General features: G+C 68.7%; 64 protein-coding genes, 1 tRNA gene and 1 riboswitch (1 of these 66 only partly in view). Of the genes, 19 read left to right on the top strand and 46 right to left on the bottom strand.

The genetic code is table 11. The annotated features are described in order from the left end of the window. Positions 1 to 87: 87 nt before the first annotated feature. The 4 genes from K340_RS0114395 (at position 88) to K340_RS0114380 (ending at position 4,913) form a co-directional block, all read left to right on the top strand. Positions 88 to 621 (top strand): MarR family winged helix-turn-helix transcriptional regulator, encoded by a 534-nt coding sequence (locus tag K340_RS0114395; RefSeq protein ID WP_051266338.1) that lies wholly within the window; start codon positions 88 to 90, stop codon positions 619 to 621. 67 nt (positions 622 to 688) lie between these two features. Next, positions 689 to 1,291: a PadR family transcriptional regulator gene (locus tag K340_RS0114390; RefSeq protein WP_029137230.1), complete on the top strand. Its 603-nt coding sequence runs from the start codon at positions 689 to 691 to the stop codon at positions 1,289 to 1,291. Then, positions 1,288 to 2,043, top strand: a complete 756-nt coding sequence (locus K340_RS0114385; protein WP_051266335.1) for an ABC transporter ATP-binding protein — start codon at positions 1,288 to 1,290, stop codon at positions 2,041 to 2,043. Before K340_RS0114390 ends, K340_RS0114385 begins: the two co-directional genes overlap by 4 nt. After that, the gene (locus K340_RS0114380) at positions 2,040 to 4,913 is read left to right on the top strand and encodes an FtsX-like permease family protein (protein ID WP_029137228.1); all 2,874 of its coding nucleotides are present in this window, start codon (positions 2,040 to 2,042) and stop codon (positions 4,911 to 4,913) included. Before K340_RS0114385 ends, K340_RS0114380 begins: the two co-directional genes overlap by 4 nt. A 9-nt stretch (positions 4,914 to 4,922) precedes the next feature. Here K340_RS0114380 and K340_RS0114375 read toward each other — a convergent pair whose 3' ends face one another. Then, positions 4,923 to 5,978: a serine hydrolase domain-containing protein gene (locus K340_RS0114375; RefSeq protein ID WP_029137227.1), complete on the bottom strand. Its 1,056-nt coding sequence runs from the start codon at positions 5,976 to 5,978 to the stop codon at positions 4,923 to 4,925. 187 nt (positions 5,979 to 6,165) lie between these two features. On the opposite strand from K340_RS0114375, the gene K340_RS0114370 reads away from it, so the two are divergent. Next, entirely contained in the window at positions 6,166 to 6,825 is a 660-nt protein-coding gene (locus K340_RS0114370; RefSeq protein ID WP_029137226.1) for a MurR/RpiR family transcriptional regulator, read from the top strand. A gap of 20 nt (positions 6,826 to 6,845) precedes the next feature. On the opposite strand, the gene K340_RS30160 is transcribed toward K340_RS0114370, so the two are convergent. Genes K340_RS30160 through K340_RS0114340 form a run of 6 tightly spaced genes read right to left on the bottom strand, consistent with a single transcriptional unit; the run spans position 6,846 to position 14,393 of the window. Continuing rightward, positions 6,846 to 8,465, bottom strand: coding sequence for an N-acyl-D-amino-acid deacylase family protein (locus K340_RS30160; protein WP_037364682.1), 1,620 nt, complete (start codon positions 8,463 to 8,465; stop codon positions 6,846 to 6,848). Continuing rightward, positions 8,462 to 9,511 (bottom strand): ABC transporter ATP-binding protein, encoded by a 1,050-nt coding sequence (locus K340_RS30155; RefSeq protein ID WP_051266333.1) that lies wholly within the window; start codon positions 9,509 to 9,511, stop codon positions 8,462 to 8,464. The genes K340_RS30160 and K340_RS30155 overlap by 4 nt, the downstream gene beginning before the upstream one ends. Continuing rightward, entirely contained in the window at positions 9,508 to 10,590 is a 1,083-nt protein-coding gene (locus K340_RS30150; protein ID WP_051266331.1) for an ABC transporter ATP-binding protein, read from the bottom strand. Before K340_RS30150 ends, K340_RS30155 begins: the two co-directional genes overlap by 4 nt. Then, entirely contained in the window at positions 10,587 to 11,522 is a 936-nt protein-coding gene (locus K340_RS30145) for an ABC transporter permease (RefSeq protein ID WP_084614460.1), read from the bottom strand. The genes K340_RS30150 and K340_RS30145 overlap by 4 nt, the downstream gene beginning before the upstream one ends. Beyond that, entirely contained in the window at positions 11,519 to 12,574 is a 1,056-nt protein-coding gene (locus K340_RS30140; protein ID WP_211229440.1) for an ABC transporter permease, read from the bottom strand. Before K340_RS30140 ends, K340_RS30145 begins: the two co-directional genes overlap by 4 nt. Before the next feature lie 4 nt (positions 12,575 to 12,578). Beyond that, positions 12,579 to 14,393, bottom strand: coding sequence for an ABC transporter substrate-binding protein (locus K340_RS0114340; RefSeq protein WP_211229439.1), 1,815 nt, complete (start codon positions 14,391 to 14,393; stop codon positions 12,579 to 12,581). A 470-nt stretch (positions 14,394 to 14,863) separates the two neighbouring features. Here K340_RS0114340 and K340_RS0114335 point away from each other — a divergent pair, with 470 nt between their 5' ends. Genes K340_RS0114335 through K340_RS30130 form a run of 3 tightly spaced genes read left to right on the top strand, consistent with a single transcriptional unit; the run spans position 14,864 to position 19,102 of the window. After that, on the top strand, positions 14,864 to 16,180 hold the full coding sequence (locus K340_RS0114335) for a M20/M25/M40 family metallo-hydrolase (RefSeq protein ID WP_029137224.1): 1,317 nt from the start codon (positions 14,864 to 14,866) through the stop codon (positions 16,178 to 16,180). A gap of 43 nt (positions 16,181 to 16,223) precedes the next feature. Then, complete coding sequence (locus K340_RS34375) at positions 16,224 to 17,087, top strand: serine hydrolase (protein WP_154674264.1); 864 nt, start codon at positions 16,224 to 16,226, stop codon at positions 17,085 to 17,087. Continuing rightward, positions 17,084 to 19,102, top strand: a complete 2,019-nt coding sequence (locus K340_RS30130) for a S9 family peptidase (protein ID WP_051266328.1) — start codon at positions 17,084 to 17,086, stop codon at positions 19,100 to 19,102. Before K340_RS34375 ends, K340_RS30130 begins: the two co-directional genes overlap by 4 nt. A gap of 6 nt (positions 19,103 to 19,108) precedes the next feature. On the opposite strand, the gene menC is transcribed toward K340_RS30130, so the two are convergent. Together menC and K340_RS30125 are read right to left on the bottom strand one after the other, a co-directional pair. Beyond that, positions 19,109 to 20,218 carry an o-succinylbenzoate synthase gene (gene menC / locus K340_RS0114320; protein ID WP_029137223.1) on the bottom strand — a complete coding sequence of 370 codons (1,110 nt, stop codon included), beginning with the start codon at positions 20,216 to 20,218 and terminating at the stop codon, positions 19,109 to 19,111. Beyond that, positions 20,215 to 20,973 carry a GNAT family N-acetyltransferase gene (locus K340_RS30125; protein WP_037364677.1) on the bottom strand — a complete coding sequence of 253 codons (759 nt, stop codon included), beginning with the start codon at positions 20,971 to 20,973 and terminating at the stop codon, positions 20,215 to 20,217. The genes menC and K340_RS30125 overlap by 4 nt, the downstream gene beginning before the upstream one ends. A gap of 225 nt (positions 20,974 to 21,198) precedes the next feature. Here K340_RS30125 and K340_RS0114310 point away from each other — a divergent pair, with 225 nt between their 5' ends. Then, on the top strand, positions 21,199 to 22,188 hold the full coding sequence (locus K340_RS0114310) for an acetylxylan esterase (protein WP_029137222.1): 990 nt from the start codon (positions 21,199 to 21,201) through the stop codon (positions 22,186 to 22,188). Positions 22,189 to 22,208: 20 nt separating this feature from the next. Here K340_RS0114310 and thrS read toward each other — a convergent pair whose 3' ends face one another. Further along, positions 22,209 to 23,468, bottom strand: coding sequence for a threonine--tRNA ligase (gene thrS / locus K340_RS0114305; RefSeq protein ID WP_029137221.1), 1,260 nt, complete (start codon positions 23,466 to 23,468; stop codon positions 22,209 to 22,211). Positions 23,469 to 23,679: 211 nt separating this feature from the next. On the opposite strand from thrS, the gene K340_RS30120 reads away from it, so the two are divergent. After that, on the top strand, positions 23,680 to 24,306 hold the full coding sequence (locus K340_RS30120) for an SGNH/GDSL hydrolase family protein (protein ID WP_051266325.1): 627 nt from the start codon (positions 23,680 to 23,682) through the stop codon (positions 24,304 to 24,306). On the opposite strand, the gene K340_RS36695 is transcribed toward K340_RS30120, so the two are convergent. The 9 genes from K340_RS36695 to K340_RS0114255 form a co-directional block, all read right to left on the bottom strand. Next, entirely contained in the window at positions 24,303 to 26,129 is a 1,827-nt protein-coding gene (locus K340_RS36695; RefSeq protein WP_154674263.1) for an HNH endonuclease, read from the bottom strand. The two genes, K340_RS30120 and K340_RS36695, sit on opposite strands and share 4 nt — an antisense overlap. Positions 26,130 to 26,337: 208 nt before the next feature. After that, a complete protein-coding gene (locus K340_RS0114290) occupies positions 26,338 to 27,360 on the bottom strand; it encodes a glutathione S-transferase family protein (protein ID WP_029137220.1) in 1,023 nt (340 codons plus the stop codon). After that, on the bottom strand, positions 27,357 to 27,614 hold the full coding sequence (locus K340_RS0114285; protein WP_029137219.1) for a CBU_0592 family membrane protein: 258 nt from the start codon (positions 27,612 to 27,614) through the stop codon (positions 27,357 to 27,359). The genes K340_RS0114290 and K340_RS0114285 overlap by 4 nt, the downstream gene beginning before the upstream one ends. Positions 27,615 to 27,632: 18 nt before the next feature. Further along, positions 27,633 to 27,699, bottom strand: a riboswitch (guanidine-III (ykkC-III) riboswitch). A 62-nt stretch (positions 27,700 to 27,761) separates the two neighbouring features. After that, complete coding sequence (locus K340_RS0114280; RefSeq protein WP_029137218.1) at positions 27,762 to 29,045, bottom strand: reverse transcriptase family protein; 1,284 nt, start codon at positions 29,043 to 29,045, stop codon at positions 27,762 to 27,764. A gap of 203 nt (positions 29,046 to 29,248) precedes the next feature. After that, the gene (locus tag K340_RS0114275; RefSeq protein WP_029137217.1) at positions 29,249 to 30,214 is read right to left on the bottom strand and encodes an ABC transporter permease; all 966 of its coding nucleotides are present in this window, start codon (positions 30,212 to 30,214) and stop codon (positions 29,249 to 29,251) included. Positions 30,215 to 30,229: 15 nt separating this feature from the next. Next, entirely contained in the window at positions 30,230 to 31,192 is a 963-nt protein-coding gene (locus K340_RS0114270; protein ID WP_029137216.1) for an ABC transporter permease, read from the bottom strand. A 2-nt stretch (positions 31,193 to 31,194) separates the two neighbouring features. Continuing rightward, complete coding sequence (locus K340_RS30110) at positions 31,195 to 32,295, bottom strand: ABC transporter ATP-binding protein (protein ID WP_051266321.1); 1,101 nt, start codon at positions 32,293 to 32,295, stop codon at positions 31,195 to 31,197. Next, entirely contained in the window at positions 32,292 to 33,320 is a 1,029-nt protein-coding gene (locus K340_RS30105) for an ABC transporter ATP-binding protein (RefSeq protein WP_084614458.1), read from the bottom strand. The genes K340_RS30110 and K340_RS30105 overlap by 4 nt, the downstream gene beginning before the upstream one ends. Before the next feature lie 11 nt (positions 33,321 to 33,331). Then, a complete protein-coding gene (locus K340_RS0114255; protein ID WP_211229438.1) occupies positions 33,332 to 35,308 on the bottom strand; it encodes an ABC transporter substrate-binding protein in 1,977 nt (658 codons plus the stop codon). A 294-nt stretch (positions 35,309 to 35,602) separates the two neighbouring features. Here K340_RS0114255 and K340_RS0114240 point away from each other — a divergent pair, with 294 nt between their 5' ends. Then, positions 35,603 to 37,222, top strand: a complete 1,620-nt coding sequence (locus tag K340_RS0114240) for an amidase family protein (RefSeq protein ID WP_051266315.1) — start codon at positions 35,603 to 35,605, stop codon at positions 37,220 to 37,222. A gap of 18 nt (positions 37,223 to 37,240) precedes the next feature. On the opposite strand, the gene K340_RS0114235 is transcribed toward K340_RS0114240, so the two are convergent. The 3 genes from K340_RS0114235 to K340_RS0114225 form a co-directional block, all read right to left on the bottom strand. Continuing rightward, a complete protein-coding gene (locus K340_RS0114235) occupies positions 37,241 to 38,185 on the bottom strand; it encodes a GlxA family transcriptional regulator (protein ID WP_029137212.1) in 945 nt (314 codons plus the stop codon). An 83-nt stretch (positions 38,186 to 38,268) separates the two neighbouring features. Next, positions 38,269 to 38,760, bottom strand: a complete 492-nt coding sequence (locus K340_RS0114230) for a GNAT family N-acetyltransferase (RefSeq protein WP_029137211.1) — start codon at positions 38,758 to 38,760, stop codon at positions 38,269 to 38,271. Beyond that, a complete protein-coding gene (locus tag K340_RS0114225) occupies positions 38,757 to 39,338 on the bottom strand; it encodes a dihydrofolate reductase family protein (protein WP_029137210.1) in 582 nt (193 codons plus the stop codon). The genes K340_RS0114230 and K340_RS0114225 overlap by 4 nt, the downstream gene beginning before the upstream one ends. A gap of 339 nt (positions 39,339 to 39,677) precedes the next feature. Between K340_RS0114225 and K340_RS0114220 the strand changes: the two genes are divergently transcribed. Continuing rightward, the gene (locus K340_RS0114220) at positions 39,678 to 40,148 is read left to right on the top strand and encodes an SRPBCC family protein (protein WP_029137209.1); all 471 of its coding nucleotides are present in this window, start codon (positions 39,678 to 39,680) and stop codon (positions 40,146 to 40,148) included. After that, positions 40,145 to 40,501: an ArsR/SmtB family transcription factor gene (locus K340_RS0114215; protein WP_084614456.1), complete on the top strand. Its 357-nt coding sequence runs from the start codon at positions 40,145 to 40,147 to the stop codon at positions 40,499 to 40,501. Before K340_RS0114220 ends, K340_RS0114215 begins: the two co-directional genes overlap by 4 nt. A gap of 35 nt (positions 40,502 to 40,536) precedes the next feature. Here K340_RS0114215 and K340_RS0114210 read toward each other — a convergent pair. The 3 genes from K340_RS0114210 to K340_RS30100 form a co-directional block, all read right to left on the bottom strand. Then, positions 40,537 to 40,612: transfer RNA gene (locus tag K340_RS0114210), tRNA-Thr, on the bottom strand. 84 nt (positions 40,613 to 40,696) lie between these two features. Next, a complete protein-coding gene (locus K340_RS0114205) occupies positions 40,697 to 41,386 on the bottom strand; it encodes a response regulator (protein WP_029137207.1) in 690 nt (229 codons plus the stop codon). Positions 41,387 to 41,412: 26 nt separating this feature from the next. Then, positions 41,413 to 42,714, bottom strand: a complete 1,302-nt coding sequence (locus tag K340_RS30100; protein ID WP_037364674.1) for a sensor histidine kinase — start codon at positions 42,712 to 42,714, stop codon at positions 41,413 to 41,415. A 171-nt stretch (positions 42,715 to 42,885) separates the two neighbouring features. On the opposite strand from K340_RS30100, the gene K340_RS0114195 reads away from it, so the two are divergent. Next, positions 42,886 to 43,581, top strand: coding sequence for an ABC transporter ATP-binding protein (locus tag K340_RS0114195; RefSeq protein WP_029137206.1), 696 nt, complete (start codon positions 42,886 to 42,888; stop codon positions 43,579 to 43,581). After that, positions 43,578 to 46,013 (top strand): ABC transporter permease, encoded by a 2,436-nt coding sequence (locus tag K340_RS0114190; RefSeq protein WP_029137205.1) that lies wholly within the window; start codon positions 43,578 to 43,580, stop codon positions 46,011 to 46,013. Before K340_RS0114195 ends, K340_RS0114190 begins: the two co-directional genes overlap by 4 nt. 101 nt (positions 46,014 to 46,114) lie before the next feature. Here K340_RS0114190 and K340_RS30095 read toward each other — a convergent pair whose 3' ends face one another. The 4 genes from K340_RS30095 to K340_RS0114170 all read right to left on the bottom strand — a co-directional run bounded on the left by K340_RS30095 (position 46,115) and on the right by K340_RS0114170 (position 50,726). Then, positions 46,115 to 47,485: a L,D-transpeptidase gene (locus K340_RS30095; RefSeq protein WP_051266311.1), complete on the bottom strand. Its 1,371-nt coding sequence runs from the start codon at positions 47,483 to 47,485 to the stop codon at positions 46,115 to 46,117. A gap of 329 nt (positions 47,486 to 47,814) precedes the next feature. Beyond that, positions 47,815 to 48,630: a PSP1 domain-containing protein gene (locus K340_RS0114180; RefSeq protein WP_029137204.1), complete on the bottom strand. Its 816-nt coding sequence runs from the start codon at positions 48,628 to 48,630 to the stop codon at positions 47,815 to 47,817. Between the two features lie 34 nt (positions 48,631 to 48,664). Further along, positions 48,665 to 49,879 (bottom strand): DNA polymerase III subunit delta', encoded by a 1,215-nt coding sequence (locus tag K340_RS0114175; RefSeq protein WP_029137203.1) that lies wholly within the window; start codon positions 49,877 to 49,879, stop codon positions 48,665 to 48,667. A 43-nt stretch (positions 49,880 to 49,922) separates the two neighbouring features. Continuing rightward, positions 49,923 to 50,726 carry a class I SAM-dependent methyltransferase gene (locus K340_RS0114170; RefSeq protein ID WP_029137202.1) on the bottom strand — a complete coding sequence of 268 codons (804 nt, stop codon included), beginning with the start codon at positions 50,724 to 50,726 and terminating at the stop codon, positions 49,923 to 49,925. A 703-nt stretch (positions 50,727 to 51,429) separates the two neighbouring features. Here K340_RS0114170 and K340_RS37555 point away from each other — a divergent pair. Further along, the gene (locus K340_RS37555; RefSeq protein ID WP_084614455.1) at positions 51,430 to 51,990 is read left to right on the top strand and encodes an RNA polymerase sigma factor; all 561 of its coding nucleotides are present in this window, start codon (positions 51,430 to 51,432) and stop codon (positions 51,988 to 51,990) included. Beyond that, complete coding sequence (locus K340_RS35940) at positions 51,983 to 52,753, top strand: hypothetical protein (RefSeq protein WP_154674262.1); 771 nt, start codon at positions 51,983 to 51,985, stop codon at positions 52,751 to 52,753. Before K340_RS37555 ends, K340_RS35940 begins: the two co-directional genes overlap by 8 nt. 231 nt (positions 52,754 to 52,984) lie before the next feature. Here K340_RS35940 and K340_RS35200 read toward each other — a convergent pair whose 3' ends face one another. Further along, positions 52,985 to 54,280, bottom strand: a complete 1,296-nt coding sequence (locus tag K340_RS35200; RefSeq protein ID WP_084614453.1) for a S1 family peptidase — start codon at positions 54,278 to 54,280, stop codon at positions 52,985 to 52,987. 287 nt (positions 54,281 to 54,567) lie between these two features. Further along, positions 54,568 to 56,262 (bottom strand): alkaline phosphatase, encoded by a 1,695-nt coding sequence (gene phoA, locus K340_RS30090; protein WP_084614451.1) that lies wholly within the window; start codon positions 56,260 to 56,262, stop codon positions 54,568 to 54,570. Positions 56,263 to 56,437: 175 nt separating this feature from the next. On the opposite strand from phoA, the gene K340_RS0114150 reads away from it, so the two are divergent. Then, complete coding sequence (locus tag K340_RS0114150) at positions 56,438 to 60,241, top strand: ABC transporter ATP-binding protein (protein ID WP_211229437.1); 3,804 nt, start codon at positions 56,438 to 56,440, stop codon at positions 60,239 to 60,241. A gap of 147 nt (positions 60,242 to 60,388) precedes the next feature. On the opposite strand, the gene K340_RS0114145 is transcribed toward K340_RS0114150, so the two are convergent. From K340_RS0114145 to xylB, 9 genes are all read right to left on the bottom strand, one after another. Continuing rightward, positions 60,389 to 60,964 (bottom strand): GNAT family N-acetyltransferase, encoded by a 576-nt coding sequence (locus tag K340_RS0114145; protein ID WP_211229436.1) that lies wholly within the window; start codon positions 60,962 to 60,964, stop codon positions 60,389 to 60,391. Between the two features lie 51 nt (positions 60,965 to 61,015). Next, the gene (locus K340_RS0114140) at positions 61,016 to 63,337 is read right to left on the bottom strand and encodes an MFS transporter (protein WP_084614449.1); all 2,322 of its coding nucleotides are present in this window, start codon (positions 63,335 to 63,337) and stop codon (positions 61,016 to 61,018) included. After that, on the bottom strand, positions 63,315 to 64,064 hold the full coding sequence (locus K340_RS0114135) for a hypothetical protein (RefSeq protein WP_029137197.1): 750 nt from the start codon (positions 64,062 to 64,064) through the stop codon (positions 63,315 to 63,317). The genes K340_RS0114140 and K340_RS0114135 overlap by 23 nt, the downstream gene beginning before the upstream one ends. Before the next feature lie 130 nt (positions 64,065 to 64,194). Then, positions 64,195 to 67,071, bottom strand: coding sequence for a type I DNA topoisomerase (topA, locus tag K340_RS0114130; RefSeq protein WP_029137196.1), 2,877 nt, complete (start codon positions 67,069 to 67,071; stop codon positions 64,195 to 64,197). Positions 67,072 to 67,191: 120 nt separating this feature from the next. Next, positions 67,192 to 67,812, bottom strand: coding sequence for a hypothetical protein (locus K340_RS0114125; RefSeq protein WP_029137195.1), 621 nt, complete (start codon positions 67,810 to 67,812; stop codon positions 67,192 to 67,194). 46 nt (positions 67,813 to 67,858) lie between these two features. Continuing rightward, the gene (locus K340_RS35935) at positions 67,859 to 68,701 is read right to left on the bottom strand and encodes a hypothetical protein (RefSeq protein ID WP_154674261.1); all 843 of its coding nucleotides are present in this window, start codon (positions 68,699 to 68,701) and stop codon (positions 67,859 to 67,861) included. Between the two features lie 177 nt (positions 68,702 to 68,878). Continuing rightward, positions 68,879 to 69,661, bottom strand: coding sequence for a hypothetical protein (locus tag K340_RS0114105; RefSeq protein ID WP_029137192.1), 783 nt, complete (start codon positions 69,659 to 69,661; stop codon positions 68,879 to 68,881). Positions 69,662 to 69,884: 223 nt separating this feature from the next. Continuing rightward, a complete protein-coding gene (locus tag K340_RS0114100; RefSeq protein ID WP_051266309.1) occupies positions 69,885 to 72,194 on the bottom strand; it encodes a sodium-translocating pyrophosphatase in 2,310 nt (769 codons plus the stop codon). A gap of 207 nt (positions 72,195 to 72,401) precedes the next feature. Further along, entirely contained in the window at positions 72,402 to 73,817 is a 1,416-nt protein-coding gene (xylB, locus tag K340_RS0114095) for a xylulokinase (protein WP_029137190.1), read from the bottom strand. Between the two features lie 161 nt (positions 73,818 to 73,978). Here xylB and K340_RS30085 point away from each other — a divergent pair, with 161 nt between their 5' ends. Then, entirely contained in the window at positions 73,979 to 76,387 is a 2,409-nt protein-coding gene (locus K340_RS30085) for a DEAD/DEAH box helicase (protein WP_037364668.1), read from the top strand. Here the strand turns inward: K340_RS30085 and K340_RS0114085 are convergent. From K340_RS0114085 to K340_RS0114060, 6 genes are all read right to left on the bottom strand, one after another. Beyond that, positions 76,338 to 77,600, bottom strand: a complete 1,263-nt coding sequence (locus tag K340_RS0114085) for an NAD(P)/FAD-dependent oxidoreductase (protein ID WP_037364666.1) — start codon at positions 77,598 to 77,600, stop codon at positions 76,338 to 76,340. The genes K340_RS30085 and K340_RS0114085 overlap by 50 nt on opposite strands. A 133-nt stretch (positions 77,601 to 77,733) precedes the next feature. After that, positions 77,734 to 79,116: an FAD-dependent oxidoreductase gene (locus tag K340_RS0114080; protein ID WP_029137188.1), complete on the bottom strand. Its 1,383-nt coding sequence runs from the start codon at positions 79,114 to 79,116 to the stop codon at positions 77,734 to 77,736. A gap of 5 nt (positions 79,117 to 79,121) precedes the next feature. Continuing rightward, positions 79,122 to 79,445, bottom strand: coding sequence for a DUF6385 domain-containing protein (locus tag K340_RS30080; RefSeq protein WP_037364663.1), 324 nt, complete (start codon positions 79,443 to 79,445; stop codon positions 79,122 to 79,124). Between the two features lie 13 nt (positions 79,446 to 79,458). Further along, on the bottom strand, positions 79,459 to 80,388 hold the full coding sequence (locus K340_RS0114070; protein ID WP_084614472.1) for a DUF6772 family protein: 930 nt from the start codon (positions 80,386 to 80,388) through the stop codon (positions 79,459 to 79,461). A gap of 72 nt (positions 80,389 to 80,460) precedes the next feature. Then, a complete protein-coding gene (locus K340_RS0114065) occupies positions 80,461 to 82,110 on the bottom strand; it encodes an ABC transporter substrate-binding protein (protein ID WP_029137186.1) in 1,650 nt (549 codons plus the stop codon). A gap of 45 nt (positions 82,111 to 82,155) precedes the next feature. Then, positions 82,156 to 82,236, bottom strand: the 3' portion of a protein-coding gene (locus K340_RS0114060) for an endonuclease/exonuclease/phosphatase family protein (RefSeq protein ID WP_029137185.1). 696 nt of this gene lie beyond the right edge of the window; 81 of the gene's 777 nt are visible here — the last part of the coding sequence; the start codon falls outside the window, past its right edge — the gene reads right to left on this strand; the stop codon is at positions 82,156 to 82,158.

The raw sequence follows: 82,236 nt of genomic DNA, 5'->3' as shown, positions 1-82,236 counted from the left end.
CGCGGACCGTTGCGCAGCAACGGAACGCGGGGACGAACCATCGGCACTGAGCGGGGTCAACCCGCGAGGAACGAGCGGGGAGACGCCGTGAGCGACGACGACCCTGGCTTCGAACCGGCCGGCACCGACGCCGAGAACGGCCCTTGGCTCAGCGACCGGCAGCAGGTGGTGTGGCGCCGCTGGTTGGCGATGTGGCGGATGGTCGATGCGCGCATCGAACGTGACATGCAGCAGCACGGCGGGATGCCGTTCGCCTACTACCTGGTGTTGGCCATGCTGAGCGAGGCGCCGGACCGGCAGATGCGGATGAACCGGCTGTCGGAGATCGTCGGGTTCTCGCAGTCCCGGCTCAGTCACGCCGTCGCCAGGTTGGAAGCCCTGGGCTGGGTACGCCGCGAGCAGGCCGAGGGCGATCGGCGTGGGCAGATCGCCGGCCTCACCGATGCGGGGCTCGAACGGCTGAAGAAGGTCGCTCCGCTGCACGCGGAAACGGTGCGGGCCAGCCTGTTCGACCCGCTGTCGGACGAGCAGCTGGGCGCCCTGGAGAGCATCTTCGATGCGATCCAGGCCCAGGAGTCCGACTACGAGCGGCAGATGCGGGAGATCGATCCCCAGCGCTGAAGCGACACGCCGTGTCGTTTCAGCTGGTCCTTGACGCCGGAGACCATACCCGGTATGCATACGCAGTATGTCCATCAAGTACGGCCTCCTGGCCCTGCTTTCCGACGCCGACGCCTACGGCTACCAGCTGCGTTCCCGCTTCGAATCCGCCACCGGATCGGTCTGGCCGCTGAACATCGGGCAGGTGTACACCACCCTCGCCCGGCTCGACCGTGACGGCCTGATCGAGGGCATCGGCACCGACGGTGACGGCCGCGCCATGTACCGGCTGACCAACGCCGGACGCACTGAACTGAGCGGCTGGTGGGACACCCCAGTAGCGCATGCCGACCGGCCACGGGACGAACTCGCCATCAAGATCGCCCTGGCGATCACCACCCCTGGGGTGGACGCGACGGCGATCCTGCAGACCCAGCGCCGAGAAACGATCCGGCACCTGCAGGATCTGACCAGGGTCAAACGACAGTCCGACCCGGACGACCTGTCCTGGCGCCTGGTGGCGGAGTCGCTGATCTTCGCCGCCGAAGCCGAGGTGCGCTGGCTCGACCACTGCGAGGCCTCACTGGTCCGACATGGCCGAACCCGAAAGACCAAGCCCGGTAACACCTCCGGCGCGGCGGACGGCGATTCGGTGAAAGACCCGCAGGCGACCGAAGGGACAACCCGATGAGTATCGAAGCCGGCAAACATCGCCCACCCGAGCACACCGGGCAGGTCCTGGTATTGCGGGACGTGGTCCGGGTGCACGGATCCGGGGACGCCGAGGTGCGCGCGCTGGACGGGCTGACGATATCCATTGCCGCGGGCGAATTCGTTGCGGTGATGGGCCCCTCCGGATCCGGGAAATCGACCCTGTTGCATCTGGCCGGGGGGCTCGATACTCCTACCTCGGGCACCGTCCGGGTGGAGGGCACCGACGTCGGAGCGCTGTCCGTGTCGGGGCGGGCAGCGCTCCGGCGTCGGCACATCGGTTACGTGTTCCAGGATTTCAACCTGATCCCGACCCTGACCGCGGCCGAGAACGTGGCACTGCCACGGGAACTGGACGGCACCGGACGCAAGGCTGCGCGCACGGAGGCGATGGCGGCGTTGGCCGAGCTCGAGGTCCAGGATCTGGCCGATCGGTTCCCGGACGAGATGTCCGGCGGCCAACAACAGCGGACGGCGATCGCCAGAGCGATCATCGGCAAGCGACGGCTCCTGCTGGCCGATGAGCCGACCGGGGCGCTGGACTCGCACACCGGCGAGGCGGTGCTGGAAGTGTTGCGCGGCAGGGCAGACGCCGGCTCGGCAGTGGTGCTGGTGACGCACGACGCGCGCTTCGCCGCCTGGGCGGACCGGGTGATCTTCCTGCGGGACGGCACGGTGATCGACACCGCAGGAGTCGACTCCGCCGAAGAACTGCTGGCGCACAGTCGATGAACCGGCTGCGGATCCTACTGCTGCTGGCCTGGCGGGACGCCGTGCGGCACAAGGGCCGTTCGCTGCTGATCGTCGCGCTGGTGGCGTTGCCGGTGCTGGTGATCGGCGCCGCCGATGTACTGCTGCGATCGCAGCAGGGCACGCCCGAGATCTCCGTCCGCGGCCAACTCGCCGGGTCATCGGCCTACCTCTGGGCGCCGCTGGGTGCGGCGTCGACGGACCAATCCCCCGCCGACACCTGGGCCGGCCAGTTCGTTGCGGTCGACAAGTCTGCGCGGCCGGCGGCCACCGCGACGTTCGAAGGCGGTCCCGGCGACCCGGCGATGGTCGATGTCGGGCAGACCCCGCTCCGCTCGGCGTCCGAGGTTCTGGCCCTGTTGCCGGCCGGATCGTCGGTGACTCCTTGGGATCATGGCAACACTCCGATCAGCGCAGACGGCATTCGGTATCGGATGGCCGACGCCGATCTGCTCGACCTGGCCAGCCCGGCCGCCGGCGACCGCTACCGGGTGACGGCCGGGACCGCAGCAGCCGGCCCGGACCAGCTCACGCTGACGCCAGCACTGGCCGCCGAGCTCGGAGTCGCCGTCGGCGACACGATCAGCGTCGGCGCACCCGCCCGCGACTACCGGCTGGTCGGTCTCGTCGAGGCGACCGTGCATGGCTCGACGCCGGTGAAAGCCGTTGTCGGTCAAGCGAACGCCGTCGCCGGCGTGGCTCAGTGGAACGGCCCTCGGTATCTGGTCGCCAGCCCCGTCCCGATCGGCTGGGATCTGGTGCAGCAGTTGAACGCCGTCGGGATTCAGGTGTATTCGCGGGCAGTCGCCCTCGATCCCCCGTTCGTCCCGGAGCAGCCCTACGACTCGGGGGCGGCCATCGGCCTCGCCGCGGCGGTGATCCTGGTGGTGCTCGGGCTGACCCAGGTGGTCTTCCTTTCCGGACCGGCGTTTGCCATCGCCGCCCGGAAGATGCGCCGGCAGCTCGGCCTGGCCGCCGCGACCGGCGCGGCCCCGAAACACATCGCCGGAGTGGTACTCGGGTCCGGAGTGCTGCTCGGAGTGATCGGATCGATGCTCGGCACCGCCATCGGCGCACTGATCGGAGTCTGGATCCAACACCCGCTCACCAAGTGGACCGGCATCGATTTCCCTGGCGTCACAGTGCGTTTCGGTGAATTGGCGCTGATCGCCGGCATTGGCGCAGTGACCAGCGTGCTGGCGGCGGCGTGGCCGGCCGTCACCGCCTTGCGGACGGATCCGATCGCTGCCCTGGCCCGTCGAGCGAAACCGCCGAAACGGCCGGGAATGATCTCACTGCTCGGGCTGGTGCTGGCCGGCGTCGGCGTGATCGTGGTGGTGTGGGCCGCTTCGAGGTCGATCCCTGCGGAGATCACCGGCATGGCCCGAAGCGACGTCACCGGGCAGCGTTCGCTCTGGATCGGCGCCGGACTGGTGGCCATCCAGCTCGGCCTGGTGGTGGGCACGCCGCAACTGATCGCGCTGTTCGCCCGCTTGGGCAGGGTGTTGCCGACCACGCCGCGGATGGCGCTCCGGTCGACCGCCCGGCATCGCGGACGCAGTACCGGCGCGGTGGCCACCATTCTGGTCGCCAGCACCGGCGCCGTCTTGGCCGCCGTACTGATCCATACGATGAATGCTCAGCAGGAGACCGAGTACCGGCCTGCGCTCCGTACCGGCATCGTCACCGGGACCAGTTATTCGACGGCGCCGGACGGTGCAGTGACCGCGGACGGTCGCGACCGCGCCGAACGTGCGGTCGACGGCCTGGTCGAGCGCCTCTGGCCCGGTGCACCGTCGGCGGTCGCGAACCGCCTTGCGGTGGTCGGCCATCAGAGCGAGGAGGTGGTGCCGACCGAAGCGGCAGACTATCGCTGTCCGTGGTACTCGCCCGCCAACGGCTCTTCCTACGTCGACCGCGACATCACGGTTCCGGATGCCGGTGAAAGCGCTGCGGCCGCAACTGATATTCGCTGCGCGGGGATGTCGTTCTCCGCCTTGACGCCCGAGCAGGGCCACATCGCCGTCAGCAACGGTCAGTCGTCGATGCCGTCGATCGTGGTCGGTGACGCCACCTACCGCCGGTTGCTCACCGGCGTCGACGATCCGGCCGCCGACTCCGCCCTGACTGCCGGGAAAGTGGTGGTGCTGGATCGGCACTATTTCGACAAGGGGAAGTTCTCGATCTCGACCATGGAGTGGCCGAACAACGCGGACAAGCCCACCTATCACCCGGCCGGATCCGCGCCGGCGGTGCTGGGCCGATGGGCACTGAGCCCGGTGATCGCCATCGTTCCACCCGCGGCTCTCGCGTCCTTGAACGCGATGGCCGGCGCTCCTGGCTTCGTGGTCGAGACGGCTTCCGCAACCAGGGCCGAGGCAGAGTCGCTCAGTGCCACCGGAGAAGCCGCCGGCCTGTCACTGTCGGTATATGTCGAGACCGGGTTGCCGCCTTGGACCAGTGAATTCCCCTCGGTCTGGCTGATTCTCTGGATCGCCGTCGCCCTGATCATCGGGGTGGTGCTGGTGGTGACGGCGCTGGGCGTGGTCGACGCGGATGACGATTCCGCCACCTACGCGGCGGTCGGTGCGTCCGCCAACCTGAGACGCACGCTGTCCGGCTGGTCGGCGCTGACCACCACCGGGGTCGGGTGCCTGCTGGGCGCCGCCTCCGGGCTGCTGGTGTCCTGGGGGATCTACCGGTTGCTACAGAACCTCAATGGCGGCGAGGTCGGCATGCTGGTGCCGTGGCCGCAGCTCGCGATCCTGGTGATCGCGCTGCCCGCTGTTGCGTTCGGCCTGGCTGCCTTGTTCACCCGGTCGAAGATCCAGTTGATCCGCCGGGCCGAGTAGCTGACCTGGCTAGTCGGTGCCGCCCGGCCGGCCAAATCCAACGTTGTGCACCAGGCGCCTGATCCGGGGCAGCTGACCGTTGCGGCGGGTCGGATGCACCCGGTTGGTCAGCAGCACCACATACCGGCCCGCATCCGGGTCGACCCACACGGTCGTCCCGGTGAAGCCGGTGTGCCCGAACGTGCCTGAGCCGGCCAGGTCGCCCGCCGGACTCATCGCAGGGTCGCGGCCCTGCCAACCCAAGGAGCGGCGCAGCCGAAGGTGGTCGGTGGCCGGGGCGATCATGGTGGCAAGGGTTCTGGCCGACATCACCTCTGTGTCCTCGCCACGCGCTCCACGACAGAGCAGCTGCCCGAGCATCTGAAGATCCGTGAGCGAGGCGAACAGCCCGGCGTGGCCGGCGACACCGCCGAGCACCTCGGCGTTCTCGTCGTGCACCGTCCCTTGCACGACGCCGCCGCGCCACGGACAGTCCTCGGTGGCGGCCGCCGATGCCCGGTCCGCCGGATCGAGGCGAAACCTGGTGGCCGGCATCCCGGCCGGCCCGGTCACCGTGCACCGCACCAGTTCATCCAGCGGCATTCCGGCCGCCAGCTCCGCGATCAGGCCGAGCACGATGAAGCCCTGCGAGCTGTACTCCACATCAGTCCCGGGCGCGAATTTCAGGGATACGCCCCGGATCTCGTCCAGCACCGCCTGCCGGCTCGCGCACCACCGGTACATCGGCAGGCCGCCGGGAAATCCAGAGGTATGGGTGAGTAGCTGACGCACGGTCAGCTGCTCCTTGTCGGTTCCCCGATACTCCCGCAGATGCAGTCCGACGGAGTCGTCCAGGGTCAGGCGACCATCTTGGATCAGCGCCATGACGGCCATCGCCACGATGGGCTTGGTGACCGATGCCAGATCCCACAGCGTGTCGGCGTCGGCGGACGGGCCGCCCCAGAACAGCTCGCCGATGACGCCGGCGGAATCGATCCGGTCGGCGGTGCCGACGGACCACGCCGCGCAGGAGAATGTCCTGTCCTGCTGCGCATCCCGCAGGATCTCTTCGATTCGGTCGGTCATCGCGTCCTGTCCGTCATCGCACGGTAAGCTTGGATCTTACGAATCGTATGTCTGTCCGTGACGCACCCACTCGGACGGCCGGGTGACCCGCCGCGTCGACGCCACAAGTCGACGCAAATGCATTAGAGTGCAATACATCACGATCTTGCCGCCACGAGATCAACAGACCCGAGCGAGGAGCGCGATGATGCCAGGGCGCACCAAGAAAACGACTCATACGGATCAGGACCCGTCGGCGCCCGCTCGCCGGCCGGCCGGTCGGGGGGCGGCGTCGACGGCCCTGCAACGCCGCATCATCGAGCGGGAGCGGCGGATCCTGGACAACACGTTCAAGCGGATCGAGGAGGACGGCACCGCCGTGCGGGCCACCGGGCTGATCGTCGCGGCACGGCGCAGATTCGTCATCGGCGAAGGCAAGTCCTTCGCCTACGCGACCTTGCTGGCCGGGGATCTTTCGGCCGGCCTGTCGCAGGTCACGCTCATCGACGGCGCGATCGTCCGGCCGTTGGACATCCTGGCGGACCTGCGGGACACCGACGTGCTGATCGCGTTCTCGGTTCAGCGCTATCGCCGGTACACCGTCGAGTTCAGCCGGCAGTTCCGCGCCGGCGGAGGCGCCGTGGTGGCGGTCACCGACAGCCTTGAGGCACCGATCTGTTCCATCGCGTCGGTGAACGTCGTGGTCCCGACGGAGAACACGCCGGACGAGGATTCCCCGACCGCCGTGGTCGCGGCCATTCATGTGTTGACGGCGCTTGCGACCGCCAGCGCCAAGGGCGCCCGACGGCGGATCGACAAGCGGCGCAAGCTGACTCGCACGCTGAGCATCTACGTCGACGAGGACTGAGTGACGAACCGGCCGGCCCGTCATCGGCCGGCCGGATCGCCCGCTGCCAACGCCGCCGTCCGTCCCAGTCGCAACCGCCTGCCCGCCGTCGCCCCGGTGAAGACGCCCGCCTGCACGACATGCCGACCTGAGACGAACACCTCATCGATCCCCACCGGATACCTGTCGGGATCGGCATAGGTCGCCCGGTCGGCGATCGTCGCCGGATCGAACACCACGACGTCAGCGGCGTACCCGCGTTGAAGCCGGCCCACCCCCTGCAGTCGGAACCAGTCCGCGGGCAGGCCCGTCATCCGATGAACGGCCTCCTCGAGGCCGAACAGCCCGAGATCCCTGCTGTACCTTCCCAATACCCGGGCGAACGTGCCGCGGGCACGGGGATGTCCCAGCCGCCCGCTGCCGGCCGCCGCGCTGTCCGATCCGATAGCGGTGTACGTCGCCCGCAACGCGGTCTGCACGTCGGCGTCCGTCATCGCGAAGGCCACCATCCCGGCACGCAGCCGTTCCTCGCGCAACACGTGCACCAGCGCCTCGGCGCCGTCGGTGCCGCGCCGATCCGCCAGCTGCGCCAGCGTCTGCCCCTCGAACCGGCCGTCTGCGGTGTTGCTGACCAGAATGCCCTGGTACCCACCACTGTCGTGGACGTGGTTGTCCCACCCGGTGTCGGCCAGCTCGGTGCGCAGCCGGTCGATGATCTGCGGGCGGGCGAGTTCGGCCAGCAGCGACAGATCGTCGAGCGCGAACAGGTCGGGCGGCAGACAGGCGGCCAGGGTGGTGGCGGAGGCATCGTAGGGATAGGCGTCGAACCCGATCTCGATGCCCTCGGCGCGGGCGGACTCGGCCGCGGCCACCGAGTTTTCGATGGTCCCCCACTGCTCGGGTCCCTTGGCCTTGTGATGGGAGACCTGCACCCTGACCCCGCTCCGCCGGCCGATCTCGATGGCCTCGCGGATCGCCGTCATCCGGCCGCGCCCCTCGGCCCGGACATGCGAGGCATAGATGCCGCCTGCCTCCCGCACCACCGTGGCGACCGCGACGAGTTCGTCGGTGTCCGCGAACGCACCCGGCGGATAGATCAGCCCGGAGGACACGCCGACGGCGCCGGCCGCCATCGCGTCGCTGGTCAGTTCCAGCATCGCGCGGAGCTCGGGCGCGGTCAGTGGACCGGGGCGGAACCCGGCCACCGCCACCCGCAGCGTCCCGTGCCCGATCAGCGGCGCGTAGTTGGTGACATAGCCGCGCCCGTCGGTCACCTTGAGCAGGTCACCGAACGAACTGCCGTCCCAGCTGACCGGCGAGAAGATCCGCTCCAGGTGTTCGTTCAGGGTGTCCTGGTGCTCGGGCGTCCGCGGCGCGAGGCTGAATCCGCAGTTGCCGACCACCTCGGAGGTGATGCCCTGCAAGACCTTTGATCCATCGTGGTCAGGGAACAGCGGCGAGTCGTCGCCGTGCGAATGAACGTCGATCCAGCCGGGCGCCACCCACCGGTTCGACACGTCGTGGACCCGGGTCTGCGGTGGCAGTGGCCCGATGTCGCCGACCTCGGCAATGACGCCGTCCCGCAGCAGTATGTCGCCGCGCAGCGCGGGCGCGCCGGTGCCGTCGACGAGCGTGCCGCCGACCAGCGCGTCCGCGGTCATGCGCCGACCGCGGAAGCAGGGGGCGCCGTGGGGTTGTCCGGAGCGCCCGACGCGGCGAAATGGCAGGCGACCAGGTGCGAGTCGGACAGCGCGGGCAGCACCTGCGGGTCGCGCTCTCGACACCATTGGGCGCGCGGGTCGTCGGCTTTCTCGGCGTACAGCGGGCAGCGGGGATGGAACCGACAGCCGCCGGGGATGGCGGCGGGGTCCGGCGCCTCGCCCTGCAACAGGGTGAGAGTTTGGGCTGAGCGGCGCCCGGGAAGGATCGACAACAGGGCCCGGGTGTAGGGATGCTGCGGCCGCAGGAGCACCTCCTCCACCGTTCCCAGCTCGACGATGCGGCCCAAATACATCACCGCGACCCGGTCGGCGATGTTCCAGGCCAGTCCGAGATCGTGGCTGACCACCAGTGCCGAGAGGCCGAGGGTGTCGCGGAGATCGATCAGCAGCCGCAACACCTCCCCCCGCGCGGAGGCGTCCAACGACGACACCGGCTCATCGGCAACCAGTACCGAAGGCTCCAGCGCCAGGGCACCGGCGATGACGACCCGCTGCTGCTGGCCGCCGGAAAGCTGATGCGGGTACCTGGCCAGGAATTGCTCCGGCGGGCGCAGTCCGGCCTGGGTCAGTGCGGTGCACACCCGCTCGTACAGGTTGCCGGTCAGGCCGTGCAGCCTCGGCCCCTCGGCGACCAGGTCGTAGACCGTGTGCCGCGGGTTCAGCGCTCCGGCCGGGTCCTGCAGCACCAGCTGCACCGATCGGCGATGCTGCCGCAACGCCGCCTTGGAGTACTTGAGCGGCGCGCCCTGGCTGATCACCTGCCCGCCCTGCGGTTTGACCAAACCGACCAGCGCGCGGGCCAGCGTGCTCTTCCCACACCCCGATTCCCCGATCAGCGCGATGATCTCGGCCCGGCCGAGAGCCAGATTCACGTCGTCGACGGCCCGCGCGGGCGCCGCTGACCGCCGCGAGGAGAACGTCACCCGCAGGTTCCTCGCCTCCAGGACGTCTGCCGGGCCGGGCACCTCGATCGCTGCAGCGCTCACCTGCCTGGATTCCTCTCGGTCACGGATGCCATTGCGCCATCGGGTCTCTGGTTGACGTTCGGTCGGTCGGCGGCGAACTCCGGGAGGACCCGCAGGCATGACGACTGACGCTGCGGACCCGCCGGCCACAGCTCGATCTCGTGATCGGCGCAGCTCGGCATCACCACCGCACAGCGCGGCGCGAAGGGACAGCCGGGCGCGGTGGCGGTGGCGTCCGGCGGGTCCCCCGGCAAGCCGCGCGGCTGCCGGCGCGAAGCCGGATCACCGATGACGGGGAATGCGTCCAACAGCGCGGCACTGTACGGATGCCTGGGGTCGGTCCGTACTTCGCCGGTCGGACCGATCTCGCAGATCGAGCCCGCGTACATCACCGCGAGCCGGTCACACACCTCGGCCAACACCGACAGGTCATGGCTGATCATCACCAGCCCGACCGACCTGTTCGCCGTCAGATCCTTGAGCAGCTGCAGGATCTGCGCCTGGACCATGACATCCAGCGCCGTGGTCGGCTCGTCGGCGATGATCAGATCCGGGTCGCAGGCCAGGGCCATGGCAATCATCGCGCGCTGCCGCTGGCCACCGGAGAGTTCGTGCGGATACGCGTCCAGGCGCGTGGCCGGCAGGCCGACATCGCTGAGCAGACCCGCGGCCCTGGCCCGTGCCGTCCTGGGACTGACCTTCTCGTGCAGCAGGATCGGCTCGCTGATCTGCGTCGCGATCGTCCGTACCGGATTCAGCGCCGACATGGCGCCCTGGAAGATCATCGAGGCGCCGGCCCAGCGGACGGCCCGCACCCGCCCCCAGTTCATCGTCAGGATGTCCTCGCCGTGGTAGCTCACCCGGCCGGTGACGGTTGCCGTTGCCGGCAACAGTCGCAGGAAGCTCATCACCAGCGTCGATTTGCCGGACCCTGATTCGCCGGCGATCCCGAGCGCCTCACCGGACCGCACCAGCAGATCGACGCCACGAACCGCCTTGACGCTGCGGCTGCCGACCTCGTAGGACACCCGCAGGTCGGAGATCTCCAGCAGTGGCGGCGTTGGCCCCGCCCCCTCGGCAGGCTCGTGGGTGCCGCTCATCGCGCGGTCTCCGTCCGCGGGTTGATGATCGTCTCGAGCGCCCGGCCGCACAGGGTGAATCCGAGTACGACGATGAGAATGGCTACTCCAGGCGGAATCAGGTACCACCAAGCACCGGCGGTCAGGGCGCCCTGACCGAGCGCGCTGTTGAGGATCGAACCCCAGGACACGTCCATCGGGTTGCCCAGCCCCAGGAAGGTCAGGGTGGCCGCGGACAGGATCGAATCGGCGATCTTGAGCGTGCTGGTGACCAGCACGATGGGGACGACACTGGGCAGGATCTGCCGACGCATCACCTGGCCGTCCCCGGCTCCCAGCGCCTTGGCCCGCTCGACGAACGGGCGGGCGCTGACGGCCAACGTCTGCGCGCGGACCAGCCGCGCCGTTCCGGTCCAGGACGTCACGGCGATCGCGATGATGATCGACGCGTTTCCCTGACCCAGCACCGCGGCCAACGAGATGGCCAGGGGCAGGCCCGGAAGCGCGATGAACCAGTCGGTGACCTGCATGAGCAGTCGGGAGATCCACCCACCGTAGTGCCCGGCGACGAGCCCGATCGTGGTGCCGACCACCACCGTCAGAGCGGTCGCGATCAGGCCGACGACCAGCGAGGACCTGGTACCCCAGATGACCAGGTCCAGCACCGACCGGCCGGCCTGGTCCGTGCCCAACGGATAACCCGCGAGCGGTGGGTTCAGCGACGGCCCACTGACTTTGGTGACGTCCAGGTCGGCCGGCGAGACGATCAGCGGCGCGAACAACGCGGTGCCGATGACGATGACGAGGATGGCGGCACCGAAGAAGCCGGTCGGCATCGTGAAGAACTGCACCGCTCGCCGGCGGAGCCCGGCGAACCGGGCCGGCGGCCTGCCGAGGGGTGGGGCGGATGCCGCTACTCGCGCATCCACCGCGTCCGGGACCGAGTCCGTCATCCCTGCACCCGAGGGTCGAGCACGCGGTAGAGCAGGTCGGCGATCAGATTGAACACGATGACGGATCCACTGAAGATGACGAACGTTCCTTCCAGCAGCGGTAGATCGGGAATTTTGATGCCGTTGTAGACCAGCAGGCCGAGCCCCGGCCAGGAGAACACCGTCTCGGTGACGATCGCACCTCCGACCAGCCCGCCCACCTGCAGGAAGATCACCGTGATGGCCGGCAGCATGGCGTTCGGCACCGCATGGCGCTGCCGAACCTCCGCGTCTCGCAACCCCTTGGCCCGGGCGGTGGTGAGATAGGCGTTACCCAACTCGTCCACCAACGACGAACGCATGATCATCAGGTTCTGTGCGAAAGTCACCGCGACCAGGGTGAGACACGGCAGCACCAGGTGATGGGCGACGTCCAGGATGTGCGCGATGCCGTGCCCGTCGACTGTCGGATCGCTCATCCCGCCTGCCGGGAACAGGCTCGGAATCGGGCCGACGCCGATACTGAAGACGACCAACAGCATCATGCCGAGCCAGAACGTCGGGACCGACCACAACGTCACGGCCGTGCCGGTCCAGAACCGGTCGAACTTGCTGCCCGGCTTCCAGCCGGCTCGAACACCCAGCCACAGCCCGAGAGCCACCGAGATCAGCGTCGCGGTGCCCATCAGCAGCAGGGTCGGTCCGATGGCCGACCCGATGAGACTGCCCACCGATTGCCGGTACTCCCAGGAGTAGCCGAAGTTCCCGGTCAGGACGTTCCTGAGAAAGTGGAAGAACCGCACGACGATCGATTGGTCCAGGCCCAGCTGTGCCCGCAGATCGGCCATCTGCTCCGGAGTCACGGACTGCGCCCTGGCCAGCGACTGCGCCGGGTCCGACGGCACCAGCGAGAACACGATGAACCCGATGACCAAGGTGACCAGGAAGCTCTCGAGCGACATCAATGCCCGACGGCCGAAGTAGCCCCAGCCGATTCTGCGCCGCCGCCTGACGGCAGGGACCGGGTCGGTCCCTGCCGTCAGCGCGGCGTCATCATTCCGCAATGCGGCCAAATGCCTATTCCTTCACATCTGTCGACGAGCGCTTGCGCCGGATCAGCACCGTGCCGGCACCGCCCACCACGACAACCACCACGACAATGATCCCGACGATCAGCCAGACGTTCGTTGACGAATCGTCCGCGGTGGCGACCGGCTCGGCCGAGCGCCAGTTCAGGAAGGCGTTCTGCGGCGGATAGTTTCCGTCGCTGTTGACCGTGCCGATCATGTAGTTCTTGGTCTGGTTGGTGGTCACACCGGACAACCCGTTGGCGTAGAACAGGATCAGGTTGTTGCCGGAGGTGTACAGGATGTTGACCATCTGCTGGATCGTCTGCATGCGGGCACCCGCGTCCACCTGGGTGGACTGCAGCGCGTACAGCTTGTCGAACTCCGGGTTGCAGAAGAACGAGTCGGTGTTGCCGTTCTTGCCGTCCTCGTCGGGAAGTGTGGCGCAGGTCTGGGTCGACAGCAGGTAGGTCGGATTCGGACCGGTGCCCCAGCGATCGAACAGCATGTCCCAGTCGCCCTTTGCCAGGTTCTCGTTCAGCAGCGAGAAGCTCATCGGCTCCAGGGTGATCTTGATCCCGATGTCCTTCATCCAGGGGACGAAGTAGTCCGCGACCTGGGCGTCCTGGGCACTGTCGCTGTGGGTGCCCAGGCGGAACGCCAATTGCTTTCCGGTCTTCGCATCGACGCGATAGCCGTCGGCCGCCTTCTTGTACCCGGCGTCATCGAGCAACTGGTTCGCCTTTGCCGGATCGAAGGTCACCTTGTCCTTGTCCGCCGGCTGCCAGTTGTCGATGTACTGCGGCGGGAGGAACGCCGCGCTGGCGACACCGCCACCGTCGAGCACCTTCTTCACCAACGTGTCCCGATCGATACCGAAGTTGATCGCGTCGCGAATCGCCGGGTCGGCCAGCAACGGGTTTCCGGTGCCGATCGCCTTCCCGCTCTTGGTCTTCGCTCCACGGTTGACCTCGATCGACAGGAACAGGCTGCCCAACACCGAGTAGGTGGTGATGTTCGGATCGCCCTGCAGGGCCGTCCGCTGGGCCGGCGTCATGCCGGCAACGTTCAACTGGCCGCTGCGCAGCGCGGCGACCGCCGCATCCGGCGTGTTGTACTGCTGGTAGATCAGCTTGTCGTACTTCGGCCCCCCGAGGAAGAAGTCCTTGTTGGCGGTGAGCGTCGCGTACTGATTCGCCTTGTAGTCAGTCAGTGTCCATGGACCGTAGCCGACCACCGGGATGGTCAGGTTGGAGTCGGCCGCCAGGTCGTTGACCTTGCTCTCCCAGATGTGCTGCGGGACGATCGGGATCCCTGGTTGGGACCCGCCGGCAGCATTGGTGAACAACATGTCGGCGACCGGGACCTTGGTCTGGATCACCAACGTCGCGTCGTCCGGCGCGGTGACCTTGTCGAACTGGGTGACCAGGGCGCCGTTGGAGGTCGCCGCGGTCTTGTTGGTCATCAACAGGTTGTACGTCCAGGCCGCGTCCTTGGCCGTCAACGGCTGGCCGTCGCTCCACTTCAGGCCGGTGTGGATCTTGAACGTCCAGGTGAGCCCATCACTCGAGGTGGACCAGGAGTCCGCGAGGTACGGCGCCGGCTTCTGGTTCTCGTCGAGATAGGTCAAGCTGGGATAGATGTTGGTGTTGATGTACTTGTCGCCCTCGACATAGGACGTCCACGGGTTGAAGTTGCTCTTGAACGACGCGCCCTGGACGATCAACGTCGATTCCGACGCGGCGCTCGCCGCGGGGGCCAGCCCTCCCAGCGCCAGGGCTGCGACGCACAGCACGCTCGCGGCCGCCGCTGCGACCCGTCTCACGAGCCTGCGATTGGAACCTGCCATCTCCACGTTCTCCTCTCGGCCCGGGCACGTTGCCCGTGACTGCAATCGGGGTGGTTCGTTTCCGGAATCGGACTGACGGACGTGCGGCATCGCTGTCTGCAGGAAATGGGGCCGGAGGTGTTCGCCGACCACCCGGAGTTCGCCGGCGTTTCCGCCGCGAGCACGGCCGGTCGCGGCCTGGTGGCCAGCATGGTGCCGGGTTCTGGGTTTGTCAAGCATGAGATATGTTCCGAATACCTCCACCCGAAGACACCGGGCTCGCCTGCATCGCGATCGAGTCGCGAATGATCCAGCACGGGTATCCAGGCCTGAGACGGCTGCTCCCGCCGTCGGTCCGGCAACGCATCGGCACGCGGGCAGCCGGCGTCCGCGAACCTCTGGACGGACCCCGCCCTCAGGGGCTAACTTACGATACGTAACGAATAGCCAGGCGCCGAAAGGAATTCATGACCGCCGTCGACGTTGTCGAAATCTGCTCGAGGCTGCTCGCCATCGACTCCAGCAACTACGGACCGGACGGCCCCAGCAGCGAACGAGAGGCAGCCGAGTACATCGTCGGTCTGCTCGAGCCGGCGGGCTACCGACCCGAGATTCTCGAGTCGGCTCCGCGGCGCGCGAACGTCGTGCTCCGCGTACCCGGCGAGGACCCGACGCTGCCCGGACTGCTGGTACACGGCCACACCGACGTTGTCCCCGTCGAGCGGGATCAATGGAGTGTCGATCCGTTCGGCGGCGAGGTGCGCGACGGCTACCTCTGGGGTCGCGGCGCCACCGACATGAAGGATGCCGTGTCGATGATGTTGGCGTGCCTGCTTCGCTGGAACGAGGACGGCGCGCGGCCACGGCGGGACATCGTGTTCGCCTTCGTCGCGGACGAGGAGGACTGCGGCAACTACGGCGCCCAGTGGCTGGTCAGCGAGCACCCGGAGCTGTTCGACGGAGTCGGCGGCGCGATCGGGGAATCCGGCGGGTTCGTCGTTCCGGTGGCCGACGTCAATGGCGTGCTGCATCGGTTCTACCCGATCGCGGCCGCGGAGCGCGGCATCATGCACCTGGCGGTGACCGCCCGTGGCACCGCCGGTCACGGTGGGTCGCGCAACCCGGACAGTGCCGTTGCCAAGCTCATCGGCGCGCTGGCCAGGGTGGCCGATCACCGCTGGCCGATCCGAGTGCCGGCGACGGTGCAGGCATTCTTCGACGTGGTCGGGCCGACCCTGGGCATCTCCCCGGACCTGTCCAGCCACGAGGGTTTTGACGCCACCCTGCTACAGATCGGCGATCTGGAGGACGTCGTCCGGTCCACCGTGCAGTGCACGACCAACCCCACCGTGCTGCGAGCCGGCGAGCAGGTCAACGTGATCCCCAGCAGTGCCTACGCCGAGATCGACGTTCGTACGCTGCCAGGTACCGAGGACGAGACCCTTCGCATCCTGGACGAGTTGCTCGGCGATGACGTCGAGTGGCGGTTCATCGAGAACCGCCCGGCGCTGGAGACGTCGATCGACACCGAGTGGTACCGGGCGATGCGGGCCTGCATCGAGCAGACGGATCCGGAGGCGGTCGTGGTGCCGCGACTGCTCGGCGGCGGGACCGATGCAAAGGCGTTCGGCCGGTTGGGCATCGCCTGCTACGGCTTCACGCCGACGACCCAGGACCCGCAGGGGCGCACCGGCAGCGGCATGCACGGCGTCGACGAACGGGTGCCGGTTTCTTCTCTGCAGGGCGGCCTCGAGGTGCTGTACCGATTCTTGAGCACGGTCTGACAACGCCCGCATCACTCCCACCACTGGAAGGGAACCATCCGCTGTGACGAACCACCCGGCCGGGATGCCATTGCCCGAGCTGCTCGACGCCATCACCGACCGATTCAGCGGCCGCGTCGGATACGTGTTCTCCGACCTGCGCACCGGCGAGCGAGTCGTCCGCAACGAGGACACCGAATTCCCGACCGCCAGCACCATCAAGCTCCCCATCCTGACCGCCCTGCACGAGCACGCGCAACAGACCGGAATGGACTGGGACGCGCCGATACCCGTGCGCCGGTCGGAGGTGGCCTCGGGGTCCGGCATCCTGCAGTACCTGTCCCGGGATCTCGAGCTGTCGCTGAAGGATCTCGCCTGGCTGATGATCTGCCTGTCCGACAACACCGCAACGAATCTCGTCCTCGGCGAAATTGGACGGGAGCGCACCTCCGAGATCATCGGCCAGCTCGTCGACCCGGCGATCCGGCTCCGCGGCTTCGCCGGGGCCGGCTTCGAGTCGAAGTACCCGTCGATGGGCTACGGCACTCCGGCCGCGATGAGTGGGTATCTCGAGCAGCTTGCTCGCGGCACTCTGCCCGGCGCGGCGCAGACCGTTGCCGTTGCCGGACAACAGGTATTCCAGTCGATGTTGCCCCGCTATCTGCCCCAGTCCCCGACCGCAGCTGTGCCGTTGACGATCGCCCACAAGACCGGTGCGCTGCCTGGGGTGCGAGTAGAAATCGGTCTGGTCTCCAGCGCCGCCTCAACGGTCACGATCGCCGTGATGACGGCCGACTGCGCCGACCTCGGCTACGACACCCTTCATGAAGGCGAGCAGTGCATCGGCGCCCTGACCTACGCGGTGTGCCGGGCCTGGCTCGGCGTTTCCAGCGACACCGGTGACGCAGCCGTGGATCTCGTTGGATGAGCGCCGAAGGTTCGAGCGGACAGGGGTGCGGAAGGGCGCTTCGGGTCGATGACCTGTATGCGATCGAGACCCCGGAGCAGCCGGCGCTGGCGCCCGACGCGATCCGGATCGTCTACCCGGTGGCGCGCACCGATCCGGATGCGGACGGCATGCGGCGCCGGCTGTGGATGGCCTTCGCCGACGGGCGCGATCCACGCCCGCTCACGCCTGGACCGGACGACTCGGCTCCGGCCTGGTCGCCCGACGGGACGCGGGTGGCGTTCGTGCGCGGCGGTGACGGCATCCCCCAGCTGTGGCTGCTCACCGTCGACACCGGCCGGCTGGATCGGCTGACGGAACTGCCATTCGGCGCCGGAAGGCCGGCGTGGAGCCCTGACGGGCACCGGATCGCCTTCGTCGCCGGCCTGGACCTGGGCGGTGCCGGAGTGGACGCGCGGGACGCGCACCGACCGCTGGTCGCCGACCGGTTGGACTTCCAGGGCGACGGCGAACCTTGGCGCCACACGATTCGCAGCCACCTGCACGTGCTCGAGGTGCCCGGAGCCGAGGCGCCGGAAGGGGTTCCGACCGCGCCGGTCCGGAGGCTGACCCACGGCGACTGGGACGCGAGCGCGCCGTCCTGGTCGCCCGACGGCACCCGGCTGGCGTTCACCGCGGCGATGGATCCGGATTCCGACCTGCTCCGCACCAGGGCCGTCTACATCGTCCCGGTCGATTCTGCCGACAACACACCGGATGTGGTCGGGCCGGCGAACGGGCACCTCGGCTCGGTCCAGTGGATCGGCAACGGGACTCTGCTGGCCGGTGGCCGAACGGACACCAGAACGGGTCACGACTCGCTGTGGCGCATCGAGATCGCGTCCGGCGACACCGCTGATCTCACCGCTGGTCTGGATCGCAGCATCATGCGGGGATCCGTCGGCTATCCAGGCGCGCCGCCGCAACTGGTCGATGACGGCCGGACGATCCTGTTCTGCGCGCGGGATCGCGGATGCACTCACCTGTTCGCGATCCCGGTCGCCGGGGGTACTCCACGGCTGCTGATCGGTGGGGCCGGGCGGGTGGTGGCCGGGATGTCCGCCGCCGGTGACCGGATCGCCGTCGCGCTGACCACACCGCGGTCGTTCGGCGAGATCGTCGTCACCGACGGCACCGGCGGTGACGAACGGGCGTGCACCTCCCACGGCGCCGCGCTCGCTGATGTCGAGATCCGCGAGCGCGTCGAGCGCTACTTCGACATCTCCGACGGAACCCGGGTGCACGGCTGGATTCTCCGGGATCCGGCTGCCAGTGGTCCGCAGCCGCTACTGCTGGACATCCACGGCGGGCCGCACAATGCGTGGAACGGGACCGCAGATCCGGTCCATCTCTACCACCAGGTGCTGGTCGACCGCGGCTGGACGATCCTGGTGGTCAACCCGCGCGGGAGCGACGGGTACGGAGAAGCTTTCTACACCGCCACTTTCGGAGCGTGGGGACGGGCCGATGCCCAGGATTTCCTCGAGCCGCTCGACCAGCTGGTGGCCGAGGGTATCGCGGACCCGGACCGGCTGGCCGTCACCGGATACAGCTACGGCGGATTCATGACGTGCTACCTGACCGCGCACGACGAGCGCTTTGCGGCCGCGGTGACGGGCGGTCCGGTGGTCGACCTGGTCAGCGACGCCGGCACCTGCGACGAGGGGCTCTATCTGTCCCAGGCGGAGATCGGCGGCAGCTGGTGGTCGGATCCCGAACCGTTCCGTCGGCTGTCGCCGCTGAGCGCCGTCGCGCAGGTGGGTACTCCGACGCTGATCCTGCAGGGGAACGACGACGCCAGATGCCCGCGGGGCCAGGCGCAGCAATGGTTCACGGCGCTGCGCGAGCGCAGGGTACCCGCCCGGCTGGTGCTCTACCCGGGTGCCAGTCACGGTTTCGTGTTCCAGGGCCGGGCATCGCACCGGGTGGACTACAACGAGCGGGTGATCGACTGGGTGGAGCGGTTCGCGGCGCCGGCCGCGGCGCCGCCATCATGATGCCGGTCAGTCCGGGCGGATCGTCGTGCGCCAGGACGTCACCGCGTCGAGCACCTCCAGGTCCGGCTGCACACCGATCCCCGGACCACCCGGCAGTTCCATCCGCCCGTCGGACAGCACGAACGGCCGGGTGATGTCCTGCGCGAAATACCTTTCGGTGGCAGAGATGTCGCCCGGCATGGTGAACCCCGGCAGCGCGGCCAGCGCAAGGTTGGCGGCCCGGCCGAGCCCGGACTCCAGCATGCCGCCGCACCACACCGGAACGTCGTTGCCCAGGCACAGATCGTGAATCCGTCGGGACTCCAGGTACCCGCCCACCCGGCACGGCTTGATGTTGATCACCCGGCACGCGCCGAGCGCGATCGCGTCAGCCGCAGCGCGCAGCGAGACTATGGACTCATCAAGGCAGATGGGCGTGCGCATCAGCCGGGCGAGGGCGGCGTGGGCGCGCAGATCGTCGAACGCCAGCGGCTGCTCCACCAGCGTCAGTCCGAACTCGTCCAAACGCGCCAGGTGCTGTGCGTCGGCCAGCGAGTAGGCGCCGTTCCCGTCGACCTGCAGCATGACCTCGTCGCCGATGTGGCTGCGGACCGCCCGGACCGTGTCGACGTCGCGGCCCGGTTCGATCTTGAGCTTGATCCGGGAATACCCCGCCTCCAGGTACTCGTCGACCCGCTCCAGGAGCGCCTCGACGGTGTCCTCGATGGCCACCGACACACCGACGGGAACCGAGGTGTGCACGGCGCCGAGGTGATCTGCCAGCGAGATCCCGGCGCTTCGGCACCAGGCGTCCAGCACCGCAGCCTCCAGCGCACACTTGGAGGTCCGGTGACCCTTGTAAGGCGCGAGAATCTCGGAAACCGTTGCGGGTGTGAGGTTCCCGGCCCGCAGCAGGGCCGGACCCAGCACCCGGGTGATGACGTCCACGGCGCCGTCGAGGTACTCCGACCAGTAGACCGGGACGTCGTCCGCCGAGCACTCGGCCCAGCCGATGCCTTCATCGGTGTGCAGTTGCACGATCAACAGGTTTCGCTCGTACTCGGTGTATTGCGAGGTTCGGAACGGGGTCACCAATGGCAGCGAGATCCGCCGCAGTTCAATGGCTTGCACCTTCATGTCTGCTCCACTTCGTACCGACCTTCGGCGTCGATGCCCGTCACCATCCAGCCGTCCGGCAACGAGGCGAATGCCGCGCGCTGCCGACGGCGCCACTGGAGCGCCGCCGCCGGATCGGATGCCACCAGCTGTTCGATGTCCGGAGGTGTTTCGATCGTTCCGGTCGGCGGTGGCAGCGCAGGCGATGCCGGCGAGGCGGCCGCGTCGGATGCCGCCTGCACGCGCGGGCTGGCCAACTCCCAGCGCACCAGGAGGCGATCGGAGGCCATACCTGCGTTGAGGGCGTCGGGGATGGTCCCGTAAAGATCCTCGCGATACGCCGCTGCCACCGCACCCAACCGGTTGAGGTTGAGCACCGCGTTGCGGCGCACCAGCGGGTCGAATGTCCAATGGATGACGTCGATTCCGCGCTCGAGCGCCCACTGACGCTGGTACCACTTCAGTTGCTGGCCGACGCGCAGCCCGCGGGCGCTCGCCCGCACCGCCGCCACGTGCGAGTGCAGCCCCGGTGTGCGTTGCGTCCCGGGAGCGGCGACCTCACCGAAGGCCATGGCCACCCCCACCAGTCGTCCGTCGAGCTCGGCGCCGCCGACGAATCCACCTGCACACGCAACGGCCACCAGGAGATCGACCGGCATCGCCTCCTGCGACCCGAAGACCTCTGTCATCAGATCCGCGGCCTCGGTCAATTCCGCCGGTCCGGACAGTTGCCGCAGGTGCAATCCGGTGGAGGCGTTGGACTGCGAACCCGTCACAACGTCACCCCGTTCTGCGCTGATTGGTCCGCTTCGCACGCCGCTCACGACTGTCTTCGAAGATCGTAACCCGCCGGTGCGTGATGTGGAAAGCGGTGCTGCCCCGGCGATTCCACTATTGTGGGGTCCGGATGCCGCCGTTCGGTGATCGGTCGCCCACTGCTATCATTTTCCTGCCGTGATCACGGTTTTCACGACCGTTCGTCGAGACGTCCGGAGTCCCTCTTGAGCTATTTCGACATGCCGCTGGATGAGTTGGAGCGCTACCGACCGGATGTCCGACCGCCCGTGGATTTCGATCGCGTGTGGGCCGAGACGCTGGCGGCGGCGCGGTCGGTGCCGATGCAGGTGCAGCGGAGTGCGGCGACGACGCGGCTGCGCACCGTGACGGTCGAGGACCTGCGGTTCCCGGGATTTGGCGGTGAGCCGATTGCGGCCTGGCTGGTGCGTCCGGCCGCCGCGGCAGGGGTTCGGCTGCCGATCGTGGTCAGCTACCTGGGTTACGGCGGCGGCCGCGGCCTGCCGTTCGAACATCTGCGATGGGCATCGGCCGGCTATGCGGAGCTGCTGATGGACACCCGGGGTCAGGGGTCGACCTGGGGCACCGGCGGCGACACACCGGATCCGCACGGCTCGGCGCCGGCGTACCCCGGCTCCCTCACCCGAGGTATCGGCGCGTTCGAAACCCATTACTACCGAAGGTTCTTCACCGACGCAGTACGCGCGGTGGACGCCGCACGTTCGCTCGGCGACGTCGATCCCGACCAGGTGGTGGTGGCCGGTTCGAGTCAGGGTGGCGGCACCGCACTGGCGGTGGGTGGCCTGGTCGACGGTCTCGCTGCGGTGATCGCCGGTGTGCCGTTTCTGTGCCACCTCCGCCGGGCGGTCGCCGTCAGCGACTCCGGGCCTTACGCCGAGATCGAGAAGTACCTGGCCGTGCATCGAGGTCAGGCCGAGCAGGTCTTCCACACCCTTGACTACATCGACGCGATGCACCATGCGTCTCGGGCCAGCGCTCCGGCGTTGTTCACTGCCGGCCTCCGCGACCACACCTGCCCGCCGTCGACCGTGTACGCCGCGTTCCATGCCTACGGTGGACCGGCAAGCATGGTGACCTACGAGTTCAACGGACACGAAAGTGGCGGCGCGTACCAGGACGCTGCGGAGATCGACTTCCTGCAGGACGTCGCCCGAGTGCTCCCGCCGACCGGATGATTCCGCCCACCGAGGCCTGCCTACCGGTTGTCGGTGGCGGGTAGATCCAGCTCCAGCGACAGCGAACGGCTCCCCGCCAGGGCCTTGATGGCAGCAACCGCGACAGACGCATCGACCGGCGGCACCTGAACTCCGTCGCGCCGGCGCAGGGCGACGGCCGCGTCGGCCGCCTCGCGGGCACCGATCACCGCGGCGTACGGGATCTGACGATCGCGCCCGTGCCGGATCCGTCGGCCGAGACTGCTGTCTGCGCCGACGATCTCGGCGCGCAATCCGGCCGAGTGCAGCTCCTCGAGAAGGCGCCCCGCCGCCGGCTGCTGATCGGGACCGACCGGCAGGACCTGGACCTGCACCGGCGCCAGCCACACCGGAAAGGAGCCGGCGTAGAGCTCGATGAGCAACGCGGTCAGCCGTTCCATCGCCGACAACAGCCCGCGGTGAATCATCACCGGGCGCCTCCTCGACCCATCTGCGGCGACATACTGCAGGTCGAACCGCTCCGGTTGGTTGAAGTCCAACTGGACGGTCGACAGGGTCTCCTCCCGGCCGGCGGCATCGATCACCTGGACGTCGATCTTCGGTCCGTAGAAGGCAGCCTCGCCCTCAACCGGCCGGAACGGGAGCCGTAGTTCCCTCAGCACGTCCGCGAGCCGCGCCTCGGCGCCGGCCCACAGCCGCCGATCACCCAGATACCTTCCGTCAGGTCCGCTCAGCGACAGCCGATAGTAGGCGACCTCGATCCCGAGAATCCGGTAGGCGTCATGGATCTGCGCCACCGCCGCCGCGACTTCGGAACCAATCTGATCCTCGGTGCAGAAGACGTGCACGTCATCCAAATTGATCTGCCGCACCCTGGACAGGCCGCCCAGCACCCCGGACAGCTCACTGCGGAACATCGAGCCGAGCTCGGCCAGCCGGATCGGCAGCTCGCGGTAGCTGTGCAGTTGCGCGCCGTAGACCAAACAGGCGTGCGGGCAGTTGGCCGGCCGTAGGACGAACTCCTCACCACCGACCACCATCGGCGGGAACATGTCGTCGGAGAACTTGTCCCAGTGCCCTGAGCGCTCGAAGAGCTCACGTTTGGCCAACACCGGGGTGTAGATGCGCCGACAGCCGGCGGCGACGGCTCGTTCTGCGGCGAATTTCTCCAGTTCGGCGCGGATGACGCCGCCGTCTGGCAGCCACAGCGGCAGGCCGGAGCCGACCAGTTCGTGGGTGGCGAACAGTTGCCGGTCGCGCCCGACCTGTCGGTGGTCGGCTCGATTGTTGTTCTGGTGCATGGGATGTCCTCTCGCAGAGGTCGGCCCGGGGACTTCGTCGAAACAACGACACCCCGGGCGCCGGCCCGGGGTGTCGAGTGTCAGTTCGCAGTAATCACATGACAGCACGCCGGGATGGTCCGCCCGGCGTGGTCGTCAGTGAGCGATGAATCATGCCGACACGGTACACCCGCGGTAACGGTCCTCGCCCGACCTTTGATTGAATCGCCCGATGAGCGAACAGAACCAGAGCTGGTGGCCGGAACTCGGCCCGGATGGCCGAGTGTGGGTATTCACCGGCGACTCGATCACCCACGGGGTGGTGCACACCGGCACCAGCAGGGATTACGTCGAGCTGTTCGCCGAGCAGATCCGGTGGCCGAAGTGGGGTGAGCTGGTGTTCACCACCGCCTTCAGCGGCTGGCAGATCGTGCAGCTGGCCGACAGGCTGGACTGGGCGGTTCTGCGGCACAACCCGGACGTGGTGTCGTTGATGCTGGGTACCAACGACTGCGCCGACGAAGCCGCGACTAACCCGGCCCGATTCGGCGCCGCCTACCGCGAGGTGCTGGACCGGATCACCGACTCCGGTGACCCGCGGGTGATCCTGCAAACCCCGCCAGGCGTGCGACCGGAGGCCGCACAGGATCGATTCGCCCGGCTGCCCGGGTTCGTCGACGAGATCCGATCGATCGCGGCCGAGCGGAACCTGCTGCTCGTCGACCACTTCGCACACTGGCAGCAGGCCGGCGCGGCTGCCGATGCCTGGTACGACGATCCGTTCCACCCCAACGCTTCCGGCCACATCGAGATGGCCGGGCTGCTCGGCCAGACTCTGCAGGTTCCACCGCGTCCCTAGGCTTTGACGGTGGTCCCGGGCATACCCGTCTGGTGGGGCGGCAGGGTGCGGTAGGAGTGTCCGGTCGGGGTGGTGGTGATGACCTCGCCGGGCCTGGAACCCCTGGTGGTGTGCCAGCCAGGGATCTCTTTGGCATAGTTCCCCCGCTCGCACAGGCCCTGGCCATTGTCGATGCTGGTGGGTCCGCCCTCGCGGTACGGAACGATGTGGTCGGCATGGCGAATGTCGGCGCCGCAGTACGGCTGGCGACACTGTCGGTCGCGGACGGTGATGAAACGTCTGGCGGTGCCTTCGAACTCGCGGCGCCGGGAATCGATGTTGGTGGCGACTCCGGTGATCGGGTCGACCAGGATTCTGGTGATCCAGGCCTTTGCCCGCCGGAATTCCCGAGCGGTGACGTCACAGCTGTCCGACTCACCGCCGGAACCGGGATCCGGTATCAGCGCCCACGGCAGCGGTGGCGACGACCGTCGCGGCCGCCGCCGCCCCGATCGAAGCGGTGATAGTGGCTGCGGCGATCGGGGCGGTGGGGTTCCGGTGGGTTCACCGGCCGCCGCCGCGTCGCCTGAACCCGCATCATCCGGGGTCGCGTCACCGGCGGCCGCGTCGACCGGCGGCGCGTCGCCAGCAGCCTCAAGTCCGGGATCTGGATCTGGTGCGGCGTCGGCTATCTCGACGTCGGCCACCGGTTCGACAGCGGCTTCGGCTACCGGTTCCGGTGGTCGGGGCACGTCGGCACCCGGTTCGGAACCGGGTCCGCTGGCGGGTGGCTGACCGGCGATGACCCCGCGGGCGTACTCGGCCGGGACCGGCCCCACCCCCTCCAGCTGAGCCGGCTCGTCACCGTCGCCGAACAACGCGTCGGCGGTGATCGTCAGATTCACCTCGACCGGCACCAGATGCGCCTGCTCCTGCCCGGTCACCCTGGTGACCAACTCATCGGCCATGATCTGCCCACGAGTCCGCTTCTCCCCACCGATGCCCTTACTGCTGTCCGCGGCCTGGCTCAACGCCTTGAACACCGCGACACCTTCCACCATCGGCAACAGCGCCGTCACCTTCGCCATGCAATCGGGGGCCGGCCGGCACCACACCCGGCGGTCCTTTTCGGCCTTGGCCCGCCGATCCACCGAACCCTGCGGATCAATCTCATAGGCAGCCCGGTCCGCGGCCTGCTCCGTCTGCTTCTTGTTCCACCCCGACATCCGCGGGCTGATCCCGGCGTCGACGATGATCGCGTCCAGATCCGAAAGATGCGAGGTCCGGGTCGCCAGGATCAGACACTGGTCCTCGGACACCTCACCCGAGAGCAACAGCTTGAACGCCTCCGGCAGCCGTTCCGCCAGCACGGCCGCCAACCCGATGTGGTGGGCCGCGGCCACCGGAGAGATCCGGCGCGCGAAACCGACCTGCTCGGCGATGCCCCGACCCAGCTTCCGGGTCTTGACCCCTGCGGCCACCTGTTCGGCGCGTTGCTGCTTGGCGAACGCCAACTCCTCTGCCAACTGTGCCGCCGCCAATACCGCGCGGGCACTCTCGAGAGCAGCGATCCGATCGATCCGGGTAGCCGGGTCCACCGCGTCCGTCGCAGCAACAGCCGAGCCAGCAGCATCAGGGTCCGGACCAGCAGCGTCGGTGGTCAATGAAAGGGTGGTGCTGGCCGGAAAGGTGGTGGCGTCGGAAAGAGCCGCAGTGAAGGCCTCGATGGTCCGCACCATGCCGTCGCCCAGCGAGTGCAGCAAACGCTCGAGTTCCAGTTCCACGGCGCTGGCGAACAGCTCCTGCCCGTCGATCACGTCGACCCGAGCCTTCCCCACCCTCACCACCGCTCCCCTCTCCGATTACCTTCCATTCTAGATCACTTGAATCCAGGCCACAAGGTATTATTCGCACAAGTGTACTGGCTTGGTAATGGGCGATGGGACCGTGGCCGACATCGAAGGTCTGGTCGCCGCAGGCATCTGTTGGCCGAACTCGCGGGAGGTGTGACCGCTGGGGCCGTCGACGACCGGCCGTGCCGTTCGACTGACGTCAGCCGGCGGAGTGCCCGGCCGGAACCACCTCGGCCGGTTTCGGCGGGGGCGGCGGAGTTCCGTCACCGAAGGGTCTGCCGCCCAACGCTTCTCGGCCGTGCTCGGTGAGCCAGCCGGAAAGGTCCGGCCCCTTCGGGACGATGCCACTGGGGTTCACGTCGGAGTGCACGATGTAGTAGTGCTGCTTGATCTGCACGAAGTCGGTGGTGTCGCCGAACCCGGGGGTCTGGAACAGATCCCGGGCATAGGCCCACAGCACCGGCAGTTCGGACAGCTTGCTGCGGTTGCACTTGAAGTGGCCGTGGTAGACGGGGTCGAACCGGGCGAGCGTGGTGAACAACCGGACGTCCGCCTCGGTGATGGTGTCCCCCACCAGGTATCGCTGAGCCGTCAGCCGCTCCGTGAGCCAGTCGAGCGCGGTGAACAGCCGGTCGTAGGCCTCGTCGTAAGCCTGCTGCGATCCGGCGAAACCGCAGCGATACACACCGTTGTTCACCTCGGTGAACACCCGCTTGTTCACCGTGTCGATCTCCTCCCGCAGGTGCTCCGGGTACAGCTGCGGTGCGCCGTCGCGGTGGAACTCCGTCCACTCGGTCGAGAAGTCGAGGGTGATCTGCGCATAGTCGTTGGTCACCACCTGGCCCGTCGGCACGTCGACGATCGCCGGCACGGTGATGCCCCGCGGGTATTCGGGGTCACGGGCGAAGTATGCCTGTTGCAGCCGTTCGATCTTCAACACCGGGTCGACCCCACCCGGGTCCAGGTCGAAGGTCCACGAGCGCTGGTCGTGCGTCGGCCCGCACATGCCCATCGAGATGGCGTCCTCCAGACCCAGCAACCGGCGGACGATGATCGTCCGATTGGCCCAGGGGCAGGCCCTGGCGACCACCAGCCGATAGCGGCCCGCCTCCACCGGGTAACCGTCGCTGCCGGCCCGGTCGATCCTGGTGGTGATGTAGTTGGTGTCCCGCTTGAATTCCTTGCCGGTGGTCACGTACCCGGCTTCGGTCTCGCTGCTCATGAGCTCGATGTTGCCACGTTTCGGCCGGCTCGGAGCAGACCGATCAGGCCGAAGCCGGAAACGATCGCCCACACGCCCTCGAGCACCAGGAAGCCCCACTGCTGCTCGAGGACGGCCTCGACGGCGAGAATGCTCGATCCGGCGAAGTTCAGCACCAGATAGACCAACGACTTCGGGTTCATCATCCCGCGCTGGGCGGCGGCGAAGGCGGCCAGCACCAGCAGTGATCCGACAATCTGGACGATCTGACTCATCACGACTCAGCTCCCTCGGGAGCGTCGTCTTGTCGGTCCGGGTACGGCGCACATCTCGTCCGGGTCACCACCATCCGGCGGCTCCGTAGCTATTTTCGCACGCCCGGTCGCCCGGGGCCAGCCGGCGAACCCCGTTGGTGGCGGATCTCACCGGCTCCAGTCGACCCGCTCGGCCAGACCCAACAGGACGCGACGGCGATCTGGGTTGGACGCCCCGGCCCAACCGATCCGACCGAATACGTGCTCGCGGAAATGCTCGTGACCGCCACGGTTCTGCGCGGCCGCACCCGTGGACGCGGCGTTGTGCAGGAGTGCCCGCAGCGCGTCGTACTCGCTGCGATTGACCTGTGGCCGGGTGTTGATCACCAGGGAAGCCAGCCGCTGCCGTTGGTGGCTGCGCATCACCGAGGTCTTGTCCGGATGCAGGCGGAAACCCTCGTCGGTGACGATCTTCTCGATCACCCACCGCACGGCCGCCGGGTCGAACCCGCTGCCGGACACCGCGAGGTCGTCGGCATAACGGGTGTACCGCAGGCCGTGCCGGGCCACGTACCCGGCGATCCGCCGATCTGTGTTGCGCAGCACCAGGTTCGACAACGCTGGGGAGGTCGAGGCGCCTTGCGGCAGGTGCCTTCCGCGGAGCAGCCCGGCGATCGCCGGATCGAGGCCGCACAACGCGGCGATCGGTGTGGCGGTGGTGCACAGGTCGGCCAGCAGGGCAGCGATCGGCGGCGGGTAGCCGACAGCCACGAAGACAGCCCTGATCCTCGCACCGGGCACGCTTGCGAAGAAATCCCGCAGGTCGACCCGCAGCACGATCGGCCCGCCGGCGTGTGGCGCGGCGAACGACCGGGCGTCCCGGCCCGGCCGGAAGCCGTGCGCGGCCGGGTGTGGTTCGATGACGGACACCAAGGTGCGCAACAGCTTTCGCTGAATCTCCCGCAACCGTGGCTTGGGGATCTCCAGCAGCCGCAGCCCCGAACGTTTGGCGATCCGGCGCTGCCGGTAATGCTGCAGAGGCCCGCGGTGGCTGCGCAGCCAATTGCCGTGGTCGGCGAACCAGTCGAGCTCGCCGATCGTGAGATCCAAGAACGAGGCCAACTCCGCCGGTGTGTTCAGTACCGGCAGCCCGGCCCACAGCACTGGGGTGCGCGCCGAAGCGGCGAGCAATGCACCCGTCTGCGGCTCGGACAGCGGTTCGGACACGCTGCGCAGCTCGACGAGGTAACCGGCGAGGGTGGCCCGGACATCGACCGGTTCCCGCGGGAACGCCTGCAGGATCCGGTGCGCGGTCCCGTCCGCCTCGGCGTCATCCAACACCTCCGCCATGGCCGCGGCCAGGTCCGACCGGCGCCACCGCGCCCTGGCCGCGACCACCAGATCGGCGAGCAGCCGAGCCCAGTCGGGTGAGTACAGGTAGTCCCCGGTCATCGGGAATGCGGGGCGGGCGGGGCGACCAACCGCACCTGTCCGCGGCGCCGCCGGACACGCGAAGCATGTGGTCCGGCGTCGGACGCTGATACCAACTGTGAACTGCACCCAGGGGTTACCCCTGAGACGGGTCGCATCGACCCACTCTCGCCTCGCCCACCCCGCATCCGACCATGCTGCCACCTGCGGCCCCCGGCCGCAGATCAGGACAGCCGCACCCGCGGGTCGAGCACCGCGTACAACACGTCGACCACGATGTTCGCGACCACCACGAAGACCGAAGCCAGCAGCACGACGGCGATGATCACCGGCTCGTCCTGGTTCGTCACCGCGGTCACCGACATCTTTCCCAAACCGTTGAGTCCGAAGACTTGTTCGGTGACGATGGCGCCGCCGAGCAATGTCGCCACATCGATGCCGAACTGGGTGACGATGGGCACCAGCGCCGCCCGCAGCCCGTGTCGGAAGATCACCCGCCGTTCCGAGAGCCCCTTCGACCGGGCCGTGCGTATGTAGTCCTCCCCCAACACCTCGAGCATCTGCCCGCGGGTGAGCCGGACGTAGACCGCCATTGAGGCCACCGCCAGGGTGATCCAGGGCAGGATCAGGTGGACGAACCACTGCCACGGATCCTGCGTCAGCGGCACGTATCCGCCGCCGGGGAAGAAGTCCACCCCGGCCAGGTGCAGCTTGTAGAACAGCAGATACAGCAGCAGCAGACCCAGGACGAAGGTCGGGAACGACAAGCCGATCAGCGCGAACAAGGTAGACAGCCGGTCCAGGAAGCTGCGCGGCCTGGTTGCCGACAACACCCCGATCAACACCCCGCTGACCACCCAGATGATCGCCGCCCCGATGGCCAGCGACGCGGTGACCGGCAACGCCTGGCCGATCAGCGTGGTCACCGGCTGGTGGCTGTAGTACGAATACCCGAGGTCGCCGTGCACCAGGCGGGTCAGAAAGTGCCAGTACTGCACCACAATCGGCTGGTCGAGACCCAGCTGGGCGGTAACGGTGGCGACCAGTTGCTGATCGGACGCGGCGAACCGACCCAACAGCAGGAAGGCGACGTTCGGCGGGGCGATGAAGAAGATCGCGAAGACCACCAGGCTGATCAGCCAGACGACGATCGCCCCGGTGAGGATCCGGCGGATGACGAATCTAATCACGGTCGCAGCCCTCTCCTACTTGGCGAACAGCCGCTCGGTGCGCGGGTCGAGCGCGTCGCGCACGCTGTCGCCGAGCAGGTTGAACGCCAGGGTGGTGAGCACCAGCGCCGCGCCGGGGAACACCAGATACCACCAGGCGACCTGGTAGAAGTTCTGTGCGTCGCTGATCATGTTCCCCCAACTGGGAGTCGGCGGGATGATCCCGACACCCAGGTAGGAGAGCGTCGCCTCAAACACGATCGAGACCGGAATCAGCAGTGTCACATAGACAATCACCGGTGCCATCAGGTTCGGCAGCACGTCGATCACCATGATCCGCAGGTTGCCGGCGCCGAGCGAGCGGGCCGCCTCGATGTACTCGCGCTCCCGGATGGCCAGCGTCTGCCCGCGGACGATCCGGCCGACGGCGGCCCAGGAGAAGAAGGCGATGACGAGGATCTCGATCAGTTCGCTCGGGCCGACAACGGTGACCAGGGCGATGGCGAACAGCAGGAACGGGAACGAGAGCACCACGTCCATCAACCGCGCCAGCACCGAGTCCACCACCGGGCCGAGATAACCGGCGCAGAGCCCGACGATCACCCCGATCAGCACCGCCGCGACCGCCGCGGAAACACCGACGACCAACGACACCCTGGTACCGAAAATGATCCGGACCAGAATGTCCCGGCCCAGGTTGTCGGTGCCCAGCAGATGGTGTGCGTCCGGACCGACCGGCAGACCGTCAGCGGTGATGCCGTTCACCTGGTCCTGATCGGTGGCGTTGTAGCCGATCCAGTTGGCCAGCGGATCAGCCAGGATCGCCACCAGCACCAACAGCAGGATGAACGCGGCGCAAACCACCGCGACCCGGTCCCGGCGCAACCGGATCCAGGCCAGCTGCCAGGGGCTGCGACCCTCGACCTGTCGCTCGACGCCGGGCTGCGGCACGGCCGGATCCGGCAGGTCGGCGACCTCGGAGAGTTCGGAGGCGGACATCGCTATCCCTCGGTCGGCTGATCGACGGCGGATCCGATCCCAGGGGTGAGGACGGTCAGATCCTCGCCCGGCGCCACCGGGAAGTGGCACGCCGTCGCGTGTTCGACCGGATCGCCGGGCTCGGGCTGCAGCTGCGGCTCGGTGTCGAAGCACAGCTGCTGCGCCTTCGGGCAGCGGGGGTGGAAGCGGCAGCCGGACGGCGGGTCGACCGGCGACGGCACATCGCCGGTGAGGATGATCCGTCGTCTGGCCCTGGCCCGGTCCGGGTCGGCGATGGATCCGGCCAACAGCAAGGCGTTCGTGTAGGGATGACGCGGCTGCCCGTACAGCTGGTCCCGATCGGCGAGTTCGACGATCTTCCCGAGGTACATCACCGCGACCCGGTCGCTGACATGTTCCACCACCGACAGATCGTGAGCGATGAAGACGTACGTCAGGTTGAATTCGTCCTGCAGGCCCTCCAGCAGATTGATGATCTGTGCCTGGATCGACACGTCCAGCGCCGACACCGGCTCATCACAGACGATCAGCTTCGGACGCAACGCCAGGGCCCTGGCCACCCCGATGCGTTGCCGCTGGCCGCCGGAGAAATCGGCCGGGAACCGGTTGTAGTGCTCGGGATTGAGCCCGACCAGCTCCATCAACTCCTGCACCCGTCGCTTGCGCTCGGCGCCGTCGGCCACACCGTGGATGGCGAACGGATCGCCGATGATGGACCCGATGCGGCGGCGCGGATTGAGCGAGCCGTACGGGTCCTGGAAGATCATCTGGACCTGCCGCCGGTACGGACGCAGCTCGCGCCGGCTCAGCCGAGAAATGTCCTGTCCGTCGAACACGATGGAGCCGGCGGTCAGCGGGAACAGCCGGGTGATGCAGCGGGCCAGAGTCGATTTGCCGCAACCGGTCTCACCGACCAGGCCGAGCGTCTCCCCGCGACGGACGGTGAGCTCGACACCGTCCACCGCCCGCACCCGGCCGATCTCCGTCTTGAAGATGATCCCGTGTTTGATCGGGTAGTGCTTGACCACCCCGCGCAGCGTCAGCAGCACGTCGTCGTCCGACGGCCGACGCTGGATGGAGGGGGTTGGGTCGGGTTTCGTCATCCGATCTTCTCCCGCCCCGCGTCGGCGGCCTGCTGCCGGGCGGAGTCGTCCGCACTGCCAAGCCCGGTCAGATCCAGCGGCAGGTGACATGCCGAGAGATGGCCCCGTTCAACGGTTCTGAGCTCCGGGATCTCGGTAAGGCACCGATCCATCACAAACCGGCAGCGCGGATGGAAGGCGCAGCCGGACGGCAGGTTGATCAGGCTCGGCGGCTGACCCGGGATCGGCCGCAACTTCTCGTTGACGCCGGCCGAACCCGGGATCGACTCCAGCAGACCCTGGGTGTACGGGTGGTGCGGCAGGTAGAAGAGAGTTCGGCGGTCGGCGATCTCCACCGCCTTGCCGGCGTACATCACCAGCACCTGATCGGCCATGTCGGCGATCACCCCCAGGTCGTGGGTGATGATGATCAGGGCGCTGTCGAACTCGTCGCGCAGCCGTTGCAACAGATCGATCACTTGCGCCTGCACGGTGGCGTCCAACGCGGTGGTCGGCTCGTCGGCGATGATCAGTTCGGGGTTCAGCGCCAGCGCCATGGCGATCATCGCCCGCTGCCGCATCCCACCGGAGAACTCGTGCGGGTAGTCGTCCACCCGGCTCGCCGCCTGCGGAATGCCCACCAGGTCAAGCAGTTCGATCGCCCGTGCCCTGGCCGCGGGCTTGCTCACCCGCTCGTGTGCCCGGATCATCTCGACGATCTGCCAGCCCACTCGATAGAGCGGATGCAGGCTGGACAACGGATCCTGGAAGATGGCGGCGATCCGGGCACCGCGGACCCGGCGCAACTGGGCACTGGTCATCGTCAACAGGTCCTGCCCGTCGAACTCGGCGGTGCCGCCGACCTCGGCGCCCCGGGTCAGGCCGAGCAGAGTCTGGGTACAGACGGTCTTTCCGCTGCCGGACTCGCCGACGATGCCCAGCGTCCGACCCTTCTGCACGTCGAAGGAGACCCCTCGGACGGCCTGGACCAGGCCGTCCGAGGTCCGGAACGAGACCGTGAGGTCCCGCACTTGAAGAAGGGCCACGGCGAGCCTCCTCAGCTCGTCGGGTTCAGCCAGATCTGCGTGACGTCGTACTGGACGCTGGAGGGCAGTTCGATCGCGTTGTGCACCCGTTCGGAGCGCATCAACGGGGTCGACTGCGTCTGGAAGGGCACGATCACCGCGTCCTTCATCGCCTGCACATCGGCTTCGTGCATGGCCTTCTGCACTTCGGCCGGATCGGTCGAGGTGAGCGCCTTGTCGATGTCGGCGTTAACGGTCGCGTTGTTGTAACCGCTCCAGTCCGTCGAACCCGGGCCGTAGGTGCGGCCGTCCAGCAGCGGTTCCATCACCGAGCGGGCGTTGTTGCCGTACCAGTCAGGGATCCAGCCGGGCTCGGAGATGTCCCAGGTGCCCTTCTTGGATCCGGTCGGATCCGACAGGTACTTGCCGTAGTAGTCACTGGCCTTCGATGGGACACCCTTCACCGTGATGCCACAGGCCTGCAGATCCGCTTGCACGGATTGATAGATATCCGGATGCTTGCCCGAGGTGCGGTAGACGTCGATCAGGGTGAACCCGTTCGGGTAGCCCGCGGCCGCCAGCATTGATTTGCACTTGGCCGGATCACCGGAATTGTTCGGGGTCGGATACAGGTTGAACTCCTCGTAACCGACATTGCCCGGCGGAATGATCTGGTTCAGCGGCGTGTTCAGGCTCGGGCCACCGTAGATCTTGCCCTTGGACACCTTGTTGATCGCGTACTCGATCGCCTGCCGCACCTCGACCTTGCCCAGCGCTCCGCCGTTGTTCGACGACTGCTGGTTGATCACCAGGAACGGGTTGGTGTCGTAGTTCGGGTAGATCCCCATCCGGGCATCGTTGGACGCCTTCAGCTGCGGCACGGTGGCGGTCGGAACCGTGGTGTCCCATTCCATATCCTGTGTGCCGGCGGCGATCTGCTGCTGGACCGCGTTCTCGTCCGGCCCGAGGGTCACCTGGATGTGATCGACGTACTGGTGGCGGACGGGATCCGACGCCTGGGTCCACGCCGGGTTCTTGTCCAGCAGGTACGACTGACCGGGCACGTACTTGGTGATCGAGTACGGGCCGTCGGAAATGGTGTGCTGACGGAAGTTCGCGTCGTCCGGAAGGTACTGCAGGTACTCGACCGGCGCCGCCGAGGAGAACGGCAGCGACAGGATGTTGACGAAGTCGGCCGCCGGCTTGACCAGCTCGATCTGCAGGGTGGTGTCGTTGACCGCCTTCATTCCCGAGATGTCGTGCCCGGTGATGTAGGCCTTGAAGTCCGCGACGGTCGGCTTGACGTTCTTGAATGCGGCGCAGTAGGTGTCCATCCCCTTGATCACGCCGATGTAGTAGCCGGGGGCGCCGACCGAGTTCTGCGTCGGGTTGCACAACCGCTTGAATCCGAGAATGAAGTCGGCCGCGGTCACCGCGCGGGCCGGCTGGGTGTCCCACATGACGTCCGGCCGCAGGTGAATCGTGTAGGTCTTGCCGTCCGCCGAGACGCCGCCGTTGGCGGTCGTCGGTAGTTCGGTGGCGACGTCCGGCACCACCGAGATCGACGTCGCCGGATCGGAGGACGCCGGGTTGGTGTACAGCTGCCGAGTGAACGCCCGTTCCAGCGTGTAGGTGGTCGTGTAGTAGCCGGCGGCGGTGTCCAGGTGGTCGACATCGGCGTTGCCGATCATCCGCAGCGTGCCGCCGGGGGTCGGCGAACCGGTAGCGTTCACGTTCGCCGTCTGCACCGGCGCCTGGCTGGTCGGCGCTTGGCTGGTCGGCGCTTGGCTGCCCGGTGGCTGACTCGGCGAGGACGCCGACGACGAGGCACCGACTGTCCCCGTGCCCGACGGTGCTGACCCACCGCCGGTCGCCGGCGGCGACGAACTGACCGAGGGTGTCGACGAGCTGGCGCTCGACGAGGGAGAGTTACTGCTGCAGGCCGCGGTTACCAGTGAGGCAACCGCGAGCACTGCCAGGAGCGAGAACCTGCCGTACTTGCCACTCATCAAGGCCTCCAAGTCGTTGGATGAACTGACTGGAGCCTCGAACCGGAGCGCGACGATCAGCCACGCCGGGGCACGGGGCGCGGTGCCTAACACTGGCGTGGGATGCGCGGCGGAAATGCCGCGTACGGAGCGTGGTGTCACTCGGTACCATTTCCCAGATTACGCACGTTCGGAGTACCCGCAACTCGAGCGACTTGCAGTTGAGTAACAGTTGCCGGGGCCATGGAATCAGGTCGGTGGTCGTTCCCGGCGTCCGACCGGCAGGAGCGGCGCGGCAGTACTACGGTCGGCCGGATGACTCACAACCGACGCCAATTGATCATCGCCGGGCCGGCCGTGATTGCCGGCACCGTGCTCGGTGCAGCTCCGGCACTCGGTGCGGCCCCGGCACACGGCGCCACCGGCGATGCGGTGCCGGATCACCACGGAGGGCGGCCGCCGGTGACTCCGGATGCGTTTCTCGACGTGCTCACCATTCCCGCGATCCAGCAGTTGTTCCGACGACACCGGCTCACTGCACGGGAGTTGACGGAGCGCTATCTGGATCGCATCGCCACCATCGATCCCCTGCTCGGTGCGGTGATCGTCCTCGACCCCACCGCCCGTGCGCAGGCCGCAGCCGCGGACCGGCGACGCCGCGACCGGCGAACCCGCGGGCCGCTGGACGGCATCCCGGTGCTGCTCAAGGACAATGTCGACACCGCGCACCTGCAGACCACCGCGGGGTCGCGGGCACTGTTGGGCGCACCGCCGCGCTCGGATGCCGCGCTGGTGACGGCGTTGCGGGCGGCCGGCGCAGTGATCCTGGGCAAGGCGAATCTCTCCGAGTGGGCGAACTTCCGCTCCAATACGGCGACGTCGGGCTGGTCGGGGGTCGGCGGGCAGACGAACAACCCGTATGTCTTGGACCGCAACCCCGATGGTTCGTCGGCCGGCTCCGCGGTCGGGGTCGCGGCGGCACTGTGTCAGGTGGCCGTCGGCACCGAGACCAACGGCTCCATCGTCGGACCGAGCGGCCAGAACGGCGTGGTCGGCCTGAAGCCGACGCTCGGGCTGGTGTCACGCACCGGCGTCGTGCCGATCACTGCATACCAGGACACCGCAGGGCCACTGGCCAGACACGTGATCGACGCGGCGATTCTGCTCGGCGCGTTGCGCAGTCCCGACGGTCGCGATCCGGTGACGTTGTCCGTGCCCGACTCGGTGCCCGATTCCTTCACCGACGGGCTGACGTCGGCCCGGTTGCGGGGCCGCCGGATCGGGGTGTGGCGGCAGGCCGGGATCGACGCCGATACCGACGCGATCGTCCAGCACGCCGTCGAGGTCATCACCGGCGCCGGCGGCGTCGCGGTTGAGCTCGAGGTGGCCGACGGTGAAGCCGGAGACCTCTCGTTCACGGCGATGAAGTCGGAATTCCCGGCCGCGCTCGCCGGCTACCTGGCCACCCGACGGACCCAGTACCGGACCCTGCAGGACCTGGTCGACTTCGACCTCGCCGATCCGATCGAGCTGAGCAAGTTCGACCAGAGCCTGTTCCTGGACTGCCTGGCCGCTCCGCCGGCCTCCGACCCGGCGATCGTCGCGGCCCGGAAGCAGTCCACCGAGCTGTCCCGCGCCGCTTTGGACGGACTCCTCGACTCGGACCGATTGGACGCCATCATGTCGCCGGCGAACTCGCCGGCCTGGCTGACCACCTACGGCAGCGGTGACGCCTTCCTCCTCGGATCGTCCGGCCCGGCCGCCAGGGCCGGATACCCGAACCTCTCGGTGCCGGCAGGCTTCGCCGGGGAGTTGCCGGTCGGCGTCAACTTCATGGGACGACGTTGGGACGACCACCGGCTGCTGCAGGTGGGCGCGGCCTTCGAACGGGCCGCCCACGCCCGCCGCGCCCCGCGCTTCCTGCCCAGCAGCTGATCGACCCGCGCACGTCGGCTATCGCTGGTTCAGCTTCCGATAGTGCGACGGGGAGATGCCGAACCAGGCATTGAACGCCTGCCTGAGCGACTCAGCCGAATGGAACCCGGTGGACCTGGCGATGGACGCCACGGCTCGATCCGTGGTGATCAGCGCCGTCGCCGCCGCCTCCAACCGGGCGTGCCGGACCATCCGGGCCGGGGTCTGGCCGAGGTGCTCGACGGTGAGCCGGGTCAGGTGTCGCTCGCTGACGCCGGCGACCGCGGCAAGGCCGGTCGTCGACAGGTCCGACTCAGGATGGGCCACAACATGATCCAGCACCCGGCGGACTACATCGTCGCTGGGCCGGCGGGCTTCGATGAACATGCTCATCTGCGCCTGGTTTCCCGGGCGCTGCAGGTAGGTCACCAATCCGAGCGCCACCCACCTGGCCCGTTCCGCTCCGTGGTCGGCCTCCACGAAAGCCAGCGCGAGATCCAGCGCGGAGGTGACGCCACCCGACGTCCAGATCCGCTCGTCCTGGATGAAGATCGGCCTGGCGTCCACCCGGACAGCGGGGAACCTGGCTGCCAGCTCGTCCGCGTATCGCCAATGGGTGGTGACCCGCCGCCCGTTGAGAAGTCCGGCGGCTGCGAGCACCGTGGCGCCGGTGCACACCGACGCCACCCTCCGCGAGCTCCGGGCCAACCGCCGCACCTGGTTCAGCAAGGCGCTGTCGGCGGCTGCGGTTTCGTGCCCGAGTCCACCGGACACGACGAGGGTGTCGACCGCACCTTGTACCTGCGTCAGCGCCAGCTGGGCGTGCACCTCGAGTCCGGAGTCGCAGCTCACCGGGCCGCCGGACATGGTGGCGAGCCGGATGCGGTAAGCCGGTCTGGCGCCGAGCCGATTGGCCAGGTCCAGGCAACTCGTCAGACAGGCGACGTCGAGCAACTCCAGACCCTGGTAACCGATCACCAGCACCGGCCGCTCATCCCCGGTAGGCAGGCCGGTACCGGAGGATGCAATGGACCCGGCCTGACCCCGATAGCTGCCGGCCATCTCGGCTACGCCGTCCCGTCGAGCATCTTGGCGTAGCGACGACACGGGACGCCGATCTGTTCGCCGTCGAACTCGGCGTCGTAGACGAAGGTTCCCTCGTCACGCCAGCCGCACCTGTCATAGAAGCGCCGGGCGCGGACGTTCTCGGGGATCACCGCCAACCACGCCTGCCGAAAACCTCTGCTCGACAGGAGATCCTCGGCCGCCGCCAGCAGTGCCGCGGCCACCCCCGTCCCGCGCCGATCCCCCGCGACATACAGCTGTTCCACCTCGTTGGCGTTGACCATCACGAAGCCGGCGATGGTGTTCCCGCCGACGCCGACCAGCGTGTCCGGCCACCGCTCGTTCGCCCGGGTGAGGAAGGTGTGGTCGGCTCGTGCCGCGACCAGTTCCGGGCTGACGAAACCGTCATGCGCGTCGTGCCAGCCCTGGCACCAGATGCGAGCGACGTCCCCGGCGTCGCCGGCCAGCGCGGCCCGGACGACGTGGTCGGTCACGTGGCTGTGCCCTGCCCGGCCAGCGGTGGTGCGTCGAGCACGGTGGTGTCGTACACGAGCATCTGCAGCCGGCCGTCGAATACTCGGCTCTCGACGAGGTCGAGCTGGACGTCCGGATAGCCGTCGAAAATGCGCTCGTGGCCGGTTTTCCCGGTGATCACCGGGAAGACGACCGTGCGGAAGCGGTCCACCAACCCGGCGCGCAGCAACGACCGGCACAGCGACAGGCTGCCGAGGGTGCGCAGCGGCCGGTCGGAATCCCGCTTCAGTGTCCTCACCGCTTCGACCGCGTCCGTGCGGACCAGGGTGCTGTTGGCCCAATCGGCCGCCTCCATCGAAGCGGAGAAGACCACCTTCGGCATCGCCCCCAACACATCGGTCCCCGGTTCGCCACCACTGGCCATCTCCTGCATCATGCGATAGGTGTTGCCCCCCATCAGGATCGGGTCATCGTTCTCCGGCGAAGCGGCCAGCCAGTCGAGATACTCCGGCCCCTCGAGGCCCCACCAGCCCGGCCATCCCTCAGCGGCGGCGTAGCCGTCCAGGGACATGATGAAATCGATCGTCAGCTGTTGCATCGCAACTCTTCCTTTCTCTGGTCCAACGGTGACACCGTCAGAGCTTGGCCGCTCGGTAGCGCGGGAATTTCACACTGGGTACGTCCGCGTCGATCGGCCGGGTCGGTTCAGGTGGGTCAGCTGGTGTTCGAGCCCGACGATAGGGACGAGCGCGCCCTGACGAAAGGTCGAACGCCCCACCTGTCCGAAATCCTGGGAAGCCAGTCCCGTCAGCCATGGCCGGGCCGTGGTCGAAGGCGGAAGTGCTTCAGAAGTAACCAGACGGTTGCGAATGCTCCGCGGCTGGGCTAGTGTTCTGAGGAGTAACCAATCGGTTGCGCAATCTCGGAAGGACGGCAGATGAACACCCAGAACGGACTGCAGTCGTTGCCCGACTCGATCGAGCGGACGGTCACCATCAACGCACCCGTGGACCAGGTCTGGCGGTTGGTGTCCTGCCCTGGATGGTGGATCAACGACGGCGAGATCCGCGACCACGAGATCACCGTCGACGGCTCCGTCGCCACCGTCCGGGACCCCGAACTCGGAGTGTTCCCGATCGAGATCGTCGAATCCCGGGAACCGGAGTACGCCAGCTATCGCTGGCTCGCCGGCAGCAACGACGAGCAGGACGGAGCGGCGCACACCTTGGTCGAGTTCTTCGTCACCGGCGACGACGGCGCGGTCCAGGTCCGGGTGCTCGAGAGCGGCTGGGCAGCCGCACCCGCCGACGACCGCGTCCGCAGCGCCTACGACGAGAACACCGAGGGTTGGGAGCTGGAGCTGTCGGCGGCCAGGGTGCTGCTGGAACGCGACCCGCGGCGGGCATGAATCCAACGGACGGCACGGAGCGCCCGCGGCCGGCCGGAGCGGATGGACCCGGCGGCGTGTTCGCCTGCCTGGCTGACGAGAACCGGCGGGCCATCGTCGATCTGGTCGCCGTCAGCCCACTGACTGCCACCGATCTCGCCGGCCGACTGGGCATGTCCCGGCAGGGTGTGATGAAACACCTGCGGTTGCTGGCGGAGGTGAACGTGGTCCGGGCACAGCGGCGTGGTCGCGAGGTGCGGTACTCGGTGAACCCGGATCCGGTGCGGGAGGCCGCCCGCTGGCTGGCCGCCAGGGCTACCGCCTGGGATCGGCAACTCGATGCGCTGCGCAGGGCGGCCGAATCACCCGGCTGACCTCGGGTCAGTAGACCGGTCGGGGCCTTCCATGCTGGAGCCGCCTTGGGGAATCGAACCCCAGACCTTCTCATTACGAGTGAGATGCTCTACCGACTGAGCTAAGGCGGCCTGGTGCGTAGCGCACCGTCGAAGAGTCTAGCCGCTCAGGACCGGTGCCTTGTCCGGGCCGTGACGCGACGGACCACTGGTCGCTCACCGCTCACCTGCCGACTGCGCTTGATCGCCCGGCGTCACCAGCCCGCTCTCGTAGGCCATCACCACCGCCTGCGCCCGGTCCCGGAGCTGCAGCTTGGACAGGATCCGGGCCACGTGTGTCTTCACGGTCGCCTCGCTGAGGTGGAACCCGCCGGCAAGTTCGGCATTGCTCAGCCCGCCGGCCAGCGACTGCAGTACCTGCAGCTCGCGCGGGGTGAGGGCGGACAGGTCGCGACGCAGGCCCGGCTCCCCGGCATCGCGGCTGGCGAACCGTTCGACCAGCCGACGGGTGATGGCCGGGGACAGCAGCGCATCACCGGTACGCACCAGCCGGACCGCGGCCACCAGATGTTCCGGACTCACGTCCTTGAGCAGGAATCCGCTGGCACCGGCCCGCAGCGCCGCATAGACGTACCGGTCGAGGTCGAAGGTGGTCAGGATGATGATCCTGGGCGGGCTCGAATGGCCCTGCAGGATGCGCCTGGTGGCCTCCAGCCCATCCAGCTCCGGCATCCGAATGTCCATCAGCACCACGTCCGGCACGGTGCGTCGGACCACCTCGATGGACTCCTCGCCGGTGCCGGCCTCACCGACCACCTCGATCCCGCCGGCCCGCAGGATCATCCCGAATCCGGAACGGACCAACGCCTGGTCGTCGGCGATCACCACCCGTACTTGCTCGTTCACGTCACCGCCGTTCACGTCACCGCCGTTCACGTGACCCCCGTGGGAATCTCGGCGCAGACCTGGAAGCCGCCGCCGGACACCGGCCCGACGGACAGGATCCCGCTGTACACGGCCAGCCGTTCCCGAAGCCCGATCAGGCCCCGACCGCCACCGTCATCCGCTGTGGCGGAACGGTTTCCGCCGCTGTCGGCGACCTGGACCCTGACCTGCCGGTCTCGATATTCGACCGTCACCCTTGCCCGCGCACCGTCGGCGTGCTTGACGATATTGGTCAGCGCCTCCTGCACGACCCGGTAGGCGGCCAGGTCGGCACCGGCCGGCAGCGCAACGGGTTCGCCGACCACCGACAGCTCCACCGGAACTCCGGCGGAGCGCATCCGCTCGGCCAGAGCGTCCAGCTGTTCAAGGCCCGGCTGCGGGACCAGGTCCGCGTCATCCTCGTCGTTCGACGAGCGCAACAGACCCATCACGTCCCGCAGTTCGGCCATCGCCTCCCGTCCGCCGGCCTCGACCGACAGCAGCAGCTGCCGTGCCTGCTCCGGCTCGGCGTTCATCACGGTGCGGGCGGCGCCGGCCTGGATCAGCATCACGTTGACGTGGTGGGTCACCACGTCGTGCAGATCCCTGGCGATCCGCGAGCGCTCCCGCTCGACAGCCCTGGTGGTACTCGCCAGGGTCTGCGCCTGGGCAGCCCGCAATCGTTGCTTCCAGCCGTGAATTGCGTTGGCCGCCAACGCAACGACGAGCAATACGAAGAACGGCACGTACCCGGGGGCGATCTCGGGCACGTTGGTCTCGTACAGGCTGAGGATCAGCAGCGTGCCGGCGGCGATGCTGGCGAGCGCGGCGTTGCGGAACGGGCTGTACCGGACGGCGCTGTAGCCGGCCAGCAGGCAGGCGGTGAAGGTGAACATGGCGGTGGCGTCCGGACTGACTCCGGTGTCGTACTCGGCGTGGAACAGCACCGTCAGCACGAGTACCGACCAGAACCCGGCCAGCGGGTACCGACGGCGCAGCGCCAGCGGCAGGGTGCAGACGGCGGCCAGGACCAGCACCGCGATCGGAGCATGGTCCCGAGCCCACAGGTCAGGTGTGATCGGTGGGGTCGGGACTCCCGGCCACACCCCGGGCAGGCCGATCGGCAGCGGGCCGTCTTCGGACGGCGTCGTCGGGTTGACGGCGCTGTAATAGGTGGCGGCCGCCAGCACCACTGCGATCGAGACGTCGGCGGCCCAGGCCCAGCGGGAGAGTCTCGGAAGGTCATCGGTGCGGCGCCGGAGCGCGACGACGGCCGCCTGTGCCCGCCGGACGATCGCCGCTCGGTCCATCGATCCATTGTGACGGGTCGGCCCGTCTACCGCGTCATCCCCGAGGCTGACGGTGCCCGCCGGCGGCGTACCTCGCAGGGATGACGGCACCGCAGCTCGTCCCGGAGCGGTAGTCATGATCGTCACCGCGGGCGATGTGTCCGGCCGCCCGAAGTTCCTAGCCTTCGCACCATGATCAATCCCACCGTGCTGGTCGAGATTCGCGACGTCGCCAAACGCTACGACGACAGCGGCGCCGGCCTGGACTCCGTGACGCTGACCATCCGCAGCGGCGAGTCCGTCGCGGTCCTCGGCCCGTCCGGCAGCGGCAAATCCACCCTGCTGAACCTGCTCGCCGGACTGGACCGGCCGACGGCAGGCACGGTGACGGTGGGCGGCGTGCGGGTCGATGCGCTGGGCGAGGCGGGATCTGCCCGGTACCGGCGCACCGCGGTCGGCATGGTGTTCCAGTTCTTCAACCTGCTGGACGACCTGACGGTGCTGGACAACGTGCTGCTGCCCGCCCAGTTGGCCGGGACGCCTCGCGGCCAGGCGAACGACCGGACCACCGAGCTGTTGCGGCAGCTGAACATCGATGACCTTCGCGGCGCGTACCCCGGCCGGCTATCCGGCGGCGAGCGTCAGCGGGTCGCGATCGCCAGGGCGCTGGTCAACCGGCCGGCCCTGCTGCTGGCCGACGAACCGACCGGTGCACTGGACACCGCCGCCGGCGCCGACGTGGCAGAGCTGTTGCGGGATATCAACTCTCGCGGACAGACCGTGGTGCTGGTGACGCACGACCTGGCACTGGCCGGATCGGTCACCGGGCGCACCGTCGAGCTGGTCGACGGCCGGATCACCAGCGACGCCGCGACGGCCACCCGATGACTGCCCTCGGCCGGGTGGTCCGCTCCGGGGTGCGCCGGCGGTGGCTGCAGAGCGCGGTACTGCTGCTGACCACCATGGTGTCGGTGACCGCGTCGGTACTGGGCATCGGCCTGTTGTTGGCCTCGTCGGCACCGTTCGAGCGCGCCTTCTCCGATCAGCACGGCGCCCACCTGCGGATGGACTTCGACGGTGCATCGGTGACACCGCAAGAACTCGCGGCCACCGCCTCGATCGACGGTGTCAGCGCCGCCGCCGGCCCGTTCCCCATCGCCACGGTGGAGCTACGAATGGGTGAGAACACCGGCTCCGGCCCGGGTTCCGGGCCGCCAAGCGGATTCGACTTCGGACCGATGACGCTGTCCGGCCGGGCTGATCCGGACGGGACGGTTGACGCAGTTTCGGTGGTCGCGGGGCGGTGGGCCACCGGCCCCGGCGAGGTCGTGATCAACCTGCAGGAGGACGTTTCGGTCAGGCTCGGCGTCCGGCTGACGGCCTCGACATCCGGCGGTGCGACCGCGCTGACGGTGGTGGGCCTGGCCCGATCGGTGACGAACAGCGCCGACGGCTGGGTGACCCCGGCGACGGTGGCAGCACTGACCGGCGCCGGCCGGTCCCCCGACCAGCAGATGCTCTACCGCTTCACGCAAGCCGACACGGCCGGGCAACTCTCGGCGGACCAGTCCCGCGTCGCCGCAACGCTGCCGCCGTCAGCGCTGACCGGATCGCAGTCGTACCTTGCACTGCGTGAGCTGTTGACGGCGAACTCGGCGGCGTTCGTGCCGTTCGTCATCGCCTTCGGGGTGATCGCCATGGTGATGTCGGTGCTGGTGATCGGGATCGTGGTCGGCGGCGCGGTCGGCGCCGCGAGCCGGCGGATCGGCATCCTGAAGGCGAACGGGTTCACCCCAGGGCAGGTGGCCCGCAGTTATCTGGTGCAGTCGCTGATCCCGGCCGTCATCGGGGTGGCGGTGGGAGCGGCGCTCGCCGCCGTCCTCGCCCGGCCGGTGCTCGGCGAGATCGAACAGACCTACGGTGCGGCCGAACTGGGACTGCCGGTGTGGGTGATCGCGTCGGTACCGGCGGCCGCCCTGCTACTGGTGGCGCTGGCCGCGGTGCTGCCGGCCCTGCGGGTGGCCGGCCGGCCTGCGGTGGACGTCCTGCGCCAGGGCGGCCGCACCTCCCCGACCGCGCGCGGGCAACGGGTGCAGCGGGCGCTCGGTGCCCTGCCGATACCGCGACCGCTCAGCCTGGGGCTCGGCGGGCCGTTCCGGCGTCCGACGCGCTCACTGTCGATGGCCGCCACCGTCTTCTGCGGCGCGGTCTGCCTGACCTTCGCCGTCGGCCTGATGTCGTCGCTGACCGCAGTGCAACACAGCCGCGACCCGCTGTCCGGGGCCGCGGTGGAGGTCGGCCCCGGTGCCGAGTTCGCTGCCACGGCAGAACCCGGCGGGGCCGGCGGACCGTCCGCGCCCGGCGGCCCGATCCCGGCAACCGGCGACCGGGTGCTGGCCGATTCCGCCGCCGTTGCGGCAGCCATCACCTCGACACCCGGCACCCGGCAGCAGTTCGCCATCACCGAGGCCGAAGTCGGCGTCTCCGGCCTGACCGGTGGCACCTCGATAGTCGCCATCAGCGGTAACAGTCTGTTCACAGCCCATCAAATGGTGGCCGGGCACTGGCTGACCGGCTCTCCCGGCGAAGCGGTGCTACCGACCCACGCCCTGAATGCGGCCGGTGCCTCGGTCGGCGACCGGCTGACGCTGTCGTTGGCCGGCCGCTCGACGGTGGTCACGGTGGTCGGCGAGGTCTTCGACCTCTCCCACGACGGGATGCAGATCTATACCGACGCGTCGGTCCTTCCCCCACTGGGGGTGGACAGTGCACCGCAGCGTTTCCTGGTGGACCTGCAGCCCGGCACCGATCTGGGCGCTTACCTGCAGGCATTGAACGGATCGGTGACGGGCCTGGGTGCGGATGCGCACGCCGCCAGGGACGGTTCGTCGTCGGTGCTGGTCACCATGAACGCCGTTGCCGCTCTGCTGACGACGATGTTGATGCTCGTCGCCGGCATCGGCGTGCTGAACACCGTGCTGCTGGAAACCCGGGAACGGGTCAGGGATCTCGGCGTGTTCAAGTCATTGGGGATGACGCCGCGGCAGACCGTCGCCGTGGTGCTCACCTCGGTCTGTTGGACCGGTTTGGTCGCCGGCGCGCTGGGAGTCCCGGTCGGGGTGCTGCTGCACCATGCCATCGTGCCGATGATGGGCGGCGCGGCGGGCGCGGTGTTGACCCAAGGACAGCTGTCCGTCTACGGCGCACCGGTGATCGCGCTGCTGCTGCTCGGCGGGCTGCTGATCGCCGCGCTCGGAGCGCTGGCGCCGGCCGGCTGGGCAGCTCGGTCCAGCAGCGCGGCGGCACTGCGCGCGGAATGACGGTCCCTGCTACCGGCTGCCAACGAAATCGGTGGTGGCCGCGACCACCGGGGTCGCGACCACCACCAGGGGAAAGGTCAGTGGACGGGGTTACGCCGCGATCAGGAACTGGCGGTGTTCAGCGAATGCCATTCGCTGAACGGGATCGCCCAGTCGTAGATGTCGCCGTCGGACGGCCCGAGTTGCACGCTCGTCCCGGTGATCACCACCGGGTCGCCGTACATCGCCTTCTCGAAGTACGCCTTGGCGTTGACGTCGGACAGGTTCAGGCAACCGTGGCTGACATTCTGGATGCCCTGCACATCGATCGTCTCCATGTTCTGATGGATGAACTCGCCGTTGTTGCTGATCCGCACCGCCCAGGGCTCGGGCAGGTCTTTGTAGTGGTACCGCTCGCTGGTCATCTTCTTGTCGGCTTCCTTGCCGGTCACCACGTGGATGCCGGAGCGGGTCACCCGGTGCGGATCGCCGACGTCGTCGCCACTGCCCATCGAGGTCGGGTAGTCGGCAACGACCTTGCCGTCCTCCTTGACGATCAGCCGCTTGTCCTGCGGGTTGGCGTAGGTCACCCGGTTGCGGCCGATGGTGAAGTCACTGGTCGCGGTCTCCCGGGCGCCGTAGAGCCCGTCGGACACCTCGATGCCGAGCAGATCGACCGAGACGTGCACCTTGGTGCCCTCCGGCCAGAAGTCGGCCGGCCGCAGGTCGAGCGAGCGACACTGGTCGCCGTCGTGCTGGATCCAGGTGCCGCGCAGCGTCACCTTCGGATCGGTGGTGACGGTGACGTGCTTCTCCACGTCGGCGTGATCGGCGATGCAGGCGCCGAACCGGATGATGATCGGCGCCGCGACCCCGACCAGCGCGCCGTCCCCGGGCGAGATCCTGGTGGTCTGGGTGGGCGGATCGAAGGTCGTCCAGATCCCGTCGATCTTGGTGGTCGCGCTGCCCGGGGCCCCGGTGGCCGTCCCCTTCGCGTGATAGGTGCCGCCGTAACGGAGCCGCTGATCCGAGGTCCAACCGGTGCGATCGGCCGACAGTTTGCCGGCGATCTTCGAACCGTCCTCCGCATACACCGCGAGGGTGGCGATCTTGCCGCCCTTCACCGTCAGCTTCATCGGATCCAGCGGGTTGAGCTCGTCGGTGCCGAAGGCCGGGCTAGCGGTGACGGTTGCCGACTTCGGCTTCGGCTTCGTGGTGGTGGTTCGGGTGGTCTGCACGCTGGACGAGGTCGCCGGGTCTGATGCGTCCGTGCCCTGCTGCGTGTCGGCGGTCGGGTCGGTGACGGTGATCGGTGCGGTCGCCGAGCCGGCGGTGGACGACGTCGACGGCGCGGTCGATCCGGCGACGGAAGAGGCCGGCGGCGCACCGTTGCCTGCCGGGGTCGCCGAACCGGCGTCACCGCTGCACCCGGCCAGCAGCAACGCGGCCGCGGCGATCACGGCGGTGACGCCGAACGTTCGAATCCGCTTCATCTGTATCCCACATTCGATGGCGGTCCCCCGGCGGGCGCTGCACCCGACATACGTCGCTCACTACCGCAGGACTCGGCGCCGGCCCGACAGGCCGACACATCTATAGATACGCCGCAGGGGTGGTAGAGGTTGCGTATTGACACATCTCAACTCTGCAACGTTGTGCTGTGTACGTAAGAACTTCGCGAAAAGTCCGTGAATGTCCGGAAATCTGCGGGTCGGGATCGGAAAAAGCGGCCGAATCGCGCAACCGAGGGTAGTCGACGACACGCCGACGCTGCGCCGATCGGACGATTCTCCGGAGACGTCGAACCGGACGAACGGCGCCTTCAGCGCGAGTCGTACGCCTTGCGGGCCGAACAGACCGACGCCTTCGGGCAGACGTGACTCGACCCGTCGGCGGACAGCTTGATCACCAGCGACTCCCGCGGCACCGAGTGCCCGACCACCACGCCGTCGCCCTCCGGCGTCTGCACCCGCTCCCCGATGGCCGGCGCGGTCCGCTTGAACTCCTGGTACAGCGGGTGCTCGTACTTCAGGCAGCACATCAACCGGCCGCAGGCGCCGGAGATCCGCATCGGGTTCGCCGGCAGGTCCTGGTCGCGGGCCATCGCCAGGGTGATCGGCTCGTAGTCCTTGAGGAACGTCGAACAGCAGGTGTCCCGACCGCAGGAACCGATCGCTCCGGTCACCCGCACCGCATCGCGGGCGGGCAGCTGCCGCAGTTCGACCCGGCTGTCCAGGGTGGCCGACAGGTCGCGCAGCAGCGAGCGGAAATCCACCGTCTCCGGCGCCGTGTAGAAGATGACGATCTTGCCCTCGTCGGGCTGCGGATCGACCGCGATCACCTTCATCTCGAGCTGGTGCTCGCGGACCAGCTTGCGGGTCGCCACCATGGTCCGCGCCTTGGTCCGGCGGGTGCTCTCGGTGGCGGCCAGATCGGCGTCGGTCGCCATCCCGAGCAGCCGCGGGAAGCCGTCGGTGTCCTCGGCCGAGTACTCGGCGGCCCACATCACCTGGGCCGCAACGGCGCCGTGGTCGGTGGGCAGCAGGACGTGTTGGCCCACCTCCGGCCGCAGATCGCCGGGGTCGGCGTAGTGCAACTGCCCCTTCGGGCTGAAGGTCACCGCGCAGAGCATCCCCATGGCCACCCACCCTACGTCGGCACCGGCGAGGTGGTCAGCGGGCAGGCTCGCCGATACCCGCCAGCACCGTCATCAACGCCTCCACCGCGATCTGCGGTTTCACATTCAGTTCGATGGCCTCGCGGCAGGCGAGCACGGCGTCCAGCCGACGCAGCGCGCCGGTGGCACCGAACCGGCTCGCGGCAGTATCGACGTCGGCCGTCAGGTCCGGGTTGGTCAGCGGCACCCGCGCGCCCACCGCCCGAACGATCACATCCCGGTAGAAGCCGGACAGGTCGATCAGTGCCCGGTCCAGCACGTCCCGCTCGGTCCTGGTCGCCCGCGACTTCTGCCGACGCTCCAGCTCGCGCACTGCGCCGACCGATCCGCGGGCGGCGCCCGCCGCCCCCTTGCCGGTGCCGCCGGCACCGAGCGCGACCTTGAGTTCCTCGATCTCGGTCGCGTCCCGGCCATCGGCCATCGACCTGGCCTCGGCCTTGGCCGCCTCGAGCAGTTCACCGGACTCGGCGAACACGTCGCCGAGGGAGCGCAGCGCGCCCGGCACCGCCAGGATCCTGGCCCGCTGTTCGCGGGCGTCGCCGTCCCTGGCCAGCCGGCGGGCCCGCCCTACGTGTCCGCCGGAGACCGATGCCGCCCAGGTCGCGGTCTCGGGATCGACACCGTCCCGCCGGGCCAGCACCTCGGCGATCGCCGGCACCGACGGGGTGCGCAGGTTGAGCACCCGGCAGCGGGACCTGATGGTGACCGACACGTCCTCCGGGTGGGTGGACGGCGCGCAGAGCAGGAAGACCGTGTACGGCGGTGGTTCCTCGACCGCCTTGAGCAGTGCGTTGGCGGCGCTCTCGGTGAGCCGGTCGGCGTCCTCGATCAGCACGATCTGCCGGCGCGCGGTGGCCGGCCGCCGGGAGGCCAACTGAACGACGGCGCGCATCTCCTTGACCGAGATCGTCAGCCCCTCGGGCACCACGGTGCGGACATCGGCGTGGGTGCCGTGCAGCACCGTGCGGCAGTGCGTGCACTCGCCGCAGCCGCGGTCGGCGCACTGCAGCGCGGCGGCGAAGGCCTTCGCCGCGGTGGACCGGCCGGAGCCGGGCGGGCCGGTGAACAGCCAGGCGTGCGTCATCGCGGCGGCCGGAACGCCCGGATCGCCGTGGGTGGCGGCGACCGCCGCCGTCAGCTCCTCGATCGCCGCTTCCTGCCCGACCACGTCGGCCCATACGCCGCCGGCCGCGACCGCACCTGTCGTCACCCCAGCAACCTACCCAGCCGGGACGACAGGCGGCGCTGCCCGGTCAGGACGGCAGCGCCCGGCCGATCGCGACCAGCGAATCCAGCCGGGTCAGGTTCGCCGGGTTCAGCGGGGAGGTGATCACGTCGGTGACGACCAACCCGGCCCTGGCGGCCGTCGTCTGCAGGGTGGCCGGGGTGAAGTGCCAGATGTGCTGCTCCGGTTTGAGCGTCCACCAGCGCTTGCCCAGCACCTTCGCCGGCAGTGACGAGATGTAGGGAACGGACAGGGCGAAGGTCCCGTGATCGACCAGCCGGCGCCGCACCTCGACCAGGAACTCGAGCGGATCCGGGACATGTTCGAGGGTGTCCCAGAAACAGACGACGTCGTTCCGGTCGGTGGCCGGCGCGTCGACGAGTTGCCCGTTGAACACCTCGAACCCGCGTCGCTGCGACTCCTGCGCGCCGGCGGCCGACAGTTCGACGCCGTTCACCTGGTAGCCGGCCCGCTGGGCCGCCGCCAGGAACAGTCCGTAGGCGCTGCCGATCTCCAGCAACCGGCCCGGCGCCGGCGCCACCCGGCCGATCGCCGCCAGCCGGCCGTTGGTCCAGGCCCGCTGCAGCAGCATCGCCGGGTTGCGGCCGCCGGCCTGCCCGCCGTACACCCCGCCGTCCTCGAAGTAGCTCGGCTGGTCGTAGAACCGTTGCAGCGCTTTCGGATTCAACCGGGGAGAGACGAAGACCAGCCCGCAGGTCGGGCACTGCACCACGGCGAACGGATCGAGGCGGTACCGGACTTCGCCCCATTCGTGGCAGACACAGCATCGCACCTGCTCGGTGTCGGCCGCGGTCCATTGCTGTTCGGGCACCCGGTGAACCTCCGTGTTCTCGCCGACCCCCGGGCAGACCCGGTGACCGGCGCGGTGGACGCCGGGCGTCCCACGCTATCGGACGCCGACGCCGCGACTCACCGGCGCCGCGGACCGCGAAATCCCAGTGGTCAGGCGGCCCAGCGGCAAGAGGCGGATGTTGGATGAGCTGACGTCGGTGATCGGGCGGACACGCGGGAACAGAGTTCGGATTCTGTTCCGATCCCCGCACCCGAGATTAGCCGGCGAGCCGGCGGTAACTGCCAGGGGTCCGGCAGCTGATGTGCCTGATACCGCGATCCCATCACCCACTCATAGAAGCAGCTGCTGGCCGATCTGCCAGCCCGGCTGGCAGTGTCCATCGACACCGGCGTCACCCCCGAGCAGATTGACGCGGCGCGGGCCGAGGTCGCGCGAGACAAGGGCTGGTAACCGACGACCGGCGGCTCACGATGCTTGCAGGACGGCTCACCGTCGCCTCTATGGATGCCAACCACGAGTTGATCCCTGGCCAGCAAGCCACGTGACCGTAGGATGAGCCTGTCCGGCCAACCGCCAACACCGTGTCGGGAGGCGCTACGACAGACGTAGCAAACGTGCGCTCGACACGCGCGCCCAAGGACGAGAATTTGACCGCGCCATCCGCCCACCGCCGCAGGAAGTCGGTCCCGAACGCTTTGTACCCCCGAACGTATAGGTAGGTATGCGCGACACGCGAACGAGCAGGGAGGGGTCCGCACCGGGCACCGGCCGGCGGAACCCTTCGTCGGCCTCGCTCGACGATGAACTGGTCGCCCTGGCTCGCCACCTTTACGGACCTGCGATTGCCCTGACGTCTGGCGATGTCCAAGCAGCCCAAGACCTTGTCCAAGACACCGTGGTCGCTCTGATACCCCGTTGGCAGGACCTCGGCCCACACCGTATGGCCTACGCCAAGAGGGCCCTTGCCAATCGCTTCACCGATCACCTCCGCCACAGCTATGTTGAGACGGCACACGCCCACACCCTGGTGCGCCGCGGTTGGCCAGACCCCATCACGCCCTCCGTTGACGATCGGATTGATATCCAGCGAGCCCTGGCGCACCTGGCCCCGCGAACGAACCAGGTCGTCATCTTACGATACTTAGTCGGGATTCCTGCGGTAGAGGTAAGCAAAATGCTCGAGATTCCCGCCGGGTCAGTTCGCAGGATCGCCCATGAGGGGTTACGCCAACTTGCGGCATCACTCAGCCCCGAAGAATCTGAAGGGAAACGCGATGAGTAACCACGATGGCGACGACAGTCCGCTCGTCAGTCAAATTCAGCGGGCCTTCGATGAAGTTGACCTACCGCCCGAACTCGAAGATCGAATCCGGCGGACTGCCGCAACCACATTTGAGAACCGCGACAACTCGCACAGGCGAGCCGTCGGCCGCTGGAAAGTAATTAGCGTCGCGGCTGCGGTGACCGCGCTCGCCGCGGCAGGGACGGTCCTCGCCCTGCGCGTTCTGCCCAGCGACCGGCCTGCGAATACATTGCCGAACCCAACTCATATCACCGAGAGTCCGGTGAATCCAACAACGCTCAATGCCTGCGGCTTGGCACTCCACGACTTTCACATTCTCGGTCCCGATGACGCCACCGTCAGGTTCAATGACACCCAGGTTCCCACCAAACCGTCGACCTTCGAACTGCGAAATGTCTCGCAAGGCACCTTTCGAGCATTCACGCAATCCGCAGATATCCTGTACCTTGACCCCGCCGATCGTCACGTTGTCGGAATGAGCCCACAAGATGCGATGGGCGTGACCAATACGAACCTTCGGCCGGGCGACAACATCACCGTTAGATTCGTACCCACCCCGCTGACGTGCAGTGCGATCGACGCCAACGAACGCGGAAAGATGCTTTCGGACGGGACCTATCCCGTCTATCTGCGTGTGGAGAGCTTCGCCGGAATTAACGCGGACGGGCCGAAGGAGACCTACCTCATGCCGGCCGTGGCCCAGGTGAAAGATGGCTGGTCCGTCCTGTCTCACTCCACATGACTAAGCGGCCCCGGGCTCGACTAATCCGCGTGGGCCGCTTAGCTGGACATTCGTTGGAGCCAAGTTCCGGTTCCGTTGAACCGACGAGCTGTCGTGCGTCCAGATGGGGTATCGGCGTACTCCATCTGTGAACGGCCAAGAAACCGGACGACCTCGGCATCCGCTGGGCAGGGCAGATTGCTCACGCTCGTTCGCATACCGCGCGCCAGAGACGACACAGAGTGGCGTGACCTACGGAGTGACTCCATTCAACCACACATTTCGCTCGATAAGCGCAGTTCGAACTTCCTCGGCGACCGTATAGCCGGTCGCGGCCGATGTGCACCCATTCACCGCTCCGACCATCTGGGAAACAATGCCATGGGCCGTGTGCGCGATATACACGGGTCCACCACTGTCCCCTGAACATACACGGGCATAGAAATCAAGATATGTCTTTCCTGCCTCGGTCCCTCTGAATGGGCCACACTTCGTGCCAGACGATGTTCCGGTCCTACATAGGTAGGAATTCACTGGGAGCGTCGACGAGTACCGTGCAGCAGTTATCGCGTAGTTCTCATTTCGCGTGGTGACATAACGAACATCGTCGATTACTTCGCTACTGGCGAGCACGTAAACAGTATTATTGGTGCCCGATCCCCACGATGCCGTGTTCGTCACATGAACTATGGCACTGTCCGAACCGTGACTTGGATCGTATTGGGAGCTATGCGCCTTTCCAATCGATACTTGCTGCAGATCCGACACCCGTAGGCCGGTAAAGTTTTCAACGTCGCCACCCGTGGCACAATGTCCGGCGGTCAGGATATAGTGGGAACTGTCGGTCATGCTCTTTACCATAAATCCTGCAGAACACGCCGTGTGGGACGCTCCCTTGATGTAAACACCACCCCGCATGGGCGACGTGCAGGCCAAATGGCCAAGATCGGAGTTACAGGTTGCGGGCTCCGGGTCAACGCGCAAAATCGAAACTTCGGGGTTCGTCGCGAGGAACGAAGGCGGGACCGGCGCACTATCGGTGGGGATCCGAACCTCCAGCCTATTGGACGCGACTTGAAAGACTGCACTACTCGCCGAAATGCCGGCGCTCTCCAATTCACGCCGTAACTCTGGCCAAAGAGCATTCTCCATGTAGCTCTTTGACTGGGCCGCTTGCTGCACCTTAAGGTCCGGAGGCGTGCCCAGCTCAAGTAGCACCCGGTTCAATGACTCCATGCTTGTACCCTTGACAACTAGGGTTCCACTGCTGTGGTCAATATACGAACCAGCATATGTGTCGCCGAGAACCGCCATCGCAGCCATATTTTGATCGATCAGACGTTCCTGGTTTGCCATTTGGCGCGCGGCCTCGTCCACCGGAATTACCTCGTCTATCGCCAGCTGCAATGCGGCCGCCTCGAGCGACTCATCCCCGAGATCGACCAACGCGGCGGGACCGCCAGTTTGATCAATCGGTGAAGACGCTACGCCGGGAGTCAAGTAAAGCGCAAGAAACGGTGCCAGAACAGCGGCTGATTTGAGATTCATCGGATGATCCTATTGTTTGCCTGCAGCGTGGGGATTGCTCCTGTCTGCCCTCAGGCAAAGCTGAGCATGGATACCGCTGCCTCGTCAACAGGGCGACTTGACTCATCTCAAAGGTCCGGGAAGTTCGGTGCTTGCCTCACGTAAAAATGTCCGCGTGGGGGTGGGTGTTCCCTGGTCGGATGCGCGAGGGGTTGTCGACGGATGCCCAACGGCGCCGCGGACGGCGAGATCCCCGTCGTCCGGCCGAACCGGGCGGTTCGCGACGACGGGGATGTCCCGGTCGGCCGTTACTTCTTGACGGTGAAGCCGGCGGTGACCTTCTCCCCTGACTCCTTGCCGACCAGCACCACCCGGTAGTTGCCGGCCTTGCCGGGGGCGGTGGTCAGCACGGTCGCCGCACCGGCGTTCAGGTTGCGGCTGCCCAGCTCGACGGTGGAGGCACCCTTGGTGATCGTGACGGTGGCGGCCGAGTCGCCAAGGTACCTGCTGGCCTCGACGACCAGACCCTTGCCGGCCTTCACGTTCTTCGGGGCGACGGTGACCTTGGCGTTCTTGCTCAGTTGCGCGGGGGTCATCTTCAGGTTGAGCGCGCGACTCATGATGAAGAAGAGGTCGGTCTGGTCAATCAGGCCGACAATGTTGGCCGCCTGCGGTCCGTAGCCGGCCACCGGCAGCTCCGCGCCGGTGTGCTGCTGCGAGCCGCCCTTGGCCGCGGTGGCGTAGGAGATCGTCATCGGGCTGCCCTCGTTGGTCAGCAGGTTGGTGGTGATGCCCGGGGTTACGCTGCCGGCCTCGACGATCTGGCTGGTGTGCGAGTGATCGGCAGTGACGAACACCGAGGTGTTCCCGTCCTTCTTCGCGAAGGTCATTGCGGCCTGCACGGCCTCGTCCAGGTCGATGGTCTCCCCGATCTGGCCACAGGCGTCGGCGGCGTGGTCCTGCTTGTCGATGCTGGCGCCCTCGACCTGCAGGAAGAAGCCCTTGTCGCCGTTCTTCAGCAGCTTGATCGCCTTGTTCGTCAGGTCGGCCAGCGACGGCTGGCTCGCCTCGCGGGCCGGGTTCAGCTGGCAGCGGGTGGCCGGCAGCGAACCGCCGTCGGCGGTGGCCTGGGGGCCGATCCAACGGACCGGCATGTTGCCCGGCGCGAACAGCCCGAGCACCGGCTTGTTCTGATCGGCCTTGCCGAGCTTGTCCAGACCGGCCTTGTCGGTGACGACCTGGTAGCCACGATCCTTCGCCTGGTCCAGCAGGGTCCGGCCGGCGTAGTGGCCGGCGGTAGCGGTCTCGGCGAAGGTGGCGGCGCCGCCACCGAGGGTGACGTCCGGGCGGGTGTTGATCAGCTGCTCGGTGATGGAGCCGGGCCCGCCGTTCTCCAGCGCCGCCTCCGGGCAGCTGGCGGAGGTCTTCACCGGTCCGTAGCAGCCGCGCGCGGAGATGTGCGCGATCTGCACGGCCGGGGTGGCGTCCTGCAGTTCGGCGGTGGAGACGTTGCCGGTCTTCAGCCCGTTCGCCTTGGCGTACTCCAGCAGGGTCTTCTGCGGGGCGCCGGCGATGTCCACCGAGATCGCACCGTCATACGTCTTGGTGCCGGTCGACCAGGCGGAACCGGTGGATGCCGAGTCCGGGTCGTAGTCCGGCTTGCCGTCCTTGGAGAGCGAGTAGGTGGTGTACTGCCCGGTCAGCGGGAGCGCGTCGATGCCGGGCAGCCGGCCGCCGGCGCCGTAGCTGTAGTTGCGGGCGGCGGTGATTTCCGAGGCACCCATCCCGTCGCCGATCAGCAGGATGACGTTCTTCGCGTGACCACCCTTGACCTGCGCGCGGAGGTTCGCGGTGTTGTCACCGGCCAACTGGGCGGCGCCGCCGTGGGCGGCCCGATCCTGCTTCAGGGCGGCCGATCCGGGCAAAGCTGCGGCAGCGAGGCCGATCAGGGCCAGGCCGGCGATGCCGGCGCGCCGCCAGCGGACGGTGGTGCGGAGGTTCATGAAGAACCCCTTTCTCTGGGGAACGGCTGGTGGACAAATTGACAACCGGTCCATCGCAGCAACCGCGGGCAGCGCCCCGGGGATGCTTCGGAAAGGGGCAGGCGAACGCCGGGTGGCCGTTCGGCGAACCGCGGCGGCCGGGTGGGATGTCGGCGGCCGCGCGTAGCCTGCCCGGGTGGCCACCACCGTTGCTCCGGACAATCTTTCCGACGGATCGGTGGATGAGGCGAACCGGGAGCCGTCGCCCCGACACTGGGTCCGGCGGCTGTGGCACTACTGCCGCCGCTACCCGGGGGTCACCGCCGTCGCCATCGCCGGGTCCTGCGGCCTCGCGCTCAATTCGCTGACGCCGTTGCTCACCAAGCTGGTGATCGACGACATCTCCAGTCACGATCGTGCCGCTACCCGATGGGCCATCGCCGGGCTGGCCGCGGTGGCCGTGCTGCTGTTCGCGACCACCTTCCTGCGCCGCTGGTCGGCCGGCAAACTCAGCCTCAACGTGCAGCACGACCTGCGGCAGGATGTGTTCTCGGCCATCCAGCGGCTGGACGGTCCCGGCCAGGACCGGCTGCACACCGGGCAGGTGGTGTCCAGGGCCGGATCCGACCTGCAGATGGTGCAGGGACTGATGTCCATGGTGCCGATGGTGTTCGGCCAGCTGGTGATGTTCTGCGTCTCGTTCGTGCTGATGCTGATCCTGTCGCCGCTGCTGACGCTCACCGGGCTGGTCGTCATCCCCGCGGCTGTGCACCTGACCAGGGCGACCCGCAGCACCATCTTCCCGGCCACCTGGATGGCGCAACAGTCCGCTGCCGACGTCGCCGAGATCGTCGAGGAGGACGTGACCGGCGTCCGGGTGGTGAAGGGCTTCGGCCAGGAGGACCGGGAGATCGGCCGGCTGCGAAAGGCGGCAAGGACCCTCTACGCGCACCGGCTGCGGGCGGTGCGGCTGACGGCCAGGCTGAACCCGGCGCTGGCCGCGCTCACCTCGGTCGGGCAGGTCGCGGTGCTGCTGCTCGGCGGTTGGCTGACGATCAACGGCTCGATCAGCCTCGGCACCTTCGTGGCGTTCACCCTCTACCTTGCCGCGCTGGTCGGCCCGACCCGGATGATCACCATGCTGTACGTGCTGGGCCAGCAGGCCGGCGCCGCGGTGGAACGGGTGCTGGAGATCGTAGACCTGGACGCCGGGATTATTGATCCAGCCGATCCGGCAATTCTGCCGGCCGGTCCGCTGCCGGTCGAGCTGGCCGACGTCCGGTTCGGCTACGCCGCTGAGCTCGACGACGACCGGGCCGTACTGAACGGCTTCAGCCTGCGGGTCCCGGCCGGTCGGACGGTCGCCGTCGTCGGCCCGTCCGGGTCCGGGAAGTCGACACTGTCGCTGCTGCTCCCCCGGTTCTACGACGTGCAGGGCGGCAGCGTCCGGGTCGGCGACGTTGACGTCCGCGCGCTGTCGATGGCCGCCCTGCGGGCGTCGGTCGGGGTGGTGTTCGAAGAGGCATTCCTGTTCTCCACCAGCCTGTCCGAGAATATCGCCTACGGCCGCCCGGAGGCGACCCAGGCGGAGATCAGGGCTGCCGCCGATGCCGCCGAGGCCACCGAGTTCATCGAGCGGCTGCCGCAGGGCTTCGACACCGTGGTCGGCGAACGCGGGCTGACCCTCTCCGGCGGTCAGCGGCAGCGGCTGGCGCTGGCCAGGGCGATGCTGACCGACCCGCGGGTGCTGATCCTGGACGATGCGACCAGCGCCGTCGACCCGGCCACCGAGGCGGCCATCCACGCCACCCTGCACAAGCTGACCGCCGACCGGACCACCATCCTGATCGCCCACCGCCGGTCCACCCTGGCACTGGCCGACACCATCGCCGTGGTCGAGTCCGGCCGGGTGATCGATCACGGCACCCACGACGAGTTGGTGCAGCGCTGTCCGCTGTACCGCTCCCTGCTCGGCACCGACCTGGCGGCCGTCCCGGCGGCGTCGGAACTGGTGCCGGGTCCGGACGGGGTGACGCCGCAGCTCTGGCCGCCGCCGCCCGATGCGGAGAACGACGGCGGGAACGGCTCGGCGGACGGCGGGCTCCGGTCCGTCGCCGCCGGCCGCGCTCCGGCAGCCGGGGCCCGCGCTGGCGGCGGTGGCGGTGGGTTCTTCACCGCGCTGTCCGGGGTTCCGGCGACGCCCGACCTGCTGGCCAAGATCGAGGCGCTGCCGCCGGCCGACGACCGGCCGGTCGCCGAGGACCTTGCCGAACCTCCTGCCGGGGAACGCTTCTCGTTGTGGCAATCGCTACGCCCGGTGCGTGGTCTGCTGATCGCGGCCGCGGTGTTCGTCGGCCTCGACGCGTTGGCGGCGGCCGGACTGCCGGCCCTGCTCCGGTCCGGCGTCGACAAGGGGGTGGCCGGCGGTTCGATGACGACCGTCGCCTGGCTGACGGTGATCGCCGCCGCCCTGGTGCTCGCCGACTATCTGGTGCAGCGGGCGCAGATGGTGACGATGGGCCGGGCCGGTGAGTCGGTGCTGTTCCACCTGCGGAGCCGGGAGTTCACCCACCTGCAGCGGCTCGGGCTGGACTATTACGAGCGCGAGATGGCCGGCCGGATCATGACCAGGATGACGAACGACGTCGATGCCCTCTCGTCGTTCCTGCAGACCGGGATGGTAACCGCTGCCGTGTCGCTGGCCACCTTCCTGGCCATCGCCATCGCCCTGCTGGTGATGAACCCGTCGCTGGCGCTGGTCGCCTTCGCCACCCTGCCGATCCTGATCCTGGCCACCGCCCTGTTCCGCCGGTACAGCTCCCGGCAGTACACCAAGGCCCGCGAACAGGTCGCCGTGGTGAACGCCGACCTGCAGGAAAACGTTGCCGGGCTTCGGATCTCGCAGGCGCTGGGTCGGCAGGAGAGTAACTCGAGCTCGTTCGCCGAGAAGTCCGACGACTATCGCAGGATCCGGATGCGGGCGCAGACCGCGATCGCCACCTACTTCCCGTTCGTCGCCCTGCTGGCCGATCTGACCGCGGCGGCAGTGCTGGCCGTCGGTGCCGGCCGGGTCGAGGCCGGCGCGCTGACCACCGGCACCCTGCTGGCCTTCGTGCTGTACCTGAACTCGTTCTTCACCCCGATCCAGCAGCTCTCCCAGGTGTTCGACGGCTACCAGCAGGCCAGCGTCGCACTCACCCGGATCGCCGAACTGCTTGACACCCCGACCTCGACACCCGCTGCCGCGCACCCGATCCCGGTCACCAAGCTGTCCGGGCAGGCCGACCTGGAGCGGGTCGGATTCGGGTACAGCGCCGACGCGCAACCCGCGCTGGTGGACATCGACCTGCAGCTGGTACCCGGCGAAACGGTCGCGGTGGTGGGCGCCACCGGCGCCGGCAAGTCGACCCTGGTGAAACTGATCGCCCGCTACTACGACGTCACCAGCGGCCGGATCGTGGTGGACGGCAACGACATCCGCGAGCTGGACCTGCCGAGCTACCGACGGCGGCTGGGCGTGGTGCCGCAGGAGGCGCACCTGTTCGCCGGCACCGTGCGGGACAACATCGCCTACGGTCGCCCGGAGGCAGCGGATGCGGAAGTGGAGGCAGCGGCCAGGGCGGTCGGTGCGGTGGCGGCGATCGCCGAGTTGTCCGACGGGTTCCGGCACCGGATCGCCGAGCGGGGCCGCAACCTGTCCGCCGGACAGCGGCAGCTGATCTCGTTGGCCCGCGCCGAGTTGGTCGGGCCGGACGTGCTGCTGCTGGACGAGGCGACCGCCGCGCTGGATCCGGCCGCCGAGGCCGCGGTGCTGGACGCCACCGATGCGCTGGCGGCGAACCGGACCACCGTGGTGGTGGCGCACCGGCTCACCACCGCCTCAAGGGCCGACCGGATCGTGGTGATGAGCCGCGGCCGCGTCGCCGAGATCGGCACCCACGCCGAACTGCTGGCCCGCGGCGGCGCCTACAGCGACCTGTACGCCGGCGCCGAGGGCTGAGTCCGGCGGCCGGCTGTCCGGCCGTCGGGTCAGGCTCGCAAGGCTGCCAGCGGTTCGCAACGACAATTCGGCCTGCGAACCACTGGTGGCCTTGCGGGGTTTCGCGCGACGACGGCCAGTCGCTGACCGGGCCGGCCGCGGTGTCGGTCAGGCCCGCTCGCGCCACTCGTCGGCCAGCAGCGCATAGCCGTAGCCGTCGAGCCAACCCCGGGTCCGGTGCAGGCCGTCCCGCACGCTGTGGATCTCGCGGCGCATGCCGACCTTCTCCATCAGCTTCCAGGACGGCGTGTTGTCGGCAAAGCAGTTCGCGCTCACCCGGCGCAGGCCGAGATCGTCGAAGCAGCACCGGATCAACTCCGTCACCGCCTCGACCGCATATCCGCGCCCGGTGTGTGCCTCGTCAAGGCACCAGCCCAATTCGGCGTGCACCGCGACCGCCTGCACGGCCACCTCCTCCTGCGCCCAGCCGTCCTCGACCTTCAGCATCAGGTCACCGATCACGGTGGCGTCGCGTTCCAGCACCAAGGTGGTCGCCAACGACTGGGGCTTCTCGAAGTGTGCACGGAATGCGCCCTCGGTCGGGAACTCCCTGGTCATCCATTCGTTGGCCGCGGGCTGCCGACGGTAGGCCCAGATCGCGGGCAGGTCGTCGATCGCCAGCCGGCGGATCGTCAGCCGATCGGTGCGCAGCGGCCAGGTCACGGTGTCCAAGGGCGAATCCACCGAGCCATCGTGCCCGATCGGGCGGCTGCGGTCGAGAGGATTCGCGGTTGGCTATCCGGCCGGCTGCGGCGAACCGCTGGCGGCATACTCGATCGCCGGGACCGGGCTGCGCACCCGCAGCACCGAGGCGATCCGCTCGACCACCTCGGCCGGTAGCTCGGCGCCGTCGTCGCCCAACGGGGCGACCCGCAGGTACCGTTCCGGGGCTGACGCGGCCCGCTCCCGATACGCCTGCTCGGGATCGACGGCCTCCTGGTCGGCCGGCTGCTGGTCGGCTGCCTGCTGGTCGGCCGACTGCTGGTCGGCCGGCTGCTGGTCGGCAGGCTGCTGGTCGGGCGCGCCGGGCCGATCAGGCCGGCCGGGACCGTCAGCTCTGTCGATTCCGTCGGCCAGGCCGTCGGTTTCCCGCAGCTCGAACCCGGCCTCGTCGGCGGCCTCGATCGCCTCCTCGAGGGTGCCGGGCAGCTCATCGGCACCCGGTTCGCCCGGCGGCACGGCCGCCTCGATCGCCGACTGCCCTGGCACCTCCGGGCGGTCGGCTGACGGGTCGACGAAGATCGTCAGATCCGCCCAGGCCCCGCGGGCCACCCACATGCCGACCCGCAACAACCGCTCCTCGTCCTGCCCGCCCTGGGCGCCGAACCGGACCACCAGCGCATCCAGGTACTCCTGGTAGATCACCACCGCGCCGGCCTGCAGAGCCGGCCGCACCGTCTCGGTGAGCCGGTCCGCCAGGTCGGCGGTCGCCCGCAGCGCGTCACCGGGACTGGAGTACGACGACTCCGGCCAGCTCTCCCCGCGTTCCAGCAGGGTCTGCCAGCCGTCCGCCTCGAGACCGGCGGCCACCGTGTCGGCCACCCGGGCGTTCGCCGCGTGATCCGGGCCCTCGACGGTGATCAGCACGCCTGGCCGGTCGTTGTCCTCGGCGAGCAGCCGGCGTCGGCGCAGGATCCGGGACACCACCCCGGCGCGCATGCCGCCCGCCTGCCGGCCGGCGATCACCGCCACCACCACCGCGACCAGGCCGCCGATCGCCAACACGATCCCCGGCCCGGACATCGAGAAGGTGAACGTGCCGATGGTCAGGGTGTGCACACCGATCGCCCCGGCCAGGATCGGTCCGACCGCGATCGCCCCCAGCAGGGTCAACCGCACCGACGACATGACGAAGGCGAACACCCTGCCGCGCAACTGATCCGACACCTCGTGCCCGATCATGGTGAACCCGGTGATCCAGGCGACGCCGGCAGCCAGGCCCATCACCGCCGCGGTGATCACCGCGCCGACGAAGTCGGGCACCAGACTCATCAGCAGCAGCATCAACCCGGCGACGCCGATCGCCGCGGTGAAGACCGCCCGGCGGGGCACCGCCGGCAACACCTTGGGACCGATCAGCATGCCCAGCGCCAGCCCGGTGAACACCGAACCGAACAGGATGCCGTAGCCGGCGTTGCCCGCACCCAGGGTGGCCACGTAGGCCTGGGCCACCCCGGCCACCAGCCCGCCGGCACCGAACGCGCCGAGGATGCCCAGATACAGCGCCCGCATCACCTTGCTGTTCTTGACGAACGAGATGCCTTCCTTGACCAACGAGAAGACGCTGCGGGTGGCGGTGCGCTCGCCGACGAACGCCGGGATCAGGTTGCGGGAGAAGTAGATGATCGATGCGGTGACCACGAAGGTGCACGCGTTGAACACCAGCGCGACCACCACCGCCGTGCTGGAGGTGCTGCCGGCCATCAACCCGGAGCTCTCCAGCACCTCCTGATCCTTGGTCCCGAAGAACTGCGCGACCGTCGACAGCAGGGCGAAGACCAGCGAGGCCACCGGGACCATGCCGTAGATCGAGACATAGTTGAGCTGGTTGGCCACCGCCAGCCGCTCACGCGGCACGATGTTGACCCACATCGCCTGCTTCGCCGGGGTCGAGAACAGCCCGACCGCCTCGACCAGGAACTGCCCGACCAGCAACACCGTCAGGTTCCCGGCGAAGGCGATCACCAGGTAGATGGCGCCCGCCGTCAGGTCGCAGATGATCGCCACCTTGCGGCGGTCGAACCGGTCCACGAAGGCGCCGGCCACCGGGCTCAGGATCAGGTCCGGCAGCAACCGGGTGACCAGCACGCCGGACACCGCAGCGCCCTGCATCAGACTCGACGAGTCCCTGGTCAGGTAGGCCGCCAGCGCTGTGGTGGCCAACAGCCCGAGCCAGTCCCCGAGGCTGGACAGGGTGATGCCGGCCCAGAGCCGACGGAACACCGGGATCCGGATCAGCGCGCCGAGCGCCGACTGCTGTTTCGGCGCGCCGCCAGGGGTCCTGGCTGCGCCGGATGACGCCGCTGAGCTCACGTCACTGCCCACTGTTGATCGCATCGACGATGGACTGGACGATCTCCCGGCCGAGGCCGGTGCCCAGCAGGATCAGCAGGATCAGCCCGAAAAGACAGCCCCAGCCGCGCTTGCCGACCGATTTGCCCTGGGCCGCGGCCAGCTGACCCATCAGCTGGCGGCGTTCCTGCGGGGTCGCGGTCTTCATCTGCTGGAGCAGCGCGGCCCGGTCGGCCCTGGTCAGCAGGCCAGGCACCTGGGGGCGATACGGTCCAGCTCCTGGCGGCACCGGCGGCTCGGCGAAGGGCCGCTGCGCCGGCGCGTTCGACGACGCCAACTGGGCGGACGTCCGCCCGCGGTAGGGATCGGCGAGCTGTGAGTGCTGCGACGACCGCAGCGCCGTCTGCTCGGCCGCCCGCCGCTGGGCGGTGACCCGGCCCTGCGTCAACGATGTCCGGCGGGCCTGATCGGCGGCCCGCTGCCGGGCCTCGGTGCTCGACCGTTGCTGCGCCTGCTCGGCGGCCAGCTGCCGTCCGGCGGCGACGATCGCGTCGTTCGTCAGCGGCGGCGGTCCGTCCACCCTGGTGATTGCGTCCGGGGCGGTCAGCGACCCGGTGAACCCGCTGCCGGCGGTGCGGCCGAGCGGCGCCTCGGCCAGCGGGTCCCCGAACACCACCGGAGCCTCGGTGACGATCGCCGGATCGCCGGTGCCGTCCGCGCCGAACAGGGCGTCGGCGAAGTCGCCTCCGCTGCCCAGCCGTCCCGACGTCATCCGTTGATCGTAGGAGACCCGGCGACCGACCCACTCCGTTTCCCTCAGGGTTCGCCCTGAGATCGGGCGCCGACGGGACAACCCCGCTACGGGCTGACGGGACAACCCCGCTACGGCAGCCGGACGATGGTCAGCCGGCGGTCTTGCGGGCGGGTGCCTTCTTGCGGACCGTTCGGGCGGTAGTGGCTTTCGGCTTCGCCGGCGCCTTGCGGGTCTTCTTCGGCGCCGGTCCGCGGGCCCGGCGCTCGGCGAGCAGTTCGGCGCCGCGGTCGACGGTGAGCGTCTCCACCTCGTCACCCTTGCGCAGCGAGGCATTGGTCTCCCCGTCGGTGACGTACGGCCCGAACCGGCCGTCCTTGATCACCATCGGCTTCTCGGTCGCCGGGTCGGTGCCCAGCTCGCGCAGCGGCGGCGCCGCGGCCGCCGAGCGGCCGCGGGCCTTCGGCTGGGCATAGATGGCCAGTGCCTCGTCCAGGGTGACGGTGAACATCTGTTCCTCGTCGGCCAGCGAGCGGGAGTCGGTGCCCTTCTTCAGGTACGGACCGTAGCGGCCGTTCTGCGCGGTGATCTCCTCACCGTCCGGCGCGACGCCGACCACCCGCGGCAGCGACAGCAGCCGCAGCGCGTCCTCCAGCGTCACCGTCTCCAGCGACATCGACTTGAGCAGCGAGCTGGTCCGCGGCTTCTGCGCCGCGGCCTTCTTGCTGCCCTTCTTGGGTGCGGATGCCCCGGCTGTGCCCTCCGATGCCGGCTCCGGCAGCACCTCGGTGACGTACGGCCCGTAGCGACCGTCCTTGGCCACGATGACGTGCCCGCTCACCGGATCGGTGCCCAGCTCCTTGTCGCCGGCCTCGGCCTTGGAGAACAGCTCGTCGACGGTCTCCGGCGTCACCTCGTCCGGGGCCAACTCGTCGGGCAGGTTCGCCCGCTCCATCTGCGGCGCGGCCGTGGCAGTTCCGTCAGCGCCGGCAGTTGCGTCAGCCCCGTCGGTCTGCTCGACGGCCGCGATCGGCAGCGCCGGCCGCTCCAGGTACGGCCCGTACCGCCCGACCCGCACGTAGACCTGCCGGCCCTGCGAATCCTTGACCAGCGGCAGCGAATTCACCTCGCGGGCGTCGATGCCCTCCAGGTTCTCGCCGACCAGCTTCTTCAGCCCGCCGCTGCGACCGACGCCGCCCTGCGGTCCGACGTCACCGCCGAAGTAGAAGGAGTTGAGCCACGGCACCCGGCCGATGGCCCCGGCCGCGATCTGGTCGAGGTCGTCCTCCATCGCCGCGGTGAAGTCGTAGTCGACGAGCCGGGAGAAGTGCTGCTCGAGCAGGCCGATCACCGCGAACGCGATCCAGCTGGGCACCATCGCCTGGCCCTTGCGCCAGACGTAGCCGCGGTCGGTGATGGTCCGGATGATCGAGGAGTAGGTCGACGGCCGGCCGATGCCCAGGTCCTCGAGGGCCTTGATCAGGCTCGGTTCGGTGTACCGGGCCGGCGGCGAGGTGGTGTGCGAGCCCGGCGTCAGTTCCCTGGTGTCCAGCAGCTGCCCGACCTCCAACTTCGGCAGCCGGCGTTCGGCATCGTCGGCCTCGCCGCCCGCCTCGGCGTCAACGGTCTCGACGTAGGCACGCAGGAACCCGGGGAAGGTGATGGTCCGGCCCGAGGCGTTGAAAACACAGTCGACAGAAGGCCCGGCCCCTCCCTCAGCCGGGGTTGTCCTGGCGGCGATCCTGACCTGCAGCGTCAGCCCTTTGGCGTCGACCATCTGGGAGGCAACGGTCCGCCGCCAGATCAGCTCGTAGAGCCGGAACTCGTCGCCGGACAGCGACTTCGCGACCTCGCCAGGGGTGCGGAAGCTCTCGCCGGACGGCCGGATCGCCTCGTGCGCCTCCTGGGCGTTCTTCACCTTCTTGGTGTACTGCCGCGGCGCCGACGGCACGTTCTCCGGTCCGTACAGCTCGCGGGCCTGCGCCCTGGCCGCGTCCAGCGCCGTCTGCGACAGCGTGGTCGAGTCGGTCCGCATGTAGGTGATGTAGCCGTTCTCGTACAGCCGCTGCGCGGTCCGCATGGTCCGCTCGGTGGAGAAGCCGAGTTTGCGGCCCGCCTCCTGCTGCAGCGTCGAGGTCATGAACGGCGGGTACGGCCGCCGGGTGTACGGCTTCTCCTCGACCGAGGTGACGTTCGCGGTCCCGCCGGCCAGGCCGGCCGCCAGGGTGGCGGCGCCGTCGGAGTCGAGCAGCAGCACGTCGGCGGATGCCTTGATCTGCCCGGTGGTCTCGTCGAAGTCCCGACCGACCGCCAGCCGGCGGCCGTCCACCGTTGCCAGCGCCGCAGTGAACGTGCTGTCGTTGCCCTGCTGGGCGAACTGGGCGTCGATGCCCCAGTAGGTGCCGGCGCGGAAGGCCATCCTGGCCCGCTCCCGCTCCACGATGATCCTGGTGGCCACCGACTGCACCCGCCCGGCGGACAGCTTCGGCATCACCTTCTTCCACAGCACCGGAGAGACCTCGTAGCCGTACAGCCGGTCGAGGATGCGGCGGGTCTCCTGGGCGTCGACCATGTTGTCGTCGATCTCGCGCGGGTTGTCCACCGCTGCCTGGATCGCGGCCCTGGTGATCTCGTGGAAGACCATCCGCTTGACCGGAACCTTGGGCTGCAGCGTCTCCAGCAGGTGCCAGGCGATGGCCTCGCCCTCGCGGTCCTCATCTGTGGCCAGGTAGAGCTCGGAGGCGTCGGCCAGCAGCGCCTTGAGCTTGGCGACCTGGGCCTTCTTGTCCGGCGACACCACGTACAGCGGCTCGAAATCGTGGTCCGTGTCGACGCCGAGCCGTGCCCACGGCTGGCCCTTGTATTTGGCCGGTACGTCGGCGGCGCCGCGCGGCAGGTCGCGGATGTGCCCGATCGACGACTCGACGACGTATCCGTCGCCGAGGTAGCCGGCGATGGTCTTCGCCTTGTTCGGGGACTCGACGACGACCAGCCGGGTGTTCCCGTCCGATCCCTTACGACCTGCCATCAATACTCACGTTTCCTTCTTGTTCTGTCCGCTGTCGAGCGCTGTCGAGCATTCGAACGGCTGTCCCACGCGACGATGCCCGTTTCGGCGCATGATGCCACGCCGGTTCGTCCGGTGGATTCAGCGGCCCGTCGGGAATGCGTCCGGCGGCGCTCCGACCGGTGGCTCACCGAGCAGTTCGGCGAGCCGATCCAGCCGCCGCCTGCCGACAATACGCATGCCGGGTCCGCCGCCCCTGCTGCCGAGCACGGCCGCGGTCAGACCGATGGCAGACAGCGAGGCGGCCAGCCGCGGATAGGTGTGGCCGGCGTGCGGGTCGGTGCCGAGCAGGTAGCCGGACGGATCGGCCCGGCCGGCGGCCAGCGCCCAGCAGCGGAGCAGGCCGCCCGGCGGGGTGGGGAACGCGGCCGCGGTCTTCACCGCGCCGCGGGTCCAGGCGGCGGCGAGTGCGTCGAGTTCCGCTGACCGCTCGCTGCGCACCAGGAATGACGGCACCGTGGCTCCGGCGGCCCTGGCCTGCGGGTCGGGGTCAGGGGCCGACCCCCGACGGACGCTCGAGTTCACTGCGCGCCGGTCGAACTCCGCGCGGATCGCGTCGGCCCGCCAGGCGTCCAGCAGCAGGATGGACAGCCGGCTGCCGTCGGCGTTCCTGGTGATCTGGCCATGGGCGGCCAGCAGCCCGCCCAGGCCGTCCAGGGTCGGGTCGGCGACGTCGGCCGCGAAGAACGAGAGCTGTCCCACGCCACGCACCGTATCCGGCTCGGCAGGTGTCTGGTGCCGCAGCGGTTCAGCCCACCAGCGGGGCGCAGCTCGGGACCTTCTTCAGCTGGGCCACCATCGCCGGTGCGCCCATCATCTCGTCGAAGGCGTCCAGCGGCGCGTTCGCCTCGTTCATCGCGTCCAGGGCCTGTTCGAAGGCGCCCTGCAGGGCGTCGTCACTGCCGGCCGCCGCGATCGGACCGGCTCCGGCCCTGGCCGCGTCGGCGCTCTTCGGAAACGCCGCGACGACGGCCGCGGCCAGCTTGCTGCCGCCGGAGACGGTCGGCGCCGGCAGCGACTTGAGGGCGGCGACGGCCTGGTCCAACCGGTCCGCCTGATCGGTGAGCAACTTCGCCGCGGCCGCCTTCTGGGTCTCCAGGTCGCCGGTGAGCTTGCCGAACTGCTCGCGTGGCTTGTTCGCCAGCCCGGCGCACATCGAGTCGAACCACTTGGTGTCGGTGGCGGAGAAGGAGCCGACCACCCCGGTGCCACTGGGCTTCGGGGTGCTCGGTGTCGGCTGCGGCTTGCGACTGGACGGCGACTCCGAGGTGGTCGGTATCGCGGTCGCCGCGGTGTCGTCCGAGGATGCCGCCGCGCCGGAACCGCTGGTCGGGGCCTGACCGCCCGAGCTGCCCGCGCTGCTCGGGCCGGCGGGCGCTGCGGTGCTGCCGGTGGAGTTGCCGCTCTGCGCGCCCTGGTCGTTGTCGGAGCAGGCGGCCAGGGTCAGCGAGAGGGCCGCGGCCAGCGCGGCTGCCAACACCGCGCTGCGGGTGCGTCTGACGGTGGCACTGCGTCTGACGGTGGCACTGTGGCTGACGGTGGCACTGCGTCTGACGGTGGCACTGCTGGTGCCTCTGCGGGTGCGGGACATCGGGACCTCATGACGTTTCTGCGGGCGCGGCGCCGCCGGGTCGGCGGGATCGATCAGCACCACGGTACCGAGACCGGGCGGCTGCGGACGCCACCTTGGGGACCGGCGCCGGACAGCACAACGGCCGGCAACCCTGTCCGGGTGCCGGCCGCTGTACGTGGTCTGCTGGGCGTGCGATCAGCCGTTGAGTGCCTTGCAGGCCGGGATCTGCGCGATCGCGGCCTGGGTGGCCGAGTCGATCTTCAGGTTCTGCATCTCCTGCAGCGGCTTGGTCGCATCCTGCAGATCGGTGCCGATGCTCGCCAGACCGGACATCGACGCCGGGTCGTTGGGGTCGGCCGCAGCGAACTGCTTACCCAACTCGGTGAACTTCGGGCCCAGCGTTGCGAACGACGTGACGATCTTGGAGGCGAACTCGTCGCCGCCGTCGAAGGTCGGCGCCGGGATGTCCTTCAGGCTGGCGGCCGAGGTGGTGAAGGCGCCACCCATCTTGGTCATCGCGTCGGCCAGCGTGGTGAACGTCTTCTTCGGGTCGGACATGTCGATCTTGCTCTGCAGATCCTTCAGGTCGGCGACCGGCGCCATGCCTTCGCAGAAGGTGCTGAACCAGGCGGTGGTGCCCTCATCGAGGTCGCCGTTGGAGCCGATGGTGGTTCCGGCGTCCGAGGAGGCGCCGTCGGAGCTGCCCGCATCGGTCCCGGCGTCCGAGGTGCCGGCGTCCGAGGTCCCGGCATCCGCGGACTCGTCGGCGGACGATTCGTCAGCCGAGGACTCGGCGGGCGACGTGCCCGCATCCGAGCCGGCGTCCGAGGTCCCGGCAGCCGAGGTTCCGGCGTCCTGGCTGGAGATCGCGGCAGCGGTATCGCTGACCGGAGTGGCGGTGCCGGCATCGCTGCCGCAACCGGCCAAGAGCAGAACACCTGCCGCAACGAACGCGGTCAGCGCTGTGGTGCGCTTCATCTGTTGAGGTCCCTTCTCGCGGCATCTGCCGCAGTTTCCGATCGGGCCCCTGCGCCGATCGGGGCCGGCGTGCCTCGCACTCCGACTCACTGACGCTAACAATGACGCGCCGCCGCCCCGACCGGTTCCGCCGAAGTCCAGGGAGATTCGGGAACGAAAGAGGCCCACCTCACACCATCCGGGTCGGCGGGTGTGAGGTGGGCCTCGTCCAGCGGTCGGCGGGCTAGACCGCGGCCGGCGTCGGGGTGGTGTCCAGCGCGTTCGCGCGTCGCTTGGAGACCAGCACGGCACCGGCGATGATCAGGAACGCGACGATCGCGATGATGATCCGCAGGCCGGCGTTCGCGCTGTCGCCGATGGACAGCGCGACCACCGCGGGGGCGATCAACAGCGAGACCAGGTTCATCACCTTGAGCAGCGGGTTGATGGCCGGGCCGGCGGTGTCCTTGAACGGGTCGCCGACGGTGTCGCCGATGATGGTCGCCTCGTGCGCGGACGAGCCCTTGCCGCCGTGGTGGCCGTCCTCGACCAGCTTCTTCGAGTTGTCCCAGGCGCCGCCGGAGTTGGCCAGGAAGACGGCCATCAGGGTGCCGGTGGCGATGGCGCCACCGAGGAAGCCGGCCAGCGGCCCGACGCCGAGGCCGAAGCCGACGGCGATCGGGGCAAGCACGGCCAGCAGACCGGGCGTGGCCAGCTCCCGCAGCGAGTCGCGGGTGACGATGTCGACGACCTTGCCGTACTCGGGCTTGTTGGTGCCCTCCATGATCCCGGGGATCTCCCGGAACTGCCGGCGGACCTCCTGCACGACGGCACCGGCCGCGCGGGACACCGCGTTGATGGCCAGGCCGGAGAACAGGAACACCACAGCGGCACCGAGGATGACGCCGACCAGCGTGTTCGGGCTGACGATCTCGAACGCGAAGCTCGAACCGATGTCGCCGGCGATGTCGCCGGCCTTGCGCAGCGCCTGGCCGATGGCGTCGGTGTAGGAGCCGAACAACGCGGTCGCCGCCAGCACGGCGGTGGCGATCGCGATGCCCTTGGTGATCGCCTTGGTGGTGTTGCCGACGGCGTCCAGGTCGGTCAGCGTCTTGGCGCCGGCCTCGGACACCTCGCCGGACATCTCGGCGACGCCCTGGGCGTTGTCGGAGATCGGGCCGAAGGTGTCCATCGCGACGATCACGCCGACGGTGGTGAGCAGGCCGCAGCCGGCCAGCGCGATGGCGAACAGCGCGACTCCGATCGTGCCGGACAGCAGGAACGCGCCGTACACGGCCGCGCCGATCACCATCGCGGTGTACACCGCCGACTCCATGCCCAGCGAGATGCCGGACAGCACGACGGTCGCTGGCCCGGTCACGGAGGTGGCCGCGACGTCCTTGGTGGGCTTGGACTTGGTGTCGGTGAAGTAGCCGGTGAGCCACAGGATGACGGCGGCCAGCACGATGCCGATGATCACCGCGACGATGGCGATCAGCGCCGGGTTGCCGCCGCCGGTCATACCGAGGTCGGCGAACGAGGTCGGCAGGTAGACGAAGGAGGCGACGGCACACAGCACGGCGGAGATGCCGGCCGAGATGTAGAAGCTGCGGTTGATCGTCGTCAGACCCGATTCACCGTGCCGTGGCTTGGTGATGTACACGCCGATGATCGCGGTGATGATGCCGATGGCCGGCACGATCAGCGGGAAGACCAGGCCCTTGGTGCCGAATGCGGCGGAGCCGAGGATCAGGCTGGCGACCAGGGTGACGGCGTAGCTCTCGAACAGGTCGGCGGCCATCCCGGCGCAGTCGCCGACGTTGTCGCCGACGTTGTCGGCGATGGTGGCGGCGTTGCGCGGGTCGTCCTCAGGGATGCCCTGCTCGACCTTGCCGACCAGATCGGCGCCGACGTCGGCGGCCTTGGTGAAGATGCCGCCGCCCACCCGCATGAACATGGCCAGCATGGCGGCGCCGAAGCCGAAGCCTTCCAGCACCTTCGGGGCATCGCCGACGTAGACCAGCACCACGACGGCGGCGCCGAGCAGGCCGAGGCCGGTGGTGGTCAGACCGACGGTGCCGCCGGTCCGGAAGGCGATCCGCATGGCCTTGTCCCGGCCACCCGGACCTTCTTCGTTGGCGGCGGCCGCGACCCGGACGTTCGCCCTGGTAGCCAGCCACATGCCGAGGTACCCGATGGTGGCCGAGAAGCCGGCGCCGACCAGGAAGAACAGGCTGCGGCCGATGCGCTCGCCGGCGGAGTCCGCCGGTAGCACGAACAACAGGGCGAAGACGACGACGACGAAGATGCCGAGCGTCTTGAACTGCCGGGTCAGGTAGGCGGCGGCGCCTTCCTGAACGGCAGCTGATATTTCCTGCATCTTGGGGGTGCCGGTGCCGGCGGCCAGCACACCGGCACGCAGGACAAAGGCGATCGCGAGGGCGATCAGGGCGACGACGCCGACGATGACGACAATGGTCTTGTCGCCTCCGCCCATCGTGACGCCGGAGGCTGCGGCGAGGTCCGCCGCCGCTTCCAGAGTGGGCCGGAACATGGGCTCTCCTACCGTGTTGTGCTCGTCAGGGGCTCGACGCACCGGTACGCGGCGAAAGGCGGACCGGCGCTGGTCGACACATGAGCGCACGCCGGAGCGAAGACCGGCGCGCTGGCGTCACCCTAAGGCACCGGAGCCGGTGCTTGGTGCGCGGGGCGGCAGATGTCGGCCGATTTCACCGGTATGCCCGGACAATTCCGGTGTGCCTCAGACCCCGTAGGTGGCCAGCCGGATGGCCGCGTACCTGGCACGCACCGCCTGGCCACGCTCCAGGTCGGCTGCCGACGGGTCGGGCAACGCCGTCGCGGCCACCGGCCAATCCGGCAGCGCGTCGGGCCGGCCGCCGGCCAGCACCCAAGCGGCCTGCCGGGCGGCGCCCAGCGCGACGTACTCGGCCGGGTCCGGCAGCGCCACCGGCAGGCCGAACAGCTCGGCCAGCGAGGCCCGGACCGCACGGGACGCCGAGGCGCCGCCGATCACCAGCAGCCGGCGGGCGCGGAAGCCGGTCGCCGTCAGCGCATCGAGGCCGTCGGCCAGGCTGCACAGCATGCCCTCGACGGCGGCCCTGGCCAGGTTCTCCGGGGTCATTGCGGCGCGGGTCAGGCCGTGCAGCGATCCGGTGGCGTCGGGCAGGTTCGGGGTGCGTTCGCCGTCCAGGTACGGCAGCATGGTGAGCCCGCCGGCACCGGGTTCGGCGCGCAGTGCCAGTTCGTCGAGGCCGGCCAGATCGGTGCCGAGCATGGCCGCGGTCGAGGTCAGCACCCTGGCGGCGTTCAGCGTGCAGACCAGCGGCAGGAACCGGCCGGTGGCGTCGGCAAATCCGCTGACGTACCCCGTCGCGTCGGCACACGGCTCGTCGGCCACCCCGAAAACGGTGCCGCTGGTACCCAGCGACAGCACGACGTCACCGGGTCCGGCGCCCAGCCCGAGGGCCGCGCCCATGTTGTCGCCGGTGCCGGGTCCGACCAGCGCGCCGGACGAGGTCCGACCGACCTGCTCGCCGGGGTCGGCCAGCCGGGGCAGCCGCGGGGCGCCGCCGAACGCCCGCTCCAGCAGGTCGAGCCGGTAGCAACCGGTGGCCGGGGAGAAGTAGCCGGTGCCGGAGGCGTCGCCGCGGTCGGTCACCGCGTCCGCGGCCGGGTCGCCGCTGCGGGACAGCTGCCAGGTCAGCCAGTCGTGCGGCAGCATGACCTGCGCGACCCGGGCGGCGTTGGCCGGCTCGTTGCGGGCCAACCAGCGCAGTTTGGTGACGGTGAAACTGGCCGCCGGGACGCTACCGACGGCTGCGGCCCACTCGGCCGCGCCGAGCTCGTCGATCAGGTCGGCGGTGTCGGCGGCCGAACGCAGGTCGTTCCACAGCAGGGCGTCACGGACCACCCGGTCGTCGGCGTCGAGCGTGACCATGCCGTGTTGTTGGGCGGCCACCGCGATCGCCGACGCACCGTCCAGCAGTCCGTCCGAGGCCGACTCGAAGGCCTGCCACCACTGGCCCGGCGCCGCCTCGAGGGTCTGCGGGTGGTCCGCCCGGCCGGACCGCAGCACCCGGCCGGTCTCCGCGTCACAGACCAGCACCTTGCAGGACTGGGTGGACGAGTCCACTCCGACCACTGTCGATCCCGTCATGCCGCCGATCCTTGCACGCCCCCCGATCGCGCTTATCAACTTCTCACGCGCTTGCGAAATAGTGCACTTCCGTCACGCCCGTCCCAGAATCGTCCAGTTGGCAAGCGCATGCGATGTTGATAAGCGCCGGGACGGTCGGAGGCGGCGGGGAGAATGCAGGAATGACGGACGACCGGGATCTGCTGAGCGTGCTGCTGCGCTCGGTACCCGCCTGGCAGGAGCCCGTCACCCATGTCGAGGAGATTCCGGCCATGGCCGGGCTGGCGGTCGACTGGCCGGACTGGACACCGGAGCTGCTGCGCCGGGCGCTGCTGGAGCGCGGCATCGACCGGCCGTGGGCGCACCAGGCGCAGTCGGCCGAGCTGGCCTGGGCGGGCCGGCACACGGTGATCGCCACCGGCACCGCCTCCGGCAAGTCGCTGGCGTTCCAACTGCCGGCGCTGGCCCGGCTGCTGGCCGATCCCCGTGCCGGCGTGCTGTACCTGTCGCCGACCAAGGCGCTGGCCGCCGACCAGTTCGCCTCGATCGAGGGACTCGGGCTGCCCGGCGTCCGGCCCGCGGTCTACGACGGCGACACCCCGCTCGACGAGCGGGACTGGGTCCGCGAGCACGCCCGGCTGGTGCTGACCAACCCGGACATGCTGCATCGCGGGGTGCTGCCCGCCCACTACCGCTGGGCCCGGCTGCTCCGCCGACTCTCCGTGGTGGTGATCGACGAATGCCATGCCTACCGCGGGGTGTTCGGATCCCATGTGTCGCTGGTGATCCGGCGACTGCGGCGGATCGCCAGGAGTTACGGGTCGGACCCGGTGTTCGTACTGGCGTCGGCCACCGCCGCAGATCCCGCTGCCGCGGCCGCCGCGCTGATCGGTGCGGACGTCACCGCGGTGACCGATGACGCCGCGCCAAGGGCCGGCCGCCGCTTCGTCCTCTGGGAACCCCCACTGCTCTCCGATGACGACACCGCCTCGCTCGGCGACGGTGGAGGTGGAGGTGGTCGCGGCGAGAACGGCGGCCCGGTCCGGCGTTCGGCGCCGAACGAGACCGCCCGGATGCTGGCCGATCTGGTGGCGGCCGGCGCCAGGACGTTGGCGTTCGTCCGCTCCCGACAGGCCAGCGAACAGGTCGCTCTGTCCGCCGCCCACCGACTCGAGCGCACCGACCCCGAGCTGTCCGGCCGGGTCGCCGCCTATCGGGGCGGCTACCTGCCCGAGGAGCGTCGTGCGCTGGAGAAGGCTTTGGGCACCGGCGATCTGCTCGGTGTCGCCTCGACCAATGCCTTGGAACTCGGCATCGACATCTCCGGACTGGATGCTGCCCTGCTGGCCGGCTACCCGGGAACGCTGGCCTCGCTGTGGCAGCAGGCCGGCCGGGCCGGGCGCGGCGGCGAGCGGGCGCCGCAGGCACTGGTGGTCTTCGTGGCCAGGGACGATCCGCTGGACAGCTACCTGGTGCACCACCCGGACGCCGTCTTCGGCAAACCGGTCGAAGCCGCCGTCACCGACCCGCAGAACCCGTACATCCTCGGTCCGCACCTGCGCTGCGCCGCGGCCGAGCTCCGGCTGACCGAGGACGACCTCCCGTTGTTCGGTGACCCGGCTCATGTTCGCGAAGTGCTCGCAGATCTGGTGCGGGACAAGCTGTTGCGGGTGCGTTCACAGGGCTGGTACCACGTGCTGCCCGGACATCCGGCGGGCGAGGTGGACCTGCGCGGCGGCGGTGGACATCAGGTGGCGATCGTCGAGTCGGCGACCGGCCGGATGCTCGGCACCGTCGACGGCGCCAGGGCGCCGGCCGGGGTGCACCCCGGGGCGGTGCACCTGCACCGCGGCGACAGCTACGTGGTCGACGACCTCGACCTCGAGCAGGGGGTGGCGTTGGTGACGGCGGACAAGCCGGACTGGACCACCTCGGCCCGGTCGATCTCCAGCGTCGAACTGTTGGACGGCGCGCGGCGGCGGCAGTTCCCCGGCGGGGTGACGCTGGCACTCGGGCCGGTCAGGGTGACCGAGCAGGTGGTCGGCTACGTCCGACGCCGGCCCCGCGGTGAACTGATCGACATGATCGAGTTGGACCTGCCGGAGCAGGTCCTCGACACCCGCGCAGTGTGGTACACGATCGAAGCCGAACGCCTTGCCGCGCATGGCATTCCGGAGGCTGCGGCGGCCGGGGCACTGCATGCGGCCGAGCATGCGGCGATCGGCCTGCTGCCGCTGTTCGCCGGTTGCGACCGCTGGGACATCGGCGGTCTGTCGACGAACCTGCATCCGGACACCGGAGCGGCGACGGTGATCGTCTACGACGGGTTCGCCGGCGGCGCCGGCTTCGCCGACCGCGGGTTCGCGGTGATGACGCAGTGGCTGACCGCGGTGCGGGACGCGGTGGCCGGCTGCCGGTGCCGCTCGGGATGCCCTTCGTGCGTGCAATCGCCCAAGTGCGGCAACGGAAACCACCCGCTGTTCAAGGACGGGGCGGTGCTGGTGCTGGACCTGGTGTTGGCCGCCATCGGCGCCGGTGAGCTCAGCGCAGCGGATCGAACGGGCGCAGCGGATCAGGCGTCACCCCGGTGACGATCTGTTCGGCCAGTAGCTTGCCGGTCAGCGGCCCGAGCGAGATCCCCCACATGCCGTGGCCACCGGCCGTGTAGATGCCCGGCGTGCGGGTGGCGCCGACCAACGGCAGGCTGTCAACGGTGACCGGTCGGCCGCCCACCCAGACGTCGTGCCGGTCGTCCCAGTCGACGCCGGTGAGCAGAGGTCGACCCGCCCTGACGATCGATTCGACCCGGCCGAGATCCAGCGGGGCGTCGACATCACGGAACTCCATGGTGCCGGCCACCCGCAACCGGTCGCCCAGCGGCGTGCAGGCCATCCGCTCGTGCGGGAAGTACACCGGACCCGGAACCGTCTGGGCCACCGGAACACTGAACGAATAGCCGCGGCCGGCCACCATCGGCACCTTGACCCCGTACTGTCTGGCCAGTTCCGGCAGCCAGGCGCCGGTGGCCAGCACCACAGCGTCACCGGAGACCGGCTCGCCACCGAAGAGCTCGACGACGAAGCCGTCGCCGGCATGCCGGATGGTTCGTACGGCGGCACCGGTGTTCAGTTGACCACCCCGGTCCTGCACGGCAGAGGCCAGCGAGTCGGCGTACTCGCCGGGATTGATGTACCGCTGGCCGGAGATCTTGACCGCCATCTCGACCTCGGGCGCGACGATCGGCACCGCGGTTCGCAGCGCAGCACCGTCGATCGATTCGGTCTCCAGATCCAGCCCGGCCTCCCGGATCTGCTCGATCTCCTTGACCAGTGCCCGTGAGTCGACGGCCTTGCGGAACGCCGCCATGATCGGTGCCTCGTGGGTTGGCGACTGCACCCCGCCGGCGGCGAGTTCGTCGTAGGCGTCGATCGCCATCCGGTTCACCGGGACGTAGCTGGCCATCGTCCGCCGCCAGGTCCTGGCCGTGCACCGGCGGGCGAAGCCGAGCATGAACCGCCAGAGTTTCGGGTCGAACTTGAACGGCACGTACAGCGGAGAGTCCTTGTCCAGCAACGCCTTGATCCCGTAACGCAGAATGCCGGGTTCGGCCAGCGGGATCGACAACCCCGGCGAGATCCAGCCGGCGTTGCCCCAGGAGGAGCCGGCGGCCACCCCGGAGCGGTCCAGCACCACCGTTTCGACCCCGCGCTCCTGCAGGTACCAGGCGGTGGACAGACCGACCATGCCGGCGCCGATCACCACCACCCGATCCGGTCCGGTGTGCTTGCCGATGTTCCCGGTCATCCCGGCTCCTTTACTGTGCCGACGCCGCTGCCGGCCGACGCCGCTGTCGGCCACCCGACCGGGACGCTACCAGCGGCCCACCGGGACGCCGCGCTCACCAGGACGCCGGCCTGCCCGGGCCGTGCCCTACCGGTCAGCCGACCTGGCCGGGCGAGACGATGGCACCCTGCTCGATGAGCGCACCCTGCAACGCCGCCACGTCGACGCGGGACGGCGAGACGCCGTCGCCGGCGGCCAGCGCGGCCGCCACACCCGCCGCATGCCCGATGGCAGCGCAGGTGGCACCCACCCGCGTGGAGCCGAGCGCATCACGGTCGACGGAGATGCATCGACCAGCGACCACCAACCCCTCGACGGTCCGCGGAATGAGCGACCGGTAGGGAATGCCGTACGGGAGCGGGACGTACATCTGGTGCATGCCGACCTCCCCGTCCGCCGGGTGCACGTCGATCGGCCAGCAGCCGACGGCGACGGAGTCGTTGAAGGCCGTGCCCGACCGGACGTCGTTACCCGTCATCGTGTAGTTCCCGACGAGTCGCCGGGTCTCCCGAACACCGATCTGGGTGCTCGTCTGCAGCAGCCGGGCTCCCTGCAGTCCCGGCGTCCTGGTCAGGAACTCGCTGATCGCCCGGCTCGAACGACGCCCCTCGATCTCGGCGCGGGTCAGGTCGCGAACGTTCGATGCGTCGCCGTAGTGCCGAGTGCTGTTGACCCACAACACATCCTTGTCCAACCCGCCGAACCACGGTCCGCCGTAGGAGGGCAGCCGCCCGGCGGCGCGCTGCTGCCTCATCAGCCTGGGGTCGAAGGGAACATCGTTGCGACGCGAAGAGTGGTCGCCAAGAACGGGCTCGCCGAGCATCCCCGGTTCGGGCCCGATGGGGACACACTGTGGAGCACTGTGCGAAATCGCCGGATCGAGTGCGGCGCCGACCATCCGGAACGGCATGGTCATCGGCTGCAGCGAATCACTTTTCTCCCAGGCATTCCCGGCACGGGCGAACACCTCGCCGTCACCCGTGCAGTCCACCGTGGCTCCGGCCAGCACGGCCGACCGCCCGTCGACGTTCTCGATGCACAGACCCACCACCGCACCGCCCTGGACAATGGGGGCGGCGGCCCAGGTGTGGAACAGGGTCTCGGCGCCGGCCTCCGCCAGCAACTCGTCCGCGACGAGTTTCATCACCTCCGGCTCACTGTTGAGCACGAAACCGGCGTTGTCTTCCGCGCCACCGAGGCTGACGGCGCGACGAAGCCACTCGCCGGGGACGCCGTCGACCGCCCGGACGTACGGGCGGAGCCAGCAGTTGTAGCCCGCGAGGGTCAACACCATTCCGGCGGTCCACATACCGCCGAGGAAGCCATGGCGTTCCAGTAGCAGGGTTTTCGCACCCATCCGGGCCGCGCCGACCGCAGCGCTCACGCCCGCCGGCCCGCCGCCGACGACGAGGACGTCGACCGCGGCGAAGACCGGTAGGTCGCGGGCGGCCTCACGGACGGTCGGTCCGGGCCGCATCGTCGTCACCCCTTGAGGTTCAGGTGAATGAGGATGCGGGCAGGCTGCCGCTCGCTGGCGCCGGACACGGTCAGCCGCAGCCAGTTCCCGAACTGCCCGACCGGCAGGTCGATGAGCGAATCGGCAGCGGCGAGGGTCGCAGCCGATCGCCGCAGCCAGTTGATGCCGTCCGGGGAGACCTCGACGCCGAGCGCCAGATCGGCGTGATCGCCCTCGGTCTGCAGGAAGAAGACGGCCTCGGTCGCCCAACCCGCCTCGTACGGCAGTGTGGCGTAGTCGTCGGAGATCCGCACCCGGCGCGCCAGGACGGAGGTATTCGTGTTCTGCATGAACGTATCCCGCTCACTCGGTCGAGTAGACGATGGAATCGAGGAAGAGGTGGACGCTGCGGTTCGTGTCCGTCTCGACGTAGAAGATCGGATTGATCAGGTTGTCGATCGAGGAGTACCGCTCCACCAGCGTCGGCGAAATCCCGCGCAGGTCGAAAACGGTATCCATCGATTGCAGTTCGATGTACTCCCGCTTTTCGATGTCCACCAGCAGCCGGAAGTACAGCCAGTTCAGCTTGTCGGGGCTTTCGTTGTACAGCAGGTCCTGTTCGCCGCCGGGAAGCCACTGGTAGCCGTCCGACGAGCCGTCCGGGTTGCGGCGCCCGTACCAGAGGTTGTCGATGCCCACCTTGCACCAGCCGTCCTCGACGCCGAAGTTCCAGTCGGCGCGGGTGACACCGTCGGACGCCTTCCAGTACTGCCAGCGTTTGACCGGCTTGCCGTCGATGGCGTTGACGTATCGGACACCCGGCATGTAGCGGTACTCCGAGTCCTGCACATCGAAGTAGAAGCCGATCGCACGCAGGTCCTGCTCGCCGAGGCCGACCCGGTCCTGCGCCGGGGTGTAGGAGTACCACGCCTCGATCTGGATCTTCGAGGGATCACCGAACCGGGACAGCCTCTTGAGAGCGACACCCATCGACCCGGCGGCCGGCGGCTCGGTCGGCGGACCTGCGTTCGGCGCGGTGGTGAGCTTGAGCGAGTAGGTGCCCTCCATCGAACCGTGGGACGAGGCGAACCGCATCGATGCGCTGGAGAGCATCGCCGGCGCCCAACTCGTCAGGTCGACCGCGGAATCGAACGATTCGTAGTTGTCGTAGACGAAGTTCGGCGTCAGGTCCAACCAGCCGTTGAAGCCCTTGTCGAAGTCGTCGTAGGTGATCACACGGGCCAGCGGGTTGAACCGCTCGAGGCCACGCTCATAGCTGAGAATGCGTTGCATCATGTCCTTCTCGGCAGTGGTGGGACGCCGGGGGCGGAGACAGGGTCGCCGCCCCCGGCGTGCGGAGCTACTTCAGGAGGCCAGGTAGACGGTGCTGAAGTCGATGTACTCGGTCGGCGGAACGACCAGGCCCTTGACGTTGTTCTTGTACGCCACGTTGACCTTGGTCTGGAACAGCGGAATGGCCGGAACGTCTTTCGCCATGATGTCCACGACCTGCTGGTACAGCTTCAGTCGCTCGGCCTTGTCGTTCGACTGCTGCGCCTTGGTCATCAGCTTGTCCAGATCGGGGTTGCAGTAGCCCAGCCGCTTGGCCACGCAGCTGTACAGGCGATTGAGCGTGTAGTCCGCGTCACCGGTCAGCGTCTGGTTCGGCTGGAAGTCCATGTACCAGTTCAGGGCCTGGAACTCTTTGAGCCAGGTCGCCGAGTCCAGACCGCGCGGCTCGACCGTCACCCCGATGGCCTTCCAGGACGAGATCAGCGTCTGCGCCAGCGCGCTGTCGGTGGCATTCGCCAGACTGAAGATCATGTCGATGCTGAACCCGTTGGGGTAGCCGGCATCCGCCAGCAGTTTCTTCGCCCCTTCCGGGTCGTAGGTGGGCATGTCCTTGGCCGGGAGGCAGCCGAACGCGGTGGACGGGCAGAACGAGTCCATCGTCTGCCGGGAGTCACCGTAGAGGCTGGACACGATGGTCGGCAGATCCAGCGCCATCCACATCGCCCGGCGCACATCCGGGTTGTCCAGCGGCTTGCGGGAGTTTTCGAACCAGACGAAGTAGTAGCTCAGGCTGTCGAACTGCGACAGGGTGACGTTGGGCAGCGCCTTCACGGTGTCGAACTGGTCGTAGGTCAGGTCGTTGAGCACCTGGACCTGGTCGTTCGACAGCGCAGTGATCTTGGCGTTGACGTCGGTGATCTGCTTCATCGTCAGCGTCTTCAGTTTCGCCTTCTCACCCCAGTACTTGTCGTTGCGGGCGAAGCTGAAGTGATCGTTCGCCACGTAATCGGTGATGACGAAAGGGCCGGTGCCGATCGGCTTCGCCCAGTACGCGTCGTCGGCGGCCGTCGACTTCGTGTGCGAGAACTCGGCCTTGCCGATCTTGACCATCGACAACACTCCGACCAGGGTGCCGGTCGGCGCATTCGTGGTGATCTTCACCGTCGCATCGTCGGGGGCCTCGATCTTTTCGATCGGCGCCAGCACGGCGGCCAACGGTCCCTCGGCCGCGATGTACCGTTCCAGGCTGCCCTTCACGTCCGCCGAAGTGAACGGGGTCCCGTCGCTGAAGGTGACGCCGGTGCGGAGCTTGAAAACCAGCTCGGTCGGGGTGTTCCACGACCACTCGGTGGCCAGGCCCGGCACGATCTTCATGTCCTGGTCGAACTTGACCAGGGAATCCAGCACCTGGGAGATCGCCATGTTCACGCCGATCTCCAGCGGGTTCTTGGAGATGTCGGAACCCGCCCACCCATAGGCCGGCACGAACGTCAGGTTCTGTTGATCGTCGGGCAGCGCATTGCCGGCCGGTGCTGCGCTCTGGGCGTCGGAGCCGCCGTTACTGGTGGTGGCGCCGGCACCCTCGGAGGTAGCGCTTCCTGCTGCGGTGGTGCCGGTATCGGTGCTACCGGAACTGTCGCTGTTGGAGCAGCCCGCGAGGGCCAACGCCGCGATCGTCAGTGCCGTCACGACGCCCGCGAATCTCTTGCGTCCTACTTTCATGCGAGTTCTCCTTCGATCGGGTGACACGGTCCGTGCCATGGACATTCACTGCGGGTCAAGGCTGAACGCCGCGACCACCGCGGCGTGATCGCTCGGCGACACCCCTCGGTGGAAGTACTCGATGAC

The organism is Nakamurella lactea DSM 19367, assembly GCF_000426645.1.
Lineage (GTDB): Bacteria > Actinomycetota > Actinomycetes > Mycobacteriales > Nakamurellaceae > Nakamurella > Nakamurella lactea.
Note: the sequence above shows the minus strand (reverse complement) of the source record. Positions and strands in the feature narration are given on the sequence as shown.

What these genes read in the sequence shown, in the direction of transcription:
- K340_RS37555 (WP_084614455.1), top strand. Translation starts at nt 51,430, where the DNA reads ATGCGCGACACGCGAACGAGCAGGGAGGGGTCCGCACCGGGCACCGGC.
- K340_RS0114280 (WP_029137218.1), bottom strand. Translation starts at nt 29,045, where the DNA reads ATGACCGGGGACTACCTGTACTCACCCGACTGGGCTCGGCTGCTCGCC.
- K340_RS30120 (WP_051266325.1), top strand. Translation starts at nt 23,680, where the DNA reads ATGAGCGAACAGAACCAGAGCTGGTGGCCGGAACTCGGCCCGGATGGC.
- K340_RS0114100 (WP_051266309.1), bottom strand. Translation starts at nt 72,194, where the DNA reads ATGTTCCGGCCCACTCTGGAAGCGGCGGCGGACCTCGCCGCAGCCTCC.
- K340_RS0114180 (WP_029137204.1), bottom strand. Translation starts at nt 48,630, where the DNA reads ATGGGGATGCTCTGCGCGGTGACCTTCAGCCCGAAGGGGCAGTTGCAC.
- K340_RS0114335 (WP_029137224.1), top strand. Translation starts at nt 14,864, where the DNA reads ATGACCGCCGTCGACGTTGTCGAAATCTGCTCGAGGCTGCTCGCCATC.
- K340_RS30160 (WP_037364682.1), bottom strand. Translation starts at nt 8,465, where the DNA reads ATGACCGCGGACGCGCTGGTCGGCGGCACGCTCGTCGACGGCACCGGC.
- K340_RS0114065 (WP_029137186.1), bottom strand. Translation starts at nt 82,110, where the DNA reads ATGAAAGTAGGACGCAAGAGATTCGCGGGCGTCGTGACGGCACTGACG.
- K340_RS0114390 (WP_029137230.1), top strand. Translation starts at nt 689, where the DNA reads ATGTCCATCAAGTACGGCCTCCTGGCCCTGCTTTCCGACGCCGACGCC.
- K340_RS0114225 (WP_029137210.1), bottom strand. Translation starts at nt 39,338, where the DNA reads ATGCAACAGCTGACGATCGATTTCATCATGTCCCTGGACGGCTACGCC.
- K340_RS0114255 (WP_211229438.1), bottom strand. Translation starts at nt 35,308, where the DNA reads ATGAGTGGCAAGTACGGCAGGTTCTCGCTCCTGGCAGTGCTCGCGGTT.
- K340_RS0114385 (WP_051266335.1), top strand. Translation starts at nt 1,288, where the DNA reads ATGAGTATCGAAGCCGGCAAACATCGCCCACCCGAGCACACCGGGCAG.
- K340_RS0114370 (WP_029137226.1), top strand. Translation starts at nt 6,166, where the DNA reads ATGCCAGGGCGCACCAAGAAAACGACTCATACGGATCAGGACCCGTCG.
- K340_RS30100 (WP_037364674.1), bottom strand. Translation starts at nt 42,714, where the DNA reads ATGGACCGAGCGGCGATCGTCCGGCGGGCACAGGCGGCCGTCGTCGCG.
- menC (WP_029137223.1), bottom strand. Translation starts at nt 20,218, where the DNA reads ATGAAGGTGCAAGCCATTGAACTGCGGCGGATCTCGCTGCCATTGGTG.
- K340_RS30130 (WP_051266328.1), top strand. Translation starts at nt 17,084, where the DNA reads ATGAGCGCCGAAGGTTCGAGCGGACAGGGGTGCGGAAGGGCGCTTCGG.
- topA (WP_029137196.1), bottom strand. Translation starts at nt 67,071, where the DNA reads ATGGCAGGTCGTAAGGGATCGGACGGGAACACCCGGCTGGTCGTCGTC.
- K340_RS30145 (WP_084614460.1), bottom strand. Translation starts at nt 11,522, where the DNA reads ATGACGGACTCGGTCCCGGACGCGGTGGATGCGCGAGTAGCGGCATCC.
- K340_RS0114085 (WP_037364666.1), bottom strand. Translation starts at nt 77,600, where the DNA reads ATGACCGGGAACATCGGCAAGCACACCGGACCGGATCGGGTGGTGGTG.
- K340_RS0114375 (WP_029137227.1), bottom strand. Translation starts at nt 5,978, where the DNA reads ATGACCGACCGAATCGAAGAGATCCTGCGGGATGCGCAGCAGGACAGG.
- K340_RS30085 (WP_037364668.1), top strand. Translation starts at nt 73,979, where the DNA reads ATGACGGACGACCGGGATCTGCTGAGCGTGCTGCTGCGCTCGGTACCC.
- K340_RS35940 (WP_154674262.1), top strand. Translation starts at nt 51,983, where the DNA reads ATGAGTAACCACGATGGCGACGACAGTCCGCTCGTCAGTCAAATTCAG.
- K340_RS0114070 (WP_084614472.1), bottom strand. Translation starts at nt 80,388, where the DNA reads ATGCAACGCATTCTCAGCTATGAGCGTGGCCTCGAGCGGTTCAACCCG.
- K340_RS0114135 (WP_029137197.1), bottom strand. Translation starts at nt 64,064, where the DNA reads ATGACGTCGGGACGGCTGGGCAGCGGAGGCGACTTCGCCGACGCCCTG.
- K340_RS0114105 (WP_029137192.1), bottom strand. Translation starts at nt 69,661, where the DNA reads ATGAAGCGCACCACAGCGCTGACCGCGTTCGTTGCGGCAGGTGTTCTG.
- K340_RS30150 (WP_051266331.1), bottom strand. Translation starts at nt 10,590, where the DNA reads ATGAGCGGCACCCACGAGCCTGCCGAGGGGGCGGGGCCAACGCCGCCA.
- K340_RS0114190 (WP_029137205.1), top strand. Translation starts at nt 43,578, where the DNA reads ATGACTGCCCTCGGCCGGGTGGTCCGCTCCGGGGTGCGCCGGCGGTGG.
- K340_RS0114380 (WP_029137228.1), top strand. Translation starts at nt 2,040, where the DNA reads ATGAACCGGCTGCGGATCCTACTGCTGCTGGCCTGGCGGGACGCCGTG.
- K340_RS0114270 (WP_029137216.1), bottom strand. Translation starts at nt 31,192, where the DNA reads ATGTCCGCCTCCGAACTCTCCGAGGTCGCCGACCTGCCGGATCCGGCC.
- K340_RS0114215 (WP_084614456.1), top strand. Translation starts at nt 40,145, where the DNA reads ATGAATCCAACGGACGGCACGGAGCGCCCGCGGCCGGCCGGAGCGGAT.
- thrS (WP_029137221.1), bottom strand. Translation starts at nt 23,468, where the DNA reads ATGCACCAGAACAACAATCGAGCCGACCACCGACAGGTCGGGCGCGAC.
- K340_RS30095 (WP_051266311.1), bottom strand. Translation starts at nt 47,485, where the DNA reads ATGAAGCGGATTCGAACGTTCGGCGTCACCGCCGTGATCGCCGCGGCC.
- K340_RS35935 (WP_154674261.1), bottom strand. Translation starts at nt 68,701, where the DNA reads ATGTCCCGCACCCGCAGAGGCACCAGCAGTGCCACCGTCAGACGCAGT.
- K340_RS0114285 (WP_029137219.1), bottom strand. Translation starts at nt 27,614, where the DNA reads ATGAGTCAGATCGTCCAGATTGTCGGATCACTGCTGGTGCTGGCCGCC.
- K340_RS0114290 (WP_029137220.1), bottom strand. Translation starts at nt 27,360, where the DNA reads ATGAGCAGCGAGACCGAAGCCGGGTACGTGACCACCGGCAAGGAATTC.
- K340_RS0114140 (WP_084614449.1), bottom strand. Translation starts at nt 63,337, where the DNA reads ATGCGATCAACAGTGGGCAGTGACGTGAGCTCAGCGGCGTCATCCGGC.
- K340_RS35200 (WP_084614453.1), bottom strand. Translation starts at nt 54,280, where the DNA reads ATGAATCTCAAATCAGCCGCTGTTCTGGCACCGTTTCTTGCGCTTTAC.
- K340_RS0114080 (WP_029137188.1), bottom strand. Translation starts at nt 79,116, where the DNA reads ATGCGGCCCGGACCGACCGTCCGTGAGGCCGCCCGCGACCTACCGGTC.
- phoA (WP_084614451.1), bottom strand. Translation starts at nt 56,262, where the DNA reads ATGAACCTCCGCACCACCGTCCGCTGGCGGCGCGCCGGCATCGCCGGC.
- xylB (WP_029137190.1), bottom strand. Translation starts at nt 73,817, where the DNA reads ATGACGGGATCGACAGTGGTCGGAGTGGACTCGTCCACCCAGTCCTGC.
- K340_RS0114240 (WP_051266315.1), top strand. Translation starts at nt 35,603, where the DNA reads ATGACTCACAACCGACGCCAATTGATCATCGCCGGGCCGGCCGTGATT.
- K340_RS0114195 (WP_029137206.1), top strand. Translation starts at nt 42,886, where the DNA reads ATGATCAATCCCACCGTGCTGGTCGAGATTCGCGACGTCGCCAAACGC.
- K340_RS0114220 (WP_029137209.1), top strand. Translation starts at nt 39,678, where the DNA reads ATGAACACCCAGAACGGACTGCAGTCGTTGCCCGACTCGATCGAGCGG.
- K340_RS30080 (WP_037364663.1), bottom strand. Translation starts at nt 79,445, where the DNA reads ATGCAGAACACGAATACCTCCGTCCTGGCGCGCCGGGTGCGGATCTCC.
- K340_RS30110 (WP_051266321.1), bottom strand. Translation starts at nt 32,295, where the DNA reads ATGACGAAACCCGACCCAACCCCCTCCATCCAGCGTCGGCCGTCGGAC.